Annotated in this window: 85 protein-coding genes (2 of these 85 running past the window's edge); 51 read left to right on the forward strand and 34 right to left on the reverse strand. The window is 67.0% G+C overall.

All coding sequences use genetic code 11. The annotated features are described in order from the left end of the window. The 4 genes from LZC94_21535 to LZC94_21550 all read left to right on the forward strand — a co-directional run. Positions 1–2,078, forward strand: the 3' portion of a protein-coding gene (locus LZC94_21535) for an aminopeptidase (GenBank protein WXB19793.1). 541 nt of this gene lie to the left of the window's left edge; 2,078 of the gene's 2,619 nt are visible here — the last part of the coding sequence; its start codon lies beyond the left edge, outside the window; it ends in the stop codon at positions 2,076–2,078. A gap of 111 nt (positions 2,079–2,189) precedes the next feature. Continuing rightward, positions 2,190–2,804 carry a cation transporter gene (locus LZC94_21540; GenBank protein WXB19794.1) on the forward strand — a complete coding sequence of 205 codons (615 nt, stop codon included), beginning with the start codon at positions 2,190–2,192 and terminating at the stop codon, positions 2,802–2,804. After that, a complete protein-coding gene (locus tag LZC94_21545; GenBank protein ID WXB19795.1) occupies positions 2,801–3,112 on the forward strand; it encodes a hypothetical protein in 312 nt (103 codons plus the stop codon). Before LZC94_21540 ends, LZC94_21545 begins: the two co-directional genes overlap by 4 nt. A gap of 9 nt (positions 3,113–3,121) precedes the next feature. Then, on the forward strand, positions 3,122–3,487 hold the full coding sequence (locus LZC94_21550) for a metalloregulator ArsR/SmtB family transcription factor (protein ID WXB19796.1): 366 nt from the start codon (positions 3,122–3,124) through the stop codon (positions 3,485–3,487). A gap of 94 nt (positions 3,488–3,581) precedes the next feature. Here LZC94_21550 and LZC94_21555 read toward each other — a convergent pair whose 3' ends face one another. Then, positions 3,582–3,944, reverse strand: coding sequence for a hypothetical protein (locus LZC94_21555; GenBank protein WXB19797.1), 363 nt, complete (start codon positions 3,942–3,944; stop codon positions 3,582–3,584). 328 nt (positions 3,945–4,272) lie between these two features. After that, positions 4,273–5,850 carry a hypothetical protein gene (locus tag LZC94_21560; protein WXB19798.1) on the reverse strand — a complete coding sequence of 526 codons (1,578 nt, stop codon included), beginning with the start codon at positions 5,848–5,850 and terminating at the stop codon, positions 4,273–4,275. Positions 5,851–5,921: 71 nt separating this feature from the next. Here LZC94_21560 and LZC94_21565 point away from each other — a divergent pair, with 71 nt between their 5' ends. Together LZC94_21565 and LZC94_21570 are read left to right on the forward strand one after the other, a co-directional pair. Next, positions 5,922–6,809, forward strand: coding sequence for a LysR family transcriptional regulator (locus LZC94_21565; protein ID WXB19799.1), 888 nt, complete (start codon positions 5,922–5,924; stop codon positions 6,807–6,809). Continuing rightward, positions 6,806–7,924, forward strand: a complete 1,119-nt coding sequence (locus LZC94_21570) for an aminotransferase class I/II-fold pyridoxal phosphate-dependent enzyme (GenBank protein ID WXB19800.1) — start codon at positions 6,806–6,808, stop codon at positions 7,922–7,924. Before LZC94_21565 ends, LZC94_21570 begins: the two co-directional genes overlap by 4 nt. A 23-nt stretch (positions 7,925–7,947) precedes the next feature. Here the strand turns inward: LZC94_21570 and LZC94_21575 are convergent, their stop codons facing one another. From LZC94_21575 to LZC94_21585, 3 genes are all read right to left on the reverse strand, one after another. Further along, positions 7,948–9,054, reverse strand: coding sequence for a metallophosphoesterase (locus LZC94_21575; protein WXB19801.1), 1,107 nt, complete (start codon positions 9,052–9,054; stop codon positions 7,948–7,950). Then, positions 9,051–10,004 (reverse strand): hypothetical protein, encoded by a 954-nt coding sequence (locus LZC94_21580; protein WXB19802.1) that lies wholly within the window; start codon positions 10,002–10,004, stop codon positions 9,051–9,053. Before LZC94_21580 ends, LZC94_21575 begins: the two co-directional genes overlap by 4 nt. A gap of 328 nt (positions 10,005–10,332) precedes the next feature. Next, complete coding sequence (locus tag LZC94_21585; protein WXB19803.1) at positions 10,333–11,451, reverse strand: hypothetical protein; 1,119 nt, start codon at positions 11,449–11,451, stop codon at positions 10,333–10,335. Between the two features lie 392 nt (positions 11,452–11,843). On the opposite strand from LZC94_21585, the gene LZC94_21590 reads away from it, so the two are divergent. The 4 genes from LZC94_21590 (at position 11,844) to LZC94_21605 (ending at position 14,634) form a co-directional block, all read left to right on the forward strand. Beyond that, entirely contained in the window at positions 11,844–12,494 is a 651-nt protein-coding gene (locus tag LZC94_21590) for a DNRLRE domain-containing protein (GenBank protein WXB19804.1), read from the forward strand. 104 nt (positions 12,495–12,598) lie between these two features. After that, the gene (locus tag LZC94_21595; GenBank protein ID WXB19805.1) at positions 12,599–13,531 is read left to right on the forward strand and encodes a LysR family transcriptional regulator; all 933 of its coding nucleotides are present in this window, start codon (positions 12,599–12,601) and stop codon (positions 13,529–13,531) included. 142 nt (positions 13,532–13,673) lie between these two features. Further along, positions 13,674–14,387 (forward strand): SDR family oxidoreductase, encoded by a 714-nt coding sequence (locus tag LZC94_21600; GenBank protein WXB19806.1) that lies wholly within the window; start codon positions 13,674–13,676, stop codon positions 14,385–14,387. Positions 14,388–14,400: 13 nt separating this feature from the next. Beyond that, positions 14,401–14,634 carry a 4-oxalocrotonate tautomerase family protein gene (locus LZC94_21605; GenBank protein WXB19807.1) on the forward strand — a complete coding sequence of 78 codons (234 nt, stop codon included), beginning with the start codon at positions 14,401–14,403 and terminating at the stop codon, positions 14,632–14,634. 9 nt (positions 14,635–14,643) lie between these two features. On the opposite strand, the gene LZC94_21610 is transcribed toward LZC94_21605, so the two are convergent. Further along, the gene (locus tag LZC94_21610) at positions 14,644–15,567 is read right to left on the reverse strand and encodes a LysR substrate-binding domain-containing protein (GenBank protein ID WXB19808.1); all 924 of its coding nucleotides are present in this window, start codon (positions 15,565–15,567) and stop codon (positions 14,644–14,646) included. A gap of 56 nt (positions 15,568–15,623) precedes the next feature. On the opposite strand from LZC94_21610, the gene LZC94_21615 reads away from it, so the two are divergent. Continuing rightward, the gene (locus LZC94_21615; GenBank protein ID WXB19809.1) at positions 15,624–16,061 is read left to right on the forward strand and encodes a DoxX family protein; all 438 of its coding nucleotides are present in this window, start codon (positions 15,624–15,626) and stop codon (positions 16,059–16,061) included. Between the two features lie 6 nt (positions 16,062–16,067). On the opposite strand, the gene LZC94_21620 is transcribed toward LZC94_21615, so the two are convergent. Beyond that, entirely contained in the window at positions 16,068–17,264 is a 1,197-nt protein-coding gene (locus LZC94_21620) for a hypothetical protein (protein ID WXB19810.1), read from the reverse strand. A gap of 127 nt (positions 17,265–17,391) precedes the next feature. Here LZC94_21620 and LZC94_21625 point away from each other — a divergent pair, with 127 nt between their 5' ends. The 7 genes from LZC94_21625 to LZC94_21655 all read left to right on the forward strand — a co-directional run bounded on the left by LZC94_21625 (position 17,392) and on the right by LZC94_21655 (position 23,111). Further along, positions 17,392–18,414: a hypothetical protein gene (locus tag LZC94_21625; GenBank protein WXB19811.1), complete on the forward strand. Its 1,023-nt coding sequence runs from the start codon at positions 17,392–17,394 to the stop codon at positions 18,412–18,414. Between the two features lie 41 nt (positions 18,415–18,455). Then, on the forward strand, positions 18,456–19,046 hold the full coding sequence (locus LZC94_21630; GenBank protein ID WXB19812.1) for a sigma-70 family RNA polymerase sigma factor: 591 nt from the start codon (positions 18,456–18,458) through the stop codon (positions 19,044–19,046). Beyond that, the gene (locus tag LZC94_21635; protein WXB19813.1) at positions 19,043–19,837 is read left to right on the forward strand and encodes a hypothetical protein; all 795 of its coding nucleotides are present in this window, start codon (positions 19,043–19,045) and stop codon (positions 19,835–19,837) included. The genes LZC94_21630 and LZC94_21635 overlap by 4 nt, the downstream gene beginning before the upstream one ends. A gap of 31 nt (positions 19,838–19,868) precedes the next feature. Further along, positions 19,869–20,855 (forward strand): ornithine cyclodeaminase family protein, encoded by a 987-nt coding sequence (locus LZC94_21640; GenBank protein ID WXB19814.1) that lies wholly within the window; start codon positions 19,869–19,871, stop codon positions 20,853–20,855. 23 nt (positions 20,856–20,878) lie between these two features. Continuing rightward, positions 20,879–21,499: a PAS domain-containing protein gene (locus LZC94_21645; protein ID WXB19815.1), complete on the forward strand. Its 621-nt coding sequence runs from the start codon at positions 20,879–20,881 to the stop codon at positions 21,497–21,499. Positions 21,500–21,765: 266 nt separating this feature from the next. After that, a complete protein-coding gene (locus tag LZC94_21650) occupies positions 21,766–22,587 on the forward strand; it encodes a helix-turn-helix domain-containing protein (GenBank protein ID WXB19816.1) in 822 nt (273 codons plus the stop codon). Then, positions 22,584–23,111, forward strand: a complete 528-nt coding sequence (locus LZC94_21655) for a hypothetical protein (GenBank protein WXB19817.1) — start codon at positions 22,584–22,586, stop codon at positions 23,109–23,111. Before LZC94_21650 ends, LZC94_21655 begins: the two co-directional genes overlap by 4 nt. Before the next feature lie 44 nt (positions 23,112–23,155). Here LZC94_21655 and LZC94_21660 read toward each other — a convergent pair whose 3' ends face one another. Beyond that, entirely contained in the window at positions 23,156–23,968 is an 813-nt protein-coding gene (locus LZC94_21660) for a helix-turn-helix transcriptional regulator (protein WXB19818.1), read from the reverse strand. A gap of 125 nt (positions 23,969–24,093) precedes the next feature. On the opposite strand from LZC94_21660, the gene LZC94_21665 reads away from it, so the two are divergent. The 3 genes from LZC94_21665 to LZC94_21675 all read left to right on the forward strand — a co-directional run bounded on the left by LZC94_21665 (position 24,094) and on the right by LZC94_21675 (position 27,019). Continuing rightward, on the forward strand, positions 24,094–24,858 hold the full coding sequence (locus LZC94_21665) for an SDR family oxidoreductase (GenBank protein WXB19819.1): 765 nt from the start codon (positions 24,094–24,096) through the stop codon (positions 24,856–24,858). 128 nt (positions 24,859–24,986) lie between these two features. Continuing rightward, the gene (locus tag LZC94_21670) at positions 24,987–25,496 is read left to right on the forward strand and encodes a hypothetical protein (protein WXB19820.1); all 510 of its coding nucleotides are present in this window, start codon (positions 24,987–24,989) and stop codon (positions 25,494–25,496) included. Between the two features lie 227 nt (positions 25,497–25,723). Further along, positions 25,724–27,019 carry a serine hydrolase gene (locus LZC94_21675; protein WXB19821.1) on the forward strand — a complete coding sequence of 432 codons (1,296 nt, stop codon included), beginning with the start codon at positions 25,724–25,726 and terminating at the stop codon, positions 27,017–27,019. A gap of 69 nt (positions 27,020–27,088) precedes the next feature. On the opposite strand, the gene LZC94_21680 is transcribed toward LZC94_21675, so the two are convergent. The 5 genes from LZC94_21680 to LZC94_21700 all read right to left on the reverse strand — a co-directional run bounded on the left by LZC94_21680 (position 27,089) and on the right by LZC94_21700 (position 35,177). Continuing rightward, positions 27,089–28,705 (reverse strand): DUF1565 domain-containing protein, encoded by a 1,617-nt coding sequence (locus LZC94_21680; GenBank protein WXB19822.1) that lies wholly within the window; start codon positions 28,703–28,705, stop codon positions 27,089–27,091. A gap of 8 nt (positions 28,706–28,713) precedes the next feature. Next, the gene (locus tag LZC94_21685; protein WXB19823.1) at positions 28,714–29,691 is read right to left on the reverse strand and encodes a hypothetical protein; all 978 of its coding nucleotides are present in this window, start codon (positions 29,689–29,691) and stop codon (positions 28,714–28,716) included. Positions 29,692–29,710: 19 nt separating this feature from the next. Further along, the gene (locus LZC94_21690) at positions 29,711–31,330 is read right to left on the reverse strand and encodes a serine/threonine protein kinase (protein WXB19824.1); all 1,620 of its coding nucleotides are present in this window, start codon (positions 31,328–31,330) and stop codon (positions 29,711–29,713) included. 514 nt (positions 31,331–31,844) lie between these two features. Next, the gene (locus tag LZC94_21695; protein ID WXB19825.1) at positions 31,845–33,104 is read right to left on the reverse strand and encodes a DUF1565 domain-containing protein; all 1,260 of its coding nucleotides are present in this window, start codon (positions 33,102–33,104) and stop codon (positions 31,845–31,847) included. A gap of 639 nt (positions 33,105–33,743) precedes the next feature. Continuing rightward, complete coding sequence (locus LZC94_21700; GenBank protein WXB20225.1) at positions 33,744–35,177, reverse strand: serine/threonine protein kinase; 1,434 nt, start codon at positions 35,175–35,177, stop codon at positions 33,744–33,746. Between the two features lie 506 nt (positions 35,178–35,683). On the opposite strand from LZC94_21700, the gene LZC94_21705 reads away from it, so the two are divergent. The 7 genes from LZC94_21705 (at position 35,684) to LZC94_21735 (ending at position 47,232) form a co-directional block, all read left to right on the forward strand. Continuing rightward, a complete protein-coding gene (locus tag LZC94_21705; protein ID WXB19826.1) occupies positions 35,684–36,604 on the forward strand; it encodes a hypothetical protein in 921 nt (306 codons plus the stop codon). Beyond that, positions 36,511–37,014: a hypothetical protein gene (locus LZC94_21710; GenBank protein WXB19827.1), complete on the forward strand. Its 504-nt coding sequence runs from the start codon at positions 36,511–36,513 to the stop codon at positions 37,012–37,014. The genes LZC94_21705 and LZC94_21710 overlap by 94 nt, the downstream gene beginning before the upstream one ends. 341 nt (positions 37,015–37,355) lie before the next feature. Beyond that, a complete protein-coding gene (locus LZC94_21715) occupies positions 37,356–37,703 on the forward strand; it encodes a hypothetical protein (GenBank protein WXB19828.1) in 348 nt (115 codons plus the stop codon). A 41-nt stretch (positions 37,704–37,744) separates the two neighbouring features. Beyond that, positions 37,745–39,199: a M4 family metallopeptidase gene (locus tag LZC94_21720; protein ID WXB19829.1), complete on the forward strand. Its 1,455-nt coding sequence runs from the start codon at positions 37,745–37,747 to the stop codon at positions 39,197–39,199. A gap of 163 nt (positions 39,200–39,362) precedes the next feature. After that, the gene (locus LZC94_21725) at positions 39,363–43,130 is read left to right on the forward strand and encodes a hypothetical protein (GenBank protein WXB19830.1); all 3,768 of its coding nucleotides are present in this window, start codon (positions 39,363–39,365) and stop codon (positions 43,128–43,130) included. Beyond that, positions 43,127–43,666 carry a DUF1318 domain-containing protein gene (locus LZC94_21730; protein ID WXB19831.1) on the forward strand — a complete coding sequence of 180 codons (540 nt, stop codon included), beginning with the start codon at positions 43,127–43,129 and terminating at the stop codon, positions 43,664–43,666. The genes LZC94_21725 and LZC94_21730 overlap by 4 nt, the downstream gene beginning before the upstream one ends. Then, positions 43,660–47,232 carry a hypothetical protein gene (locus tag LZC94_21735; GenBank protein ID WXB19832.1) on the forward strand — a complete coding sequence of 1,191 codons (3,573 nt, stop codon included), beginning with the start codon at positions 43,660–43,662 and terminating at the stop codon, positions 47,230–47,232. The genes LZC94_21730 and LZC94_21735 overlap by 7 nt, the downstream gene beginning before the upstream one ends. 49 nt (positions 47,233–47,281) lie before the next feature. Here LZC94_21735 and LZC94_21740 read toward each other — a convergent pair whose 3' ends face one another. After that, complete coding sequence (locus LZC94_21740) at positions 47,282–47,845, reverse strand: hypothetical protein (protein WXB19833.1); 564 nt, start codon at positions 47,843–47,845, stop codon at positions 47,282–47,284. Between the two features lie 58 nt (positions 47,846–47,903). Between LZC94_21740 and LZC94_21745 the strand changes: the two genes are divergently transcribed. Then, on the forward strand, positions 47,904–50,006 hold the full coding sequence (locus LZC94_21745) for an AMP-binding protein (protein WXB19834.1): 2,103 nt from the start codon (positions 47,904–47,906) through the stop codon (positions 50,004–50,006). A gap of 46 nt (positions 50,007–50,052) precedes the next feature. After that, complete coding sequence (locus LZC94_21750) at positions 50,053–50,991, forward strand: acyl-CoA dehydrogenase family protein (protein ID WXB19835.1); 939 nt, start codon at positions 50,053–50,055, stop codon at positions 50,989–50,991. A 23-nt stretch (positions 50,992–51,014) separates the two neighbouring features. Here LZC94_21750 and LZC94_21755 read toward each other — a convergent pair whose 3' ends face one another. Together LZC94_21755 and LZC94_21760 are read right to left on the reverse strand one after the other, a co-directional pair. Then, complete coding sequence (locus tag LZC94_21755) at positions 51,015–52,043, reverse strand: hypothetical protein (GenBank protein WXB19836.1); 1,029 nt, start codon at positions 52,041–52,043, stop codon at positions 51,015–51,017. An 89-nt stretch (positions 52,044–52,132) separates the two neighbouring features. Beyond that, positions 52,133–52,477 (reverse strand): energy transducer TonB, encoded by a 345-nt coding sequence (locus tag LZC94_21760; protein WXB19837.1) that lies wholly within the window; start codon positions 52,475–52,477, stop codon positions 52,133–52,135. Positions 52,478–52,820: 343 nt separating this feature from the next. Here LZC94_21760 and LZC94_21765 point away from each other — a divergent pair, with 343 nt between their 5' ends. The 3 genes from LZC94_21765 to LZC94_21775 all read left to right on the forward strand — a co-directional run bounded on the left by LZC94_21765 (position 52,821) and on the right by LZC94_21775 (position 57,290). Then, complete coding sequence (locus LZC94_21765; protein WXB19838.1) at positions 52,821–55,244, forward strand: penicillin acylase family protein; 2,424 nt, start codon at positions 52,821–52,823, stop codon at positions 55,242–55,244. 209 nt (positions 55,245–55,453) lie between these two features. Further along, positions 55,454–56,257 carry an AraC family transcriptional regulator gene (locus tag LZC94_21770; GenBank protein WXB19839.1) on the forward strand — a complete coding sequence of 268 codons (804 nt, stop codon included), beginning with the start codon at positions 55,454–55,456 and terminating at the stop codon, positions 56,255–56,257. A gap of 94 nt (positions 56,258–56,351) precedes the next feature. Next, the gene (locus LZC94_21775) at positions 56,352–57,290 is read left to right on the forward strand and encodes a serine/threonine dehydratase (protein WXB19840.1); all 939 of its coding nucleotides are present in this window, start codon (positions 56,352–56,354) and stop codon (positions 57,288–57,290) included. 1,040 nt (positions 57,291–58,330) lie between these two features. Here LZC94_21775 and LZC94_21780 read toward each other — a convergent pair. From LZC94_21780 to LZC94_21790, 3 genes are read right to left on the reverse strand one after another with little or no spacing between them, the layout of a single operon-like run. Beyond that, the gene (locus LZC94_21780) at positions 58,331–60,853 is read right to left on the reverse strand and encodes a hypothetical protein (protein ID WXB19841.1); all 2,523 of its coding nucleotides are present in this window, start codon (positions 60,851–60,853) and stop codon (positions 58,331–58,333) included. Continuing rightward, positions 60,846–62,285: an OmpA family protein gene (locus LZC94_21785; GenBank protein WXB19842.1), complete on the reverse strand. Its 1,440-nt coding sequence runs from the start codon at positions 62,283–62,285 to the stop codon at positions 60,846–60,848. Before LZC94_21785 ends, LZC94_21780 begins: the two co-directional genes overlap by 8 nt. Continuing rightward, on the reverse strand, positions 62,275–63,510 hold the full coding sequence (locus LZC94_21790; protein ID WXB19843.1) for a hypothetical protein: 1,236 nt from the start codon (positions 63,508–63,510) through the stop codon (positions 62,275–62,277). The genes LZC94_21785 and LZC94_21790 overlap by 11 nt, the downstream gene beginning before the upstream one ends. A 325-nt stretch (positions 63,511–63,835) precedes the next feature. Between LZC94_21790 and vgrG the strand changes: the two genes are divergently transcribed. From vgrG to LZC94_21825, 7 genes are all read left to right on the forward strand, one after another. Continuing rightward, positions 63,836–66,070, forward strand: coding sequence for a type VI secretion system tip protein VgrG (gene vgrG / locus LZC94_21795; GenBank protein WXB19844.1), 2,235 nt, complete (start codon positions 63,836–63,838; stop codon positions 66,068–66,070). Positions 66,071–66,076: 6 nt separating this feature from the next. Continuing rightward, a complete protein-coding gene (locus LZC94_21800; protein WXB19845.1) occupies positions 66,077–67,360 on the forward strand; it encodes a tetratricopeptide repeat protein in 1,284 nt (427 codons plus the stop codon). Then, a complete protein-coding gene (locus tag LZC94_21805) occupies positions 67,360–68,316 on the forward strand; it encodes a PAAR domain-containing protein (GenBank protein WXB19846.1) in 957 nt (318 codons plus the stop codon). Before LZC94_21800 ends, LZC94_21805 begins: the two co-directional genes overlap by 1 nt. Positions 68,317–68,325: 9 nt before the next feature. Next, positions 68,326–72,075 carry a DUF6531 domain-containing protein gene (locus LZC94_21810; GenBank protein WXB19847.1) on the forward strand — a complete coding sequence of 1,250 codons (3,750 nt, stop codon included), beginning with the start codon at positions 68,326–68,328 and terminating at the stop codon, positions 72,073–72,075. Positions 72,076–72,095: 20 nt separating this feature from the next. Further along, entirely contained in the window at positions 72,096–72,878 is a 783-nt protein-coding gene (locus tag LZC94_21815; protein ID WXB19848.1) for a hypothetical protein, read from the forward strand. Between the two features lie 10 nt (positions 72,879–72,888). After that, on the forward strand, positions 72,889–73,467 hold the full coding sequence (locus LZC94_21820) for a pentapeptide repeat-containing protein (protein ID WXB19849.1): 579 nt from the start codon (positions 72,889–72,891) through the stop codon (positions 73,465–73,467). 394 nt (positions 73,468–73,861) lie between these two features. Beyond that, positions 73,862–74,875 carry a DUF4394 domain-containing protein gene (locus LZC94_21825; GenBank protein ID WXB19850.1) on the forward strand — a complete coding sequence of 338 codons (1,014 nt, stop codon included), beginning with the start codon at positions 73,862–73,864 and terminating at the stop codon, positions 74,873–74,875. 81 nt (positions 74,876–74,956) lie between these two features. Here the strand turns inward: LZC94_21825 and LZC94_21830 are convergent, their stop codons facing one another. From LZC94_21830 to LZC94_21865, 8 genes are all read right to left on the reverse strand, one after another. Then, positions 74,957–75,769, reverse strand: a complete 813-nt coding sequence (locus LZC94_21830) for a hypothetical protein (GenBank protein WXB19851.1) — start codon at positions 75,767–75,769, stop codon at positions 74,957–74,959. Between the two features lie 72 nt (positions 75,770–75,841). Further along, a complete protein-coding gene (locus LZC94_21835; protein WXB19852.1) occupies positions 75,842–76,201 on the reverse strand; it encodes an AgmX/PglI C-terminal domain-containing protein in 360 nt (119 codons plus the stop codon). Positions 76,202–76,564: 363 nt separating this feature from the next. Beyond that, positions 76,565–77,902 carry a BamA/TamA family outer membrane protein gene (locus tag LZC94_21840; protein WXB19853.1) on the reverse strand — a complete coding sequence of 446 codons (1,338 nt, stop codon included), beginning with the start codon at positions 77,900–77,902 and terminating at the stop codon, positions 76,565–76,567. 170 nt (positions 77,903–78,072) lie between these two features. Next, complete coding sequence (locus LZC94_21845; GenBank protein ID WXB19854.1) at positions 78,073–80,397, reverse strand: Ig-like domain-containing protein; 2,325 nt, start codon at positions 80,395–80,397, stop codon at positions 78,073–78,075. 284 nt (positions 80,398–80,681) lie between these two features. Beyond that, positions 80,682–82,163: a hypothetical protein gene (locus tag LZC94_21850; protein WXB19855.1), complete on the reverse strand. Its 1,482-nt coding sequence runs from the start codon at positions 82,161–82,163 to the stop codon at positions 80,682–80,684. A gap of 24 nt (positions 82,164–82,187) precedes the next feature. Then, positions 82,188–83,228 carry a hypothetical protein gene (locus tag LZC94_21855; protein WXB19856.1) on the reverse strand — a complete coding sequence of 347 codons (1,041 nt, stop codon included), beginning with the start codon at positions 83,226–83,228 and terminating at the stop codon, positions 82,188–82,190. Continuing rightward, positions 83,225–84,037, reverse strand: a complete 813-nt coding sequence (locus LZC94_21860; GenBank protein WXB19857.1) for a hypothetical protein — start codon at positions 84,035–84,037, stop codon at positions 83,225–83,227. Before LZC94_21860 ends, LZC94_21855 begins: the two co-directional genes overlap by 4 nt. Continuing rightward, the gene (locus LZC94_21865) at positions 84,034–85,593 is read right to left on the reverse strand and encodes a serine/threonine protein kinase (protein WXB19858.1); all 1,560 of its coding nucleotides are present in this window, start codon (positions 85,591–85,593) and stop codon (positions 84,034–84,036) included. Before LZC94_21865 ends, LZC94_21860 begins: the two co-directional genes overlap by 4 nt. A 538-nt stretch (positions 85,594–86,131) precedes the next feature. Here LZC94_21865 and LZC94_21870 point away from each other — a divergent pair. From LZC94_21870 to LZC94_21880, 3 genes are all read left to right on the forward strand, one after another. Further along, positions 86,132–87,298, forward strand: a complete 1,167-nt coding sequence (locus LZC94_21870; protein ID WXB19859.1) for a hypothetical protein — start codon at positions 86,132–86,134, stop codon at positions 87,296–87,298. 141 nt (positions 87,299–87,439) lie between these two features. Beyond that, entirely contained in the window at positions 87,440–88,732 is a 1,293-nt protein-coding gene (locus tag LZC94_21875) for a hypothetical protein (GenBank protein WXB19860.1), read from the forward strand. Between the two features lie 283 nt (positions 88,733–89,015). Beyond that, positions 89,016–92,825, forward strand: coding sequence for a M36 family metallopeptidase (locus LZC94_21880; GenBank protein ID WXB19861.1), 3,810 nt, complete (start codon positions 89,016–89,018; stop codon positions 92,823–92,825). Here LZC94_21880 and LZC94_21885 read toward each other — a convergent pair. Together LZC94_21885 and LZC94_21890 are read right to left on the reverse strand one after the other, a co-directional pair. Next, on the reverse strand, positions 92,811–93,194 hold the full coding sequence (locus LZC94_21885; protein WXB19862.1) for a hypothetical protein: 384 nt from the start codon (positions 93,192–93,194) through the stop codon (positions 92,811–92,813). The two genes, LZC94_21880 and LZC94_21885, sit on opposite strands and share 15 nt — an antisense overlap. Positions 93,195–93,420: 226 nt before the next feature. Further along, positions 93,421–96,174 (reverse strand): serine/threonine-protein kinase, encoded by a 2,754-nt coding sequence (locus LZC94_21890; protein ID WXB19863.1) that lies wholly within the window; start codon positions 96,172–96,174, stop codon positions 93,421–93,423. Positions 96,175–96,308: 134 nt separating this feature from the next. On the opposite strand from LZC94_21890, the gene LZC94_21895 reads away from it, so the two are divergent. Genes LZC94_21895 through LZC94_21910 form a run of 4 tightly spaced genes read left to right on the forward strand, consistent with a single transcriptional unit; the run spans position 96,309 to position 101,120 of the window. After that, positions 96,309–97,136, forward strand: coding sequence for an ABC-2 family transporter protein (locus tag LZC94_21895; protein WXB19864.1), 828 nt, complete (start codon positions 96,309–96,311; stop codon positions 97,134–97,136). Next, complete coding sequence (locus tag LZC94_21900; GenBank protein ID WXB19865.1) at positions 97,094–97,927, forward strand: ABC-2 family transporter protein; 834 nt, start codon at positions 97,094–97,096, stop codon at positions 97,925–97,927. Before LZC94_21895 ends, LZC94_21900 begins: the two co-directional genes overlap by 43 nt. A gap of 55 nt (positions 97,928–97,982) precedes the next feature. Beyond that, positions 97,983–99,632, forward strand: a complete 1,650-nt coding sequence (locus tag LZC94_21905) for an acetolactate synthase large subunit (GenBank protein WXB19866.1) — start codon at positions 97,983–97,985, stop codon at positions 99,630–99,632. 48 nt (positions 99,633–99,680) lie between these two features. Next, complete coding sequence (locus LZC94_21910) at positions 99,681–101,120, forward strand: aldehyde dehydrogenase family protein (protein ID WXB19867.1); 1,440 nt, start codon at positions 99,681–99,683, stop codon at positions 101,118–101,120. A gap of 29 nt (positions 101,121–101,149) precedes the next feature. On the opposite strand, the gene LZC94_21915 is transcribed toward LZC94_21910, so the two are convergent. The 4 genes from LZC94_21915 to LZC94_21930 are packed head-to-tail and all read right to left on the reverse strand — an operon-like array spanning position 101,150 to position 106,421. After that, positions 101,150–102,496: an aminotransferase class III-fold pyridoxal phosphate-dependent enzyme gene (locus tag LZC94_21915; protein WXB19868.1), complete on the reverse strand. Its 1,347-nt coding sequence runs from the start codon at positions 102,494–102,496 to the stop codon at positions 101,150–101,152. A gap of 4 nt (positions 102,497–102,500) precedes the next feature. Then, a complete protein-coding gene (locus LZC94_21920; GenBank protein WXB19869.1) occupies positions 102,501–103,469 on the reverse strand; it encodes an NAD(P)-dependent oxidoreductase in 969 nt (322 codons plus the stop codon). A gap of 55 nt (positions 103,470–103,524) precedes the next feature. After that, complete coding sequence (locus LZC94_21925) at positions 103,525–103,722, reverse strand: hypothetical protein (protein ID WXB19870.1); 198 nt, start codon at positions 103,720–103,722, stop codon at positions 103,525–103,527. A gap of 2 nt (positions 103,723–103,724) precedes the next feature. Next, the gene (locus LZC94_21930) at positions 103,725–106,421 is read right to left on the reverse strand and encodes a multicopper oxidase domain-containing protein (GenBank protein ID WXB19871.1); all 2,697 of its coding nucleotides are present in this window, start codon (positions 106,419–106,421) and stop codon (positions 103,725–103,727) included. An 854-nt stretch (positions 106,422–107,275) separates the two neighbouring features. Here LZC94_21930 and LZC94_21935 point away from each other — a divergent pair. From LZC94_21935 to LZC94_21945, 3 genes are all read left to right on the forward strand, one after another. Then, positions 107,276–108,202: a hypothetical protein gene (locus LZC94_21935; protein WXB19872.1), complete on the forward strand. Its 927-nt coding sequence runs from the start codon at positions 107,276–107,278 to the stop codon at positions 108,200–108,202. Next, positions 108,199–111,510, forward strand: a complete 3,312-nt coding sequence (locus LZC94_21940) for an efflux RND transporter permease subunit (GenBank protein ID WXB19873.1) — start codon at positions 108,199–108,201, stop codon at positions 111,508–111,510. Before LZC94_21935 ends, LZC94_21940 begins: the two co-directional genes overlap by 4 nt. 455 nt (positions 111,511–111,965) lie before the next feature. Continuing rightward, complete coding sequence (locus LZC94_21945) at positions 111,966–113,495, forward strand: hypothetical protein (protein ID WXB19874.1); 1,530 nt, start codon at positions 111,966–111,968, stop codon at positions 113,493–113,495. Here the strand turns inward: LZC94_21945 and LZC94_21950 are convergent. Beyond that, positions 113,462–114,211 carry a nitroreductase gene (locus LZC94_21950; protein ID WXB19875.1) on the reverse strand — a complete coding sequence of 250 codons (750 nt, stop codon included), beginning with the start codon at positions 114,209–114,211 and terminating at the stop codon, positions 113,462–113,464. The two genes, LZC94_21945 and LZC94_21950, sit on opposite strands and share 34 nt — an antisense overlap. Before the next feature lie 20 nt (positions 114,212–114,231). Here LZC94_21950 and LZC94_21955 point away from each other — a divergent pair, with 20 nt between their 5' ends. Next, a protein-coding gene (locus LZC94_21955) for a type I 3-dehydroquinate dehydratase (protein ID WXB19876.1) crosses the window boundary here: on the forward strand, positions 114,232–115,343 show its 5' portion. 418 nt of this gene lie beyond the right edge of the window; 1,112 of the gene's 1,530 nt are visible here — the first part of the coding sequence; the start codon lies at positions 114,232–114,234; its stop codon lies off the right edge, out of view.

Below are 115,343 nucleotides of genomic sequence, written 5' to 3' on the forward strand. Positions count from 1 at the left end.
CCAGCCACGATACGCCGTCGGATCGGGCGATTTTCTCGGTCGATCTGCGGCTGCCGGCCCATGAGACGATGATCGCCAATGGCAACTTCGTCTCGGACGAATTCGATCGTGCGACGAATACGCACCGCGTGAAATACGATAGCGGCTTCACCTTGCCGACGTACATCATGGCGTTTTCGGCCGGCGAGCTCGAACGCGAAAGACCGCATGCAGGTCCCGGCCACGACCATGACCATGAAGGCGGACGTCGCGGCCCCCCGCTCTCGATCTGGCACCGCCGAGGGATCCCGAACGACTACGACCGCGTGTTCCGGGAGACATCGCGCGCGATGAAGACGTTCGAGAGGCTGGTGGGCCCCTACCCGTTCGCGAGCTACGCGCAAGTGTTCATGCCCGGCACGTGGGGCGAAGAAAACGCCACCGTGACCCTCCTCGGAGAGTCCTATTTGGATTACGCGCTTTACGACGGGCTCGACGTCGCCGGCCATGAGCTCGCGCACCAGTGGTTCGGTGATTTGGTCACCAACGAGACGTTCTACGACGCGTGGTTCAAGGAAGGAATGGCCACCCTCCTCGAAATGGAGAACCTGCGGACCTACTTGGATGAAGACGAGGTCGGGCTCTTGGGCAGCGAAGGCCGCGCGCCCCGCGAGGGCGAGCCCATCGTTCGCGATCGATCCATCCCCATTCTCCGTTATGGAACGGGGCCGTATGCGCGCGCCGCGTGGCTGCTCACCCAAATTCGAAGCATCGTCGGAGAGGCCGCCTTCTGGAGGACGCTGCGCGATGTCCTGCGCGAGCACCGCTACGGAACCATCGGCACCGAGGCGTTCGTGCGCGCGTTCGCGCCGCGGCTCGGGGCCGAGACGACGGCCGGGGTGCAGCGCGCGCTGGTCGCGAAGAGCATCCCCAGGCTTCGCGTGGAGGCTTTGCCCGAGGGCGGCGCGCTGGTCACCCTTCGCGATCCCGAGGGCGCCTTCATCACCCCCGTGACCGTCCGGTTCATCGCCCCCGATGGAACGACGCGCGAGCAAACCTTGGAGCTCGATACCCCCGTCGCGCTCGCGCGCCGCGTGCCCGGTGAGCTCCTGGTGATCGACCCGCTGGACGTGCACCCCGATTTGAAGGTGTTCGCCGCCCAGGACAGCGCCTCGTCGGCCGCGAGCTACGAGGCGAGCGTGGTGCCGCTGCTGGTGCCGGACGGCGAGCCGGCGCGCGCACGATGGCTCCGCGCAGGCGGCACGCATCAAACGACCGTCCTCGCGAGGACCTTGCCCGCGATCGCCCCCGACGCCTTCGAGGCGTTCGTGGGCGAGCTCGACTCCGAGGTGGCCAAGACGTTGGCCGTCCAGCGCGCCTGCGACGTCGCCGCCGATCCGGCGCTCGATGGGCCGGCGCGCGCGGGGTGGGCGCGCACCATCGCCCGCGCTCTGCTTCGGCAGCCGCCCACCTTGGGTCTCTCCGCCCTCGGGGAGAAGCGGCTCGCCGCGTGCGGCAAGGTCGTCGATGTCGAGCGGCTGTTCGCGGTCGATTGGGCTCGGCTCGAGTCGGGGCTCCCGCTCGGCGGGGTGAGCGAGCATCGGGTGGCGTTCTTGTCCCAATTCGATCTTCGACCGGCCCGGCAATTCTCCGTTTGGTCGCGCATCGCCAAGCGCTCCAACTCGCTCAACCAGCGTGGAATCGCCGTCGCCAACCTGGCCCAATATGCGCAGAACGCGCTGGTGCCCAAGGCAGACGTCCCTGCGTGGCGCGCGTTCTTTGCCGGTCTGCTGTCGGAGTCCCAGGACCAAAGGGTGCTCGGTCACGCGCTCCATGGGGTGGTGGCCACCAAAGGCGAGACCCTCTCCGCCAACACCGCGGCCCTCGCCGGGTTGAACGGCGTTCTCCACGATCCGGTCGACCATTGGTTCGGAGAGGTGCACTCGAACGCGGTGTGCGCGGCCTATGCGCTCATCCCGGGCGCGCCGGCCTCGGCCGCGTGGCAGGACTTCGTGCGGGGTCTCTCCGACGCCCGGTTGAAGCCTGCCGTGCTGGAGATCGTGAACGATCCCGCGCGTTGCGCGTCGGGGCTTCCGTAGCCGCCGTCCACTCGCCGGCGCGGGGGAAGCGAATTTCCTGCGAAGGTGCTGGCACGGCGCGTATTTAAGTACATACTAATGTACTAATACCGGCCGCACGAACCCTAGACCATGCCCACCCCGCGTGATCGAGTCAAAAAGCTGACATTTGGCGGTGCCCTGCTGGCCGCCCTGGCCGCGTCGTCGTGTTGCTGGGTGCCGCTCGTCCTAGGCGCCCTGGGGCTGGGCGGTGCCTTCGCCGTGGCCCTCGGGACCTATCGACCGTATGCCGCGACCTTGGCCGCGCTGTTGCTCGCGGCGGGGTTCGCGTTCATGCGCGAAACGCCGCGGGGCGCAGAGCCCGACGCATGCGGCTGCGCGCCGGCGCGCGAGGAGAAGGCGGCGCGCGCGATGGGGTGGCTCTGGGGCGCGATCGTCGTCCTCGTCGCGGTGGCGCCATCCGCACTCGCACCCTGGGCGGCGCGACGTCCCGCGACCGACGCGCCGGACCACCTGGTGGAGGCGGTGGTCTCCGTGCGCGGCATCGATTGCGAAGCGTGTGCGCTGCCGCTGAGCGCCGCCCTGGGGAAGCTCGGAGGCTTCCACGATCTCCGGCTCGACGTGGCCGCGCAAACGGCCACCGTGCGCTATGAACCTGCACCGGCCCGCCTCGAGGCGTACGTGGCGGCGATCAACGATCTTGGATACGAAGCGGCGTTGCCGGATGGGCGTGGGTCGAATCGATGAAGCCGATCGAGGTCATGATGTTCGAAGGATGCCCCCACCTCGACCAGGCCATCGAGCGGGTGCGATGGGCCGCCGCCGACGCAGGAGTCGCCGTGGATGTCTCCGTCGTTCGAATCGGCAGCCTCGAGGAGGCCATCGACCGCCGTTTTTTGGGCTCGCCCACGGTGCGGGTCGATGGCGTGGACGTCGAGCCGGGTGCGCGCGAGCGCCGCGATTTCAGCCTTCAATGCCGATTGTATCGGGTGGGCGGCCGCCTGGAGGGTGCTCCGCCCGTCGCATGGATCGCCGCCGCGCTGCGCGGCGCGTGAGGACCCGGAATGCCCGTCCGATGCGAACCCCCCGAGACCGGTCGCGCCCGGATCGCGCGCTGGAAAAAGGCGATGGCCTTCACCCCCGATCTGGACGAGCGCGCGGCCGTGATCGGTGTCCTTGCGCAGCCGACGAGGCTCCGGCTCTTTTACCTGCTCGACCGGCTCGGCGAGGTGTGCGTGTGCGATCTGGCCGATATTCTGGGCGTCTCGCAGTCGGCGGTCTCGCAGCACCTCGCGAAGTTCAAAGCCTACGGGCTCGTCACCGTCCGGCGCGACAACCAGACGCTCTTTTATCGGATCGCGGACAAACCCGAGCTCGCGTCGATGCGCCGCCTGGCGCTCTCGGGTATCGCGAGCGGCATGGGCCCGTAGCGCACGGGCGCCCGGGCCGTGGGGCGGCGGTTCGACCTACCGCGACGAGCACGGCGTCCGTCCCGGGCACGGAGCACGTCCCGGGCACGGTGCACTAGCAATCCGCCGAGGCATCACACGGGTTCACGAGGTTGACGTGAAAGTTGAACATGACGGACACCCGCAGCACCGCGTTGACTTGCCCCGCATCGCCCACATTCTTGCACGGCGCCAAGCCTCCGACGGCCCCGGCGTTCTTGATATGGAGCGGAACCCACTGACGAAGCGCGGGGACGTCCGCGTTGCGCATGTTGTAGCCGGGTGTTCCGCAATCGAAGCGCTGGTCGCGCAATTCGATGTTGACGCGCACCTCGTGTCCGCCCACGCGAATCGTAAACGACGATGGGTCGTGGTCGAGCCAACGGTTGAAAGCAGCCTGAATCACGGTCTCCGTGTCGGCCAATGACAATGTGATCATGGTCTATCTCCTCGTCTCGTTGAAAGTCGGATTTCAAAGCCCGCCGCGCGAACGGCACGCGGCAGTCCGAACCGCGCAATCCTGAACGCAATCCGGACGCATCCTGAACGCGTCCTGGACATCAGCAATTGCGGTGCCGAGACCATTTTCGAAGGCTATCGGACGCGATCGCCCGACCCGGTTCGAACGAACCCACAACGATTCGAGGCATACGCCGCACCCGGCGCGTCGCCACCGTACGCGCGCGGCGTCGCTCCGCGACGATCGCCCTCGTTGCGCGCGGCGCATCCAGGGCTCCACCGACGCGCAGCACCGATGGGCTGCGCCGTTACCGCCGGACGACCGTGCACGCGCGTGTGAGCTCGAGCGCCCCGGGACGCGGCCCCGGCAAGACGTCGGGAAAGACGATGCGAAATCCCGGCTCGAGGATCTGCCCGCGCGGGTTCGTCGCGATCGCGTTGGCCGACACTTCGGCGCGGCGCTGGGCCAAGAGCTCCACATAGGGCGCGACGTCCCCCGCCCGAAGCCGGCGCGCGCACGCCTCCAGCATCGACGCGGCTTGCGCGCGGTGCCACCTGGCATCGCGCGCGGGATCCGTCAGGTTCGCGTGGAGCTCGCGCGCCGCGGGATCGTTCGACCCGGCCAGCGCGCGAACGAAGGCGGCCCTCCAGCCCTGAGCATCCTCGGGGACGAGCCGCAGAAGCCCGCAGCGCGCGCCGGAGAGCGCCGGATTGCCCATGTCCACCGCGAGGACGTCCGCCACGAGCTCCTCGTCGACGGCGCGCTCCTCCACGAGCTTTGCGACGGCACCGACGTCCGCGGCCGCCTTGACCGGCGCGAGCCACGCGTGATCGGCGTCGGCCCGCCCGCTCTCCGGGAACGCGCTCGCGAGGGCCCGCAGCGCCGCATCGTAGCCTGCGCGCGAGGTCACGAGCTCGCGCGATCCGAGCCGCGGATCCACGAAGAAGGCGCTCGGCGGCGCGATGTCGGACGGCGCATCGCTCGGCGCGCTGTCCGATCCGAGGTTCATCTCCTCGGGGCAAAACAAGGGACGCAGCCGTTCCTGCCGCGACCTCTCCTTTCGCGCCGCGCGGAAGGCGGCGCTCGATTCGAGCTTCGCGCTCCCCTGGCGAACGCGCGCCGCGAGCTCCCCGGCGTCCACCAGCCCCTGCGCGAGGATGCGGGCGAGGGCGGGCTCCGGTGGGAGCGCGGGGAGCGGCAGCGGGCGCGCCGAGGTCCACCAGTCGTTGTGCGGAGCGGCGAGCTCTTTCAGGATGGGACCTCCACCCAGGTGGCACCCGGAGCACCGAAGCCGCTGCCCAAAGGCCGGCCGCGCGGGATCGTCCTGCCGATGAAGCTGCGCGATGTCGCGCAGGATGTCCGCCGAGTCGCCGCGGTAGAACCATCGGCCGCGGGCGCCGTTGCCGCGAAGCTCGTAAAAGTTGAAGAGGCCCTTCGCCGGATCCCACGCGATGAGCTCGATCAGGAGCGCGTCGTCCTCGGGTGTTTGCTGGAGCACCCACGCCGCGCCGCGCTTCTCCGTGAAGTGCCCGAAGAAGAAATCGCCGGGCGCGACGCGCACCCCGGCCACGATCCCCGTCACGCTCTCGAAGAGGCTGAAGCTCCCGGCCGCCGCGTTGTGAAAGCCCCGGTTGTCCACGAACGCCGTGGCCACCTTCGCCGGTTCGCGTTCGAGGCGCGCGCGAAACTCGAGCACATTGCCCGGGCACGCGGGCGACGCCGCGAGCAGCGCGGCCACCGCGTCGCGGTTGCCCGGCGCAGGCGCGCACCCCGCGATCCTCTGCTCGGAGGCCTGCGCGGGGGGCTCCTCGGGGGTGCGCATGCAGGCTCCAACGAGCGCGACCAGCGCGACCAGCACCGCCCCGATGTTCCTCCAACGATTCATCGCCCGGCCAGGTAGCCCGCGCGATGGATTCAGTCCATTTGAATGATATGATGAATTCATAAATATTTCTGATGAGCCTCTCTGCCCTGCAGCTCGACGCCTTTTATGCCGTGGTCCGCGCGCAAAGCTTCGGGCGCGCGGCCAGAGCGCTTCATCTCACGCAGCCCGCGCTCTCCATGCGCATCAAGGCGCTCGAGGAGGAGCTCGGACAGCGGCTCTTTCTGCGCAGCGCGCGCGGGATCGCGCTAACGGACGCGGGGACGCGGCTGCTGCGGTATGCGCAGGCGCGCGAGACGCTCGAGAAGGAGCTGGTCTCGGACCTCACCGCGCCGCCCGGCGAAGGGCTCGGGGGGACCCTCCGCATCGCCGGCTTTTCCTCGGTGGTCCGCTCGTTGGTCGTCCCTGCCCTCGCCCGCCTCGCGCGGGCGAACCGGCGGCTGCGTCTGGAGATCGCGTCGCGCGAGCTGGACGAGCTCGAGGGCTTATTGGATCGCGCGGGCGCCGATTTCGTGCTGCTCGATCGCGCGCTCGAGCGGGTGGGCCTCGAGCACGTGCGCCTCGGTGTGGAGAGGCTCGTGCTCGTGGAGAGCGCGACCTACGAGACCCCGCGCGACGTCTACCTCGACCACGACCAATCCGACACCATCACCCAGCGCTTTTTGCGGCGCAACGGACAGAGCACCGCCCGCTTGAAGCGCTGGTACCTGGACGACATTTACGGCTTGCTCGACGGCGCCGCCCAAGGTCTCGGCCGCGCCGTCGTGCCGCGGCATCTCTTGCAGGGCAAACGCAGGCTGCGCGAGGTGCCCGGCCTGCGCAGCATCACCTCGCCGGTGGTGCTGCACTACTGGCGGCAACCCAGCTACCCGCGCGCGCACCAGGCCATCCTGGACGCCCTGCTCCGCGAGGTGACCTCACGCCTGCGCGCGCGCAACTTAACGGCTATCCTCACGCCATGACCAAAGAGCACTCGACAGGGCGGCTGCGTGCAGAGACGGTTTGCGTGGGCGCGGGGCGCACGCCGATGCGGGTCGGCGAGCCCCTGAATGTGCCGCTGATCATGGCGTCGAACTTTCGCGCAGGGCACGCGGGCGAGTATGCGCGCGACGATGGAACGGCGACGTGGGCCGCGCTGGAGGCCGCCGTCGGTGCGCTCGAGGGTGGCTCCGCGCTCGCGTTCGCGTCGGGGATGGGCGCCACGGCGGCCATCGCGGACCTGCTCCCGCCGGGCGCCCGCGTGGTCGTGCCGCGCGATTCGTACATCGCCATGCGCGTGCTCTTCGACGAGGCGGGGCGGTGGGAGGTTCGTACGGTCGATATCACGGACACGGAGGCCACCTTGGCGGCTGCGGCGGGCGCGGATCTTCTGTGGCTCGAGTCGCCGACCAATCCCTTGCTCGACGTGGCCGATCTTCCCGCGCTCTGCAAGGGCGCCCGCGCGGCCGGGGTGCGCGTGGTCGTCGACAACACGTTCGCCACGCCGCTCCTCCAGCGGCCGCTCGAGCTGGGCGCGGACGTGGTGATGCACAGCGCGACCAAGTTCATCGGCGGCCACTCCGATCTCTTGCTCGGGCTGACGGTGACCGCCGATCCGGATCTGTACAAGCGCCTGCGGAGGCGGCGCGAGCTCGCGGGCGCGACCCCCGGCGGTCTCGAGGTGTTTCTGGCGCTGCGCGGGCTGCGGACCATGCCGGTTCGTCTGCGGCAGGGCGAGCGAAGCGCCGCGGCGCTCGCGCAGCGCTTGCACGAGCACCCCCAGGTGGCGCGCGTGCGCTATCCGGGCCTGCCCACCGATCCGGGCCATGCGCGCGCCGCGGCGCAGATGGATGGCTTCGGCGCCGTGCTCTCGTTCGAAGTGCACGGCGGGGCCGCGCGCGCCGACGCCGTGTGCGAAGCTGTCCGCGTGATCACCTCCGCCACCAGCCTCGGCGGCGTCGAGAGCACCATCGAACGCCGCGCCAAGTTGCCGCGGCAGGAGCACGTGCCCCCGAGCCTCCTTCGGTTCAGCGTCGGCTGCGAGCACCTGGACGATCTCTGGTCGGACCTCGAGGCGGCCCTCGCCGCCACGGCGTAAGGCGCTCCACGGCCCCGCGCCGATCAATCGACGGGGCGAAACGAGGTGCTCACCTTCTGCGCTCGCGGGTCCACGTCCACCGCCAGAAAATGGCGGCCGATGCCGTCGAGGCGCTCGGGGATGGCGCCTCCGCCGCCCGAGATGAAGGCGGGAATGCCGCCATTGGAGAATGCGTAATACGAGTGCACGTGCCCATAAAGGGTGAGATCCACATGGCCGGCCGCCAGGCGCGCGATGAGCTTGTTGGCCTCGGGCCGGCTGGCAAACGCGCCGTTGCGCTCCCCCACGGGATCCAGCGGCGGGATGTGCATGGTCACCACGTGGAGATCGCCGCGGCCTTGCTGGAGCCAGCCGTCGAGCCAGGAGTAGACCAGGGGATCGAGGGTGGCGCTGGCGGAGTCCAGCAAGGTGAAACGCACGCCGCGGAAGAAGAAGCTAAAGCTGCACCGGCCGTAGAACGTTTGAAAGGCATCGTCGCGCGTCCCCAGCTCGTGGTTGCCCAAGGTCGCGTAGAGCGGCACATTCAAGGCCCCGAGCTTTTGCTGGAAGAGCAAGAGATCCTCGTCGGTGCCGCGCTCGGTGAGATCGCCGTTGAAGACGACGAAGCGGATGGCCGGATCGTCGTTCATCACGCGGTAGATGTCCTCCACGCGATCCAACGCGTTCTGCACGTCGGCCAGCGCGGCGAAGCGCCAGGGTTCGAGCGACGAGGCGTCGGGCGCCGACAAGGTGAACGTGGCGCGCGCGCCCGGCGGGAGCTCGAGGGAGACACGCATCTCCGTCCGCGCGGGGCGGGAGGTTGCGAGCGGCAGCGCCGCTCCGTTGGCCAGCTGCGCGCGCACTTCGGCGTCGGGCAGGACATTTCGCAGTCGGAGGGTCCACGTCCGCGCGCCGCCGCCGGCCGGGGTCGCGATCTCGAAGCGAAGCGCGGGCGCCTCGGTCCAGAGCTCCACGGTGCCGGGCGCGAACGCCCGCACGGCGGCCAGACCGTCGGCCACGTGGACCTCGGCGCCTTCGTTTGCCGCATGCCCCACCGTGCGATCGCGCTCGGCGCGATCTTCCGCCACGTGCAAGCAGCCTGAAAAGGCGAAAAATACGAGGGATCCCAGGACGAGCGCGGATGGGTTCATGGCTTGGCCCCGTGACGAAAGAGGAAGGAAACGCCGCCCACGAAGGCGGAGCCGATCTGCGCATCGGCCAAGACGCCCCAGTCGGGGGTGACGAAATACGTACCGCGCGCCCCCACGTGCCCGGGCACACCGCTCCCCAGGGCCCCCAACCCGCCCAGCTTCATCCCCCCGGCAAAGTCATCGTGGCGGTGGTCGTAATAGAGCAGGATCTCGTTGCCGGGCCCCACGTAAAAGCCCCACGCGAACCAGCCCAGGAGCAGGGTATTCGCCTCCTCGCTGAGGCCCAAATAGCGGTACGACTGCAGGCCGAAGCCGCCCCCCAGCTCGGCGAACGAGCCGCGCAAGGTGCGGCCGAGGATGACCATATCGAGCCTCCCTTTGATAGAGAGCTCGGCGCCGGTCATGGAAAATTGCTCGGTGCCATAGCGGTGGTGCAGAAAGCCGGCGTCGATATCGAAATAGGAGCCATCGCGCGCGGACCGATCGGGGCGCGGCCCCACGAAGCGGTAGCCTACGTTGGCCATGAGGCGCGCGTTGTCGTCGTTCAGCGCGAACCAGGCCGAGGGCGCGAGCTTGAGACCGCGCACCCGATAGTCGATGCCTTGCACCATGAAGCTTCGATAATCGAAGTTGGGATCGTACACATAGCGAAGTCCCAATTCGGTGCGAATGACGGGCGCCATCCGCAGCGGGGTGCCGCGGATGGCCTCCGGCGCCGCGACGCCATAGAGATCGGCCAAGGTGGATACGACGAACAAGCCTCCACCGCTGAGGGTGAGCAGCGCCAAGGCGCCCACGAACCGGCGCGATGCACCGGTGATGGCCAGTCCGGCCAGCCCAAGGGCGAGCCCGGCGGCGCCGCCCCCCTCCATCGCGAGCAGGCGATGCCCCGTGGCGGTCTCCCCGCGCACATAGTGCCCGCTCCCATGCACGACCAACCCAGGAACCACGGCGGCGATGGGGGCCAACGTGCGACGCCGCTGCTGAGCCGGCGATGCCGTCCCTGTGTCGTCCGCGCGGGAAAGACCGCTCCACAGAAGCAAGAACGTGAACAGCAGGCCCTCTCGCCCTCGATGCCGCCCCGCCCGAGCCTCCATGCTGCTTCGAGGCGACCATCCCGGGCACGGTTTGTCAACCGCGTGCCAGGATGCGGCGGTTCCGAGGAGAACGCGCGAAGTCCGGGGGGCCCGCCGCGCGCCAGGCCGGGCTCTTGGCAGGTGGCGCGGCGATGCGGATGCTAGGAAATAGCTGCTCCGCGGGTGGGGTGCCCCTCCGTTTTCAGAGGTTCTCGGGGGCGACGGTGGCGCATGACGCTTCCCACCACGTCGATCGGCAGAACCCCCCACCCGGTGGGGTAAAGGCGCCCTCGAACCGGAAGCGAATTCCGTCGGCTTGTTTTTGCACGGTGTAGCGCGTCTCGAATTGCCCGCCCGATTTTATCGTGTGGCGTTGCTCCTCCGAGGTGAGCGGGAGGAGCACGGCCCCCCAGCCGCTTTGAAGGATATTTCGATATATATCGGGATACCCATCCGGAGAGGTCACGTAAATGCGCTTTTCGGTGCCCGGACCAGGGATGATGTCGTACTTGAAGTCGTATTGCGCAGGCGGCATGGCCGTGTCGATGGGATCGCACTCGTTGCCCACGCGGATCTGGCGGTGCTGCGTCCCCGTGCATTCGACGCTCTTCTCCACGACGGGGATCGCGGAGGCGACGACGGGCGAGACGATAGCCACTTGCAGGGTATCGGTGACCCCCAGCAAATGAATACGGTCCTTCGATCCGTAACCCGGAACGAGACCCCCGCCGGACCACGCGAGATCGTGCTCGCCCGCCACTCCATCGACACTCGTAGGGCGCGCGTAACTGGTGCCAATCGAGGGCGCGCAGCCCGCGACGCCATACTGCAGGTAGGGATCGGCATGATCGCCCGCCAGCCTGCAGTAAACGCTCACGCGGCCTTCCTTACCGTGGTCGGTCCGGAGAGACATCTCGCTGACCTCTTTGCCGCCGGTGCCTTTCCACATCCAGACGACCCCCACCCCATGGCTAGGGATAGGAATGTCGGCGCGGTACGGAGACTGCGGATCCCGGGGCTCGAAACGGATCGTTTTGACGTCTTTCCAAGGGCCGCAGCCGGAAGGACCGCACGTCCGTTTGCGCGCATAGATCGAGAAGACGCCAATGTGACCATGGTCCTCGCCCGGCTGAATCAGATTTCGAACGTCCTCCTTCGTCAGGATGGTGTGGCCGGTGGGATCCGGATTGAATGCGTCCGCTGGAAAGCCGGCCAACGCCGAAGAATCTTCGGACGAAAGCTCCGCCCCAACGCTTTGATCGATATCGGCGCTGCACGCCGCGACCAGCGACATGCAGCCGAGCGCAAACCATTTTCTCATGTTCGATCCTCTCGCAAATGACACGAAATGCACATTCGTCAAATCGAGACAGCATTCTCGATAGCAGTACCTACGCCCCGCGGACCATCCTCTTTCCTCGCGATTGTCCCGCGATGAGCGCCACACGAATGACGCAATCCTTCCTCGAACGTTCCCCCATCGATGTGACGAAAACCTCGCTCGAATGACGACTTCAAATCGTGCGCGACGGCGCACGCCAATCACGCGAAACGCGCGCCGCGAGGTCGTGGGTGGCCCAGCTCTCCCGACGCGATGTCACCCGTTCGAAGGTATCGCGGACGGCTGGCGCCGTTCTTACGTAACGCCCAGGGGGGCTGCAAACGTTGTTTTTTCGAACGCGCTGCAGCCCGTGCTCGAAGGGAGAAGGCGCCATGAATGGACGACATTTCGCTGTCAAAGTAGGGCTTTCGCTCGCCATGATCGCGGCGACTGCGTGTGTTTCGGCCACCGAGGAGGACGAGACCGATTCCGTCGATCAGGCCCTCATGCTGAGCCTCAACCCGAACGCCGACACCTGGGTCCAAAGGACCTCCGCCGGCTTCGTCGATTATGGCAAAAGCTGCGAGCTTCGCACCAACGACGTGCACACGGCGGCCATACCGAATTATATCTTGCTCAAATTTCCCGTGCCCCTCACCACCGTGTGCTCCACCCTCAAGACCGCGACCCTGCGGCTGTTGGCGGATCAAGGGTTCGGTATGCCGGTCGCCACGCACTGGGTCGCCAACCCGTGGACACCGGGCGGGACGGGTTACTCTCCCAATGGCTGTTCGACGTGCAATGTGGCATCGGCGGGCGCGGCGGCCTTTGCGATGCCGGGGTTCGGGCCGGTGGTGACGACCACCGTGGTGGACCAGGGGTGCGCTTGGTACAAATGGGATATCACCGCCATCGCCAAGCGATGGTGCATCGGCGGCAACAACGGTGTTTTATTGACGGGCGAGAAGAACTTCGAATTTACCACCTTCCACTCGATGGAATCCATCGCGGGCACGCGCCCCGTGCTCGACATCACGTACTGACTCGATCGCGCGCCCCGTAGGTTGCTGCTGCATGCGCTCGCATATGATAAGTGCTCTTCCGTAGCCGTCGACCCACGTCGACGCGGTGGGTAGAACGGAAGGACATGGATCGCATCGATGCAATGAGGATCTTCATCGCCGCCCTCGACGAGGGCAGCCTGGCCGGGGCCGCGCGCCGGCTCAAGCGATCACCGACGGCGGTCAGCCGCGCGCTGGCGCTCTTGGAGGCGCACGTCGGGGTGGAGTTGATCCATCGAACCACGCGATCGCTCAAGTTGAGCGAGGCCGGCGAGCGCTATGCGGTCGCCTGCCGCCGGGTGCTGCTCGATCTCGAGGAGGCCGACAGGCTGGCCGCCGGCGAACGATCGGCCCCGCGCGGCACCCTCACCCTCTCGGCGCCCCCCATCAGCGGCGAGGAGGTGCTGCAGCCGATTTTGGACGATTTTCTGGACGCCTACCCCATGGTTTCGGCCCGGCTCCTCCTGCTGGACCGCGCGGTGAACCTCGTCGACGAAGGCGTCGATCTCGCGCTGCGCATCGCGCACCTGCCGGACTCGTCGCTCATCGCGCTGCCCTTGGGCGGCGATGTCCGGCGCGTGGTGGTCGCCTCACCGCGTTACCTGGCGAGCCATCCGCGCATCAAGGAACCTGGGGATCTCGCCAAACATCAAATCGTGGCCTTTACCAACTTCGGCCTCGACTCCTGGAGCTTTACGCCCGCCAAGGGCTCGTCCATCCCTCGCACCGTGCAGTTCACACCGCGGTTCGTGGTCAATACGGTGCGCGTGGCCGCCGCATCCGCGATCGCAGGCCGGGGGCTGACCCGGCTTTATTCGTATCATGTGGCCCGACACGTCAAGGAAGGGCGGCTGAAGATCGTCTTGGCGGACGCGGAGCATCCACGGTTGCCGGTGTACCTGCTCGCGCCCCAAGGGCGCATGTCGGTCCCCAAGGTCCGCGCCTTCGTGGACTTTGCGCTGCCCCGGCTGCGCGCCGCCTTCGCGCGCATGGCCGCGGAGGCGGATGGCCTGGGCTGATTCTGCCGAAACCCGGGAGAGTGCCTCCCGAACGCCGATCATTCTACCGAGACGCGGTTGGATCCAGATTGGTTGCACCGACGCCGACGGCGGAGGGACGGCCGCGAGGGCGCGGCCTGAACCATCGATGGAGATCCACACCATGAGCACCGAACAGAAAGTCGTCATCGTCACCGGCGCATCCCAAGGCATTGGAGCGAGCTTGGTTCGCGCGTACCGCGATCGCAATTACCGGGTGATCGCGAGCTCCCGCACGGTGAAGCCCAGCGCCGACGCGAACATCCTCGCCATCCCCGGTGATATCGCCGATCCAAAGACCGCGGAGCGCATCGTTCGCGAGGGGCTCGAGCGCTTCGGGCGCATCGACTCGCTCGTCAACAACGCCGGGGTCTTCCTCGCCAAGCCGTTCGTCGCGTTCACCCAAGAAGATTATGCGCACAACATGGGGGTGAATGTGGCGGGCTTCTTCCACGTCACCCAGCGGGCGGCGGCGGAGATGTTGAAGCAGGGCTCCGGTCATATCGTCACCATCACCACCAGCCTGGTCGATCAACCGATGGCCGGCGTGCCCTCGGCGCTGGCGTCGTTGACGAAGGGCGGCTTGAACGCGGTCACCAAATCGCTGGCCATCGAGTTCGCCAAGAGCGGTGTTCGGGTGAACGCCGTCTCGCCGGGCATCATCAAGACGCCGATGCACCCGGAGGAGAACCACGCGGCGTTGGCGACCTTGCACCCCGTGGGCCGGATGGGCGACACCCGCGACGTGGTCGACGCCGTGCTCTACCTCGAGTCGGCCCCCTTCGTCACCGGTGAAATCCTCCACGTAGACGGCGGCCAGAGCGCCGGGCGCTGGTAGCCGGAGACATCGCATGCCCATCGTCACCATTCAGGTCACCCGCGAGGGGACCGCGCCCGATCGCCCGTCCGTGACCGCCGAGGAAAAGGCGGCCCTCATCGCGGGGGTCAGCGAGGTGCTGCTCCGCGTTCTGAACAAGCCCCTCGAATCGACGTTCGTCGTGATCGAGGAGGTCGACACCGACAATTGGGGCTGGGGCGGCCTACCCGTGCTCGACTACCGCCGGCAGCGGGCCGCGAAGAAGTAGCCACGAGCCTCAGGGGCTGCGCTTCGCTTCTTCCCTCACCCACGCGGCAAAGACGCGCGAGGCGTGGGTGGTGGGGGTGCCGCGTCGTGGCAAGATGAGCCAGTACGTGGGCCCGAGCGGCACGGCGGGCCCGAAAGGTTGCACCAGGCGCTCCTTCGTCCGATACGGCTCGGCGAGCTTGGCATACGCGAGGGTAACGCCCTGACCATCGGCCGAAGCTTGCAGCAAGGCCGCGCTGTTTGGCAATCGCGGTCCGCGCTCGGCCCACACGGGCCGCCCGAGCGCGGCGGCCTCCAGCCAGTGGCCCCAGGCGGCGCGCGGATCCTGATCGTGGAGCAGGGTCGCGCGCGCCAAATCCGGCGGATGGCGAAGGCGCGCCGCGAGCTTGGGCGCGCACACGGGGATGAGATGATCGGACATGAGGCTCTCGGCGCGAACCCCCGGCCAAGGCCCGCTGCCCATGCGAAGCGCGACATCGGCGGAGCCTTCGGGGCCGAGCGAGACGAGCGCCTTCGTCTCGGAGATCCACACCTCCGTGTCGGGGTGACGGGCGTGGAAACGTTCGAGGCGCGGTAAGAGCCAGAGCGTCGCGAACGAGGCGGTGGTGCTCACGCGCACGACCCGGGTGGGGCCGCTGGCGGAGTCCGTGACCTCGCGCGTGGCCGCATCGACCAGCTCGAGCGCGCGCCCCAGCGCCGCGGCGTAGCGCGCACCTGCCGCGGTGGGCGCGAGCCGGACGCCGCTTCGATTGAACAGGGGGATCTCGAGCCATGCTTCGAGCAGCGCCACCTGCTTGCTGACCGCGCCGTGCGTGACCCCGAGCTCCGAGGCCGCCGCCACCGTCGATCCGAGCCGCGCGCACGCTTCGAAGACGCGCGCGGCGTTCAAGGGCGGCAGGCGGAGCGCGCGCGCGGTGCTGTGACTTTTGCTCACAGCTTCGGAATATAACGCGCTGGCGCTCCGGCGGCGAGCGGCGCACGGTGCCCCGCATGTTTCGCATTCTCCGGCAGGCGTCCCCCGATCTCGCAGCCCTGGTGCTGCGGATCGGTCTCGGGACCATGTTCATGTTTCACGGGGCACCGAAGTTGCTCGGCGGCCCCGAGCTGTGGGCCAAGATTGGCGCCGCCATGGGCGGCCTGGGGATCACCTTTGCGCCCGCGTTCTGGGGGCTGATGGCGGGGCTCGCCGAGTTCGGGGGCGGTCTCCTGCTCGTGGTCGGATTTCTCACACGCCCGGCGTGCGCCTTTTTGACCTTCACCATGTTGGTGGCATGGTCGAAGCTCCTCTTGCGCCACGATGACTTCAATGCATGGTCCCAACCGGCGGAGGACGCCATCGCGTTCGCAGCGCTGTTCCTCTTGGGGCCGGGCCGCCACCGGCTCTTTCGCCGGACCGGCCCCGACGACGGCGTGTCCGCGAAACGATGACGGCGCTTATTCGAGCAAAAGGAAGTCCACGGCGCCCGCGTTGTCGTAGAAGAGACGGGCGACATACGTGGGGTTGGTGGTGGCGTTTTTGAAGATGACGATGCCGCCGGCGTCCAGCAGGAACAGGTGGTCGTCTTTGCTGAGCCACGCTTTGTCCGATCCGCTGCCCGTGATCAAGCTGTCGGCGACGGAGGCCACCGCGTCGGGCGCGCGGCCGGCGGTGATGGCGCTCGCGCCTTTGAAGATGCACACCTTGGAGCTGGCGCTCCCGCTCGCATTTTTCAGGTAGGTGCCGGTGACGGCGAGCAGCACGTCGTTCACCACGGCGACGTGGGCGATGTAGGTGGGACGATCATCGGTGGCGGCGCAGGCGTTGGCCATCACGATGTCGGGCGCTTTGCTCGAACGGATGTTCGCGATATCGTTCCAAATGCTGATATCGGAAAAGCCTTTTTCCTGCTGGAGTTGCACGGCGTTGGAGTAGAGGCGATTTCCGGCGATGGCCATGTGCTGCGGGTTGACCGTCGAAAAGTCGTAGTCGGAGTTTTGGATATCGCCCGTCTTGGTCGAAGCGTTGGCCCACACCGGAAAGAAGCGGCCGCCGACGGTGCTGCCGAAGAGGCGGTCGCCCGCTTCATCGTAGGTCGTGTATTGCCCGACCGGCCCGAAGCGCGCGACGGGCGCGTTGGCGCCGGTGGGGAGAACGTGGACGGTGCCGCCGCTGGTCGCGTTGTGGATCCATGCGTTGTGGCGGCTATCGGCCTGGATGCGAACGTGCCCCGAAAAGCCGCTCTGCTGGCCCGATCCCCGGAACGCGGTGCCGGGGATGCTGCTCGCCGGCTTCGCGCCCTCGGTCAGCTTGGAGGCACCGTCGAATCGATAGAGCGCCGTGTTGAAGTTGGAATCGACGTTCGAGGCGGCGACGAACAACGTATCGCCGTTCAGCCCCAGCCCCAGGGGCGATCCTTTAAAATCGAGGTGCGCCGAAGGTTTGGGGGTGCCCTCCAGGCTCGTGGCGTTGTTCCAAATCGAAACGCCATCGCGGCCGGCCACGATCAAGCGCGGATAGGTCTCCGGCTTTTGCGTGCCATCGCTGGGTTTCTGACCGTCGTTCGGACCACCGAGACCGACGTCGTCTCCACTGCAGGCCACGAGTCCACAAAATGCCAAGGCGAGAGGGGTGAAGCAAGCGCGCATCGTCATATCGACCTCCTATTTCGCGCTTAATGGTCCGCGGGCGCCCGATTGATCACGACCGCCGTCGATTTCGTTGCACATCCTGCCGGGGGCCTCTACATCTAAGCGCGCTTCGTCTTCGAATCATCGGCTCATGGGTTCTTTTCATCGCACCGCCATCGCGCTCGCGGGGGCGCTCCTGGCGTGGTCCGCCGCACGCGCCGTGCGCGCGGACGAGCCGCACGAGCCCGTGATCCTCTCCTACCGCGCCCCCGCGGCATGCCCGAAGGAGAGCGAATTTCTCGCGGAGGTGCGCCAGCGCACCACGCGTCTTCGCGAGCCCCGGCCGGGCGAGCCGTCCCGGCGCTTTTCCGTGGCCATCACGCTCTCGAAGCCGGCGCGCGGGAGGCTCGAAATTCGCGACTCGGACGGCGGCCGATCGCGCCGCGTGGTCGAGGGCGACAACTGCTCCGAGGTCGCATCGGCGCTGGCCTTGATGGTGGCGATTGCCGTGGACCCCACGGTCACCATGAAGCCGCTCGCCGCGCCGGAGCAGGCTCCCGCGCCGGCTCCCGTCATGAGCGAGCCGCCCGCGCCCGCAAAGGTTCCTCCGCCGGTCATGCCGGCGCGGCCTCGAAAGCCGCCCCCTCCTCCCAAACGACGCGTCTTCACCGCGGCCCTGGCCGCCGAGGGCGCGCTGGCCGCGGGCGTCGCGCCCGGTGTGTTGTGGGGCGCGGGGCTGACGGCCACGTGGACGGCGCCCTTGGCCCCCGAGCCGAGCGTGCGGTTCGCCGTCACGTACCTGACGGGCGCCTCGACGAACGTCGAGGACGCGGGGGCGGGCTTTTCGCGGCTGGCGATCACCCTCGACGGATGCGCCGTTCGTGCTCGGTTCGGTCCCGTCTCGCTCTTTCCGTGCGCGCGGCTTACGGCGGGGGCCCTTCGCGCCGAAGGCGAGCACATCGCGCGCGCCACACGCGAGGTGCGGCCCTGGGTGGCGGTGGGACCTTCACCGCGGGCGCGCTGGAACGTTCACCGCGGGCTCTTCGTCGAGCTGGGCGCGGCCGTCATGATCCCGCTGAAGCGCGATCGCTTCTTTTTTCAGCCCGATGCCACGATTTACCGGGCCGCCCCCGTCGGGCTGGAGGCCGACTTTTCCATTGGAGCTGAATTGTGATCAAACGGGCGGCGTGGGTGCATTAAGGGGGAGCCAGCTTCATGACCCCCGCCACCGAGCGCCCCCATTCACCCTCGCCATCGCCGCCTGCGCCGGGCTCTGCGCGCGCGCACGAGCGGCTGCGCGGGTGCATGCATGAGCACTACGATGCCATCTGGCGCGCGCTCCGTCGGTTCGGGGTACCGGCCGCCCATGTGGAGGACGCCGCGCAACAAGTGTTCATCGTGCTCGCCAACCACCTCGACCAGGTGAAGGAGGGCTCCGAGCGCGCCTATCTCTATGGGTGCGCGGTACGCGTGGCCTCGGGCGTACGAAAGCACCTATCGCGCTCGCGCGAGGTCGCCTCCGCGTTGGAGGCGGACGACCACCCCGGGCCCGACTTCGATGCCGAAGCGATCCTCGACGCCCGCCGCGCGCGCATGGCGCTCGACGACGTGCTCGCGGCCATGCCCATGGATCTGCGCACCGTGTTCGTGCTCTACGAGCTCGAGGAGCTGACCATGGCCGAAATCGCCGCCTCGCTCGACATCCCGCCGGGCACGGTGGCCTCGCGGCTTCGCCGGGCGCGCGAGCTTTTCGCATCCTGCGTGAGCGCCCTCAAAGAACGACGGGGCGCGAGGAGCCAGCCATGAGCCATCCGCAAAGGCTGAAAGACGAAACGCGCGATCCCATCGTCAAGGCGCTCCTGGCGTCGGCCGACGTCGATCGCCCCGATGCCGGCGCGCTCGATCGCGCAAAGCGCGCGCTCGGCGTGCTCGATCCGCCGCCGCCGCGCGGGCCGGCGACGGCTGCGGGATCGCTGGGCGCGCTGGGCTGGGTCGGGCTCGGGATCCTCGGCGCCGCCGTGATCTGGGGCTCCATGGCGCTCGCGCCGCGGGGTTCGCGCGCGATCCGCGATCCGGGTGCGGAGGATTCCATGTCGGAGATGGCTGCGCCGGCTCGGTCGGAGACGGCTTCGTCGGGCGTCGTCGCATCGGACACGGGCGGGTCGGGCACCGCGGCATCGGGCAGCGCCGCGCCGGAGGTGCCTGCGGCGACCGTACCGTCTGCGGCCGCCCTGCCCCCGGCGGGCGCGGAGCCGGACCCGACGCAGGCGCGAGGTCCGTCGCGGGAGCCGCGCGCGGGTGCGCGGACCACCGCCGTACGCAGCGCGTCGCTCCTCGAGCAAATGGCCTTGGTCGACGCCGCGCGCGCCGCGCTGGCCGCGCACGAGCCGCCGCGGGCCTTGTCGATCCTCGACGATCTCCAGCGCCGCTTTCCGAATGGCGCGCTCGACGAAGAGGCGACCGTCGTGCGCATCGAGGCGCTTCGCGCGGCCGGTGAGCACGCCCGCGCGCAGACCTTGGCGCGGACGTTCCTCGATGCGCACCCAGGGAGCACCTACGCGCGCCGGGTGCGCTCGGGGCTAAAAGAGCCCTTTTGACATTTCGTATCGTTCTAGACAAATTGTACATATGAACGAAACGGCATCGCGCGAGCGCGCGACATTGCGTCTGCTCGACGCGCATCAGGTCCGGACGCTGCTCACCCACGAAAGCGCCCTCGAGGCCGTGCGCGAAGCCTTCGTGCTGCACAGCCGCCGCGAGGGCCGCGTGTTTCCCGTGGTGCGGGAGGCGCTCGCCACCGGCGGGGTCTTCGGGATCAAGTCGGGCGACGTCGCAGGGCAAGGGCTGCTCGGCTTCAAGGCCGCCGGGTTTTGGCCCGGCAACCGCGCGTACGGTGGCGAGCCGCACCAGGCGACCATCGCGCTGATCGATCCGGCCACCGGCCGGCCCCTCTGCATCATCGACGGCAACGCCGTCACCACCCTTCGCACGGGGGCGGCCGGCGGCTTGGCGCTTCGCGCGCTCGCGAGGCCCGATCCCGCGCAGCTGTGCGTCTTTGGCACGGGGACGCAGGCGCGCATTCAGGTGGATTTCGCGCTGCGACTGTGCCCTTCCCTGCGCGCCGTGCGCTACGTCCGCGCCGATGGCCAGCGCCATGCGGCGTTCGAGGCCCACTTCGCAGGACGGTGCGATCCGGTGCTCGCCCGCGACGTCAACGCCGCCGTTTCGGAGAGCGACATCGTCATCACGGCCACGCCGGGCAACATGCCGCTGTTCGATGCAAACGCCCTGCGGCCCGGGACACACGTCAATTGTGTGGGCGCGGATACGAAGGGCAAACGCGAGCTCCCGGAGGGCATCCTGGGGCAGGTTCGTCTGTTCGTGGACGACCGCGCGCAGGCGCAGCAAATCGGCGAAACGCAGTGGGCACCCGGCACCCCGTGCACGGAGATTGGCGATCTGCTGAGCGGAAACGAGACCTTTCGACGCGCGCCCGAGGACATCACGGTGTTCGACATGACCGGGCTCGCCTTGCAGGATCTCACCGCCGCGCGCATCCTGTACGAGCGGGCGGTGGCGGAGCAGGCGGGCACCACCCTCCCCTGGCCTTGGTGAGGCCTCGCACGGAGCCCGATCGCATGACGAAGAAGGCGAACAAGCTCCTCTTGGAGCAGCTGCAGAACATCGCCGAGGGGCTGGGCGAGACCTTTGCACCGTTCTGCGAGGTCGTCGTTCACGATTTGCGCCATCCGAAGAATGCCATTCACGGCATTTCCAACAATTTGAGCGGGCGCCGCGTGGGGCAGCCGGCGACCGAGCTGGGGCTGGCGCGCATCCGCGATCCGGAATTTCCGGCGCGCATTTCGAATTATGCGAACACGTTCTCGGACGGTCGAAGCGTCAAGAGCACCTCGATTGGCATCAAGGACGAGACGGGACAGTACGTCGCCGCGCTCTGCCTCAACGTGGATCTCACGCTCTTTCGCAGCTTCCAGGGCGCGCTCGCGCAGTTTACGCACATCGAAGACGGCCGCGTGCACGAGCACCTGGATGGAACGCCCGCCGAGCGGATTCGCGCGCGCATCGACGCATTCGCAGCATCAAAGGCGACCACGGCCCGCGCCTTGAGCCCGACGGACCGAAAGCACGTGGTCCGCGCGCTAAAGAAGGAAGGTCTCCTGGAGATCCGCCGGGGTGCCAACATCGCCGCCGCGCACATGGGGGTCTCGCGCGCCACCGTCTACGCTGACGCCAAGTGATGCCGTCGCGTGCAGGAGCATGCCACCCCTGACGGGATTCACGTACGGCGACACGGGCGAGGGTGTCGCGCAGCTCCTCGCCCGAGTGGACACCGGGTGTCGTGGTCGACATCGCCGATGCGGTGCTCGAGCGCGCGCGCAAGGAGCTGCGGGCCGTTGGCGACACGGACGGCGGCCGATCGCGTCTCCGTATCTCGCGTGGGACGGCGCTCGGGCGCGGCGCGATACTTTGCGATGGGCGTGGGGCTGTGGCAACGTGTGGGATCGTGAGCTCGATTGACGGTTCCCTGATTGTGCTCGATGGCGAACGCGCGACGCGGTTCTCGACGGCGCTCGACACCACCACCCACACCTCGCACGCCGTCAAACTGCTCGTGGGGCTGGAGACGGACGTGGTGGTGCGCGAGAGCACGGGGCGAACGGTGCTCGCGCAGGCGGTGGTGATCCCGAGCGATCGCACGTGCTCGGTCGTGAGCGACGGTCCGGTCATCAGTTTGCTGCTCGATCCGGAGCAGCATCGCGAGCCGAACGCGGTGACGCGGCACCTCGGACACGCGGCGCCGCTCGGCCCTGCCCTTGCGTTGCGGTTGCGTGACGCCGTGTGGGCCGCACGGCAACATCTGCAGAACGGGCTGCACCTGGTCGCGCTCGGCGACGAGCTTCGCGCGATGACCTTTCCGCGGACGTCGCGCCCCACGGGCTTCGATCGACGGGTGGAGCGGGCGCTGGAGCATTTCCACGTGCTCCTCGACGGGGGCGACGATACGCGCATCGGCCCCGAGCAGCGGCTCGGCATCACCGTCCAGCACCTTCGAGCCCTGTTTCTACGCGACGTCGGCATCTCGCCGCGCGCTTGGTTCCTATGGAATCGCTTGGTGCGCGCCTTGCGCGCCGCGCTCTCGGGCTCCCCCGCCCTCACGGCGGCCGCCATCGGCGCGGGCTTCTCGGACCACGCTCATTTCTCGCGAACGTGCCGGCGCCTGCTCGGTTTCAGGCCGGTCGACATCGTCCAGCGCCGCATGCCGCGCGATCTGCGTTTCGTTCAAGATGCCGGGAGCGCCCCCGCGTACGCTCGTCGGAATCCATGAACAGGCATTTGGAAAAAGCCACCGATCCGACGCGGGTTGCGGGTGGCGCAACGGTTTCGCTCGTAGGCATCGTAGCCATTGGCGCTTCGGCGCTCGGCTATTCGTTCCGCTATCACCAGCTCGCGATCCCCGAATGGCTCATGTACGTGCTGGGCTTGGGGTTCATCGTCGGCGGTGCATACCTCATCTACCAAGCCGGGCATTCGCTTCGATGCTCGGCGTGCAAAGCGTTCCTCGACGATGGCGAGACCATCTTTCCGGGGGACGGCGGGCGCGAGATCCAAGTGTTGTCGGCCGTGCGCCAAGGCGATATCTCCGCGCTCCGCAGCATCGTGAAGACCAGCGACGACTTCAGCCTCAAGCTCGTCATCAATTTTTGCGCCAAATGCAACGAGCTGGCGCGCCTCACCTTGCTCAAGAACGACAGCATCAAGTTGATCGAGAATCGCGATCTGGTGGGCGCGCCCGCGCGCGATGCCGTTTTGCTCATGCAGCAACATGGGAAAGTCGTCGACGACGATTGATCGAGAGCGCCTCCTACCGATGGCGCGCGATGCGAGCGGCGAGCTCACGGGCGCGCCGTCGCAAGGTGCGGTACGTAGTAGACGAGCTGCTGTTTGCGGCATGTGGCCGAGGCGAGCGCGTACCAATCGAAGAGCACCGTGCGGCCGTCGATGCGGAAGGCCTTCGTGCCGCCCGTTTTGGAGCGGACCTCGTGGCGCGCCCAGAGGGTGCGAAAGGTCTCGCTGGTGTCGAGCATGTCGGTGATGAGCGCGTCGAAGTGCGAATCGCCCACGTAAACGCTCGCGACGAAGCGGAAGCCGGCCACCACTTCCTTCTCGATGAGGGCGATGTCGGCGTAGCGGGCGCGCAGCTCCGGGTGGTGGAACGTCAGCCAGAGAAGGTTGCGGCGGGCGCAAGGGATCGCATCGAAGGGCACGAGCAGGCCGCAGGCGGCGGCGTTCCACGCGAGCACATCGAAGCGCGCGCTCAACACCAGCGCGGGTGCGTTGGTCATTTCGAGCGCGCGTGCCATCGCAGGCTCGGCTTTCTCCTGGCGACCCGCGGGCTGCGGACCGAGCGTGTCCTCGGGACGCGCGAGGTAGAAGAGATGTCCGCGCTCGTCGTCGTCGAGCCCGAGCACGCGCGCGATGGCGGCCAAGGTCTCGCGCGAAGGGTTCACATCGCGCCCTTGCTCGAGGCGTGTGTACCAATCCACGCTGAGACCGGCGAGCTGGGCGACCTCTTCGCGGCGCAGGCCCGGGGTTCGCCGCCGGCGGCCCAGCGGTAGACCGGCCGCGCCTGGCATGGTGCGCGTTCGTCGCCCGCGCAAAAAATCGGCCAGCTCGCTTCGTCGATCGGTCGCCATCGTCTTCAGCATGATTTTACCATGGCGCCGGCCGGGTGCGGTCATCCAGGGATTGGCAGTCCTAGGTTCGGCCGTCGCTTCCTGGCCTCGATGCGGCGACCCAGAGTTCGGGCACATCCAACCAGGAGTCCGAAATCATGTCTGAATCGCATTCTCTCTCGGGTCGCATTGCCGTCGTCACCGGTGCATCCAGCGGTATCGGTGAGGCCACCGCCCGCAAGCTCGCCGCGCGCGGCGCCTCGGTCGCGCTCTTGGCGCGCCGCAAGGATCGCCTCCACGCGTTGGCCGCCGACATTCAAAAAGGCGGCGGGCGCGCGCTCACCGTGGCCGTCGACGTCAACGACGCAAAGGGGCTCGCCGAGGCGACCCATGTCATCGCCGGTGAGCTGGGGCCCGTCGATCTGGTGGTGAACAACGCCGGCGTGGTGGAGGCGGCGACGTTCGGAGCGGGCCGCATGGCCGACTTCGAGAAAATGATCGACGTCAACCTCAAAGGCGCCGTGCGCGTGGCCGACGCGTTCGCCGCGCCGCTCATCGCAGCCGCACAGAAAGGCGGCCCCGCCGACCTCGTCAACATCTCGTCCGTCGCCGCGCAAGGCGTCTATGCGAACTTCGCTGTGTATTGCGCGACGAAGGCGGCCATCACCCACCTGTCGCGCAACCTGCGGGTCGAGCTCGGGCCGCAGAAGGTCCGCGTCTCCGTGATCGAGCCGGGGCTGGTCGAAACCGAGCTTCAAGGCCATGTGACCGACGACACCGCCAATCAGTGGTTCGAGTCCGCGCGCAAGAGCTTTTCCTGGCTCGCGAGCGACGACATCGCCGAAACCATTGCCTTTGCGACCGCGCTCCCACGCCACGTGAACATCGAGCGCCTGACCGTGCTGCCGACGCAGCAAGTGTAACCGCCGCGGCGCCGGGCATCTCCGCCTGCCCTGCGCCAACCAAGGCACACAATGGCACGCGCACCGGGGGCAATTCCCGCGAAATTTCCCTGGTGCGCCGTGGTGCGGCCCGTGCTTTGCGGGCACGTATGAACGTCGCTTCCTTCCTCCTTCGCGCCGCGCCACTGACCCTCCTCCTGGCAGGAGCCGCCGGATGCGGCGACGACTCCGGTTCGACGTTCGACCCCCCGGTCCCAGCCCATCGCGCCGTCGACAGCTCGACGGCGCGCATCGAGCTCGAACGCACGCAGCTCGGCGCCGCCGCCAAGCCGGGCCAGTGCGGGGGGCATCATGTAAAGCTGACGTACGACCGAAGCACACACAAGGCCACGTGGCGCCTGTGCCAATCGGGCGCCTACTCGGACACGGCGCGTACGCTCACGGAGGATGAAATCGCGCGGCTCGAGGCGTCGCTGGCGGCCATCACGTATGTCTCCGATCCACCTTGCGTGGGGTGGGACGGTCTCGCCACGGCGATGAAAACGTACCAGGCCGATGGCTCGACCAAAACGTACGTGAAGGAGAACATGAACTGCCAAACCTACCCGGCCGCACCGAAGATCGGCGAGACGTTCGATCTGCTCTTCGGCTTGAAGTAGCGGCGTTGAAGTAGCCGCGACGCGCACGGCGCACCACGCACCACGCACCACGCACCACGCACCTGGAACGTCGATCCCGGAACATCGGGTTCCTCGCGGGGGAACGCGTCATTCCGATCCGTGCGGCTTTCGCGCGCAGCGGGCTCGCAAATGCGTCATTGGACTGGAAAGTTCGAGAAAATCCGTATTCCGCGGTGCGGCACGAGCCATGCTCTTTTCGATATTTCATGAGAAGACTTGCGACGATGTTTGCGCTCGCGCTGATCGCGTGCGGCGCGCCCTCGGGGGGTACGAACGAAGGAAGCTACGACCGCGGCGCACCGCTGCCCGGGCCTTCCACCACGCCCGATACGAGCTCCGGCCGGCACGATCCCGGCGCCAACGGGCCGGACGCCAGCACGAATCCACCCGATGCGGGCGCGAATCCGCCCGACGCAGGCGCGCCGTCGTGCGCGGAGGAGACGGCGGCCATCCAGCGGGCGATGGACGCGGCGCATCCTGCAAACAGGGACGCCGTCGCAGCGATCAAGACGCCCGCTTGCGGCGTTCGCTACTTTGCGAGCGGGCCCTCCAAGGTCGATAGGTCCAAGCTTCATCGGATTGCGAGCGTCACCAAGTCGTATGTCGGGGGGGTCGTTCTAAAGCTGGTCGAGGATGGGCTGCTCTCCCTCGACTCCCCTGCGTCGCAATGGCTCCCGGGCATTCCCGGCGGCAACACGGTGCTCGTGCGTCATCTGCTGCAACACACGGGCGGGCTCAAGCCCTTCGACAACACGCTCGGGTTCCGAACGTGTCTTCTATTCGGCGGCTGCACGCCGCAGCAGCTCCTGGATCTCTCCTTTCAGCAAGGCCAAGCTTCGGCGCCCGGTTCGACATTTCAATATACGAATGCAAACTTCGTCGCGCTCGCGGTCATCGCCGAGAAGGTCGCGGGCAAGCCGATCGCCACGCTCCTACGCGAGCGCCTTCGCACCCCTCTGGGCACGCAAGCGACCTTCTTCGCGGGCACGGAACGGGTCGAGGGGACCATGGCGGTCGGGCGCGACGAGGCCGGGAACGATGCGACCAACAACTTGCAGCCCGCGGCGCTCTTCGGGGCGGGCAACATCGTGGCGACCCCGGGCGACGTGCTCACCTGGACCGAGGCGCTCGGGAGCGGCACGTTTCATAGCCCGGCGATCCAGGCGGAGATTGAAAAGGCGATCGCCATCTCAGGAACGAACGACTACAAATACGGGCTGGCGATGATGGAAATCCAACCCAGCGCCACCTTCGGCGGCGGTCTGGGGCGCGGACACAACGGCGATCTCATCCCCGGATACCATACGCAGGCGTTCTACTTCCCGGAGCGCCGCACCACCGTCGTGAGCATCATCGACTACACCCCGTCGGGTTGGCAGCAAAATCCGCAGCCGATCTACGCCGTGTTCCGAGCCATTTTGAAGACGCTCTTCAGCCCGCAGGCGACGGCGGTCGATACGGAGAATACTTCCGTTATGCCCATGGTCGAAGGGTGGCGTTAGTGGCGGCCGGCTGAGGGGCTCTCACCGACCGCAGACCGCGCGCCGCGCGCCGCGCGATTCTCGTGCTCTCTAATTCAAAATGAAGTTGCCGTTGTTTCCGCTCGTCGAGCACGTGCCGGGGTTGGTGATATCCCAATGATGTGGGGGGCCGGCACTTGGGGACTTGGCGTTCGAGCAACCTGCTGTAGGCGTGGAAACGGCAGAGCCTAAAAACCACTTATTTCCGGACACATGAAGGGGAAAAGGAGGAGGAGGAGACCCGGGCGGGGCCACGCGATTGTCGACGATACCGTAGCAAGTCGAACAGAGCGTGAATTGGTTGTTTCCTTGGCTGTCGGGCGTTCCAAGGTCGAACATCTTGAGATCGATGCCGAGATAAATGGCTTGCGAGTTGGGGTAATCCTCTCGCTTATTGACGATGAATCGCGACTCCCGAACCTTGACGGACCACGAGCCCCTGCCCGCGAGCGAGATTCCTCGTACATCGTTGTTGGCGAAGATGCTCCCCGTGATGACCAGCGGCGTATCGTTCGATGGGGCGTCATAACCAACGTAGCCGTACCATCTGTTGTCGTGAACGTTGACATTGGTGAGCATCGCGCCTGCGGGCGAGATGATCGCAGCATGACTCGATCCGGCGGGACCGCCAATGTGATCGATCTCCGTGCTGGTCACGGAGATCGGTCGACCGGACGAATCGATTCCAAAGGTAGCGTTATGGTGGACGTGACAATTCGTGACGAACGCCGCCGCACCATTCGAAATGACGCCCGTCACGTCGTTCTCGTAGACGTTCGCCGCATCCAGTGTAAACTTATGCGTATGCGTCGTCGACGCATTTTCGACGTCGATCCCCGTTGCGCAAGCGTGCACGGAGACGTCTTTGACAGCAGCGTCGGCGTTGACGACATAGACGCCGACATCGAATCCCGATATATCCAATGACTCGATGCGCACGTCCCCTGCGGCCACGAGCCCATAGACGTCCGTAAGCTTCGAGCCAGGCCCCACGATCTTGGTATTCGCCACACTCTCGCCCTTGATCGTGACATTCGCAGGAATGTTCGGCGTAACCTTGACCGGAGCCGAGGTCACGGGCGCGAACGTTTCGCCGTGGGCCATATCGTAGGTTCCATCTTTGAGAAAAATCGTGTCGCCTGCTCCCGCGATGCTCGTAGCCTTGGCAAGCGATCGCACGGGACGCTCATCGGTACCGGTAGACGCGGCGCCAAGATCATTTCCATCGTTGCCCGCGGGAGCGGCCGTGATCGCCGTAATGGTCACCGCATTGGCGACGGTCAACGGCCCTGCGGCCGCCATCACGTTGAGCGGCTGCGATCCGAGCGGAGCGCCATGCGGGATGGATAGCTTGAATGTAAGCTTCGTCGGCGTGTTGGCCACGACCATCCCGTTGACGGCATTCGGCGCGGTGCCCACGGTGACGGCCGTCACCCCGTCGAGGTTCGGCCCCGTCACGTGCACGACGGCGGCCACGTTGGTCGGCTCGGCGCCGTACCCTTGCCGAAACTTTCGCGAAGGGTTTCCCTCGACCTCGACGACGAGCTCCCCACCGGGCAGCCCGCACTCGGCTCCCGAACAGAGATCGGGAACGGCGGGCGGGCACCCGCCCAAGAGGAGGGTCGCGAAACCCCATCCAACGATGGTAACGCCCGTGGCTTTGCGCATGTTCTCACCTAGAAGGATGTCTGAAAGCGAACCCCCGCCATCCCAGGCGAGGTAAGAGGAATGACGCGCGCGGCGCGCTCGACGGGCTTCCTCGGCGACAAAAGCCAAATGAGCCCCCCGGTGACCGCGGCCGCCCCCGACACGCCATAGCCAATCCAACCCAGGGTCGCATTGCGGCTCGCCGCATCCCGGAGATCGTGGAGGTTGGCGCACGACGGACTGTCCGGCACCCGGCACGCGGTAAAGTCGTCTCCAAGCTCGTCCCGCTTGGATCTCGCGCTCAACGAGAAAGCAACCCCCGCCCCGAGCGCCGCAACGGCAACCCCACCCAAGATCCACGTCGCGGCAGGCGGCGAGCCACCCGCGCCGGAGCCCGTGGTAGGTGCTCGCGGCGCTGCATCGTGCGCGGGCGGCGGCGGCGCAACGACCGACGCCGCGGCCTTTGGCGGATCCTTCGGCGGAGGCTCGAACGATACGGTGGTCTCGTTGCCCGCGGCGAGATCGACCTCTCTGCGTTGCGTTCCGGTATCCAACGCAGCCTCGACGACGTGCTTTCCCGGGGCGACGTCGATGCTCTCTTTACGCTGCTCCCGGGAAACGGCCATTCCGTCCAAGGTTACCGTCACCTCGTCGGGCGCATTGATTTGCAAATGGCCGACACGTGATGCCAAATCGAGCAGCAGGCCCTTGGCGCGCGCCTGCTTTGCCGGCTCGAGGCTGGGGTCCGTCAGATAGACTCTCAAGCGCTTCAGCGCGTCGAGTGGACGGTTCGAGTCGGCCTCGGCGACGAGCAGATTCCAAAGGGTGCCCGAGGTCGGGACCAACGCATACGCCTGGAGGAACTCCAGCCTCGCCGTGTCGGCATCGGCTCGGCGGATCGCCTCGAAGGCTCGTTTGTTGTGTTCGGCCGCGTCACGTCGCGCGCGCGCGCTCGGCGCCGAAGGCTGCGCGACCGCCGAATGCGGCTCGAAGGTCGTGGCAGCCACGGCGACGAGGAAAAGAAGGCTACTGGCGCGGCGACGACCCCTGCTCATGCTCGTAAAGTCTTTCGTAGTGAAGGGATGATGGGAGCGCTGCGGGCGATTTCGTTGGATTCTTGGAAACACCCTCGACTCGGGGTCCCACCGTCGCACGGGATGTTTGGTCGGTGGCTACCCCCGCATCGGTCGATGGAGTGGCCGTTTGCATCGAAGCGACAGGCGCGACAGGCGCGACAGGCGCGACGAGCGCGACGATCTGCTGGGATTGGCGCGTCGACGTAGGTTCTGGCGAGCTTGTCTTCGCCGCCGACGTCTCGTCGATGGGACGAGGTTCGCTCGCGCTCTGACGTTGCATATGCGACAAAAAGGCTCCCGTCACGACCAAGACGAACGTCGCGACCAGCGCGAGCCCGGCACGGAGAATGTAGGCCGGCCTCGATCGGCTCCCGCCGAAGGCGAGCGAGGACACCAACACCTCACCGAAAGTGTTCTGCATATCATGGGCGGAGGGAGGTTCGGCAGCCGGTGGGACATTCGGTAAGGCGGGGGGCTCCTTGCTTGGATCATGTGACGCCGTGAGCGTTTCCGAGGAAGGCACTCCGCCACGCGCATCCGGGTTGCGGGTCTGCGCTCCATCACGGGAGGTGTGCTCGACGCGTCCGAAGGCGCTCTCCGGAGACTCCAACAGCTTGCGAAGCTCGGTCGCGAGCTCCGCGACGTTCTGAAAACGTGCGCTCGGCTCCTTTTGCAAACAACGCGCGACAATCGCCTCCAGCGCCATGGGCGCGTCGAGGCGCTTGGCGCGAAGAGGAGTAGGCTCTTGGTGAAAGATGCACGCGAAGAGCTCTCCGAACGATTCGGCGTGAAATGGGAAGCCCTTCGTCACCAGGTGGTAGATCACCGCGCCAAGTGCGTAAATGTCCGTTCGCGCATCGACATACTTGGCACTTCGAATCTGCTCGGGGGACATGAAGATGGGCGTCCCGAGGAACGAGCTGGTTCGCGTGGACATCGCTTGAAGGTCCTCGTTGGCATCGACGACCTTGGAGATGCCGAAGTCGAGCACCTTCACGAGCGGCGTTCCGTCGGGGCGATGGGTGAGAAACAGGTTCTTGGGCTTGAGATCGCGGTGAACGATCCCCGCGCGATGCGCCTCTTCCATCGCCTTGCAAACGTCCAGCACATACGCCAACGCTTCACGGATTGGGAGCGGGCCGCGCTCCTCCAACACGGCCGCGAGATCGGCCCCCTCGAGAAACTCCATGACGATGTACGGCGCCCCGGTGTCGAGCGCCCCGAAATCGAGCACGCGCGCGATATGCTCGCCCCGCAATCGTGCAACGGCACGTGCCTCCCGATTGAACCGGTCGCGCGCTTCACGGTTCTCGACGGCGTCGGGGCGCATGAATTTGAGCGCCACGAGGGATCCGAGATGCTCGTGACGCGCCACGACGACAATCCCCATGGCCCCCGCGCCGAGGATACCCTCGACCCGATACTTCGATGCGAGGACATCGCCTATGCGAACGGGGAGGTTCACGGACGTAGGTCCGATAGTACACGATTCGACCCATTTCGCGGTGTCCGGCGTCGCATATCCATTCAGGTGCTTTTTACAACTTCGGGGATAGATGCATATGCACAACTATGGCTGAGGCATCCACGAGGTCCGTTCGTCATCCGGCCCATTGAATGGTTGCGCTAGCACGCGCCCGCTCTCGACGTCGCGTTCGAAGGTGGAGCCGCATGTGAAAAACCGTGGGATGGTGGCTCATTTCGACCATCCTGGGATCGGGCGCCTGCACGCCGGGAAGCCTCGACCGCTCCCACGAGACCATCCTCCGCCCTCCCCATGACGGTGCGCGTGGATGCGCGTGACGCGCCGCGAATGATGCGGCACCCCCACCTCCGAGGGCCTGCCACGTTAGCGCCGCTGCCCCTCCTTTATTATCCGAAATGGATCCCGGGTGACCATGGACCATTCGGAGATGTGACCGATATCGCTGGACGGCGGATCGTGGACGGCGGAAAAATCGCTGCCGTGGCGGCCGATCCCGAGCGAGCATCCAAGTTCGCGGTGAACGCGCCCCGGCGCGTCGCGGCAGGACGCGCGGCGTCGCTTCGTGATGATCGCTGCGGAGCGGCTTTCTCGTGACCCCCTAGTTGACGATCACGTTTCCAGTGTGCTTTCCAGTGGAAAGGCATGTGCCGGGTTGGTCGATGCGCCAATGATATGGGGGCTTGGGGGTGCTTGGGGAGTTTTGGTTCGAGCATCCGCTCGGAGGGATGGCGGAACCAGCGTCCCCCCGGATGGTCCAGGTGTTTCCGAACACGCGGATGGGAGGAAGAGACTCCGACGTGGCGTTGCGAGCGTTAACGATACCCTCGCCATTCCAACGGATGGTGAATTGATTCATTCCATGGCTGTTCTCCGTTCCAAGATCGAATTGGGTGAAGGGCACATTGACGAGAACAACTTGATTGTTGTCGATGAATCGCGAGTCGCGAATCTTGACGGACCATGAGCCGGTTACACTGCTGCCAAGTAGCACGATTGCCGCGAGGGAGTTATTCACGAAGGAACTGTTCGTCACGACCAGCGGCGTATCCGGAGATGGTGTTTGCACACCACGGTAGCCGTACCCGGCGTTATCTTGAATATTCACGCCGGTGAGCGTCGCGCCTCCGGCACCCTCGATCCCGGGGCCACCTCCAGCTTGGCCGGCCCCGTTGTGATCGATCTCCGTGTCGGCCACGGAAATCGGCAGGCCGGATGAACTTATGCCCGTCGAGGTATTCTCGTAGACCCTCGACGCGTCCAGCGTAAACTTGATCTCGCGCGTTTCCGTTGCCGACTTTTCGACACGCAATCCCGTTGTACAAGCGTGCACGGAGACGTTTTTGACGGCGCCATCGGCATTGATGAGAAAGACCCCAAAGTCGAACCCCGAAATATCCAACGTTTCGATGCGCACGTTCCCCGCGGGAACGAGCCCGCAGACACCCGTGCTCTTCGAGCCGGGCCCCATGATCTTGGTACCGGCGACGCTCTCTCCCTTGATCGTAACATCGGCAGGGACGTTCGATGTAACCCGAAAGGGTGCATTCGTCACGGCCCCAAACGTTTCGCCGTGGGCCTCATCGTAGATGCCATCCTTGAGAAAAATCGTGTCGCCCGCCCGCGCGAGGGACGCGGCTTTTGCGAGCGATCGCAGTGGTCTCTCGTCGGTGCCGGTCGAACCGATGCGAACATCGCGCGCATCCTCGCCCGAGGGGGCGGCCGTGATCGCGGTAATGGTCACGGCATCCGCAATGGTCACCTGCCCCGCGGCCGTCGTCACGTTGAGCGGTTGCGATCCGATGGGGGCGCCATGCGGAACGGGCAATGTAAACGTAAGCTCCGTCGAGGTGCTTGCCACGATGACCCCGTCGATGGCATTCGGCGCATTGCCGATGCGGACCGCCGTCGCGCCATCGAAGTTGTGCCCCGTCACGTGCACGACGGCGGCAACATTGGTCGGCTCTGCGCCGTACCCCTGCCGAATCCTTCGCGACGGATTGCCCTCGATCGCGATCGAGCCCCCTCCCCCGGGTGATCCGCACTCGGCCCCCGAACATAAATCGGGAACGGCGGGTGGGCATCCGCCCACGAGCAAGGTCACTAGCCCCCACCCAACGATGCTCATCCCGTTGGCTTTGCTCATGGTGTCCCCTCGAAGTGTGCTTGGAATCGGACGCCCGCCATTGCAGGCGAGGTCCAATGCGTTCCGTTGCCGAGCGAGGCCTCCACGACATTCTCGCGTGTTTCAACGCTTCGATCGGACGATTCGAGTCCGCCTCGGCAATGAGTCGATTCCAAAGCGTTCCCGCGGTCGGGACCCAGCCATACGCCTGGAGGAACGCGAGCCTCACCACCTCGGCGTCGGTTCGACGTCCCGCCTCGAAGGCTCGTTCGTTGTGTTCGGCCGCGTCGCGCGCGCTCTCTCGGCATCGATGGCCGAGCCGCCGCCGAGCGTGGTTCGAGCATCGCGGCCGCGGCGACAACGAGGAAAAGAAAGCTAACGCCTGGACGTCGGCCCCGGCTTTTCATCGTAAAGTTCTTCATACGGAAGGTGTGATGTGGTGGCTGCGGGAGTTTTCGTTGGTTTCTTGGTGCGACGGTCGGGTCGCGCTCGGACAGTCACACGGGGTACGTCGACGGGGGCTCCCTTTGCATCGATCGCTGGAGCCACGTCTTTTATCGAAGCCGATGGTGCGGCGGTCGCGCTCGTGGTGGGGGATGCGCTCGCAGGCGCAACGTCAGCCTGCGTGGTCTCTACCTGCAACGGCACCTCGACCCGAGGGGGTACCTTCGCACGCTGACCCCGCAGATGCAGCAAAAAGCCCCCCGCCACGATCACGATGAACGTCGCGATGAACGCGAGAGCGCCTCGACGGCGGACGTACGTCGGTTTTGACTTTCTCGAACCGAAGGTAACCGACGACACCAACACGTCACCGGAAGTGATCGGCACGTCGGGTGCGGAGGGCGGTTCGGCGGCCGGTGGTTGACTCGGTGCAGGGGGCATCACCCTGCTTGGATCACGAGACGCTGAGAGCGTCTCCAGAGAGGCTGCTCCGGCGTGCGAGTCGGCCCCACGGGGGTGCTCTTCCTCCGCGGGGATGGCGCCCGGGCGATGGACATCCCGCGCCGAGCTTTCCATCGACTCGACGACCGCGCGAAGCTCCGCTGCGAGCTCCGTTACGCTCTGAAAACGCGCCTTTGGATCCTTTTGCAAACAACGCGCGACGATCGCCTCCAGCGCGATGGGCGCATCGGGAAGCGCGGTGCGGAGAGGAATGGGTTTCTGATGAAAAATACGCGCGAAGAGCTCTCCGAACGATCTTGCACGAAACGGGAAACGCTTCGTCGTCAGGCGGTAGATCACCGCGCCAAGTGCGTAAATGTCCGTTCGTGCATCGACATACTTCGCACTCTGGACCTGCTCGGGGGACATGAAGATGGGAGTCCCTAGAAACGAGTCCGTCCGGGTGGACATCGCATGCATGCCATCGTTCCCATCGAGGAGCTTGGAGATGCCGAAGTCGAGCACCTTCACCAGCGGTGTTCCATCGGGGCGATGGGTGAGGAACAAGTTCTTGGGCTTGAGATCGCGGTGCACAATCCCGGCTTTATGAGCCTCTTCCATCGCCTTGCACACGTCCAGCACGTAAGCCAACGCTTCCCGGATTGGGAGCGGACCGCGCTCTTGCAGCACGGCGGCGAGGTCGGATCCCTCGAGGAACTCCATGACGATGTACGGCGCCCCCGTGTCGAGCTCACCGAAATCGATGACGCGCGCGATATGCTCGCCCCGCAATCGCGCGACGGCGCGCGCCTCCCGATTGAATCGCGCGCGCGCTTCATCATTCTCGAGCGCCTGGGGAAGCATGAATTTGAGCGCCACGAGCGATCCGAGGCGCTCGTGACGCGCAGCGACGACGACCCCCATGCCCCCCGCGCCGAGGATGGTCTCGACCCGATACTTCGATGCGAGGACGTCGCCTATGCGAACGGGGAGGTTCACGTATGCGCTCGATCATACACGATCCGAGCGCTTTCGCGACGTCCGTGCCCGCATATGCATTTAGGTACTTTTCACAACTTCCAGAATAGCTCGATAAGCACAACCATTCACCCGCCCATCGGCATAGAGCCTATCCCGTCGCGCCGACCGATTGTCGCATCGGCAAATTTCAATTCAACTGTGAATCGAAGGCATTGAGGGTACTCGCCCCCTGGCTTGCTCATGCCGCACGTCAGCGCGTAGCATCACGTGCTCGCTGTGTCCCTTCGACACGCATCGACGTGAAAACGGGGCGAGGTGGCAACGACGGAGCCAATCAAGCCATGAGAAAAACCGCACTATTGTGGCTCATTCCAACCGTTCTGGGACTGGACGGTTGCCCACCGGAGGCCTCGGCCGCCCCCGTCCGGCCACCATCGATTCTTCCTCCGATGACGGTGCATGTCGATGCGCGTGAGGCTGCGCAAATGGTTTTGCACGCCAAAATTCGGGTGCCCGCGAGGCCTGGGCCGTTGACCCTCGTTTATCCGAAGTGGATCCCCGGCGACCATGGCCCGACGGGGAATGTCGCGGACATCATGGGGTTGCGCATTTCGGCCGGCGGAAAATCGCTGCCTTGGCGGCGCGATCCCGAGCGAACATCCGAGTTCGCGGTGAACGTGCCCGCTGGGAGCAACGCGGTCGACGTCGACCTGGATGTCGTCGTCGAAACACGGTTTGGCGCGACGGCGGGGGCATCCGATCTCAATTGGCATCGCGTGGTGCTTTATCCAAAAGGGGCTCGCCCGCGCGATTTGCAGGTCGAGGCGCGCGCGGATATCCCACCCGACTGGCGGTATGCCACACCTTTGTCGGTAGCCTCCGAGGGCGGAGGTACGCTCACATTCAAGCCAGTTTCATTGGAGATGCTCGTCGATTCACCCGTGATCCTGGGGCGCTATGGCCGCTCGATCGATCTGGGAACGGCCTTGGGTGCGCCCCATTCCATGGAGCTGGTGGCGGAGACGGAGGACGCGCTCGCGGTGAACGAGAAGCAGATCGCCGCGTACCGCGCCCTGGTCGGCGAGGCTGCGGCCCTTTTTGGTGCGCGTCATTATGACAGATATACCTTTTTGTACTTATTGAGCAGCGCCGTCGAGGATGGCAGCGGCTTCGAGCACCATCGTTCGAGCCTGGATGTGGCGCCGGCCAGCATCTTCTCGAAGGAGGACGATTTTCGCTCGGCGCGGTGGCTCCTCGCGCACGAGTTCGCGCACTCGTGGAACGGAAAGTACAGGCGCCCAAAGGGCACGCCACATTCGACTACCAAGAGCCGTTGCACGACGAGCTGCTCTGGATTTACGAAGGGCTGACGCAGTATTACGGCTGGCTTCTCGCGACCCGCAGCGGCATCGAATCCGTGCAAGATGCAAAGGACGAGCTGGCGACCATCGCGAGCGCGCTCGATACCCTATCGGGCCGTCAATGGCGGCCGCTCGGCCCCGCCGCCCGCGCCGGATTGCAGCCCGGGGCCACGGTGGTGGCCGTCAATGGCCGAAAGTACGCGGCGGATGTTTTGCGCAAGGCGATTGCCGCCAGCAAAGGAGCGGATTCGTCCATCGAGCTCCTTACGGAGCGGGATGGCCTCTATCGAACGTGCCGCGTGAGCTGGAACCAAGGCGGCCGCTATCCTCACCTCGAGCGCAATCCGACCAAGCCGGACCTTCTCGCGGCCATTTTGGCTCCGCGTGCGCGAGCGGGCGCGGCGGACGGCAAACGTTGATCGCAATGCACCAAAGGAGAAATGCACCAAAAGAGAGAGGGCCGGCACGCGCCGCATCGCGTTTGCGACACGCACCTTCATCGAGCCACGTCACCCGAAGACGGGCCCGCGTCCGCCGTTGACGCAACGTCTTCCTCGTTTGGTCTCGCTTGGCCGGATTGGCTCTCGTCTGGCGCGGTTGGCCTCGGGCTCGAGCTTCCACCACCTCCCCGCGGGCGTGAGGGGCGTGAGGATCGCGTGAAACAGCGCGATGTTCATCGGTACGGGTATTGCGACCTCAACTGCATTTGCAGACGACGATGCACTAGGCCAACCCACATTGACTCAATCCGAGGTCACCCATGCAGACGACATCCGTTTCCTCGACCACGTACTATTACGACGTGGTGCTCGCCAGCGACGTTCCTCCGGGGACCACCGTTCTCGGTAGGATTTGCACGGTCGAATTCACCTACCCCGATGGCTCGAAATCCACACGGTACACGGGCAGCGTCCTCGATCTGTGCACGCGGAGCATCATCCGCATGCAATCGAGCGACGGCGATATCGAGCCGGCGTGGGTGGGCGCCAACGGGGGCGAGCTGGTCGTCGATACATTGCCCTCCGTCCGCGCGGCGATCACCGGGTTCACCAAGCAGATCATGCTCGCTACGTCGGACGACGACGGCAAAGGTACCGCCGTGCATTGAAGTGCGCAGATATCCCTTCCCTTTCCACCGCGAGGTCCCTCATGAAGTTGGAAATGCCGGTCATTCACCGTTCATGGCTTTCGCTCGTGGGGCTCACGCTCCTGGCTTGTTCGTCCAACGACGCGGGCCACGTCACGGAGCACTCCGCGCCGTCGGGTATTTCGGATCTTTCGACGCTCTCCGATCTTTCGGCTTCGTTCCGCGAGCTCCACGCCGATCCCAAGGAGCTCGTGGTGACGAAGGAAACCACCGACGAGCAGGGCGACGTTCATACGCGCTATGCGCAGTTCAAGAATGGGCTCCGGGTGATCGGCGGTGAGCTCATGGTCCATCGGCGCGCGGGGAAGGTCTATGCCGTCAACGGCAGCGCCCGAGCGGATCGCGAGGCGCCGGCGGCGCCGGTTCTTTCTCCGGCGCGAGCCATCGCGCGTGCGCTGGCCGGACGGATCGGCGCCCGAGCCGAGCCGCATCCTCCCTTGGCCTATCGCATCGACGACGCGGGCGATTCGCTCGCCCTCGTTTACGAGGTGAACGTGACCGGCACGGAACCGGATGGCTCGCCCGTCGTCGATACGGTGCTGGTCAACGCCGTGGATGGCGCGATCGTAGACACGATTTCCCACATCCAGGGCGCCAAGCTTCCCGTGGTGCATACCTGCCGTCCGGACCCTCGCAAACCGCCCCTCAACCTTCCGTGCCCGCTCGCGATTTCGCCAGGACCCGGCTCCGATCCGACCGTGGACGTGAACTATTTGAGGCTGGGATCGGTGTATGATGCATACAATGACCTTTTCTCGCTTGATACCCTCGGCGGTAGCGATGGGAAGTTGCATAGCGCCGTTCACTACGGTGGCAGCGGCGCCACGCCCACGTTTTGGAATGGCTCGCAAATCGTTTTTCGCGATGGCGATGGCGCCAACTTTTCGGCCCCCGTCGACTCGATCGACCTCACCGCTCACGAGGCGACCCACAGCATGATCGATCGCAGCTCGGCCTTGAGGTACTCGGGTGAGCCGGGCGCCTTGAACGAATCGCTCGCGGACATCTTTGGTGCGGTCGTCGAATGGTACACGCGCGGCCGGGTCCTGGATGCACGCACATGGCAGTTTGCCGAGGACGTCTACACGCCCGGCATCCCCGGTGACGCCCTTCGCTACTTGAATGATCCGAAGAAAGACGGTCGTTCTATCGATTATTACCCGGACTTCGACGCGGGCGTCGACCTGCACTACGCCTCGGGCATTGGAAACCTTGCCTTCTACCTCTTGGCGCAAGGTGGCAAGCACCCGCGCGGCAAGACCACCATCACCGTCAACGGTGTCGGCTTCGAGAAGGCGTTCCGGATCTTCTATCGCGCAAACCGAGATTTCTTCCTCGAAAACACCACCTTCGCGCGGGCGAAATCGACGACGCGCCTCGCCGCCACGAATCTCGGCTACACGCGGGACGAGGTCGAGTCCGTCGCGGCCGCGTGGGCCGCCGTCGGCGTGCCTTGACCCGGGTGCGCGGCATCCGACACCCCCAGGTGCGCGGGGTCCAAGAATTGAGTAGAGTGCGCCCGTACGGCCCATCATGGGTCGACGGATGCGCATGCACGAGAGTGTCCCCCCGGCACACGAACCCCGATTCCGCACGCGGCGATGGCGGTGGCTACGCCGGGTGCTCCTTGGCCTCGGGGTCCTCTTCGCGGGCGCGGTCATCGTCGCCTTGGCCGTCCTTTACAACCTCGATCACCCGTGGATCAAAGGGCGCGTGCGCGCGCTCGCGCACTCCATGGCGGGGATCGACGTCGATTACCACGCGGTCCATCTGCGGCTGCGCGAGGGCATCACCATCGACGATGTCGTCGTGCAGTCGCCTGCGGAGGTGCGGGCCGTCGCGCCCGAGCTTGCTCGGATTGGCCGGGTTGAAGCGGGCTGGTCATCGGCTTTAGTCACCGGAAGCGGACGCCGCATCGCACGGGTCACGGCGACGGATGTCGCGCTGACAGTCGTGCTCGACGAGAACGGAAGGACATCGTTCGATGGCCTTGGACCGCAGGGGCCGGCCACGTCGCCGCCGGAGCCGAAGGTGCCGCTCTCGCACCGTGCGAGCACGTTGGATTCGCTGGCGCCCAAGCTGCCAGCCATCGACGTCACGGGCCTCGCGGCCACGTTGGTGCGCACCGATAAGGGCCAGGTGATCGAGCGCATGGCGCTCAAAGGTGTCGCGCTCCATGCGGGCGCGGAGTCCGAGGGCGGCGCTTGGCATCTGCGCGCGACCCTCGGGGCGGCGTCGGCGCCGCTCGATCTCGATGTTGCACGCGAGCAGGGCAGCGCGCCGGCAGGCGATGCCCACGGGCGCTTTTGGCTGGCCGCGGATCTGACGTCGTCCGAGCTGACGGCGACCGTCGATCTCGAGGTCCCGAAGCAGTCGTTCGTCCAAGGCCTGGGCGCGACCCACGTGCTTCATGCGGAGGCGCGGGCCCGCCTCGATCCGGGCCTCGGAAGAACGACGATCGCGATCCCGAGCGCCCGGGGCGCGGGCGGCATCGTGACGGTCGAAGGCGCGCTGGAGCTGCCGGATGCGGGGCCTCCCTTCGTCCGGCATGCGGCCGGAGACGTCGATTTCGTGCGGCTCTTGGCGATGCTTCCACACGATCTCGTGCCGGTGCGCCCCCGCCTCGGGCGCGGGCAGCTTCACTACCGGGTCGACAACCTGGCGCTCGATGCGTTGCCGCGCTTGAACGCGGACGCGAAGGTGGCCATCGATGCCGACTTCGCGGACGTGAAGCTCGATCGGCCCGAGGCCGATGTCGACGTCGGCCTCGCCAAGCTGTCGGCGCATGTCGAGCCGGCGGCCGATGCGAGCTTGACGGTGAAGGCGTCGCTATCCATCGACGAGGGAACGATCGCCACGCGGACCGACAACGTTGCCATGAAGGGCGTTGCCCTGGACGTGATGGCCACGCAAGCGGGCGATGGCGCGCTCACCGGCAACGCGACCCTCGACGTCGCGGCGCTCACCTCGGGGGATCGGGCGCCGCGCGGGGGCACGCGGATCGCGGCGCGCGGGGGGAAGCTCGGGGTTCGGGTCGAGCGGCTCGCCATCGATCGCGCGGCGCCGCTCGCGAGCCGCGGTGCCATCACGGTGACCACGGAGCTCGCGTCGCTCGATCTGGGGACGCCTTCCCTTCGCGCGAAGCTCGATCGGCTCACCCTTCGCAGCCAAACGTCGCTCTCGGGGCGCGCTCCGTATGCGCTGAACGCGGACGTGAACGCCGCGGGGCTCGAGCTCACGGACGCGGGCGGACATCCCCTCGCCCAAACGCCGATTCATGTGGGCGTGGCCATCGATGGGGCGCAGCCCGATCTCGAACGCCCGCGCGCGAGCCGCGGGACGGCGCACGTTGCGCTCGAGGCGGGCGCCGTTCATGCAAAGTTGGACGCGACGAAGGGCGTCGACGATCTTCAGCTCGCGCTCGAGTCGAACGCGCCCACCTTGGGGCCCGTGCGCCCGTTCTTGCCGCCGGACGTGGCGAAGAAGGTCCCGCTCGAGCGCATGGCGGCCACCCTTCGATCGCGCGGGCGGGTGGAGCGGATCTTCGGGGCGGCGCCGTCGCTGGAGCAGCACGCCGAGATCGCGATCGAGCACCCGGCCTACGAGAAGGTGTCGGCCCGCTCGGTGGCGCTCGTCCTCGACGCCAAGGGCTCGATGCTCCACCCGGCGCTCGACGGCGATGTGCGCTTCGAGAAGCTCACGGTCGACGGGGCGAACGCCAGCGACGACCGCGTGACATTTGCCGCGGCGCTCGATCGCGAGGCGCTGGCGCTCCAGCTCCGGCTGGCCACCGAGGGGCGCGCGCAGGCCAAGCTCTCCACCGCGCTCGCGTTCGATCGCGACCGGCGCGCCGTCACGTACGCGATCGAGGGGAGCGCCGCGCGGCTCGCGCCCTTGGCGACGTTTGCGTCGGTGGTGCCCGCGCTGCGAGGGCTCGACCTCTCGAAGCTCGAGGTCGGGGTGGCCGGGCACGGCGCGCTCGTGGGCGCCGTCGCCGACGTGGATCGCAACGGGGTGCTGCGACTTCAGCCGGCCTTGCGCCGGACGGCTTGGCTCGATGGGTCGCTCGATCTGCACGCCAAGCAGCTCCACTGGAGCGATGGCAACACCGCGCTCCGGGCGCCGGAGGTCACCCTCGCGGCCAAGCTCGGGACCAAGGGCGAGCGGCGAACGGTCTCGGGCCACCTGGCGATGGGCGCGCTCCATGTCGCCAGCGGTACGCGCGACTTCGACGTGGCCGGGCTGCGCGACGAGATCACCGCGTCGCTCGAGGGCGATCTCGCCGAGCCGCGCATCGAGCTGACCCAGCGCACGGCGGTGGAGGCGCTCAAGCAGGACGTCGTGTCGATGTATCCGATCGGCCATGCGACCGCCGCCCTGGTCGCGCGCCGCGATCGCCATGGCGTCATCCAGGTCTCCAGCTTGGAGATCGCCAATGGCGCGGGCGGGACCAAGCTCTCGGTCGCGGGGGCCTTCGATCCCAACGAGAGCCAGCGCCGCCTGGCCCTGCGCGGCACCCTCCATCAAGATCTCGCGCGGCTGTCGAACGCGCCGGGGCTTTTGCAGGGACGCGGCACGAGCGATGTGGCGTTTCAGCTCGAGTCGCCCAATCTCTCCACGTTTCGCGTGAGCGCCGATGCGCGGGTCGCGGGCGCGACGGTGCGCTTGCCGCGCTCCGGCGTGGTGGTCGAAGGGGCAGACGGCGAGGTGCCGATCTCGGTGGCCCTTCGCGTGGGCAAAAACGGGGTGCGCATGATCCGCGAGGACCGGGACAATCCGTTCTCGGCGCTCCGGTTCGCCGATCAGCACCCGCTGCTCAGCCGCGGCAGCTTCATTTCGATTCGCAGCTTGGTGCTCCCGCAAGTCTCGATTTCGCCGCTGGTGGGCAACCTGCAAATCGAGCAAAACATCATTTCGCTCCGCCAGTTCGAGATGGGCATCCGCGGCGGGCGGGTCACCGGACTCTGCGCGCTCGACTGGAACGGCGAAGAGTCGACCCTCGACATGCACGTGCGCGCCGATGGGGTGAAGTCGTCGCGCGGCGAGCCGTTCTCCGGCAACGCGGCGCTCGCGATCTCGGCGGGCGAGCACAGCATCGAAGGGCGCGCCGACATCCTGCAAATCGGCAAACGGCATTTCATCGATCTCTTGGATCTCCAGGATCCCTTTCACGCCGATCCGGCGTTCAACCGGGTGCGCAGCGCCCTCGGCTTCGGGTACCCCGATCGGCTTCGCGTCACGTTCAATCACGGCTTCGCGAGCGTCCACGTCACCTTCGGTGGCCTGGCCCGGCTGGTGAGCGTCGGCGACATTCGCGGAATTCCCATCGGGCCGCTCATCGATCGGTTCGTGGGCCCCGTCTTCCCCTCGTCCAAGAGAGAGCCATGATTCGCGTCCTCGTTCTTGCATCCCTCGCCCTGGCGTCGCTCGGCTGCATCGGCGCGCCGGAGATCGTCATGGTGGACCGGGCGACCGCGCTCGAGCAGCAGGCCTCCGGCTCCTTCGGCGACTTGGAGCGCAAGCTCAATCGGGTGAGCGTCGCGCCGCGCCCCGTGCCCCTGACGCCGAAGCAGTTCGAGGCGCTCGGGATCAAGCCGGTGCGGTTCACCGACGCCACCGAGCTGACCGACGCCGATCGCATCGACGGCCTGCTCGTCCAGCACTGCATCGGCGAAGGTCGCGACGGTCTCTTGGTCGACACCTACGGCTCCTGCATCGGGACGGCCGACCACGAGGACTCGATCGAGCTCGTCCAGCGCGTGAACGGCGCCCGCACGCAACTCTGGCGCTGGATGCACGAGCAGCGCCCGGCCGCGTCCCTGGACGATCTCCGGCGCACATGGCGCGAGGCGCACCTCCGTGGGGTCGTGTGCGGCGCGTGGATCGAGGGCGAGGCCGAGCGCTGGGAGGCCAAGCGATGCTGATCCGGCGCGTCGCGTCCTCGGCGCTGGTGCTCGCTGTGTGCGCGGCGGCGGGCGGGGCTCGGGCGCAAGACGAGGAGAAGGACGGGGTGCGCCGTCCGGAGCGGCTCACCGTCGGCGTGGCCGATCAGTTCCTGGGCCAGCTCGCGCCGAACAAAAAGACGCTCTACTTCGTGTCCAATCGCCATACCACCAACGAAATTTACGCGCAGAATGTCGACGACGGGCGCGCCAAGGCCCTGTTCGACGAGGGCGCGGAGGTGACGTGGCCGCGCGTGAGCCCGGACGGAAAATCGCTGCTCTACATTTCGTACAGCGAGCACGCGACCGGGCAGCTGTGCGTGCGCGATCTGCCCTCCGGTGAAGGGCGCCGCTGCCTCAGCGGGTCGTCGTCGCCGCTCTTGGCGGAGTGGATCGATTCCAAGCGCATCGTGCTGGTGGCGCGCGTATCGATCGAGGGCGATCTTCGCGCCCTCGAGGTGTCCGCCGGGTCGAAGCTCGCCGCGCGGCCGCTGCTCGATCGCAACTTGACGAGCCCCGCGGTGTCGCCCGATGGGCGTTGGCTGGTGTACGTGCCGCTCGAGCGCGGGGCTACGCGGGTCGTCGGTCCGGCGTTTCAGGCGCGCGCGGCGCACCGGCTCGAGGCCGTGCGGCTCGATGCGCCGTCCGCATCGTCGGCGCCGTCCGCGTCGTCCGCGTCGTCCGCGTCGTCCGCACCATCTGCACCGCCGGCGCCGTCCACGGCGACGACGTTGACCATCGACGTCCCCGGTCTCACGGGCCAGCCCGTCTTCGCGCGCGATGGGCGCTCGCTCTACTTCGTCCAGTTCTTCACCGACTCGAACCACGACGGCGTCGTCGACGCCGGCGACCATGGCGTGCTGTTTCGCGCCCCGCTGTCGTTCGGCGCAGATGGACGCGGCGCGCCGGTGGCGGGGGCGCCGGTGCAGCTCACCGACGAGTCGTGGAATTGCCAGTACCCAGCGCCGACGCCCGATCGGCTGATCACGACGTGCTCGCGGGGGCGAAACCTCGATTTGTATTCGTTGCCGCTCGACGGCCAAGTGCCGGGCAATTGGACCAAGGAGCGTTTGGGGCTCGAGATCGAGCTGGCGAGCTCGCACGCGCGGCTGCAGATCCTCTACCACCACCGGCTCGCGCTGGCCACGAACCTGGACGGGCGGCGGTTTCTGATGTTGCGCCTGGTGCGCCTCCACCTCGAGCTGGAGGAGTTCGATGCCGCCGATTTCTACGCGAAGCGGGTGGGCGCGCTCGACGATCCCGAGAGCGACGCCCTCGCAGAAGCGCTCTTCGTGCTCATCGAGCACCGCAAGGCCTTCCGCGACCGCGAGCGCGGGCGCATGGTTCGCGACTTCGACGAGCAGTCGCGCGCGCGCATGGCCAAGCTGCCCACCCCGCCCGACGACAGCCGCGCGGCGGCGGTGCTCACGCGCCTCGTGCGCAGCGAGATCGCCGACAACATCGGGGACAAAACCCTGGCGCGCTCGGAGCTCGAGGCGGCGCCGCTCACCGACAAGACGCCGCGCTCGGTGCTGGAGGCCTACTACGAGCGCGCCGACGAGCTATACCGCCAGCTCGACGACCGGGAGGCGCTCATCGCAGCGTGCCGGCGCCTCGCGGGCCGCAAGGGGCTCGCGCTCGACGATCAGCTCCGCTATGCGCGCGCCGCCGTGCGCGCGATGGTCCGCGGGCTCCCCGTGGCGGAGGCCGACGCGCGCCTCGCCCGCGAACGCGCGGCGATCCCCGGCGACTCCGAGCTCGGCTTCGCGATCGATCTGGGGCGGATCGTCCTCGCCATCCGCCCCGAAAAGAACGCCGAGGTGCGCAAGAAGTTGATCGATTTTTACGAGCAGCACCCCGGCATCGAGCGCCGGCGCGTGATCGTGCTCGACGCCGTTCAGCGCGCGATCCAGCTCGACGCGGATCCGGTGGTCGAGGCCATCGCGCAGGAGTACATCGACGACGTCAAGCCCGGCACCCAGGAGGCTCGCCGCGCCGAGCGCCTCTACACGCAGGTCATGATCGGGCGCGCGTTCCGCCGTCGCGCCGCGCAGCGCCTCGATGAGGCGCGGGTCATCTTCGAAGAGGTCGCCAAGCGAACGAACTCCTACGAGGCGGTGGTCGGGGCCATCGATCTGCGGCTGCGCGCGGGGCACAAGCCGGCCGCCATCGAGGCCGAGTACCGCGGCCGCAAGGGCGAGGACGCGGAGGCGCTCGCCCACTTCGTGACCGCGTATTTGCTGGCGCGGCAGCTGCCGAAGCTCGAGGGCGAGGAGCACGCCAAGGCCGTGAAGCAGGCCATCGACTCGCTCATGGGGGAGTGGGCCGAGCTCAAAAACCAATGCATGGCGCGGGATCTGTACGGCGCGGTGCTTCACGAGGACTACCTTCGAACGGGCGATCGGGCGTCGGCCGAGCGCGCGGGCACGCATTATTTGGTGGCGATGGAGCTCTCGGGCAACAACCTCCGCTACCGCGCGATGGTGCTCGGGCAGCTGGGGCTCCTGCACACCCAAGTCGGCAACTACCGCATGGCGCTCGGGTACCTGAAGGACCGCGACAAGCTCCCTTACGCCGAGAACTCGGAGGGCCTCGCGGTGCGGCTCGCCAAGGCGCGCTCGCTCCTCCACGTCGGGCGCGAGAAGGACGCGGCCACCGCCGCCGAAGCGGCCCTCGCGTCGCTCGATCACGCACCGCCGCGCCTCTTGCCCTATCGGATCATCGCGCTCGATCGCGCGGCGCTCTACAACCTGGCGGCGGGCAACTTCGACCGCGCCATCGCGCTCTACGACGAAGAGCTGCCGCTCCTCGACCTCGATCGGGGGCCGGCCGCGGCGCACAATCGCTTCGTGGTGCGGCTGGCGCACGCCGCCGCCGCGCTGGGGGCCAAGAAGCCCGCGCGCGCGCTCGACGATCTGGGCCAGGTCGATCGCTTGCTCGACGATCGCAAGTTCGCGGCGACCTTGGCGTGGCCTCACGCCGAGAACGAGCAAGTCGTCCGCTCGTACCGCACGATCGCCGCGGGGCTCCGCGCCCAAGCATCCCAGGGGCTCGGGCAGCCCGCCGCCGCGGCGCGGGCGCTCGAGACGCGCCGTTCGCTGCTCCAAAAGGAGTACGAGCGAACGGACCGGGTGGAGGATCTGCAGGCGCTCATGCTGGCGGAGGCGCAGCTCGCCGACAACGCCATCGAGCGCCACGACGCGGCGACCACGGCCAAGTCGATTGGAAAGGCGCTGGAGCACGCCGGCACCTTGCGCGAGCTCGCGAAGGGCGCGCCCTCCGCCGATCAACTCGACGTTTTATGGCTCGCCGCGGAGCTCTCCGCCTTCGCCCCCGCCACCAAGACGCCCGATGTCTCGAAGCGCCTGGAGCAAGAAATGAGCGAAATGGTCAAACAGGGGCTGCCCGCCTTTCGCCATTACGTTCGCTGGTTCGAGATTTATCGCACGTTGATGGGGCCCGTCGCGAAGGAGAAGAACACCGCGAAGCCCGCCGCCGCACCGGCCGCCGCGCCACCCCCTTCCGTATCCACGGCGGTTACGCGGTAGCTCCGCCGTCGACCGTGTGAGTCCAGCACATCACCCTGTAGCGCCACCTTCACGGAGCTCGCGCGGTGGAGGCCGATTCCAGAAACACGTCGAGCTTGCCCTCGCCGTCTGCGGTGTCGAGCGTCACGTCCATCTCCTTCGCCGCGAACCCCGTGCGCTCGAAGGCGATGTGCGTGCGCACCTGACGGTCGACATACCGGGAAAGAATGACGCCTTTGCCGATGGTTTGGGACGCGCGGTCGATGCAAAGGTGGAAGGCTCCGCCGCCGTCGGTCCTGGTTTCGACGTCCCCTTCGCCTTCGAGCGCCGCGTGGACTCGGACGCGCTCCAGCGGGCGTCCGAACGGCCCTGCTGAGGAGACGACACCGCGAAGACAGACGTTGCGTGGCGGGCGGGCTGCGATCTTGCGCGCCTCGTCTTCGTCCGGCTGTCCGAATCGCGAGGCGCTCGATGGTCCGGATCGCTGGGGGGCCGTCGGCCCCATCGTGCTCGAAAGGGCCGATGCCGTCGCCTCCTGGGAGGACGCGCAGCCCATGCCGGCCATGGAAAGGCAGAGCCCCGTCAGGATCAGGGATCGCCAAGCGAGCGACGCCACATCGGCCGTTTTCTGCATGCGGCGCACCCAGCAAGGCCGGTGCCAGCGATGGTCGCAATGGAGGTACGATCCGCCCATGGGTCGCATGCCCCGCTTTGCCGCCCCCGCGATCGCCCTTGAACGCCGCCACGATGGCGCCCTTCTCGTGCGCTCCCAAACGCCGCTCGGGGACCATCCGCCGCACCTCGGCATGGTGCTGCGCGGGTGGGCCGAGCGAACGCCGGACCGGGTCTTTCTCGCCGAGCGGCGCAAAGACGGCACCGTGCGCACGGTGACCTACGAACGAGCGCATCGGATCGCGCGGGTGCTCGCCTCGCGCATGCTCGCCGATTCGCTCGGCGCCGAGCGCCCCGTCATGATCTTGTCCGACAACTCCGTGGATCATGCGCTGCTCGCGCTGGGGGCCATGGTGGGCGGCATTCCGATCGCGCCGGTTTCGACGGCGTACTCCCTCGTCTCGCGCGATCACGAGAAGCTGCGTGCACTCTACACGCTTTTGCGACCGGGTTGGATTTACGCCGAGGACGCGGAGGCGTACGGAGACGCGCTCGCGGCGCTCGCGACGCCATCGGTGCGTTCGGCGCTCGCGACGCCATCGGAGCGCTCGGCGCTCGCAACGCCATCGGAGCGTTCGGCGCTCGCGACGTCATCGGTGCGTTCGGCGCTCGCAGCGCCATCGGAGCGCTCGGCGCTCGCAGCGCCATCGGAGCGCTCGGCGCTCGCAACGCCATCGGAGCGTTCGGCGCTCGCAACGCCATCGGAGCGTTCGGCGCTCGCGACGTCATCGGAGCGCTCGGCGCTCGCGACGCCATCGGTGCGTTCATCTCGACCAGGCCCCGCGAACGTTCGCGTGGTCGCGAGCCATCCGGCGGGGGCGGCGACCCCGCTCGCCGAGCTGCTTGCGTCGCCGGAGGATGCCGAGCGGGTCGACCGTGCGTGGGACGCCATCGGGCCGGAGAGCATCGCGAAGATCCTCTTTACGTCGGGATCGACGGGGGCCCCCAAAGGGGTCCTCAATACGCACCGGATGCTCTGTTCGAACCAGCAGGCGCTCGCGCAGGGGTGGCTGTTTTTGCGCGAGCGGCCGCCGGTGGTCGTCGATTGGCTCCCGTGGAGCCATACCTTCGGCGGCAATCATAATTTCAATTTGGTGCTGTGGCACGGCGGCACCCTCTGGGTGGACCGCGGAAAGCCCGTACCCGGCCGCATCGAAGAGACCGTCGCGACCTTGCGCCATGTCGCGCCGACCCTTTACTTCAATGTGCCGCGCGGCTTCGATGCGCTCTTGCCGCATTTGGAGAGCGATCCCTCGCTCGCCGAGACGTTCTTTCGCGAGCTCGATCTCCTCTTCTACGCGGCGGCCGCCCTCCCCCGCCCCACCTGGGACCGGCTCGTTCGCCTGGGCGCGCGCGTGCGCGGCGAGCCCGTACCCTTCGTCACCGCGTGGGGTGCTACGGAAACATCGCCCCTGGTGACGCAGGTTCACTTCGCGATCGACGATCCGTCGAGCATCGGCGTCCCCGTTCCCGGCGCGACCCTCAAGCTCGTACCGAACGGTACAAAATTCGAGGCGCGGGTCAAAGGCCCGCAGGTGACCCCCGGATATTTCCGCGCGGGCGGCCCATCGCTTCCCCTGCTCGACGACGAAGGATTTTACCCCACCGGGGACGCCATGCGCCTCGCGGACGAGGCCGATCCGAACCGCGGGGTCGTCTTCGATGGCCGGGTGGCCGAGAACTTCAAGCTGACGAGCGGCACCTGGGTCTACGTGGGCGCGTTGCGCATGAACCTGCTCAAGGCGCTCGCGCCCCTGGTGCAAGACGCCGTCATCGCCGGCCACGATCGCGATGCGGTGGGCGCGCTGCTCGTTCCGAACGTGGCCGCGTGCGCGGGCGCCATCGGCGCACCCGAGGGCGCAGCGCCCCGTGACGTGCTGGCGAACACGGAGCTGCGCGCGAAAATCGCCGGCGCGTTGCGTGCGCACAACCAGCTGGCGGAGGGCGCCTCGAGCCAGACCGTTCACCGCGCCGTGCTGCTGGAGGAAGCGCTATCCATCGACGCAGGCGAAATCACCGACAAAGGCTACATCAACCAACGCGCCGTCCTCGCACATCGCGCCGGTGCGGTCGAGGCGCTCTTCGACGACGGCGCATCCAACGTGATCCGCGTCGAACCCTAACCGTCGATCGAAGGTCGGACCTCCAAGCTCGAAGCGAGTGTGAATCATGATTGCTCTCCTCCACCATTTGCTCACCGCACCCATGCCCCCGGCCGCCGGCGAAGCGATTGCATCGCTGGAAGCGCTCCGCGCCCGCACCCGGGAAGCCGCCGCCGCGTTCCCGGTGCCGTTCGACTGCGCCGCGGTGACGGCGTTCGCCTCCGATCGCGTCGCCTTTGCCTTCGCCGCCGGGTACCAGGCGGCCTTGCACACGCTCTTGCCGGCGCTTCCGACCGATGTCGCCGTCTCGCTCTGCGCCACCGAAGAAGGCGGCGCGCACCCGCGCGCCATCGCCACGCGGCTGGAAGCGGCGGACGAGGGCTTCGTGCTCCGCGGAAAGAAGCGCTGGTCCACCTTCGCGCCCGCCGCGGATGCGCTCCTCGTCGTCGCGTCGGTGGGCGCGGACGAGGGCGGAAAGAACCGGCTTCGCCTGGTGCGCGTGGACGCGAAAGCCGAAGGCGTGCGCATCGATCCCATGCCGCCTACCCCGTTCGCGCCCGAGCTTCCCCACGCCGAGCTAACGCTCGAGGGGGTGCGGATTCGCGGGGAGGACGTCCTCGAGGGCGACGGCTACGATCGCTACCTGAAGCCGTTTCGCACCATCGAAGATCTGCACGTCTTCGGTGCGCTGATCGCGCACGTCCTCGGCGTCGCACGCGCCCTCTCCTGGCCGCACGACATCGCCTTGGAGCTCGCGGCCTCGCTCGTCACCTTTCGCGCGATGGCGCTCTCCGATCCCACGGCGCCGGAGCTTCACATCGCGCTGGGCGGCGCCCTCGCCCACATCCGGGCGCTCCTCGACCGCGCCACCCCGCTCTTTGGCGCCGCGCCCGACGAGACGCGCACACGATGGGAGCGCGATCGCGCCTTGCTCGGGATCGCGGGCACCGCGCGCGCCAAGCGGCTCCAGGCGGCATGGGCCGCGCTCGACGGCGCCGATCGCTGATCTCGCGCCCGGATCCCACCCCCTTACAGGCCGTTGGCTTTTCGCACGACGGCGAAGAGATCGCCCACATCGTAATAGTCGACGCCCACGAAGGTGGGCACCCGCCCCGCCTCCCGCGTGCACTGCTCGACCCGATTCCCGAGCACGCTCGCGACATTGACCTGCGCGGCGTTCTCCGGCTTGGGCGGGCTCAGCCAGTGGTTCACCAAGTACAGCGGGTGGCTCGTCGCGCCGCGATTGAGCGTGCAGGAGAACTGCGAGGCGTTCAAAAAGGTGTACGAAGTGTCCCAGACATTGGCCCACGCCGGGTGCAGGTACGCGGGCGAGCCGCCACCTTGTTCGAGAAACACGACCAGGCGCTTGCCGCTCGCGATCATGTCGCGAAGCTTCGGCCATGGCGCCGAGGATTCATGCGTGTACACGTAATCGGTTAGCCCGCTCGCGCGAAGGATCGCGTCCGTGTCCGCATCGGCCACGCGATTTTCGAAGATGATGCTGAACACCTCACCGGGGTGCGCATCGAGAAAGCGCGTGATGGTGCAGAGCTCGTCGAGCAGGCGCGTGCGGGCGATGGTGCAGAAGCCATGGCAGAGAAACATTTGATCCGGCAGCGACAAATCCGCGATGCGCTCGGTGCGGTCGGCGCCCGCGAGGGGGTCGAAGTACGCGGTGTCGAGCATCATCCCGCGCACGCCGTCCTCGAGCTGGCGCGCGATGCCTTGGGTCTGATTCGGGGGTGAAAATCCGCCGGAGACGAGCGAATACGCGTTGTGCGTCATCGGCACGGCCACGCGGTCGTAGGTGCGGTCGCACAACTCCGACGCGCCGTTGCACGTCGCAGGCGCGGTCGTCACACGTTCGCCACGATTGCACACCTGCGGAAGCCCGGTGCTCCGCATCGCCGGCGCGTCGTTCGATGCATCCTGCGTATCGGGCTGCAAGCTGCTGCGGGCCGGCGCTTCCTCGCTCGAACAGCCCGCGCCTTGCGCAGCCACGAGGGCGATCGCGGCGATCAGAAGAAGCGCGCCGCACGTGCGGGTCGTCGTTTTCATCGTGCGCGCAGTATAACGCGGCGCAAAGCGTGTGTGGGGCCATCCACGCGCGCCAGGTGGGACGTGAGCGCGCGCGTGCTCGCCGAGCCTCAGGGCTGCTCCTGCACCTGCTGCCACCGCGGCTCCGGCGGCGACGGCGGCTCCTGTACGCGATCGAAGTGGATACGAAAGGGTACGGTTTTCGCGCGAACACGCCGGCCTGCTTCATCGACACCGGGCACATAGGTGTTGGCCATGGCGCAGGTGTGAGCGGCCTCGCCAAAACCGAACCCCGGATCCTTCACCACTTGGACCGCTTCGGGTTTTCCGTCCGGACCAACCAGGGCTTGAAGCGTCACGAACGCTTCGTCCACCTTCTCGGCCTCGCTTGGGAACGCACAAGAGGACCAATTGCTGTTCGGATGGAGCGCGGCCACGGCTGTCTGTTCGGCCATTTCTGGGAGCGGTTCCATCCAGGGGGGCACATTCGCGGTATGAGCGCTTCCTTTCCCCGCCCCACCGCACGCCGAAACGGCAACACAGAGAAGCAACGCAACGACTCGATCGTCCATGGCCATGTTCGAAGTTGCCCTATTTGGCCGATGCCATCGATGGATGCAACATCCCACGCGCGATCCGATGGGCGGCCCGGAGCCGCACGTTCGCAACGTCGCGACTTTTGCTCCGGGTCCGCGCGGATGGATCCCTGCACACGTGGCGCCCATCGGCCAGAGATGAACCTGAGCTGGAGCCGTGCGCGTGTGCTGGAGCGTCCGACGCAGTAGTCTCTCGACCACCATGAACGCGAGCACCCTTCGATCGTTGTGGATCCCGATCGCCTTCGGCCTCGCCGCCTGCGCATCGGTCACCGACACGCCCACGCAGACCTCCGCCCAGCCCTTGTCCGAGCCGCGGCTCTATTTCGTGCCGGATTTGAATCGACCGGTGGAGTTGGTCGAAGACCGCTGGGGCGTACCGCATATTTACGCGAACAGCACAGAAGATGTATTTCTGGCGCAGGGTTTCAACGCGGCACGCGAGCGGTTGTTTCAAATCGATTTATGGCACCGCCGGGGGCTCGGGCTCTTGTCCGAGGCGTTCGGGGCGGCGTACGTGGAGCAGGACACGGCGGCGCGGCTATTTCTCTACCGCGGCGATATGGATCGGGAGTGGGCGAGCTACGGGCCGGACGCGCGGATGGCGGCCACCCGGTTCGCGGCCGGTGTGAATGCGTATATCGATTGGCTCGCTCGAAATCCGGATTCGCTCCCCGAGGAGTTTCGACGATTGGGGTATGCACCGGGGCATTGGCGTCCCGAGGACGTCGTGCGCATTCGCAGCCACGGGCTCTCGGCGAATCTCTCCAGCGAGGTGGCGCGCGCGCGGATGGCCTGCGTCGCGGGGGTCGAAGCCGACCAGGTGCGGGTGCGGCTTCGACCCGAGTGGCATACGCGGGTCCCCGCCGGGTTCGACCCGTGCGCGCTGCCCTCGGACGTTTTGCGCACGTACCAGCTGGCCACGCAGGCCGTCGTCTTCACCCGCGGCGCGCTGCATACCGTGCCGGCCGTCGACGAAGCGGGCGATGTGCCCGGGATCGACGAGACCGAGGGGAGCAACAATTGGACGATCGCGCCCGCCAAGACCACCACGGGGCGGCCCATCCTGGCCAACGATCCCCACCGGCTCCATCCGGCGCCGTCCCTTCGCTACATCGTGCACTTGTCGGCGCCGGGCCTCGATGTGGTGGGCGCGGGTGAGCCGGCCCAGCCGGGGATATCCATGGGCCACAATGGCACCATCGCCTTTGGGCTCACGGTCTTTCACATCGACCAAGAAGATCTGTACGCCTACGAGCTCGACCCGAACGACCATGGTCGGTACCGCTACGGCGACGGCTGGGAGGCCTTGCGCACGGTTCGCGAGCAGGTGCCGGTGGCCGGTCAGCCGGCGAGGGATATCGCGCTTTGGTTTACGCGTCACGGGCCGGTGATCAAAATCGATGAGGCGCGCCATCGCGCGTACGCGGTGCGCTCGGCGTGGCAGGAGCCGGGTACGGCGCCATATTATGGCAGCTTGCGTTTCTTGCGCGCGCGAAGCTTTGCGGAGTTCAAGGGCGCCATGCGCAATTGGGGAACGCCGAGCGAGAATCAGGTGTACGCCGACACGCGCGGCAACATCGGGTGGGTGCCCGGTGGCCTTGCCCCCAAGCGTCGAGGTTACGATGGCCTGCTCCCCGTGCCGGGCGACGGCCGCTACGAGTGGGAGGGCTTCTACAGCGGGGACGATTTGCCGAGCGCATACAACCCGCCCGCGGGCTTCATCGCCACCGCCAACCAGATGAACCTCCCGCCGGACTTTCCGCATGCCCAGAAGCCGATTGGCTTCGAGTGGGCCAACCCCTCGCGCTACCAACGCATCACCGACGTGCTCGCGTCCACCCCGCGCTCCTCGGTCGCCGACTCCGTTCGACTGCAGAGCGATCGGCTCTCCCTGCCGGCCCGGCAGCTGGTCGCGCTCATCCCCGCCGCGCAGGGCGAGGTGCCGGAGGAGGTGCGCACCATGTTGCGTTCCTGGGATGGGATCGAAGAGGTGGACTCCGCGCCCGCGGCGCTCTTCGAGGTCTGGCGCAGGCGCTACCTCGGTCCTGGATTCGTGAAGGCCGTGCTCTCCCCCGCGGCCGCCAGCTTGATCAGCCAGCCCGACTCCGCGCTGCTCGTCGATGCGCTGGAGCATCCGCAAGCGTGGTTTGGCGAGGACGCCGTGGCCAAGCGCGATCGGCTGCTCTCGAGCACCCTCGATGCGGCCTATGCCGATACGGCGCGGCTGCTGGGGCCGCGGCCGAATGAGTGGAGGTGGGGCAACCTGCTGCGCACCGTGTTCGAGCACCCGCTGGGGCCGGTGGTCGACGAGGCCACGCGCGCGCGGCTGAATGTCGGCCCGCTGCCACGCGGGGGTTCGGAGCTCACCGTCAACGCGTCGTCCTTCCGGAGCGACGACTTCCGACACACGGCCGGGCCATCCTTCCGAATGGTGCTCGACGTGGGCAACTGGGACGGTTCGCGCGCGGTGAACACGCCGGGCCAATCCGGTAAACCCGGCAGCCGCCACTACCGCGATTTGGCCGAAGCCTGGAGCACCGGAGGTACATTTCCGCTCGCCTACAGCCGCCCCTTCGTCGAACGAAACGCCGAGCGGCGCATCTTTCTCGTGCCCGCGCATTGACGCGGGCGCCGTCGGACGCGGGCGCCGTCGGACGCGCGCGGTAGCGGGCGTGGTAACGGGCGCGCGGTAACGGCGACCGTCGATGCCCACCCGACGTGCAGTTTGCACGATGCGCCGGCCCGCGACCGTGGCAAGCTGCGGGCACGTCGATGACGAGCGCGCGCGCAAACCGGGAACCGCCCGGACGTCCTCCCGCCGAGCGCGCGCGGATGTGGCGTCCTCTGGGATTCGCGGGCATCGAGGCGCTCGAGGCCGACTACGTTCGGCAGGATTTTTCACCGCATCGGCACGAAGGTTACCTCGTTGGGGTGATCGAGCGCGGCGTGCACGCCGTGCGCTGCCGTGGCGTTCGGTGGTACGCGTCCGAGGGCACCGTGTGCACCTTGGATCCCGGCGAGGTGCACCACGGGGGCGCGGCGGTTCGCGATGGATGGCGGCAGCGGATTCTCTATGTGGAGCCGGAGATCGTGCGCGATGTGCTGGAGGATGCGCTCGATCGGCCCGTGGACGATCTTCACTTCGAGCAGTGCTTTCGGGCCGATCGGCGGGCGGCCGCCGCGTTGTCGCGCTTGCATCGGGCGCTGGGATCGCGGGACGAGGCGCTGGAGGTCCAGACCGTGTTCCACGCGGTGATGGGGCGCGTGCTCACCCGCTACGGCCGGCTGGTGGAGGCGCCTTCGCCGCCACCGTCGCCGCCCGACGTGCGCCTGTCGCGGGCGCGCGAGTTCGTCCATGAACACGCCTGCGAACGGATCGAGCTGGCCGATATCGCCCGCGCGGCCGATCTGCGGCGGCGGCAATTGATCGATGGGTTCGTTCGGGCGTTTGGATTGCCTCCCCATCGGTACCAACGACAGGTCCGCATCGATCGCGCGCGAAGGCTCCTGGCGTCGGGGATGGCGCCTTCGCAGGTCGCGCACGAAACGGGATTTACCGACCAGAGTCATTTCATTCGCCATTTCCGCGCGGTCCTCGGGGTGACGCCCGCGCGGTACCATGGGGTGGAGAGCTAGGCAGCGGCGGTGCCTGCGCGGACGCGGTGCGTGCGCGCGGCGGCGCGGGACTTTCGTCCAATACTCGCGGCGCAGCGTGCACTAACTGAGAGGGATGATCGACCGTGCACACATCCACCAGGTGGCTGAAACCCTTGCACCCTTCGTGCGGCGTACGCCTGCCATCGCGCTGCCGCCGGGGACGTTCGGCCTACCTTGTTCACTCGTCATCAAGCTCGAATCGCTTCAACATGCGGGGAGCTTCAAGGCGCGCGGGGCCTTTGCCAAGCTCTTGGCGTCGGAGGTGCCACCGGCGGGCGTTGCGGCCGCGTCGGGTGGGAACCATGGGATTGCCGTGGCGCATGCTGCGCGCGTACGGGGCGTGCCGGCCGAAATCTTCGTCCATGCCAACACGGCGCCGGCCAAGCGCGCGCGGCTCGCAGCCCTCGGCGCAAAGGTGCACGTGTGTGGAACGAGCTACGCGGAGGCGGAAGCTGCGTGCCGCCAGCACGTGGAACGAGCGGGCGCGTCGTTCGTTCCCGCCTTCGACGATCCAACGGTCGTCGCCGGGCAAGGGACCTTGGCGCGCGAGCTCGAGCAGCAGGCGAAGCTCGATACGCTGCTGCTCTCCGTCGGGGGCGGCGGGCTCCTCGCGGGGTGCGCCGCGTGGTATCGAGGGGAGGTGCGGATCATCGGGGTCGAGACCACCGGGACCGCGTCGCTGCATCGCGCGCTCGCGGCGGGTCAGCCGGTCGACGTCGACGTGGGCGGCCTGGCGGCCGATGCGCTCGGCGCCAAGCGCATCGGGGCCCTCCCGTTTCAAATCGCGAAGGAGCTCGTGCACGATTCACTGTTGATCGACGATGACTCGCTCCGGCGTGCGCAACATGCGCTCTGGACGGAGCTTCGCGTCGGGTCGGAGCCCGCGGCGGCGGCCGGGCTCGCGGCGTTGCTTACGGGGGTGTATCGGCCTGCCGCCGAGGAGCGCGTGGGCATCGTCGTGTGTGGGGCCAATGTCGACCCTGCGAGCTTGAGTCAAGTGGCGGTGGCGTAAACGCGGGCCACGACGCGGCGTACCGGCGCGCCCTTTCACGGGGCGGCGGCGCGCCCTTTCGCGGGGCGGCGGTTCTGCGATACGCTTCGCGGCCTATGGCCATGTGCGCAATGCGTGGGGTGGGGCTCGTCGTCGTGGCGATCGGCGGCGCGGGCGTGGTTGCGGGGTGCAGATCGCAGCCGTCGCAGCCGTCAGGGGCGGAGCATGTGGCTGCGAGCAGTGGGGCAGCGGGGAGTACGGGGGCTCCCGCGGCGGTATCGGCATCGGCGGCGAGTGCTCCGGCATCGGCCGCAACGAATGCTCCGGCGCGGGCGCGCCCGAAGAGCAAAGCGGATTGCCCGCCGGGAACGGCGTTCGTTCCGGGGGGAGGATTCGACGTAGACGGGGGGACGGCACCATCGCCGCCGCCGGCCGACGCTTGCGTGATCCCCAAGAGCCGTGTCCGGGTCGAAGCATTTTGCATCGACGTAACAGAAGTGTCCCGCAAAGCGTACGAAGCGTGCGCCGACTGCGAAAAGTTTCCGAAAGAGGACACCGCGCGTGCTTCGTGTGCGCAAACGGGCGATCCGAACCTCCCCGTCGTGTGCGTGGGAGTTCCGCAGGCCGAGCGCTACTGCCGTACACGCGGCATGCGCCTTCCCACCGACGATGAATGGGAATTTGCCGCTCGCGGTCCAAAGGCGCTCCAGTATCCGTGGGGGAATACGCCAATCGACATCGTTGGTCGTGAGGACGTCTCCCCCAACGTTTGTGCAGGCCGGGATTTTCATCGCGTGGGATCCCTCGGCCCGTGCCCCGTTGGCTCACGTGACGACCGCAGCCCCTTCGGGGTACTGGACATGTTCGGCAACGTCCCGGAGTGGACGTCCAATCGCTGCTCGGATATGTCGGGTCGACCTCAGTTTCTCATCCGCGGTCACAACTCCAGTACGTTCATGGCTTTCGACTCCGAACTGCCCAAGGCACGTTTCGCAGCGTTTGGAGACGCCAGCGCGGGAATCGGCTTTCGCTGCGCGGGGCCGTAATCGGCCACGCTGCGTTCACGATTTCGTGCGGAGGTGCCACATGTCCTCGAGCATGTACGCGTAAGCCTGTTCGCCCGTGCCCGCATAGCGCATGTTCGCGGTGAGCCATGAACAAGGGAACTCCACCCGCAGCTCGTCGAGCTCCGTGACGCTGAGATCGTCGACGGCCTTCGTGAGCGACGAAAGGGTGAACCCACCCCCGGTTCCAAGCAACTTTTTCAGCTTTATCGTGTCCTTCAACGAAAAGGACGTGAGCACGCGTCTTTCCTTACTCGTCCCCGGCGCGATAACGGTGTACCTACGCTCGAAATCGGTCTTATCGTCGTCGACGAGCATGTAGACGCCCGTCGGGTCCTTTTTGGGTTTGCCCGGAGAGTCCGGCCCTGCAAATCCTTGTGGGACCACATCGAAATTCTTGGCACATTCCGCACACGCGAAACGCTTGTCGAACGTGCAGTCTCGCTTGCGCGCGCTCGCGTTGAACCCTTCGAAGAAGACAGTCAAACCCGACTTCATATTGCCGGAGACCGAGGCGATCGTTGCGGGCATCGGCCGTGGCTGGCCTGGAGCGACATAGGGCACGCCGCTATGAAGGATGAAGAGTCTCTTCTGGTTCTGCAGCGTATCCATATCCTCGAATTTGGGGTCCGCCGACTCGAACAGCGTCTTCTGCGTAAACCCCCACCCGCGCGACATACTGAACTGCGCCGGATCCGTCCCATGCTCCGAGAAGCTCGCATTGGTCCCCGCGCCGACGTTTCGCCAGTCCGTTCCGTACGCCACGTACTCGTTGGGCTCGTACCTTCGCGTGTGCTTCCCCCCGCTCTCGTGGAGAAAAATGAAATTGAGAATGGGCATCGGCACCGCATCGTGCTTTCGCCCCATCGAATCGACGACGTCCTCGAGCGGCGGTTGCGACTTGTCGATCTCGCTATTCATCGGCAAAAGAAAAACCTTCTGCCCATTCAGCTCCCCCGTAGCCACCATGGTCTTGATGTGTTTCGCCGTCGCCGGATCCACGCGCGCATACTCACGGAGCGCTTCGCGGTACGCGCGAAACAGGTTCTCGACTTGGTCGGCCGAAACAGCCGCAATTCGATCGGAGAACGCCTTGAGCGGCGCTCGAATGCCCTTCACCGCGCGCACGAAACTTTCCCAGCCGGGTGGCACACCCACGCCGGTCGTCCATAGCCCATTCGTCGCCGACACCTCGTTCTCGAGCGCCACCAGCTCCCCCGAGAGCCACTTGGGGATCTGCTTCGACGCGCTATCTTGCGCCGCCTTCACGGAAAATTCTTGATACGGCGCCGAGGACTTGCTGATCCCCCACGAGGGAAACGGCTTCGGCGGCTCCGCGAGCACCTTTGCCATCTCGGCGTGTGTCTCCACCTCCTCGGCCACCGCATTGCACGCCATGAACATCGTCGCAAAGGCCGACTCCATGCTCTTCAGCTCACGCAACCGCCCCGACAAAACGTGATGCAGTTGCTCGACCCGCCCCCGAAGCACCCCATGCTGCAACCCACTGGCCACCCCCGGACCGAGGGGCGGCATGGTGGCGATGCGCGGTGCCACCGCGTTGGCCCGATCCACCAGCGCTTGGAGCCGCAACTTGATCGGATCGCGCTCTTCCGGCTTCTTCGCCTTTTCCAAAGCCTTGACGACGACGTCCAACGAGTCTTGCGGCGGGAAGACCCCTGCGGGCGCCTTTGCGATCGCCAGGAGCTCCGCGTCCGTTTTGCCGATGCCATCGACATCGTCCACGAGCACGGGCGGCACCTGAACGTCGGCCGTTCCCGTCCTCTCGGGCCTCCCAACCGACTTCCGATGCGCCTCCCACTGCCCTCGAAACTGCTTGAACGCCCCCGTCACCCGTTGAATGGCGCTCCCCCATTGCTGCCACCGCACGTAGACGAGCGCCGGATTCTTCAACTGGGTGAAATAGATGGTGTCGGCAGGGGTCGGCAGGCGTCGCGGCCAGACCGCCATATCGGGGTTCGTATCGGTCGCGATGCCATAAAACTTCATCAAGTGGCGCTTGAAGTCGAGCACGCACGCCACCTCGAAGAGGCCGAACTTGCCCATCTCCCGCGTGGAGTCCCCTCGGTCGCGCGTATAGAAACCCAATCGGTGCAAATCGCGCTTCAACTCCGCCACGTAGTGCGCACCATCGTGCCGCGGGCCAAAGGGCCCGGGTGTTCCGCCCCACACCGGCCGGGGATCGTCGTCGTCGTCGCCCAATTGCAGCACGAATCCACCGTAGGGCGCCCCGGGCAGCGCGGTGGCCGTGGGCGACGAGCCCCCTGGCGGAAGCTGCGCGCGCGCCTCGAGGACGATGGCCTCCAGCGCCTTTTGGCAGTTTGGACACGGCGAGCCCGGCTTGAAGAACCCCGGATCGTCCAAGAACCCCACGGCGTGGAGATCGCAAGCGGGGTTGCTGCAGTACACGTACTCCAAGGTTCGCGGCTTCGGCGGCGGCGCCTTGGGCTTGGTCGGCGGCGCCTTTTGTTTTGCGGGCTTCGGATCGGTATTACCCATGGTTCTTCTCCAGGCGCTCGAGCTCGGCCAGCAGCTGATCGAGCGGTGCGGATTGAAAGCGCGCGTCGCGCGTGTGGGCGAAGGCGTGCGCGCAGGGCTCGGGCGCCGTCTTCATCTCCTCGACGGGATCGTTCTGGTACGCCGTGTAGCCTTCGCCGAAGTAGGCAAAGCGGTCCTCGGCGATGGCCACCTTGTAAGGGCCATCCGGCATGGTGGTGTCGACCAAGCCGTCGGCCTTGGAGATCGTTTCGCGGTACGCCCCCTCCACGATGAGCAAACACGGCTGGCCCACCATCGGGTAACCCCAATGATCCTGCAGCCGGAACACCACGCGGTTGCATCCCGCGAGCCGCTCGCACGGCGAGCGCATGGCCAAGCCATGGTAGAAGCGGCACGCAAAGGTGTCGCGGTGCTGGGGAAACGTGCGGCGCTCGGCGCCCGGCTTCCGGCGCGCCTCCGCGTCGGACCAAAAGCGCTTTTTGCAGGCCGCCGCGCCCTCCTTAGTGCTGGGACACGGCCATCGATCCACCGTGATCACCGTGCCAGGACGAAAGAGGTAGGCCACCACCCGCCGGCTCGGCGCGTTGGCGTTATCCCGCTTTTGCTTGTTTTCGGCCCGTTTGAAGCGCTGCTCCTCCTCGCTCGAAAAGACGATGGCGGGGTTGAAGTCGCTGCATCCTTGGTAATCGCCCTTGCCGTCGGGGCTACTTCCCTGCCCCAAGAACTGCGATGCCTCGCGTCGAAAGGGCTCTCCCCCCTCCTCGGCCGTGCAAAGGAAATCCATGTACGCGCCGAACAGCGCGCCGCGCGTTTCGGGGCCGATGTCCCCGTCGATCGGGCACCCATGCTCGGACTGAAAACGCTCGATCTCGGCCCGACTCGGCGCTTCGTAGCCCAGCGCGCGCAGCATCTCGTCCGTCACGTGGTGGTGTTTCCAATCGTCGCCGCCGTACGGGGACGTATAGAGATGTTCCCAGATGTCCTTGCGCCGGGTGAGCAGCGCGTACGCGGCCTCCGCGCGCCGGCCGCTCAAATGCTCGTTGTAGTCGTCGGTGTTCGTCGAATCGGCGTGGCCGAAGATGGAGAGCGGCGCGCCTTCCAGCTCGGCGCACAACGCGGCCAACGCGCCCAGCTCCTCGCGCGCGTCCGGATGGATGAACGACGAATCGAACCCGAAGCGCGCGCTGTCCAGGCGCCAGCATGCGATGGGCGTGAGCGCCGCGCGCACGCTGTTGAACGTGGTGTCCATCTCGAACGATGGCGCCAGCCGAAGGTGCACCCGGCGCTCCGGGTGCCGCGCGGCCATGCCGCCATCCGACAGTCCCTCGATCTTGGTGAGCGGTGCGTCCGCGTTGGACGCGGCGGGCGCGCCTTCCGCAGCGCCTTCAGGGGCGCGTTCCGCGGCACCTCCAGCGGGGCGTTCAGCAGCCATGGTGCTTCTCCAGATCGTCTTGGACGGCCGCGATCGCGCCGTCGAGCTTCAAGCCATGATCGCACTGGAACTCCTCGATCGCCCAGGCGAGCGTGGCCTCGAAGTCGGGCTCCCCAGGCTCGCTCACGTCGTAGCCGAGGTTGATCAAGCGCGCCGCGATGCCGCTCGCCTCGTCGTGGGGATCGAGGGTTCCCACCGACACCGGAAACACGAGATCGCCCACCCGAATGGCGCCTTCGCCCTGCGAGGCATCCATCGGCTCGTCGAGCTTCCCCTCTCCATCGAGGGCCGCGGTCTCCGAGACCGTCCCCACGTCGACCGCGCACCTCGCGCCGGCCATGGGCACGCCGATGCCATCGGTGATCCGAACCCGAAGGCGCACGGTGTCGCGCTGCAAGGTGAAACGGTGCTCGGTGTTGGTGGCCCGCTGCGTGGGTTTGCTCTTCTTTTCCGGGATGAACAGCTCGTCGCCCGGGAGGAGCGCGTTCGGGCTCGCCCGCAACCGTACGAGCTTGGCGTTCTTCGGATGGTTCCAAATCGTTTTGTGGGTACGAAAGCCGGATTGCGCCGCCAGCCGCGCGACATGGTCACCCTGCTCCACGATGTGGGTCCGGCCGGCCGAGGACGGCGTGATCCCCGGTTGCCATTCGCTGGCGTCGATCTCGGGAAAATCGATGTGCGCGGTGGAGCCGCTGAGCGCGCCGAATCGTGCGCGGCCCTCCTTGTCGAGCGCGCGCTCCATCGAGGCTCCCCCGTCGAGCACAATCTGGCAGCGCGCCCCCATCACCGGACGATCCTGAGCGTCCACGAGGACAACGGCCAACCAGTCGTGCGCCTCGTTGGGGCCCAGCGGCGGCTGCTCGGGCTTCTTCGGGAATGGGATATCGACGAGGACCGGCTGCGGAAGCCGAAAGATCACGAGCTCCCCGAACTCGAACGCGTGCACGAGCCTGTGCGCGATCCGCGGGGCTTGGTCGCGATCCTCCAAGCACCATGGCAACCCCCCGGTGAGCCCCTCGTAGGCGCCGAGCAACGCCCTGCGATCCCACGGATTTTCGAGCAAGCGTTGCAGCTCGTGCTCGCTCAGGCCCTCGCGCGCCCACGTGGAGGCGCCCGGGAGCGCGGCCACGTCTTCCTCCAGCGCGATCAGGCGATCGCCCAGTGCATCCGAGAGGATCCATCCGCGCTCCCCCTCGAACCTCCCGTACACGTCGTTCTCTTTCAAGCTTGTCCCTCGCGCCCTCGCGGCGCTCGCGTCCCGCGTGCCCGACCTATCCTAACGTGACCTCCCCCGCCGCCGAAGCGCGGACGTATTTCGCGACGTCGCGGCAAACATCGCCGCGGGCCGCATTGCGCGCGGGCATCGCGAACGCAATCCCCTAAACGGATTACACGTCCCCGCAAGGTCTCCAACTTTTCGCTCTCAATGATGTATAAACAACACCACCCCCATCCTCGCCACGTCTCCTCCAGGACACGAAATCCTCGACGGAGCGCCGCTCATCGAGCATCTGTTCGGATGGGACCACTCGCCTATACGATGGAGTTTCATGAACAGCATCACGTCGATGTTCGAGTCGTCGGTCGACACGATGGCCTTTCGTTTGCGCGCTGGAAAGCACGACGAGTCGGCGCTCGTCGTGGCCGGATTCGAGGCGAATGAGAAGCTCTCGGAGCTCTTTCGGTTCGATGTCGACGCGGTGGTCGATCCGGAGGCCCTCCCCAGCCTCGATGACACCCTGGGACGCGACGCCGAGTTTCAAATTTTGCGCGACGACAAGCCGCTGCGCATCGTGCGCGGCATGGTGGAGCAGGTCACCCCGAAAAGGTCGAGCGAGCGACAGCGCTTGATCACGCTCCGCATCGTTCCCAAGCTGGCGGAGCTCCAGTACACATCGGATTCGCGGATCTTTCAGGATTTGGCGGTTCACGAGATCGTGGCCGCGTTGGTCCAGCCGCACGACATCGAGCTCGAATGGAGGCTGGACCGGCGCCCCAAACCCCGGCCTTACCGCGTTCAGAAGGACGAGACCGATTATGACTTTTTTCGCCGCATCCTCGCGGACGCAGGGATCCATTTCCACTTTCTGACCGACGACAAATCGACCAAAGTGGTCTTCGTCAACGATCCGCGCGGCTATACGCCCATCGAAGGCGATGCCGCGCTCCCGTTCCGCGAAACCGCGGGGGCCGTCACCCTGGATCACGTCGGGAGCCTGGCGCGCGCGCGTGTTCTCCGTCCTGGCTCGGTGGTCATGCGGGACTACGACTTCATGCGCTCGGGCGCCGATCTCACGGCCCGCGCGGAGCTCGATGGCCCCCACGACGACGAGAGCGCCCCCAAGCGCGAGCTGTATCTCTTTCCAGGCGATTACATCGATCCGGCCGACGAGGGAAAAACGCTGGCCATGCACCGGCTGGAGGAGGCGCGCTCGGGGGTCGTGACCTTTCATGGCACCAGCTCGTGCGCGCGGCTGGAGATCGGTCGAAAATTCAAGCTCGAAGGACACCCCGACGAGGGCTTCAACCAGGAGCTGTTCCTCACGGAGCTCCGGCTCCGCGGCCAACGCGCCGGCATCCTCGCCGACACGGGGCGGGGTGGCACCGGCCCGGGCTTTACGGCTACCTTTTGGGCGACCCCCAGCGCCGCCAAGCTGCAGCCCGTGCAGAAGAAGCGCCCTTACGCGCCGCCCGAGTCGGCGCGCGTGGTCGGCCCCGAAAAAGGGAGCCCGTTCGTCGACACCTTCGGCCGGGTGAAGGTGCAGTTCTTTTGGGATCGCGATGGGAAATGGGACGAGAAGAGCTCCTGCTGGCTGCGGGTCATGACCCCCGCCGCGGGCGGCAATCGAGGCATCTGGTTTCCGCCGCGCGTGGGGGACGAGGTCATCGTCAATTATCTCAACGGCGACATCGATCGGCCCTTCGTGGCCGGCGCCATTTACAACGCGCAGGAGCCGCAACCCGACGCCCTGCCCGCCGATTCGTCCAAGAGCTCCATCAAGTCGTTGACGATCCCGGGCGGCAAAGGGTTCAACGCCATGGTCTTCGAAGATCTGGCCGGCAAAGAAGAGATCTTCCTCCATGCGCAAAAGGATCGGCGCACGGTGGTGCTCCACAACCACACCGAAACGGTCGGCGCCAACCAGACACAAACGATCGGCGCCAACCAAACGTCGACCGTGGGGGCCAATCGCTCGGACACCGTGGGCGCCAACGAAACGGTGCATGTAAAAGGCAACCGCACGGAGACGGTGGACAAGAAGGAGTCGGTCACCGTTCACAAAGGGCGCACGCACACCGTGTCCGAGGGCGACGATGTGCTCACCTTGCCCCAAGGGCATCGCACGGTGAACGTGCAGAACGGGAACCTCACCCACAACGTGAGGTACGTGGACAAGACCGAGGCCGACTTCGTCCAGGAGCACGGGCGCTTCGAGGTCTCGGCCGTGGGCGATAAGAAGGTCTTCCTCGCGCAAGAAGGCGCCACCTATACGATGGAAAAGCAGCAAATCGCCATCGATTGCCCCTCGGGCTCCGTCACCCTCAAGGACAAGACGGTCACCATCGACGCCGTCGACGAGATCGTCCTGCAGTGCGGCCGCGCGTCCATTTCGCTGAAGAAGGATGGGACCATCGCCATCACCGGCAGCAAGGAGGTCACCATGTCGTCGTCCCAGAGCTTCGTCACCGTCGAGCCGGCGAAGGCCACGGTGAATGGGCCGATGACGGACGTGGTGGCCAAGGCCATCACCAAGATCGTCGGCGCGCTCGTCAAGATCAACTGAGGCGCGATGCACACCCTCGACGAGCTCCTCGACCGGCTGCGCGCCTTCGTCACCGAGCAGGACACGAAGGTTCTGTTGGTGGTCGAGGTCAACGACGCCTCCAATGGGCTCGTCGTCAAATCGCTGGACATCCTCGACGAGGAGGCCGACGACATGTTCTGGCTCTTCGTCGACGATTTCACCAACGCCTGGGAGTTCGCCGATCGCGTGGTCTATCGCGTGCACGAGCGGCGCGAGCTCGCCAACGCGGCGCTCGCCAAGGAGAACGAGCCCGCGTGGCCACCCCTTCCCCGCGAGGCGCTCGATCGCTCGTTTGCCCCCACCGTCCGCATCCGCGCCGCCATGGCCTATGCGCGCGATCTCTCGCCGAACCTGGACGAGGTGCGCCTCGTGTGCGCCTTTTTCCCCGCGCGCATCGCGGGGGATCCGGCGAGCTACCGCGCGCTGGTGCTCGAGCTGATGGCGCACGAGTTCCCCGATCCCTGGTGCCACCATATGCGCATCCTCGTCCGCGACGATGCCGCGCGCCCCGCGCTGCGCGATGCACCGGGCCTGGTGCGCGGGACCGATTCGTATGCGCCGCTTTTGGCCCCGCCCGATCTCGAGGCCGCGGTGGAGGCGCAGGCGGCCGATCCCACGGCCCCCATCGAGGTGCGCATGCAGTCCCTCTTGACCTTGGCCGGCATCGATTATGCGCACCAGCGCTATCCGCAGGCCCTCGACAAATACAAACTGGCCGGCAGCTATTACCGCGCGACCGGCCGCCACGCGCTCTACGCCCTGACCTTGAACGGCATGGGCGAGGTCATGGCCCGCGCTCAGCAGCCCGAGGCCGCGCGGCGGTACTTCGAGTCGGCCCTCACCCCTGCCCTGCACCGCCTGGGGCAAGAGGACGATCCGGCGCACGCCGACGCCGTGCCGGTGCTCCTGAACATCAATTTGAACTTGGGCAACCTGTATTTCAATTGGCAACGCTGGGCCGACGCCGGCGCCTATTACGAAGTGGCCAAGGGCATCGCCCATGGGATGGTCCTCGCCCCCGTGAAGATCATGTGCCTCGAGAACATCGGCGTATGCCACTACGCGCTGGGCCGGCACCTCGAGGCGGTGAAAGCGTGGGAAGAAGGCGTCGTTTTGGCGCGCGGGATCGAGGCCGAGGAGCAGCTGCGAAGCCTCCTGGCGCGCCAGCGCGAGGCGTACCATACCTTGCACCTCGCCGATCGGCGCGACGCCGTCATTCACGAGCTGCGGCAGCTGGACGCGCGCTCGGCGCAGGCGCGGGGGGCGTGATGAGCCGGCAATCGTTCTCGGACACGGCGATGCCCGCGCTGCGCTCGACCGTGGCTACGACGATCGCGCCGTTTCAATCCCACGAGGCCAAGCCGCCGCCGCCGGGCGAGGAGCCCCCGCCGCCCCCGCCGCACAACCCACTGCGCGCGGCCAACGATGCCGTGGGGGCGGTCCAGGGTGCGCTGGGCATGCCCATCGAGTTGATCAACACCGGGGTGGCCATGGTGGCGAACCTCGTGCCGTACCCCTCGTTTCCGGCGGCCACCCTGGGGTCGATGTACATCGCGCCGCCGCACGCGCACTCGCATCCACCGAGCCTGATACCGCCGGCGCCGCCCATTCCTTTGCCGAGCATCGGCGCGGTGCTGCTCGGGTGCACGCTCAAATGCCTCATCAATTACATGCCGGCCGCGCGCGCGGGCGACATCGGGCTGGCGCTCACCTGCTGCGGGATTTTGCCCATGTTCGAGATCAAGACCGGTTCGGCCACGGTGTTCATCGGCGAGGTGCGCGCGGCGCGCATGTTGGACATTGCGGGCGCGTGCATCAAGGCGCAGAGCGGCTCCTTTCGGGGCGCGCTCAAGGGCATGATGGGCGTGGGCACCGCGCTGGCCGTCGCGGGCATGGCCGCGGATGCCGTCGACGCCGCGCAAGAGAGCGACGCCGAAATGAAGGCGGCGAGCGCCATGGCCGTGGCCATCGACGCCGCGGCCATGGCCGCCGATATGGCCGCCGCCGCCCTCAGCGCGTCGATGGGCAGCGATCCGGCCATGCCTCCGCTGCCGGGCCTGTTGCTCACGGGCGCACCGAATGTGCTCATCGGCGGCATCCCTTTGCCGAACATCCCCGATCCGGTCCAGCTCCTGCTCAAAAAGCTGAAAGGCAAGTTCGGTAAGAAGAAAAAGGAGAAGGGAAAGACCGATATGCCCGGTGGTTGCATGTGCAGGGAAGGCTGATCCGAGGCCATGGGCCGGCCCCTTCGCGCGCGATCCGAGGATGCGCTCCGCTTCGTCGGCGATCCCGTCGACGTGATCACGGGCGCCTTGGTCGAGGCCACCTACGACTTTCGCCTGGAAGCGCCGTTTCCCTTCGAGTTCGTGCGGCACTACAGCAGCGCCAACGGAGACCGCCATCGCGGCCTCGGCTGGGGGCACCGGCACGATCTCGATCACGAGCTGGAGTTTACGTACCATCACACGGTCCGCTACACCGCGCCCGACGGCACGCAAATCACGTTTCCCCTTTTGCGGGCGGACGGCGAACGCGCCGCCACCCTCGGATACCAGCTCGAACGGGTGCGCTCGAACGGGTACCGGGTGCACCTGCCCGACGAAGAACTGGGCGTGCTCGAGTTCGAGCTCGCGCGCCCCGACTGGCCCGCCCGCCTGGTGGCGATCGCGCACCCCGCGGGCACCACGCGGCTCGATTACGACCCAGCCACCGGGCTTTTGAGCTTCATCACCGATTCGCTCGGTCGCACGGTGCGCATCCACTGGACGACCTTCTCCGATCCGCGAAGGCGCGGGGCGACGTACCCGCAAATGGCGTCGTTCGTTCTTTTGGCGTCGCCGTCGCCCGTGTCGTCCGTGTCGTCTGCAACATCCGCATCGTCCGCCAAGGACGAGCTGCTGCTGACGTACCACTACGATGCCCATGGCCATTTGATCGGCGGCACCGATCGTTATCGCCATTCGTTCGCCTTCGAATACGACGCGCGCTCCCGCATGACGAAGCTGGTCGACCGGCGCGGCTATGCCTTCCAGTACGCGTACGACAGCCGCGGGCGCTGCGTCTACTCCGGCGCGGTGGACGGGGTCGAGCAGGTGAAGCTCGAGTACCTCGACGGCGCCACCATCGTGACCCTCGCCGACGGCGGACAGTGGCTCTACGAGCACCCCAACGGCTTCTTGGAGCGCATCCTCGATCCGTATGGCGGGGAACACCGGCGCGAGCTGGACGCGGACGGCGCCCTCGCGGCCGAGACCGACGCGGCGGGCCGCCGGTTCGAAATCGTGCGCGACGATGCGGGCAAGGCGCTCGGCCGCCGCGACTCGGTCGGGGAGCTCTGGCCGCTCGACGAAGCCCCGGAGGAGCCGGAGCACTTCGTCCCGTCGAACGCGCGCGAGTGGGAATACGGCGCCATCCCCCCCGACACCTATGGTTTGCCCATCCGGCGGCACCTCGAGATCGACGGGCTGCCGGCGCATGTCGTGGACGCGCTCACGCCCAAGGCGACCGGCGACACGAGCATCGACTTCGCGGACCGCTGGAAGGAGACGACGGTCAAAGACGTGCAGGGGCTCGCCCTTCGCGCCGAGCGGCTCGATGGTTCGCGCTGCTCGTGGTCCTACGACGCCTCGGCCAACTGCACCCGCTACACGGACTTCGACGGATCGACCTGGCGCACGAGCTTCGTCTCGTGGAATCGGATCTACCAAATCACCAATCCGCTCGGCATCGTCACCGAGCATGTGCACTCGCGGCGGCTCGAGCTCTTGCGGGTGATCGACGCCAGCGGGCTCACGATCGACTTCGACTACGACTTGAAGAACCGGGTGACGGGCATCCGGCGCGATGGGGTCGTGGAGGAGACCTACGCGTACGACGCCAGCGACGAGCTGGTCGAAAAGCTGGATGCGCGCGGGCATTGGCTGCTTCGCATCGAGCGCGAGGACGAAGGGCGGCGCGAGACCCTCCACCTGGCGAGCGGCGAGAAGCAGGAGCTGGTCTACACCCCCGCGCGCCAGCTGGCGTCGGCCACCGTCGAAGGGGCGGATGGGACGAAGGACGCGTACGACTTTGCGTACGATACGTCGGGGCGGCGGACGCGCGATGTGCGCAATGCTGCGGGCGTGCGCCGCCGGTTCGTCTCCGACGGGCTGGCCGAGGTGGAGGTGCTGGGGAGGTTCGTCACGCACTATGCGCGGGGCGAGCGGAACACCTTGGCGATCGTGGACCCGACCGGCGCCGCCCACGTGGTGCAGTCGTGCGACGGTGGTGTGGTCCGGCGCACCATGTCGAACGGCGTGACGGAGGTGAGCCACTACCACCCTCACGGCTACTGCCTCGCCAAGTTTGCCTATACGTCGCAGCAGCCGCCGTGGTCGCGCTTCTACGAGCGCTCGCGCGAGGGCAACCTGCTGGCGAGCCATGACAGCGCGCGCGGCGTCCACCGCTATTCCTACGATGCGGCGCATCGCCTCGTCGGCGAAACGCTCCCGGATGGCACGACGGGGACGTTCCGTTATTCGAACGGCGGCACGCTCATCGAGAGCCCCCAGCTCCGGGGCGCGACCATCAGCGGCCAGCGGCTCTTCGACGCCAACGGGAGCCGTCTCGAATACGATCACCGCGACAGCATTTGCGCGCGCCGCACGCCGGCCGGGACCTTTCGCCTGACGCACGATGCGTCGGACCAGCTCGTCGCCATCGAGGAGCCCTCGTTCGGAAAATGGTCGGCCCGATACGACATGCTCGGCCGGCGCATCGAGAGCACGTTCAACGGTCAGACCACCACGTTCTACTGGGACACGGACCGCCTCGCCGCCGAGGTCCTGCCGGACGGGCGGCTGCGCGTGTACGTCTATGCGGACGAGATCGCGCTCACGCCCGTCTCGTTCATCGACTACGCGAGCGTGGACGCGGAGCCGGAGAGCGGTACGCGCTATTTCGTGCTCGCGAACCACCTGGGCGCGCCCGAGGTCGTCCAAGACGATACGGGCACCGTGGTCTGGCGCGGCCGCTACGAGGCGTACGGCACCGTCCACGTCGAGGTGGGCGCCGATTTTCATCAGCCGCTGCGCTGGCCGGGGCACTACTTCGATGGCGCGACGGGGCTGCACTACGCGCGATTCCGCTACTACAGCCCCGAGCTGGGGCAATTTCTCCAGTCCGATCCGCAGGGGATCAGCGGCGGCTACGACCTGCACGGCTACGCCGAGGGCAACCCGCTCCTGTACGTCGATGTGCAGGGGTTGTCGGCGCAGTGCCCGAAGACCAAGCCGGCCGCGAAGAAGAAGCAGGGTCGGCCGAAGACCAAGGGCGCCAAGCCACCGGCCAAGAAGAAGCCGAAGAGCGCGCGGGAGTCGCTGCCAAAGTCGCGTCAGAAGCACTATAGGGACAAGATAAAGGCCGCCAAAGGGAATCGGAAGAAGCAGGACGATGCGCGCTACGATTGGTACAAAGAGGGGTTCAAAAAGAAGAATCCGGGCGGCAAGCCCATGTCACGGAAAGAGTGGGACGCGAGCGCCGAGCAGGCCCGTTCGAATCGCCGAAAGGGCACCGCGATGGAATCGAAGTCACGGGCCGCGCTCGAGAAGACGACCGGGCGCAAGCTGGAGGACAACAACAGCCCGCCCGGCGGCAAGAAGCCCGCGGAAAAGTACGGGACCCGCCCGGACAGCGTCGGGCGCAACGAAGACGGCAAGGTCGACTTTACGCACGACAACAAGCATTTTACGGGCGGAAAGGACGGCAAGGGCAACCAGGTGCAGAACAACGACGCGCAGATGCAGGCGCAGCGGCAGATGGCCAAGGACAACGGGGGAGAGCACCACGTGACCTTGTCGAGTGACAACCCGAGCCTGAAGGGGGATCCGCCCCAACCTCGGCCGTCCGGTCCCCTCGGGAAAGAGAGCAACGTGCACTACTACGACAAGAATGAAGACAAGATCACTCACACGTGGAACAGCGAGATGGGTGAGTGGGAGCCGTGACATGATTACGGAGACTATCGATGAAGACTATTGACCCCTTCGTTAGCATCAAAATGCATGGAACGACACCTCTCTACAAGCGTGCCAACTTGGGAAAGGTCATCTCCGTTCTCGAAACGGCATCACTTACCCCCACGTCGTGGTCGTTGGACGAGCGAACCAATATTCCTTACGATAAGAAAGAGATCCTCGCTCGAAAGTGGACTCCGATCGATTCACTATACTTGCGCCTTCGTGGAAAAAAGCAATACGAGGCAACGCTCGACGTGGGCGATCTCACCCCAGCGATCGAGATCGAGTTCAAACCGACATTGGCGGCAGCCCATGTGAAAGAGGTCTTCGACCTCTTCACCGAATGGGTCAAGGCGTTTCAGCCAGACCTCGCGGTGACGCACATTGGCCCGCCATTCCAATATCCGGTTCAAACGGATTTCGATCGCTATGCAGCGCTCATGCACAGCGTCGGCAAGTTGGCCAGCAAGCACTTCCACAAGGCGGGTCCCGGAGGGCTCGCTCCCCGCACGTACTTCGGCCCGCACTACGTCATGCAATTTGGGAAAAAGCTGCTCCTGTCGACCCCCGCGGCCTCGGTGCGTGAGGAAAAGGACGGTGGCATCACCATCGATCTGGTCCCGGAGCCCTGGAAGGTCGATGGAGAAAAGCTCATCGAAGCGTGGCGTCGCGCCATGGATCATTTGCGGCCGGCCGAAATCTTGGCCATCACGAGCATGACACCGAACGGCATGGTCGAGTACACTCGCGCCCCCCGCTGCCACATCGGCGGCCGCATCGAGAGAAAATAGGGAACGCGTCATGTCCAAGAAGAAGGCCCTCGAGGAGCTCCGAAACACCCGGGTGACCGAAGAGTTCACCCAAGGCGTCGAAATCCCGGGCATGGACCTGACGGCCGAGGACCTCACGGGCGTGCTCGTCGAAGATCTCGACGCCGAGGGCACGATCTTCCGGGGCGCCGTGTTGGCGGAGATGCGCGCCATCTCGGGCCACTTCGACGGCGCCAACTTCGAGGGCGCGTGCCTCGACGATGGCGTATTTTTCAGCTGCTCGTTCGAGGGGGCCACCTTCACCAACGCGACCGCGCAGCGCGCGGAGATCACCGCATCGTTCATGGACCGCACGAAGGCCGATGGCGCCAACTTCGAAGACGCCGATCTCTCGAACTCCATCTTCAACGATGCGTCGCTTCGCGAGGCGAACCTGAAAGGCGTACGAGCCAAGGAGACGACCTTTACGCGCGCCGATCTCACGGGCGCCGATCTCTCCAACGGAAACTTCGAAAACGCCGATTTCAAAAAGGCGAAGCTCAAAGGCGTCAATTGGACAGGCGCCAATCTCAAGGGCGCCACCTTCGACCCCAAGGCCCGCCCCGCGTAAACGCGCCTGGTCCGCATCGCCATCCGCGAATACCTACAGAAACGAACCGAAACCTACAGCGCGCGCTCCACGCGTTCGCTTCGGATGGAGTGCAAGTTACATCCACCCGAGATGCTTGCGCCACCATGCGATGTCGGCCGTAGCTTCGGGCTTCGAGCTTCGAAAACGCGTATATCGCGCGTATTGTGCTGTCGAAACGACGATTCATTTGTGCACCTCGGTGGTGCCACCCTCGCCGTCGCGCTCTCGCTGGCCGACCCGAGCTCGAGCGTCCCACCCGCTCGAGGCAAAATCTTTCGTGCTTCGGATGGAACCGTTTCTCGGCCCCCGACGTAACGTTCCGAGCGATCATCCCTCTTTCAAACTGGTAACTGGCGAACCTTGGAGGTGCCTCGTGCGCTTCGAATGCAAGAAGTTCCATATGTTGGTCCTGATTGCCGCGAGCCAGGTCGTGATGGCGACCTTTGCCGCATGCTCCAACGACGATACGACGAATCCGCCGGGGGACGCGGGCCTGGATTCGACGACGTCGCGCGATGCTGCGACCGATAGCAGCAGCGGCAACGACGCGGGGCCCACCGCGCGGACCATCTTCGGGGTGGATGCGAAGAACAACTTGGTTCGGTTCCAGAGCACGGCGCCGGCGGCGATCACCACAGTAGCCATCACCGGTGTGCCGGGTGTGCATGGCATCGATTTTCGCCCGAGCACGGGGGTCCTCTATGCGCTGGGGACGGACAGCAAGATCTACACGCTGAACCTGACCACCGGCGCGGCGACCCTCGTTGCGGGCGACGCCGGCGCTCTTCCGGATGGTGGGCCGGTCGTCACCTACCCGGTCAGCCTCGACAGCGCGGGGTCGTTCGGGTTCGACTTCAACCCGGCCGCCGATCGGATCCGCGTTCACTCGAGCAACGGCCAGAATATCCGATTGCACCCCGCCAACGGCGAGGCCGTCACCCCGGGGCCAAACTACGATGGAACGCTCCAATACAGCGACGGCGGCGTCGTGCGGATCCTCGGCTCAGCCTATACCAATAGCCTCCAAGCGAGGCCCGCCACGACCACGCTCTTTGGGATCGAGTCCGATTCGAAGCAGCTAACCCAATTTGCCAATGTCGACGGCGGCGTCGTGGGGGGATTTGCGGGCGCGACCGCCGTCGGCGCCTTGGGCATCAGCCTCGACGCCGACGGTGGCGCTGTCGGCGGCTTCGATATTTACGGAGGCGTGGGCGGCGATGCGGGGGACGGCGGACCGGCCGTGAATGTGCCGCTCGAAGCCTACGCCGCGCTTCGCGTTGGCGGAAAGACGAACCTTTACCGCATCAACCTCGGCACCGGCGCGGCGACGTCCCTCGGCGAAATCGGGCACCCCGAGCCGCTTCGCGGCATCGCCGTTCAACCCTGACGAAACTCACCGTGCCGCAAAAGAACGTGGCGGACGCGCTCACGCAAATCGCGTAGGGCGCGGCCGGCACGCGCGGCGCGCTCATGCGTCGCCGCGCAGCACGCCCAATACCTGCTCCAGCAGCTCGGGCGATGCGGCCGAAATGAGGCTTCCGCCAAAGACGAAATCCCGTGAGCCGCGGAGCGTGCCCAAGGCGGCGCCGGCCTCCGCGAGGACCGGGATCAAGGCGGCGTTGTCCCACGGCGACATGGTGGCGTCGATGGCCAGATCGACACGGCCGCGGGCGACGAGCGCGTGCTGCAAGCAGTCGCCCACGATTCGGAACTTGCGCGCGCGTGCGATGATGGGCTTCAGCCGAACGATGGCCGTCTCGTTCGGCTCCACGATATCGCTCTTTTGAATGCCGCAGGTCGAGCCAAAGGCTTCGCCCAAGGTCTTGACCCCGCTCACGCGGACGCGCACCGGGCGGTCGCCGTCTTCGAACCACGTCCCCCCGCCGCTTCGCGCAAAGTAGGATTCGCCGGTCGCGGGAAAGTGGATGACGCCGAGCGCGGGCTCGCCGTCCACCAAGAGGCCGATCAGGGTACCGTACGCCGGAGAGCCAATCGAAAACGATGTCGTTCCGTCGATGGGATCGAGGATCCATTGCCAACCGGACACCGCCCGCGGCTCGCCACCAAACTCCTCGCCCAGGATCTGGGCGTGCGGATACCACCCTTGGAGCCGCTCCCGAAGCACGCGCTCGGCGGCGACATCCGCGTTGGTGACCTCGCTGCCATCGCCCTTGTACTGCACGGCCATCCGGCGGGCTTCGTCGCGGATGACGTGGCCGACCTCCTTCGCGAGCGACCGAGCGCGTTCGAGGGCTTCATCGAGGATTTCAGGCTTTTCCATGCGGGTCGGGCGGGAGTTTACCCGCATGAGCGACCGGCGAGCAAATCCACGGCTCGCGGCGACGGCTCGAAGCTACGGCTTGAAGTCGACGGAGTACACCACGGAGACGTCGCCGCCCGCCGGGCGCGGGAAGGTCAAGGCGAACATGGTGCGCTCGACGCAAGGTGCCATCGCCGGCCGAACGACGGACTCGACATAGCCGGCCTTGACCTTGCCGTCGGGGCCCACCACGAAGTGCATTTCGACGCGCAGCGGCGGCTGATCGTCCAAATCGTCATAGCATTTCTGGAGCTCGTCGAACTTTGCGCGAACCGTTTTCTGAATGACGGCCTGCGACAACCCCGGGCTCGACGTGGCTGTCTTTCCTGCGGCCAAGGCGTCGGGCGCGAGGCTGGATACGCTCGCGACACCCACGCCGAAAAGAAGAATCACGCGGCGAGCCAAGGTTGCCTTGGACGATACCGAACGGGCGAGGCCCTGGAGGAGCGATGGTAGCGGCATGAACGCGCACATCGCACGGCCCGTGCCATCCCCGCGCGCCCTGCGCCCCCCTCGAATGGCGTGATGGCGATCGCGCGAATTCATCGCGATCATCCATCTTCGTGGATCGTGCGGCATGCCCTTTTGCGCCCGCACACGGCGGGTGAGCTCCACGCCAAGAGCCGCCGGACGTCGCTCGCCGCGGAAGCAAGTGTTCCTTCGCCGGCAACGCCGATTCCGCCAGCCTCCGCTAATTCCGCCCGTACGAGGATCCACCGCTGCCGGCTCGGGCCATGCCGCCCGGACGACAGGCGTTCAAAACGTCAGGCCGTTGGCGATGTAGTACGCGAGGGGAAACTCCGACGGATCGTGGTCGGACGGCGAGTGGGCGATCTCCACGCGGAAGACGCTGGAGCGGTCCCAGACGAAGAAGAAGCCGCCGCCAAAGCCGTATTTGATGCCGGGGGTCGGGCCGTCGGAGGCCGACGAGTCGAAGTTGTTCCAGACGCGGCCTGCGTCGAGGAAGGTCGTGGTTCCAATTTGCAGCTTGCGGCCGATGACGTGAATGGCAGGGATGAACGTCGTGCGCAGCTCGTAGTTGGCAATGATCTTGGCGTGGCCGGCGTAGCGGGCCTCGGGGACCCCGCGGCCCCCGCGCTCACCGCCCAACATGGGTTGGCGATTGAACACTCCGCCCTCGTGAAGATCGTAGAAAGGAACGCGGCCGAATTGAAAGCTCCCCGCGATCCGGCTGGCGAAGGTCATGAAGCGGCCGATGGGGATGTACGACGAGAGCACGGCGGAGGCCTCGCCATAGGCGATGCGCTCGGCGCTGCCCACCATGCCGAGCACGCCCATTTGATAGAAGACGCCTTGGTGCGGTACGAACTCGTTGTCGCGCGTATCGAGGATAGCCCCCACCGCCAGGCCCCCGAGGACGGCGTTCTCCGTCCCGATGATCCCGTTGTTTCGTGTGTCGTAGGCGAGCTTGGAGCCCTCGTAGACGGTCGGAAATTCGTAGCGGAGGTGCGCCGCGAAGGCCGCATCGAACGGGGTGCCCGTCTTGACCCGCACGAGGGACCGGAGGCGCACGTTCTCGGCGATGTACTGGTTGCGCCGTGAGGGCTCGTCGCCGAGGGGCAGATCGTCCACCGTGCTCGCGTTGCCGAGACCGTGGTAGCGCGCGGTGATGTTGCGCGTAAAGCTCACACGGGAATCGACGCGAACGCGCCCGCCGAACAGGTTGGGCACGTCCAGGCGAAACGAGTGGTACTGCTGCACCATCCGCAGCCCGTCCTCGGCGTCGCTCTTGAAGCTGGTGCTCAGCGCCCCCGAAAAGAGCCATTTGTACGGGCGCGCGTCGTCATAGAAGCGCGCGAGCGTAAAGTCGACGCCGAGCTCCACACCGATGTCGCTGTTTCCTCCGAGATCCGGCACCGGAAGGAATTCGTAGCGACGCGGGGGCGGCTCGTCTTTCGAGGCCGGCTTCTCCGAGGCCGGTTTCTCCGCGGCCGGCTTCTCCGCGGCCGGCTTCTCCGCGGCCGGCTTCTCCGAGGGCGCCGGCGCAGAAGGCGCGGACGCCGAGGATGGCGGGGCGGCGCGCGCCATGCCCGAGCTCGCGAGGACCAGGAGGCCTGCGAGCCATTTCAGCATGGGACGTAACGAGGATCGGGTGAGCATGCGCGGTCGACGGCACCCGCTTATAGGGCGACATCGCCCTACGGCACGCGCGAAAAGCAAAGCGGGCGCGCACATCGACCGTTTTTTCCACCCTCGGCGTCCACGAAGCGAGCTCCGTCGGGCGCCGCCCTACCCGCGTCTTGTCAATTGTCTTTGCGTGCGTACGTTACGACGATTGGCTTCGTTTGGGCCTTGGCGCCCGGTGACGGGGTGCTCACCAGATCCGACTCCGCGTAGTGCACGCGATCGTAGGCGCCCGCCCAGTAGTACCCCTTGGCGACGATCCGCTTCGGGGTGAAGCCGACGATGCCGCTCGGGAGGGTCAACTTTTCGGAGGTGCCCTGGGTCCACCCGTTTGCATCGGTGGGCGGCATGTCGAGGTAAAGGCCTCCGCGTTTCGTGAAGTGCCCGTGCACCTCGGCGACCACCGGTGCGCCGGTGACTTTGTCGACCACGCGCACCTTCACCGCGGCGGTGCCCGGGGTGGCGCCCGGGCTCAGCTCGATGGCGTCGACGATCATCGGGCGCAGCGGCACCTCGGCCGCCGTCGTCTTCGCCGTGGCCGGCGGCGAGGCGGGGCCTTCCTTGCCCGCGATATCCACCGCCGCGATGCGGTAGTAATAGCGGGTGGATGGCAATAGCCCCATGTCGCTCATCCAGAGATCTTTGGTGGCACCAATGAGGTTATCCGCGCACGGGCGGAAGTTCGGATCCTCGGAGCGGTAAATATTGTACGTGTTGACGGTGGTATCGTCGTACGCGCGACCCCACGTCAAATCGACGGATTGGGAATCGAACGCGGTGGCCTTCACCCGATCGCTCAAGGCCGACGGCGCCCGATAATCCTTGGGGTACGGCGGGTAGCTGGGATTTTGGCTCCAGTCCGACGGCTGATCGACCATGGAGTCGTAATGCTCGAGGGCCACGCCGCCGAATCCGGGCCTCGGGTTGGCGGCGGCATAGAGCTTCGCCAGCTCGTTTTCCATGTAGGTACGCCCCACGTGATGGTAGCTGATCCACCATGGATCGCCGTCCGAGGACGCGATTTCGCTCGCCTCGAGCCCCAGCAGCACGGAGCCGGGTTTGCCGATCGTCGCGGCGTACGCGATCTCCTGTTCGCCGGCGGCGAGCATGCCCTCGCCCGAGTCGCGGTAGGACATGATGGCGACGTAGTCGTTGAGATCTTGCATGTGCTGATCCAACGTTTTGGTTTGCCCCTTCCAGGTGACCGTGGACCCATCGAGCCAAAATGGAATGGCCGGGCCAAACGCATGCCCGGAGCCCGCCGTATCGCGTCGTTGGATCATGCGCTGGAGCACCTCGAGCCACTGCACCTGCGTGGGCGTATCGAAGATGCCGCAGACATAGGGCTCGATGTCGACATTCAATCCATCGAACCGCTCGCGCGGATTGGACGAAAGGTCGTAGTTGAGCACCTTCTCATATTCGCTCAGGGCAGCGCCGTGGTAGCGCGTGAACGCGCCGAGGCACAGGGGGCGCGCGGCGCTGGCGATGAGCGCGTACACCTTGAGGCCCGCGCCGTGGGCCCACGAGACGAAGTCGCGCACCTGGGGCCGGAAATCTTCCAGCATGTCCTCGCCGGTGTAGCGATCGACGCCGAAGTAGACGGTCTTCACCTTGCCGTCGGCGGCGAAGCTCTCCAGCACCCGGCGCGCGCCCGGGTTGTGGACGATCGAATAAGCGCCGGGCTCCCACAGCCACAGCGCGCGATCCTGACGCGGCGACTGGACGGGCTCCACCGCGCCATTGCCGACGCGCACATAGGTCGTAAAGCTCTTGCCGAGGTTGCCGCGCGCATCCACGGCGCGCGCTTCGATGCTCGCCATGGCGTCGCCGAGCGGCGTGGGATCCCACGAATATTCGTAGGCGCGCGCGCCGGGGGAGACGCGCGCGGCCGTGAGCCACGGGCCGCCGTTGATGCGCACGACCACCGAGGCGATGTCATTGCGGGCATCGACGTCGACGCGGATGGGCGTGCGTGTGCGTACGGTTCCGCCGTCTGCCGGGCTGGCGACGGTGACCTTGGGGACGTTGGCCGCGGGGTTATCGACGCTCACCGTTCGCCATGGCGTCCAGCCATAGGCTTCGAGCGCCAGTTGAAACTCGCCATCGAGCTTGCGGGTGTCGAGATCGTAATACCAAGTACCGGACTCTTCCCCGTTCGTGACCGTATGAACGCGCTCGATCACCTTTCCGGCGATGCTGAGCTTCAAATTGTACGCCTGGGTGAAACGCCCGGAGACGCGGACGATGCCGACCGGGAGCTTTTCGCCCTCGGCGGGTGAGTCGATGGTGGCCGACGGCACGACCTGGGCCGACACCAACGCCTGCGGCTGCGATGGCGACTCGTCACGGGCCGCGGGATCGGCGTCGCTGCAGCCGGCCAGAGGCAAACAGGCGAGGACCAGCGGCGCCCCCAGGAACGAAAGAATGGTTCGTCGATTCATGAAGAGGCCCTTACGCGTGGGTGGTTGGATTCGTCCAAAAATCGTCCACTGCTCAAGGACTCATACGATAAACGGAGCGTTTCATTTCGAAGAATGTGATTTCAAATCACGATCATCATGAACGCGCCAGCGAGCGCATCCGCCGCGATGGGCGCATTTGCCGCTCGAAGCGCGTTCGCGTGATCCTCGACGCGCGCGCGCAATCGAACGAACGATTGGCGCGTCATTCAAAATAATTGGCGTGCAATGCGTTTTGCGTATGCCGATTTCGCCGGCTCGTGCGTTCAGGGCACCGGAATGATCGAACCGGCCTGACCCGTCATACCGTCGTTGGCGCCCGGAAGGCCGCCCGCGCCGCCCGCGCCCCCCTTGTCGGCGGTGGTGATGACGGGATCGGCCTCGGTGGAGGGCCGCAGTCCGACATAGAGAATGCCCGCCGACACGCCCCCGGCCCCGCCTCCACCCGGACCGCCTTGGCCTCCATTGCCACCGACACCGCCTTGGCAGCCGCCCATCGCGGCGGAGCCTCCGAACCCGCCGATCTGTCCCTTTTGGCCGGCGCCGCCCTTGCCGCCGTTTCCGGGTGCTTTGGCGAGCAGCTTGCCGCCTGCGATGGTCACCCCGCTGGAGACGCTCACGAGCGCAATGCTGCCCCCGCCACCTTTTCCGGCGCCTCCTGCGCCACCTCCGCAGCCGCCCGCGCCGCCGCCGCCACCAGCGCCGCCGGATTCGCCGCCGCCGCCACCTCCACCGCCTTGGCCTGCTTTACCCATCGAGCCGGGCGCGCCGTCTTGAGGGATCCATACGCCGCCCTGAATGGCGCCGAGCCGCGTTGCACCAGAGCCCGTGACCCCGGAGGGCGCGTGCGCGCCGTTGCGGCCGCAGCTCGTCGTGCCGCCCACACCGCCCGCGCCCCCCGCACCCGTTCGTTGATCGGGCCCGGGCGGACCACCATCGTAGACGCCGAACGGCTCCCCGCTGCGCCCTTCCCCTCCCGCGCTGCCGCCGGCGCCGCCTTGCGTCGTTCCGCTGCCGTTCGTGCACGTGAAGAGCGATCCCGCGGGCTGCGCCGATCCTCCGGTGGTGCCGGATGCGTCGTTGCCTTTCTCGGCCCGCGCGGGATCCACGAGACCTTGCGCATCGGCGCCGTTGGCCGCGTCGCCGGCGGTCAAGGTGAGGCGCTCGAGCACGACCTTTTGGGCGTTCTGCACGATGGCGGCGATGCTCGAGGGCTCCCCCGCGATCCCGCGCGGGGCGAGGAATGCGATATCGGCCACCGTGACATGGCTCGCCCGCACGGTGAGCGGGATCCGGCTCGCGGGGGCGACGGTGACGGGGAGCTTGGCCGAGGGATTCCAATCCGTGCACGCGAAGCCGCCGTAGATGCTGATGCTCTTGCCCGTGTCGATGAGGACGTTCTCCGCGTAGGTCCCCCCGCACACGTACACGCGGGGCTTGGAGCCTGCCGCCTTGGCGAGCGCTCCTTGAATCGTGGCCATGGGTTGCCCGCGCGTGCCGGGGTTGGTGTCGCTCCCCGCGGGGCTCGGCGCGACGAAGATGCCCACGCGCTCGTCGATGCACGCGGGGCTCTCGGCGGGATCCTTGTCCAAGAGGCAGTTGGGAGGAGCCACGTCGACGCCGCCGTCCGCGCTCGGATCGGCGGGGGCGCAGTTGCCGAGGTCTTCACACGTGCTCTCGGAGCAACCCGCGGTCAACACCCATGCGGCCAGGTTCCATGTCCATGCCAGGAGCAAAAATCGATGCATCGCAAACCTCCCCATTGAATCCAGTCAAAAGCGAAGACGGAAATCGATGCGAGCCCCCTCATGGGAGACCGCGGGGACGACCAGCGGCCGCCCCACATTGGCGCGCTCCTGCGGCTTGGCGAGGACCAGCAGCGCCGCGCCCCCCGCCACCAGGGCGCCCGCCCCGATCCAGAGCCCCACGGCGAGGTTGCTGTTTCGGTCGCGCGCGTCCGCCAGATCGGAGCGCGAGGAGCACGCGGGCGACGAGGTTCGAAAGCACGCGCTGACGCCGTTTTCGCTCCGCGCATCGGCGAGCTCACTTGCCTTGCCGTTCGCGGCCACCGTAAATCCAATGGCGGCGACCACCGCTGCCCCGCCCGCGGCGAGCGCCCCCGCACCGAGGTAACGGCCCGTCGTCCAGAACGGGGGCTTGCCTGCGTCGGCCGGCGCGGGATCGTTTGCGCGAGGCGCAGGTGGAACCGTGGGAACGGTGGGAACGGTGGGAGCGGCGACGGCGCTCGCTTCGGGGCCGAACCGGACATCGATGCGGGCCCCCGCCGCGACGCTCACCTCGCGGCGCGGGCCTCCGGCTCCCTCGATGACATGTTTGCCCGGGGCCACGTCGGCGATCTCGTTCGCGGCGAGGGTCCGTTCATGGTCGAGGGTGACCAGGGTTCCGCTCGGGCCGAGCACGCGAACATGGCCGAGGAGGGGCCAGAGCTCGGACTCGAGGATCTCCTTGGCCTTCGCTTTGCTCGCCGCGTCGCCGCGTGAATCGGCCAGGAAGGCGCGAAGGTGCTCGGCCGCCGCGACGGGCTGGTCGGCGTCGAGCTCCACCATCGCCAAGTTCCAGAGCGCGTCCGTGCGCTTCGACGTGGCGTACGCCTGGAGGAACTTGAGCCGCGCGGTCTCGGCGTCGCCTTTGGCAACGGCCTCCAAGCCTTCGCGATACCGCTTGTCGACCTCGCGCTCGGCCGGCGTTTGCGGCGACGCCGATTGGGCGAGCCCAGCGCGCGGCGCGAGCGAAACGCAAAGGGCCAGAAGGAAGCATACGGGACGACCTCGTCGTTTCGAACGCGCGATCATGGTGTGACGCCCTTCACGAGGCTGCCGTGGCGAAGCGGCGTAACGGGGGCCGCGGGTGGTGCAGCGCTCGGAGCTGGCGCCGGCACCGGCGCGCTCGGCGCCTCGATTTCCTTGCTGTCCGGCAAGACGTCCGGGCTCGCCGCGGCGTGGGGTGCATGCGTGTGCGGCTGCGCGCGCGGGCTCGTTCGCCGCGGCATCATGGGCGTGGGCGCGGGCGTGAGCGTGGGCGCCTTCGGCTCCGGGCTCGCCGGGATCGCCTCGGACTCCGCGACGCGCGACGCCTCCGCAGCGACCTCGGATCCCGACGCCGGGACCTGGGCCGGAGGCTCGGCGTATGCCGGAGAGGCCGGGGCCGCGGGCGCGCGCATGGCCGCGGGCGGCGCCGATCGCGCTCCGAGCACGCCGATGGCCCATGCGCACGCGAGGACGGCGACGGATAGGACGGCGACGGCCACCGCGACCAGGACCTTGCGCCGGGCGCGCCGCGCGCCCCGCAGGCCCGTGACATGTGCCTCGGGATCGGCAGGCTCGCGAAGGTCGACGGCGACGCTGGGGCCGGAGGTCGTTCCACCCTTCGCTCGCGCCTTCAACGTGTGCGCGCGCACCACCACCCGATTGGGGTCCAAGCCGCCAAAGAGCTCCCCCAGCTCTCCGCCATCGGGGGAGACCCCCACGGGCAGCGGCGGAGGCACGAAGTCCGGTCCGTCGGGATCGGTCACGTGCGCCCCGGCGTCGTCCATCGCGCGCCGGCGCGATGCGCTTGCAGGCGCACGCGATGCGGTCACCTTCTCGTCGGCACCTGCGCTCATGATCGGCTCACCTCCGAGCTCTGATTCCGGTCGTCGCCTGAAGGAGGGCGCGAGCGCGCGACCCGCCAAAGCGCAAAGGTCGTCCCGAGCAGCGCCAAAGCGAGCGCGCACACCAGAATCCACGGCCAACGACGTTGTCCTTCACCGCGCGGAGGCGGCGCATACCGAAAATCGTGCGCGGTAGCCATCGATCGCATGGTCCGCGAAAGATCGGCCTGGGCCGTGGGGACGCGCGCCCGGCGCTCGGAGGGCACCTCGTGCACGCTGCTCACGTCGCTCCTCCCCGATTCGGGCGACACATCGAGGAGCTCCACCGCGCTCGACCTCCTGGAGGCCATGGTGCGGAGGCTCGAGCGCTCGATGTAGCGCTCCGACGTGAAGTGCGGAGGCCTCGGATCGGTCTGGGTGCTGAACACGCGGCGGGAAGGAGCGGCAGGCGCCGCATGCCCCATCGCGAGCCCGCGCCTGACCGGCGCTGCAACGAGCGCAGGGCCCTCGTTGGGATCGGTCAAGTTGCCGTGGGTGCCCGCGAGCAGAGCCTCGATGGGCGCGTCCTCGGTGTCGTGATCGTCGGCCATGGTGGGATCGTCGACGCGAACGGGCATGCGGTTCACGATCCCGCGAAGATCGTCGATCAGCGGCTTGGCGCTGCCCGGCCGCCTCGCGGGATCGGGATCGATCATGCGAAGGAGCAAATCGTCGAGCTCTTGCGGGACGCCTTGAACGAAGCACGAGACCGGCGGGCGGCTCTCGGAGAGGATGGCGCGGCCGAGGTGCAGGAGCCTCTGCGCCTCGCCGGCTTCGGGATCCACGTTCGCGTTCGGGTTCGCGTTCCCGTGCGGCGGCGCACCGATCTCGAACTCATCGAGCGGCCCTCGGTTCGCCAGCATGCGGTACAGGATCATGCCGACGGCGTGGATATCCGTGGCCGCGGTGGGATCGTCGCCGCGGAGTTGCTCGGGCGCGGCCCAGCGTAGGGTGCCCATGAAGCGCTTCTTCCTCGAGGCCGCCTCGGTGTCCCGCTCGAGGGTCGCCACCACGTGGGCGATTCCAAAGTCGATCACCATCACGTGGGTGGGGTTGGTGGGGCTGGTCTTCTGGAGAAAAATGTTCTCGGGCTTCAAGTCGCGATGCACGATGCCCTTTTCGTGCGCATGGGCCACGGCCTCGAGCACGGGGATGAGGGTGCCAATGGCGGCCCGCACATCGAAGGGCCTCCCCCATGCCTCGATGGCGTCGGCGAGCGAGCGCCCGAGCATCCGCTTCATGATGAAGTAAGGCCGGGGCTGAGGCTTCTCCGTGGTCATTCCACCGGGCAAAACATCGACGATGTTCGGGTGATCCAGGCGCGCCAGGATCTGCGCCTCGCGCCGGTATCCCTCCTCGAGCAAGGTGACGGGCCGGTCGAGCAGCGCGACCTTCATCACATACCGCTTTCGCGGAAAATCGCATTCGACCTCGTAGACCTCCCCACCCCCGCCCTCTCCGAGCTTTCGGATGAAGCTGTATTTGGTGCCCGGGATGAGTTGGTCGCGGACGTATTTGTACGTGTGCATGGATCTGCCCACACTTCGACCCGCTTTGGTGCGTGATGACGTGCGAATACTAACTGCTTCATTCGCCGGCGTCCCAATGTACCAAGTCGCGATTCGCAATTATGGGATGCAATGTGGGATGCGCGCTGTTTCTTAAACACCGCCCGAGCGAGCGCCGCCTGGACATGAATTTTCAATAAAAAGACGCACCTCGACAATCTTCGTTCCGCGCCTATTCCTCCCTGCGAAAGCGCGCGTCCGATTTCGAATCGGGCGCGCGCCATGCTCGCACATCAACCGAAGAGCCCATCGCGAATGCATAGGCTCTTCTCGAAATGAACAGGAGCGCCGGCAAGCGCCGACGTCGTGTCCGATGAGCCAAGCACTCCTCGTCCTACAAGTTTGCAATGAGCGCGATCCGCACGATTTTAGGCTGGTTGCACGGCGATTTCCCGTCCTCATCGGCCGCGACCCGACTGTCGCGTCATGCGTCCTCGAAAACGATCCATGCGTTTCGAGGATTCACGCGAGCATTGATTTGCGCGACAATGGGCTCTTTGTGCGCGATGCCGAAAGTGCAAATGGCACCCTCGCGAATGGCCGGCGTCTGGGGGTGGGGTGGACATCGCTCGGTGACCTTGGGCCGTGTGAAATCCGCATCGGCGATTGGGTCATCACGGCCCATGGGGAAATCCAGGCGGAGCCATTGACCGAAGAATCGCCCGCGGCCGGCGAGCTGCGTTATCTCGATTTCGACGCGCTGGGCTCAACGGTGACGGCTCATTCCTACACGCGCGCGCGAACCGGGCACGCGGAGACCGTTCGCGAGGCTCTCGACTCCCCCGCGGTCGAACAGCGTCTCTCGGCGCTATTTGCGCGCTACGAGGAGGTCGCCCTCGAGCTGTACACCCAGATCAGCGACGTGCTGAGCGAGCTTCCGCCTGCAGCGCGGCCTGGGGCGTGCGATTGGCTCCAGCGTACCTTGCCGGGATTGGCCGAGAACAATCGAGGCTTTGCACGTCTCTTCGAGGACTCCCGCGGGGCGCCCGGCGGCGCGCCCGCCGCTCCGATCGAGCGCATGGCGCTGGAGGGCATCGAGCACTTGGCCCGGGCGTACGTGGGGCGCGAGCCGGCCACCCCCGAGGAAATCGCGGCCTTCTTGCGCAAGCTGCACGCGGCGGTGAGCGCCTTGCTTCACGGTCACGTCCCCTTGCTCGCCAGCCTGGACCAATTCGAGCGGCAGCTCGCGCTGGACGGGGCGCATCCCTTTCGCTTGCCGCGCGCACCGGCCGATCTGGCGCGCGCCCTCTTCGACTGGAACGATCCGACCGACCGAGCCTCGCGCGCGCTCGGCCGCAGCTTTGCGGATGTGATGATGCACCACGCCGGTGTGCTCCATGGCCTCATGCGTGGCGTCAAAGTGCTGCTCGCCGAGCTCGCGCCCGAGGCCATCCTTCGCGGGTGGCAGGAGCGGCAAGCGCGGCGCGCACCGGTCACGCGAGGGCTCAGGAGCCTTCGTCAGGCGCAAGAGCTCTTGGAGCTTTATGCCAAACGGCACAGCGATCTCTCGGACGAGGAGAACGAGGCCTTTCGATTGCTCTTTGGGCAAGAATTTGCCGACGAGTACAAGCAATTCAAGTACGCGCACGGCCCTCGCTCCGGCGCCATCACGGCGCCAGGGCATGCCGAATGGATCCACGATGCCCGCGTGAAACCCCGCCGCTGATGTCCAATCATGGCGCACTCCGACTCAACGGATATCACGTCATGTAAACCACCCTCGCACGCGCGGTTCATTGCCATGGCCGGTGCGAATTGCGATACAACGTCGGCTCCCGGCATGACGAAGCCGAACGATCGAGCGGCCATGCAAGTTGGTCCGATGCGCGCCCCCATGGCGCGCGAGGGCGGCCGTGCATCCGCCGTCTCCGTCCCCCGCTCGGCGGATACAATCCCCGACCCCCAGGGCTCCATCGACGCCGCGCTCCCGCCGGCGCGGGGTGCGCGCGACCCGAGCTTCGTCGATCCGGAGTTGGGCGTGCGCAACACCAGCTTCGCCGATCCGGAGTTGGGTGTGCGCAACACCAGCTTCGCCGATCCGGAGTTGGGTGTGCGCAACACCAGCTTCGCCGATCCGGAGTTGGGTGTGCGCAACACCAGCTTCGCCGATCCGGAGTTGGGTGTGCGCAACACCAGCTTCGTCGATCCGGAGTTGGGCGCGCGCAGCACGAGCTTCGTCGATCCGGAGTTGGGTGTGCCCAACACGAGCTTCGTCGATCCGGAGTTGGGCGTGGGCGCGCGCGCGGAGCGCGATGAGGCCGACGATCGTGCGCTGTCCGCGCTCTTTGCGGACTTGGCGAACGCCGTCGATCCGCGGGCCAAGGCCAAAGGCCTGTACTCTACGACGGAGGAGGTCGACGAGCTTCTCGATGGACTTCCGGTCAATCCGCCGCTTCCCCGGCGACGATCCCGACGCAGTCGGCTGGAAAACTCCAGCCCCGTCGTGCCGCCGCCGCGCGGCGCGCGCGCATGGGCGGCGCGGCTCCCCTCGGCCCTCGCCGAGCTTTCATCGGCGCTCGCCGAGCTTTCATCGGAGCTCGCGCGCGGGGGACTCGGTGCGAAGGCGCTGGCCGTGCTCGGATTGGGCGTCCTATTTTTCGGCACCGTTTGGCTTGGCCGCGCGGCGGGCCGTTCGACCGCGGCGAGCCATTCGACCGCGGCGGGTCATTCGACCGCGGCGAGCCATTCGACCGCGGCCGACGATACCGCCATGGTCACAACGGTGACGCCCGTCGCCGCGCCGCTTGTACCCGAGGAGCCCCGCCCCCCATCGGCGAGCGCATCGACGCGCCGCCGATCCCCGAAACGTCGCCCCCGGCGCCCTCTTCGAGCGCGCTCTCCTCGTTATCCACGCTGCGCGCACACGCCGCCAAGCGCCCCCCAAAGCCGCAAAAGGAAGCCTCCGCCCCCGCCTTCCCCCTTTCGGCCCCCGCATCCGCCACCGTTCCCGCGAACGAGGGCCTCGAGGCCGACGTTGGCACCGCGCCAGCCGCCCCCGCCGGATCATCGCATTTCGTCAATCTCTTTACGGGCCATTGAGCGCTTTTCCCGCGCCCGGCAGCGGGCTCGAGAGCGCCTTGGGAAGGCGCCCACGAAGTGATTCACGGTTTCATAAATTCCCGCGCCCCATGACACCTACGTCGACGTGACAAACCGGCAACACATTCGCCGCATGGCGGGCATGTGAGCCCCGAAATCCCGCGGCGCACCTGCATTTGGGCGCGCATCGAGCGTGGTGCCTTTTCCTTCGTGTGCCCCTCTCGCGAGGGGCTCGGTCGTTCCGAGCGGATGCTGCCGCCGCGCGCTTCAGCGGGCGTTCGCTCGAATGAATGATCGGTGCATCCAAGCATGGGTCGAAGCGCGCGGTATTCGGAGGAAGAGCGATGCGGTATCATTGGGTTCGATTTGGCGCCTTGACCGCCACGTGCGCCATGCTCGTGGGCCTCACCATGTGCGGAGACGGCGCTTCGTCCCGGCCGGGCCCCTCGCCCTCCGACTCGAGCGCCAACGAGGACACCGCGCGCAAAGCGCTGGCCGAGACCCCCCTTGGCTATGTCGCATCACGTCATGGGAATGGCAAGGCGCGATTCATCCTGGGCGCCCCGGGGGCGCTCCGCGCGAAGCTCGACGTGGGCCAGGAGACGGCGGCCCGGCTTCATCTGGAACGGCACGCGGAGGCGCTGGGCTTGAGCGAGGCTGCCGTGCGCGAGGCGCCGGCGGAGGCCGCGCATCCTCTTGCGAATGGGGCCATGGTCGTTCAGTTCGGGCAGCGGGTGAATGGGATCGAGGTGTTCCATACGCGCACCAGCGTGGTGCTCGACGAGACCAAGAACCTGGTGTCGATTGCCTCCAATTTGCATTCAGTCCACTCGGTCAAGGACATGCCCTTCGATCGATCCGCCGAGTCCGCGCTCACCACGGCCTACACGGCCTGGTTCGGGGCAACCTTGCCGGACGGCGCCGTGCGCGATCTCGGCCCGCGCTCGGGCGATATCCGCGGGTACGCGGTGCAAACCCCGGCCGGCGCGCCGCGCATCGTGGAGGCCACGGCCAAGCGCGTCTTTTTCCCCGAAGGCTTGGAGCTCGTTCCTGCGTATTACGTGGAGCTGACGGCGCGCGCGCCGCGCTCCAAGGCGAACCAGGCGTATGCGTATGTCGTTTCGGCAAATGACGGGCGCGTGCTCCACGAGACCTCCCTCGTGGCCCACGAAGCGTTCACGTACCGCGTTTGGGCCGATCCCGACGCCAAGACCAACCACATTCCCACGGACGGCCCGTATGCCGATTACTCGCCCCACCCCGGCGGAATCCCCGATCGGAAGCGCCCCGATTTTCAGCCCCCCATCGCCGTGCAAATGGAAGGGTTCAACAAGAACCCGCAAGGCAAGCCCGATCCCTGGCTGGGCCCGAACGATACGGTCACCTTCGGCAACAACGCCCGCGCCTACAGCGATCGCAGCGACCAACACAAAAAAGACGACGCCGGAAACTCCGTGGACAGCGGCGACGGGTACGACGAGGGCATCGACCTTCGCGCGGAGGTGACATCACCGCGCACATTCGACCGAACGTACGATATCACCCAAGCACCCAACGCCAGCGACGATCAAATCAAAGCTGCGGTGACGCAGCTCTTTTATGTCAACAATTGGCTTCACGATTATTGGTACGACTCCGGCTTCGACGAAAGGTCCGGCAACGCCCAGCTCTCGAACTACGGCCGCGGCGGGGTCGAAGGCGATCCGCTGCGGGTGGAGGCGCAGGACGGGGCCGACTACGGCGAAGCCAACAACGCGAACATGATCACCTATGCGGATGGAACCTCGCCCCGCATGCAAATGTACGTGTGGACCGGGTTGCCCAATCGCCGGCTGGAGCTGGTGCCGGACACCCAGCCGCCCACCCGCCTCGACGACTGGCTCGGCGCGCCGGCCTACGGTCCGCAGACCTTCGACGACGTCCAAGAGCTGGTCCTCGCCGCCGACGGCGTCGCCCCCACCACCGATGCGTGCGAGCCCATCACCAACGACGTCGCCCACAAGTTCGTGGTCATCGAGCGGAGCGCAAAGGCGGGGTGCACCTTTTATTTGCGAACGTCGAACGCGCAGGCCGCCAACGCCGCCGGTGTGATCATCATCAACAACAACCCGGCCGGATCCCATGAATTCGTCAATCCGGCCAAGCCCGACGTCGAGCCCAATATTCACATTCCGGTGCTCACCACCACCTCCGAGGATGGCGCCAAACTCAAAAGCGCCATGGCCGCCAGCGCGACCCCGCTCCGGGCCCGCATGTTTCGCGGGGTCGAGACCCCCGTCGATGGAACCATCGACAACACCATCGTGGCGCACGAGTGGGGCCACTATTTGCATCATCGCCTGGTCGCCTGCTCCGGCCGATCGTGGCCGGCCGACCCCCGGATCTCGGTGGGCTCGTGCTCCGGCATGAGCGAGGGGTGGGCCGACTTCAACGCGCTCTTCATGGTGGTTCGCGAGGGGGACGCGATCGAGGGCTCCGCCTACCCGCTCGGACAATATGCCAATGTGGGCGCATCGCCCAACGCGGCGTATTTCGGTACGCGCCGGGCGCCGTATTCGACGGACACCGCGAAGAATCCTTTTACGTTCGGGCACGTGGCCCAGGGCGCCCCCGCGCCGCAAGGCGCTCCTTTGGAGCCGGGCGGCTCGTTCATGCAGGAGGCCCACAACATCGGAGAGATCTGGGCGCAGATCCTCTTCGAGGGCTATGTCAATTTGCAGAAGGCGGGCCAGAAGGCCAATCCGCCGCGTTCGTTCCAAGAGGTGAAGCGCCGTATGGCGAACTACCTCGTGGCCGGTATGAAGGCGGCGCCCGTCGATCCCACCTTTACCGAGCAGCGCGACGCCATCCTCGCCGGGGTCTGGGCGACCGGAAACCAAGACGACTTCGAGGCGCTCGCCCAGGGATTCGCCAAGCGCGGCCTCGGCGTGGGCGCGGTGGCGCCGCCCGCGTCGTCGGTCACCATGGCCGAGACCCGGGAGAGCTTCGCCAACAAGGGCGAGCTGGTCTTCGTCGATGCGCGGATCGACGACTCGCTCGTCTCGTGCGATCACGACGGCGTCCTCGACGCCGGCGAGACGGGCTTGCTCACGGTTCGCGTGCGCAATCCCGGGTGGAAGACCCTGACCGGCACCAAGGTCAACGTGCGCACCGCGGATCCCAACATCACCTTCGGCAGCGGCGGCGAGGTGACCCTGGGCGCGGTCGACCCCTATGGTGTTGCTACGGCAACAATCCTCGTCACCAGCCGCGCATCGACGACCAAGCAGGCGATCCTAGGGCTCGACATCACCCTCACCAACGCCGAGGCCTTCGCGCCGACTGTCACCGCCACCACCAGCCAGCGCTACAACTTCGATATCTGGCCCAACACATCGGCGACGGACGACGCGGAGAGCGGGTCCTCCGTTTGGAGCGTGATCGGCGCCGCCGGGGTGTGGTCGCGCCAGGGGGACGCGACGAACCATGTGCTGCACGGCAACGATCTCGGCAAGCCCAGCGACTCCAGCTTGGTTTCGCCCGATTTGATCGTCGGGCAAAACGATTTCACGATTTCGTTCAAGCATCGCTATGCCTTCGAGGCCAGCGGCACGTCGTACTACGACGGCGGCGTGCTCGAAATTTCATCCAACGGCGGCGTCACGTGGAGCGATATCTCGGCCTACGCCGATCCGCAGTATCCGCGTACGCTGCGCGGCGGCAACTCGACCAACCCGCTCAAAGGTCGAAAGGCATGGTCGGGCGAGGAGAAGGACGCCAAGACCGTCTCCCTCAACCTCGGCAAGGCACTGGCCGGCAAGACCGTCAAGGTGCGATTCCGCATCGGCACCGACACCGACACCGGGGCAGCCGGTTGGGACATCGACGATATCGCGTTTGGCGGCATCACGAACAAGCCGTTCGCGACGCGCGTGGACGGCGCCTGCACCTTGGGCGCCGACGCGGGGACCGGCGGCGGCAACAATCCGCCTCCGGACGCGGGCTCACCGCCGGCGGGCGGCGCCAATCCCGACCACAAGGTGACCATGAGCGATGACGGCTGCTCGGTGTCGGCCGCTGGCGCGTCCGGCTCGAAGGGCGCGGCCATGCTGGCGCTTTTGAGCGCGCTCCTTCCCTTCGTGCGTTTGGCGCGGCGCCGGCTACGGCGTGGGTAGGAACATCCCGTCGCCGGCGAGCGAGTCGAGGAATTGCTGGGTCATCTGCTCCTGGATGCGCGCCGCGTCCGTGAACAGAGACCAAGCCTCGTCTCGCTCGGCCGCCGCCGGCTCGAGCGCCCCGCGGGCCGCAAACGCCTTCAACCAGGCGATGCGCTGGATCGCGGGCGGGTGGCTGTCGTACGGTGACGCCGGGCGCGCAAAGGCCATTTCGACCTCGGCGGCCAAATCTTTCTCCGATGCGATCTGCTCAGGCGTAAGGGTGTAGAGGTTCACCAGCGCCATTCGCTTCTGAAGCACCTCGCGGATCGTGGCGTCCGCGTGCCGAAGGCGCCGGCTCGTCCACGAGCGCATCGGCCAGCGCCGCATGATTTTCGGGCGAATCCTGCGACGCGAGCGCCTGACGGCGGCGCGCCACGGCCGCCTCGTGCGAAGGATCGCCTCGTTCTGCGTATGCCGCGCGCCGAAGGCCGATTCCGTCCAGCAGCGCAAACGCAAACGCAAAGAAGAAGCGGCGAACCGTATGTCGTGGCGTCATCCGATGCTGCGAGGGTAGCTCGTACGGAGCCGTACGCGCATCGTCGCCGCGAGCTTTCTAGCGATCGCGGTGCACCTCGGGCTGGGGATGACTCGCGCCACAGCCCAGCGCGCGGCTGCGTTCGTCGGCCTCGCGCGCCGTGATGGATCGCGGCGTGGCGTGACCCCATCGATCGAGCACGACCCCGTAGGCGCGGCACGCGGCCGCCTTGTCCCCCAGCTTCTCCTTGGCCATGCCCAGCCACAGGTGCGCGCGCACATTGAGAAACGGGTAATACATGCCCTGGCAGGCGCGCGCGCCGGCCTCGAGGACCGACGCGGCGCGCGCCGCATCGCCGGCCTGCAAGTAGATGCGGCCGGCGTACACGTCGGGCAAGCCGATGGCCCACTCCACGTGAAAGTGCCTCCCGCCCCCGCGAAGCTCGCCCGCGGGGGCGTGGGCCATGGCCTCGGCGGCGTCTTGCGGCGAGCCGACCTTGGCGCCCCAGGAGAGCACCCAGCGCTCGAAGGTGCTGAGCTCCCGCTCGTTCGCGCGCTCCCATGCGCGGGTCGCCTCGAGCCACGCGGCCTGCGTCGTGCGCCCTCCGCGCAGCGCGGTGGCGAGGAGCCACGCCTCGGTGGGCGCCACCGACACGGCGGCCAGCTTGTCCGGGGTCCAGGCGTCCTTGCGCAAGAGGGCCTGCTCGGCCACCCGCGCGCCCCGTGCGCGATCGCCCGACTCGATGAGCGCATCGGCGGTGAGCATGGCGGCGGCCCAATGCGGCTCCCGGGCGGCGGAGCCCGCGAGCTTTTGCTCGAGCTGCGCCGTCGTGGCCAGCGCACGATCGAATTGACCGGCCCACGCTTCCAACTGGGCGCGCTCCAGGAGCGCGGTCTCTTCCCGCACCTCGGCGGGGAGCCGCCCCTCGCGCAGCAGCAGCACTTGCTCGATGGCTTCCTTGGGGGCGCGGGTCGCGGTCAATGTCTCGGCGAAGATGCGGTAGATCTCCGCCTCCTCCGGCTCCCAGGACGACGCGCGCCGCGCTTCGGCGGCGGCCTCGGTGCATTGCCCCGCGCGGCGAAGCGCAAAGACGCGGTCGGTCATGCAATCCACCGAGCCGGGCGACATGGCCAAGCATTGCTCCAGCGCCGCCCGCGCCTCGGCGTCGCGCCCGAGCTGCTCCAAGATGCGCGATTGGGTCTGCCACGCATCCGAGTACGTGGGATCGAGCTCCGAGGCGCGGCGCACCCGCTCCAGCGCCACCTCGAGATCCTCCCGGGTGCGCGCGAGGTTCATGCGCTCGCCGCCCGAGAGAAAGAAGATCTCCGCGTCCATGGGGTAGCGCCGCACCAGCTCGTCGCCGATGCGCACCGCCTCCTCGCGCCGCGGGGCGTCCTCGCCGTTGAGGATCTCGGACGCGTCGAGCAGCCGCCGATCGCGCTCGCTCAGCCCATCGCGGAGCCGCAGCGCCTCCCGGAGTCGCTCGCGCCGGATGGGCAGCGGCACGCTCTGCTCCCGGCTCGTGAGCAAGCGCCGGAACTGGATCTGCGGGCACTGCGGATCGACCTCCGCCGCCTCCTCGAAGATGCGGATGGCGCGATCCCATCGCCCCTCGTGCACCGCGTGCATCCCTTGCTGGTAGAACGCCACCCCCTCGGCGCTGCACGAGGGCGACGCAGGGAGCACCGTCAAGCTCGTGGCCGCCGGCGCCGAAGCCGCCGCGGTGTCCCCCGCATCACCGGCCGCGCGCGCAAAACCCAGCGTATGGCGCCAAGGACGAAGCGCGAAGCCCGCGCCGAGGACCACCACCGCCACCCCGATGGCCCCAAGCCACAGCGGGCGACGGCGCGCCGAGGTGGACGGCGCCGATGCGGCCGACGGCATCGACGGCATCGATGGCCGGGAGGACCTGGACGGCCGCTCCCCGCCCTTGGGCGGACGGTTCGGCGTGTGCGACCATTGGATGTGCCGGTTCGACGTCTGCGTCTCGTCCAAGAGGCGCGCCCCGATGCGCGCGAGCTCCCGCTTCACGAGCGACGCCGACCCCGGCCGCTTCTCCGGCTCTTTGGCGAGCAGCCCCGCGATCAGATCGTCGAGCTCGGACGGCACGTCGGGGCGCAGCCCCGCGAGCCTCGGCGGCTTGTGCATCAGCAGCATCGAGAGGGCGGACACCGGGTTGGGACCGTCGAAGGCATCGCGGTTCGCGAGGCAGCGAAAGAGCACGCAGCCCAGCGAAAAAAGATCGGCGCGCCCGTCCAGGTGCTCCGCGCCGCGCGCTTGCTCGGGCGCCATGTACCCCACCGTCCCGAGCAAAGCCCCCGTGGTGGTGGCCGGATCGACCGAACCCGCGCGCACGATCCCAAAGTCGACCAGCTTGGGCCGCCTCGGGCTCCCCCCCACGAGCAGGATGTTGCTCGGCTTCACGTCGCGATGGACGATGCCCAGCGCGTGGGCCGCCTCCAACGCGCCCGCCAGCCTTTGTCCGAGCTCGACCACGTCCGCCACCGCGAGCCGCTCGCCCCTCTGGGCCGCGCGCGTCACGTGCGCCCGCAGGCTCTCGCCCTCGATCCACTCCAGCGCGAGGTACGGCACATTGCCCTCGGCCACCCCGTGGGCCACATAGCGAACGATGTCCGGATGATCGAGCCGCTCCAGCGCATCGGCCTCCACCGCGAACCGCCGCAAGGTCGATGGCTCGGTCCTGTGCAGGACCTTGAGGGCCACGCGCCGCGCCGTGACCTCGTCGAAGGCGCGATGCACGATCCCCATTCCGCCCCGACCTGCTTCCTTCTCGATCACGAAGCGGCCGGCGAAAAGCACACGCTCGATCATGTGGCTCCATTCGAGAATGTCCATGGCACGCATCGCGCCATTAGCCCCATCCATTGATGTAACACGAACATCTAAAAGCGTGCCACCCGCGCTCAAACGCGCGCCCGCCGCCGATCCGGGACTATAAAAGGCCGATGACCGCGGCCCGAGATCTCCAAAGGCGCGCACGCGCCACCCTCCGCGCGCTGCCGACCATGGCGCGCATTGCCTTTGCGGAGGCGCTCGCGTACCGCGCGGAGGTGGTCGTCTGGACGCTCGCCACCACCATGCCGCTGGTCATGCTCGCCCTCTGGCTGGCCGTGGCCGAGGAGGCGCCCGTGGGTCGATGGGGCCAGCGGGAGCTGATCACGTATTTCTTGTGCGCCTTCATGGTGCGCCAGCTCACCGGATCGTGGAGCTGTTGGCAGATCAACGCCGAGGTGCGCGATGGCACCTTGGCCATGCGGCTCCTTCGCCCCGTGCACCCGATGGTGGCCTACGCCATCGAGCAGCTCGTCGCCGCCCCCGTGCGCGGCATGCTCGCCATCCCGGTGGCCGCCGTGGCCCTCGCGTGGGTGGACGCGCCGCCGCTCGCGCGCGATCCGGTGGTGTGGCTGCTCTGGGCCATCTCCATGCTCGGCGCGTGGCTCATCAGCCTCCTCGCCAACTTCGCCATCGGCTGCACGGCGCTGTTCGTGGAGAGCAGCGTCAAGATCATGGACATCTGGCTGGCCCTCTTCTTCGTCCTCAGCGGCTACACCATCCCGGTCGAGCTCTTTCCCCGCGCGGTGCGCGCCATCGGCGATTGGCTCCCTTTCCGCTACCAGCTCGGCCTCCCCATCGAGCTCATGACCGGCATTCACGATCGCGCGGCCGCGCTCTCCTTGCTGGGCCGGCAGTGGCTCATGGTCGCGCTCCTCGCCGCCGTGGTGACGATCGTATGGCGGCGCGGCATCGGGCGCTTTGCGGCGTACGGCGGCTGATCGTGCGCCGCTATTTGCACCTGCTCCGCATCCAAGTCCGCACGTCGACCTTGCTCGGTCTGCAATACCGGCTCGACTTCGTGTTCGACGGGCTCATCGAGCTATTCTGGGCGCTCACGGCCATCGTCCCGCTCTTCATCGTCTTCGAGGCGCGCGAATCGGTGGCCGGGTGGACCTTCGGCGAGTCGCTGCTGGTGGTGGCCTGGTTCACCTTGCTCACGGGCGTGCTCGAGGGGGCCATCAACCCGAGCCTCGCCGTCGTGGTGGAGCATATCCGAAAAGGCACCCTCGACTTCGTGCTCCTCAAGCCCGCCGACGCGCAGTTCCTGGTGAGCACCGCGCGCTTTCAGCCGTGGCGCGCCATCAATGTCGTCACCGCCTCGATCCTCTTTGGCTACGCCTTCGCCAGGATTGGCCACGGCCCCAGCGTATCGGGCATCCTGGGCTCGCTCGCCCTCCTCGCGGCCTCGGTGACCATCCTGTATTCGTTGGGGATCCTCACCGTGAGCGGCGCCTTTTACGTGGTGAAGATCGACAATCTTTCGGCGCTCTTCCTATCCATCTTCGACGCGGCGCGCTGGCCATCGGCCGTCTTTCACGGTGTGCTTCGCCTGGTGTTCACCTTCGTCATCCCGCTGGCGGTGATGACCACGTATCCCTCGCTGGCCCTGCTCGACAAGCTGCCCGCGCAGACGTATACGCTCTCGTTCGGGGTGGCTGTCGCCTTCGCTATCGGCTCGCGCTTCATTTGGATGCATGCGATCGGCAAATACACATCGGCCGGCGGCTGAGCGCCGAATGCATGCTTTCTGGCCCCAAAGGCCCTAACTGCTAGGGTGGCACCACATGAAAGCATCCGACTTGTTCGTCAAGGCGCTGGAGGCGGAGGGCGTCGACTACGTATTCGGCATCCCGGGCGAAGAGAACCTCGATCTGCTCGAGTCGCTGCGCCGCTCCAAGATCAAGCTCGTCCTCACGCGCCACGAGCAGGCCGCCGGCTTCATGGCCGCGACCTACGGGCGCCTCACCGGCAAGGCCGGCGTGTGCCTCTCCACCCTCGGCCCCGGCGCCACCAACTTCGTCACCGCGGCCGCCTACGCCCAGCTCGGCGGCATGCCCATGCTGATGGTCACCGGCCAAAAGCCCATCAAGACGAGCAAGCAGGGCCACTTTCAAATCGTCGATGTGGTCGGCATGATGCAGCCGCTCACCAAGCTCACGCGCCAGATCGTCTCGATTGGCAACATCCCCGCCGCCGTGCGCGAAGCCTTCCGCCGCGCCGAGGAGGAGCGTCCCGGCGCCAGCCACCTGGAGCTCCCGGAGGACATCGCGCACGAGGAGGGCGACGGCAAACCCATCCCGCGAAGCTTCAGCCGCCGCCCCGTGGCCGAGGAGAAGGCCATCGCGCGCGCCGTCTCCGCCATCGAGGCCGCCCGCCACCCGCTCTTGATGATCGGCGCCGGCAGCAACCGCAAGACCACGTGCAAGATGCTGCACGAGCTCGTCGACCAGACCGGGATCCCCTTCTTCACCACCCAAATGGGCAAGGGCGTCATCGACGAGGCGCACCCGCTCTGGCTGGGCAACGCCACCTTGTCCGACGGCGACTTCGTGCACCGCGCCATCGACCACGCCGATTGCATCATCAATGTCGGCCACGACGTCATCGAAAAGCCGCCCTTCTTCATGCGCGGCGCCGACGGCCATGAAAAGACGGTCATCCACGTCAACTTCCTCGGGGCCCAGGTCGATCCCGTGTACTTTCCACAGATCGAGGTGGTGGGCGACATCGCCAACGCCGTGTGGCAAATCAAAGAGCGCCTCACCAAGAAACCGAACTGGGACTTTGCGCGCTTCACCGAGATCAAGCAGCACCTCGAGGAGCACCTGAAGAAGGGCCAAGACGATCCGCGCTTCCCCATGTACCCCGTGCGCATCGTGCGCGATGTGTACGACGCCACGCCCGAGGACGGCATCGTGTGCCTCGACAACGGCATGTACAAGATCTGGTTTGCCCGTTACTACCGCGCGCACAAGCCCAACTCGCTTTTGCTCGACAACGCGCTGGCCTCCATGGGCGCCGGCCTGCCCTCGGCCATGGCCGCCAAGATCGTGTACCCGCAGCGCAAGGTCATCGCCGTGTGCGGCGATGGCGGCTTCATGATGAACTCGCAGGAGCTGGAGACGGCGGTGCGCTTGAAGCTCGACCTGGTGGTGATGATCCTGCGCGACGACGCCTTCGGCATGATCCGCTGGAAGCAAGAGAACATGAACTTTCCGGATTATGCGATGACCTTGCAAAATCCGGATTTCGTTGCATACGCCAAGAGCTATGGCGCGCACGGCCATCGCGTGGAGTCGGCCGATCGCCTCGCCCCGCTCTTGACGGAGTGCCTCTCCACCTCGGGCGTGCACGTCATCGACGTCCCCATCGACTATTCCGACAACGAACGTGTGCTCAACCGCGAAATCAAGCGGCTGTCTGCGCGTCTCTGAGCGAAGCCGCAAGCGAAGAACGCGAAGAAAGCGAAGGAGGAGCGCGAGATGCTGAAGGAAGCCTATCCGTATTATCTGGCCAACCAGGCGGTTTTTGCCAACACCGATCTGGAGGTCACCGACAAATACAGCGGCAAGGTCGCGACCCGCGTGGCGCTGGCCGACGCCAAGGCCATCGACCAAGCCATCGGCGCCGCGGTCACCGCGACCAAGCCGCTTCGCGAGATGGCGCCGTTCCAAAGGCAGGCCGTGCTGGAGCACTGCGTCGCGCGCTTTCGCCAGCGCTTCGATGAGTTGGCCGAGGCCCTGTGCATCGAGGCGGGCAAGCCGATCAACGACTCCAAGGGCGAGGTCACGCGCCTGATCGACACCTTCCGCGTGGCCGCCGAAGAATCGGTGCGCGTCGACGGCGAAATCGTCAACTTGGAAATCTCGGCCCGGGCCAAAGGCTACCAGGGCTTCTCCAAGCGCGTGCCCATCGGCCCGTGCTCGTTCATCTCGCCCTTCAACTTCCCCCTCAACTTGGCGGCGCACAAGGTCGCGCCGGCGCTGGCGGTCGGCTGTCCCTTCGTGCTCAAGCCCGCGAGCCGCACCCCCATCGGCGCCTTGATCATCGGCGAGGTCCTGGCGGAGACCGATCTGCCCAAGGGCGCCTTCTCCATCCTCCCCGCGCACCGCGACGGCGCCGATTTGTTTACGGTGGACGAGCGCTTCAAGCTTTTGTCCTTCACCGGCTCGCCCGCGGTGGGCTGGGACTTGAAGGCCAAGGCGGGCAAGAAGAAGGTCGTGCTGGAGCTCGGCGGCAACGCGGCCGCCATCGTCGATCGCGATCAGGGCGCGCGGCTCGACTACGTGGTCGAACGGCTCGCGTTTGGCGCCTATTACCAATCCGGACAGAGCTGCATCGGCGTGCAGCGCATCCTCGTGCACGAATCCGTTTACGATGCCTTGCGCTCCAAGCTGATCGCCAAGGTGCGCTCGCTCAAAATGGGCGATCCCAAGGATCCGAACACCTTCGTGGGCCCGATGATCTCGGTCTCCGAGTCGAAGAGGCTCTCGGGGTGGATGGATGCGGCGGTCCGCGCGGGCGCCACGATCGTCGCGGGCGGCAAGGTGGATGGGGCGATGTTCGAGGCGACCTTGCTCGAGGACGTCGGACGCGATCAGGATCTGTACCGCAAAGAGGCGTTTGGCCCGGTGGCGATCCTCGAAAAATTCACGAGCTTCGAGGACGCGCTCGCCCGCGTGAACGACAGCGATTTCGGCCTGCAAGCCGGCGTGTTCACCGATTCGCTGGCCCACGCGCACCGCGCTTGGGACGAGCTCGAGGTGGGGGGCGTGATCATCGGCGACGTCCCCTCCTTTCGCGTCGACAACATGCCGTACGGCGGCGTAAAGGACTCGGGCCTCGGGCGCGAAGGGATCCGCTACGCGATCGAGGACATGACGGAGCTGCGCTTGATGGTCGTGCGCAAAACGCCGGCCTGATCCGGAGCGCCGATGCGTTCGAGGCTGTTCTAAGGCAGATAGCCCTCTCGGCGCATGGTCGAGAGGCTATCGCGCACGGCCTCCTCGAGCGCTTGCAAATGCGCATCGGAGTGGGCGGGTGAGACGAAGAAGACCCAGCCCTCCCACGTGTAGATGCCGCGCAGGTGCAGGTGCTGAACGAGGAGGGTGGCGAGCGGCGGCATGACGAACGTAAACATCGATCCATAGCGCGCCACGCGAATGGGAAACGACTCGCGCTCGAGCCAGGCCGCCAGGCGATGCGTCAGCGCGCCCGTTCTCCGATTCTGCTCCTCCTGGAGCGAGGTTCCGGTCGTCTTCAACCGGCCAATCACGGCGCGCATGGCCGCCATGGTCAGGGGGTTTTTGTTGAAGGTGCCGGCAAACCAAATCTTGTCGTTCTTTGGATGATCCGAGCCCTCGAAGCGCCAGCGGCCGCCGTCGATGTAGTCCAGGTACTCGGCTCTCCCCGCCACCACGCCGATGGGCATTCCACCGCCGATGATTTTGCCGTACGTGGCCAGATCCGCGCGGACACCGAAGTAGCTCTGGCTCCCGCCGCGGTGGGCTCGAAATCCCTGCATGACATCGTCGACGATCAGCGCGATGTCGCGCGACGCCGTGAGGGCGCGCAGCTCGCGCAGAAACGCCGCCGGCTGAACGTTCAGATGCCGCGCCTGGACCGGCTCGACCACGACGGCGGCGATCGCCTCGGCGTGCTCCGAGATGACGTCGAGGCTCGCCGCATCGTCGTAGCGGAGAACGAGGGTGCTGGCCGTGTGGCTCGGCGCGACGCCCAAGGTCGCATGAATCCCGCCCACCACATCGTCGTACGAGCCATGGTACGAGTCCTCGAACACGACGATCTTGGTTCGGCCCGTGGCCGCTCGGGCGAGTCGCACCGCGATCATGACGGCCTCGGTGCCCGTATTGCAAAATGCGACGCGCTCGTCGCCCGTGAGATCCGTGATGCCGGCGGCGTTCTCGGCCGCCACCTCCGATTGAAAGCCCATCGGTGCGCCGTACGCCAGCCGCTCGGTCAACGCATCGAGGATGAACCGAGGCCGGTGCCCGAAATAATGAACGCCAAACCCGAGCGCGAAATCGATGTACGCATTTCCATCCAGATCCCATACGTGCGGCCCCTCGCAGCGCACGCCCACGAGCGAATAGCGCAGGCGCTTCGTGGCCAGCCAGAAATGGCGCGCATCGGCCGGCATGCTCCGTGAGAAGCCGCTCGAGGCGCGCGGATCGGCCAGGGCCGGCCACCCTCGTTCGCGGCGGGCGCGCGATGCGCGGGTCCTTTGCACATAGGCCGCGATGAACTGCTCCAGGTACTTCGTCTGGGCGACATTCATGCCGTCACACATTGACATAGAGGGCGCGCGGGAGAATGGCGTAGCATTTGATCAGCTCGCGGATGCCGCGGTCGAGCGAATACTGCGCGCGAAATCCCGTGGCCGTGAGACGGGCGCTGGAGACGATGCAATCCCGGATATCGGGGTCGTGGCCGGCCCCCGATTGCACGTAGACGAAGGAGGGGATGCAGCGCTTGATCGCTTCGCAAACTTGGACCCGGGTGAGGTTGGCGTCGTCCATGCCGACGTTGTACGCGCGCCCTTTCATGGTCTCGAAGTGATCCATGGCGTGGAGAAATGCGCGCCCCGCGTCGTGGACGTGAATGAGGTTGCGGCGGCGTTGCCCCTCGAAAAAAAGGACGGAGCCCTCGTGTACCGCACGGTACACATAGTCGTTCACCAGCAGATCGCGGCGCATGCGGGGTGAGACGCCGAACAAGGTGGCCATACGAAGCGAGATAGAGCTCGCGCGCTCCAGCACCCGCGCTTCGCCCTCGACCTTCAGCCGCCCGTACAGCGACACCGGGGCGAGCGGCGTCTCCTCCGTGCAAATCGCGTCGCCCGCCCCCACACCGTATCCGCTGTTGGTGGCCGGATAGAGGATCCGCTGCGACGGCGAGGCGTGCGCGAGGAGCAGCTTCAAGCCGTCGCGCATGATGGTCTCCGCGGCGATGGGGTCGACGTCGCAAATGCGCATGCCCACCAACGCCGCCAGCGGGACGATCGTATCGTGCGCGCGCACCAAGGTTTTGACCATTGGCTCGTCGCGCGCATCGCCTCGGACCACCTCGAAGTGCGGGAACGCACAGCAGTCCAGGAGGCTCGCCTGCTGCCAGAGGAAGCTGTCGAGCACCGTCACATGATGGCCTTCCTCGAGCAGCTGCCGAACGAGCACCGAGCCAAGGTAACCGCCCCCGCCCGTCACGAGGACGCGGTGGTGGGTGCGCGGGATCGTCTCTGTCGTGTGGGTCATGAGAAGCTCTCCTCGAGGATGCGCCGGGCGCGACGTTCGAAATCGTCCGCCGCGATCATCTAGATGGACCGTTCGGTACAAATGCGACGACCGTCTCGGGGCGAGCGCCCGCGCGCAAAAGCCGCGCCCCGATCTCGATCGCCTGGCGATCGAGCGCCTCGTACGACCCGCTCGAGTCCCCATGGACCACGGCCTCCGCGCGCGGCGTGCGCAGCGCCTGCTCGTCGAAGAGGCCGTGGACCGTGGGCTTCACGCTCAGTGGCGGGCGTTGAACGAGCCCGCCCCGTTGTTGTGGGCCGTGGTCTGAATGCAATAACCGTGGTTGCGCTGCGTCGGCAGCCTCCAGTTGTTGCCGTTGCAGGACACCGCCACCCCGTTGACCGTGAGCCGTCGCCCTTGGCCCAAACCGTTGCACGTACCGGTGGCAATTTGGGACGTCGTCTCGTGGCACGTCTCCCGCGTCCCGAGGGTGCCGGAGTTGAAGCTGGCGTTGTCTGGCACGTCGAACCGCCGCGGCGTGGTGCAAAGGCCCGAACAGGGCGACGCCGCCTCGTGCGGGCTGCCGCCGTTGTCGTGGCACGCCGCGAGGCAGTCTTCGAACTGCCCGCCGCACGCGTTCTCGTCCCCGGCCTTGCCCAGATCGTGGCACGCGGACGCGCCGGGATCCGTCTCGCCTTGGCAGAGGCGCGCGAGCTGCCCGCAGGTGGTCATGGGGAGCGGCTCCCAGAGCGAGGACTCGAGGGACGGGGTCTGGTCCAACTGCGCTTGATGCGTTTGCGAGGCCACGTAGAGCTGCCCTTTGTCGAGCACCCGATCGCCGGCGGCGTACGTGATTTGCGGCTGCCACGTACCGTCGTTGTTGTTCACCCGCTCCCAGCTCGCCGATCCCCGAGGAGGCTGGGTCGACTGCGACACATGATCGGCGAGCGCCCGGTAGTTGACGTTCTGATACGAAATGACCGTTCCGCGGCTGTAGCTCGCGCCGCTCCGCCAAAGATTGATGAGCGGCAGCTTGCGCATCATATCGTGGTCCTCGTGGGCCACCACGTGGCAGTGCCAGAGGTAGCCCGGCCCCGACGTCGGATCGAGCGGGAATTGGTTCTCACCCGGGCGCACCCCGCCGCTCGGCGTCTCCTGCGGCGCCCAGCGCGCCAGGATCTTCACCACCGTCCCGGGCTGCACCCGCACCGTGTCCTTCCACCCCGTCTCGTACGGCAAAGGCGGGCGCGCAGGGCCGACCAGGAAGGGCGCGGGATCGACCGGAATGGGCCTGGTCACCGGCCGATGGCCGTTGAGCAAGAGCCAGCGCCGAAGGTACGCGTCGGAGTCGAAGTCCTGCCGGCTCACCACCTGGAACTCGATCAAATGCAGGTGCACCTGATGATCGGCGCCCCCCACGATGTTGACCAGGCTCCACTCCTCGGTCGATCCCACGACCGGAAAATCCGTGGTGGGCTGTGTGAAGTCGATGCCGTCCGCCAGGCGGATCTGGCTGCCGTCCTGGGAGAAAATATTGTGGAAGGTCTTGATCCGGCGCGGCGCATCGGCGGTGAGGGTGGCCCGGGGAGGAAAGAGCGACGCCGAGAGCGGCGGCGGCGTCACGGCCGGGCTGTTGGCGACCGTAAAGCGCATGACCACGCCCAGGTTGTTGGGATCTTCGCCCTCGCGCAGGTTCGAGTTGCGCATGATGATGCGGGTGCCGGGCGCGAACTTGGAAAAATCGACCAGGACGTCGGCGCGCTCGGTGATGCCGATGGTCACCTCGTCGACGGTCTGCGGCTTCGGGAGATAGCCGCCGTCGGACCCGATGATCGTAAATGGGACACGGGCGCCGTTGTTGTCGAACGAGAGGGTGAAGGTGCGCGCGTTGGCGCCGGCCAGCATCCGAAAGCGGTATTGGCGCCGCTGAACGTTCAAATTGGGCCACACTTTTCCGTTCACCAAGACGGTGTCGGAGTCCTCGCCTGCGCTCCAGTACGCGTTGCTCGGGTTGTCGCTCTCGCGGGGGAAGTTCAGCTCTCCGTCGGTGAAGAACGCGCGGTCCTGGAAGACGAGCGGGATCTCGAAGGCGTCTTTCGGCAGAGGCGACGTCGATTTATCGAGCGGGCTATTCGGATCGCGGATGAAATAGCCGGTGCCCAACAGGCCCGAGTACAGGCCGATGCGGGTCATGCCCATGGTGTGATCGTGGTAAAAGAGCTGCGTGCCCGGCTGCTCGTTGGGCTTGTCGTAGTCGCGCGATACGAAGCTCGGCCCCGTGACGAGCGGGCTGTTGGTGAACCACTCCTCGGCCACGCCGTCGAACCCCGATAGAACGACCAGGCCGTGATTGTGGGTGACCAGGGGCACGTTGCTCAGGGCCTTGGAGTAGCCCGGCGGGAACGGGTTGAACGGGGGCTCGGGCGGGTTGATGAAGTTGGGATTGGCCCAGTGCAAGGTCGGGTCGATGGGCAAAAAGTGGTTGGTCGTGATCTGGTTGCGCCAGAACACGCGCGTCGGCAGGCCGCGCGTATTTTCCATGACGGGCCCCGGCACCGTGCGCCCGAACTCGGTGGCCGCAGAACCAGGAATTTTCAGGTTTCCGCCGTAGGCCATGACCGTCGTATCGGGGAAGCCGGGGGGCAGCATTTGCACCGACGTCTGCGCCACGGACACCGTGAACTCCTGACGGATGATGCGCCCCCCGCTGGTGACGAAGGTGGGGGCGAGCTCGCCCGGAATCGGCAGTTCGTGCGCGAACTTCGGAATGGTGTTCGGGTCGAGCGGCGTCTGCGCGGCCGAAGGCGGCCCCGATTCGGCCTCCGCCTTCTCCGCTCTCTCCGTCTTTTCCGCCTCGGCTTTTTGCTGGATGCTTCCAGAAGGCTCCTCGTCGTCGAGAGCCTGCCCGCAACCGGTCCAGACCCCGAGAATCACGATCGGGACACTCAGATGCGCAAGCTGGCGCGTACTCATGGTCCAAGTCCTTTCTGCCGCTCGAACTCGCGAAAAACGCGAAAAAACGCGCGCGTCGTGCGGGCCCCGACGCGGCGGCGCGATGCTGCTGGCCCCCCGAAATCGTGAAAACGGGTCGGTGCGCGGGCGCACGATCCTTCGACACCGAAGGAATGGTGGGACGGCGCACTTCATGGTGCGCTACGGCACGAAAAACGACAACACTCTCTTAACAGTTGGTTCGGTACCAAAACAATCATCAACGAATCGACGCGAAAATTCATTTCTTGCAGTCGAATGTGCGTCCAGCATTGGGCCGTGTGGGTCCTGCTCCGCGACGCGAACGGAAGGTAAATTTAGAATTCTTATAATTCTCATTGAGCGACGCGGTCGCCGCCATTTCGCCGCAAATTCGGCGGTTCGACGAAATCGAAGGCCCGCGAAGGCTCGATGCAGAAGTGCACGGAGGGGCAGCCTTCGCGGGCCGTCTTTCAATGGTTGGGAGGAAGGCGGGGCATTTCTGACATCGATTCTTTCCTCGGCGCGAGGTGCCATTTCGATAACTTTGCGCCCGGCGCCCATGAAGCACGTCCGCTGGGCTCACGCCCGCGCTGCTGTCTGTCCCGCTTGCCGCTTGCCGCTTCCCGCTTTCCCCTCCTCGCGCGCGGAGCGCGCATACGCGCGTCGGTACGACGATAACGTTTATTAAAAAACGATTTCATCGCAGCGCGTGTGCGTCAAAAGCCAAATGAATCGCCGACGCAGCAATAAAAACACGTTCGGGACGCCAATCCTTCAGGGGCGACCTCGACCCCGAATTCGACTCCTCGGAAGTGCGCGGTGGGAGTCTTTGTCCGCGGAGCATGCGTTCGGTCATGCAATCAACGCTCATTGCAAATCAATCCGGCCAGGACGAATATGTGCCCATGCGCACGAGCTCCCGCTGGCTCATTGGCGCGATTCGCGTTCTCTTGCTCCTCCTCGGCGTCGCCGCGGTGGCCGCCGCCGCCGTCCTCGACCCCGTTCACGAGGAGGCCCGCGATGGCGCGATTCGCTACGTCTGCCCCATGCACCCCGAGGTCACCGCCAACGCGAAGGGCTCCTGTCCCATCTGCCGGATGGCGCTCGAGCCCGTGCCCTCGGCGGACGCGAAGGACGCGAAAAACGCGAAGGACGCGAAAGGCGCTGCCCGAGCCATCGACCCGCGCGCCTACGAGAACCTGCGGAGCCACGATGTCTTCGACGTGGCCCGCGTTCGTTCCTTGCCCGCCGACGCCAGCGAATGGCGGGGCGCCGCGTGGGTCACCCCCGACGGCGCCATCGTCGCCGTCTTGTACCAGGACCAAGTGGCGGCGCTCGCCCCGGACGAAACCGGATCGTTCGTCCCCTCCTCGGCGCCGAAGATGCGCGCCACGGTTCGACGGACGAAAGACGCTGCTGCGCCGTGGGACCCATCCATGTCGCGCGTTCGTTTCGAGCTCGATCGCGCGTCGAAGGCGCCCGCCGGTGCGCCGGGGCTCGTGGGGTGGATCGAGCTTTCGCCGAGGCCGCGAAAGGTGCTGACCGTCCCCGCGCCGGCCGTCCTGCGCGCGCCGGAGGGGCCCTACGTGCTCCTCGTGGGCGAGGGCTTCGTGCTGGAGAAGCGCCCCATCGCGATCGGCGAGACGTTCGGCAAGGCCGGCCTCACGGCGGTGCTCTCGGGGCTGCACATCGAGGACCGCGTCGTGGCGCGCGCGGCATTCTTTCTCGACGCGGAGCGCAAGGAGAGCGCCATGGCCGAAATGCACGAGGTCCCCCGATGATCGCCCGCTGCGTTCTCGGGTGCGCGCGCCATCCGTGGCTCGTGCTGGTGGTGGCGCTCCTGGTGGCGGCGGGCGGCGAGCTCGCGCGGCGCGGCCTGGCCGACGACGTCGTGCCCAACCTGTCCGATCCGCAGATTGGGGTGGTCGCCGATTGGATGGGCCACGGCGCCCCCGAGGTCGCGGCCAAGGTCACCTCCGTGCTGACCGACGCGCTCCACGATCTGCCGGGGGTCACCGCCGTGCGCGGCTCGACCATGTCGGGCATGGCGTACGTGGACGTCGTGCTCGACGGAAAAGCCGGCCTCGATGCGGTGCACCGCGCGGTGCGCGAGCGCGCCGAGACCGCGCGCGCCAAGCTGCCGTCCGACGTTCGCGTGCAAGTGGGGCCGCCCGCCTCGAGCACGGGGTGGGTCTTCGCGTACGCCCTGGTCGCGCCGGCGCACGTCAGCTCGCTGCACAAGATGCGAAGGTTTCAAGACGAGGTGCTCCGCCCCGCGCTGCTCGCGATCCCGGGCGTGGCGGAGGTGGCCACGGTGGGCGGCGGCGTGCAGCAGGCGCGCATCGATCTCAAGCCCAACGAAATGCGTGAGCGCGGGGTGGCGTTCACCGACCTGGTGGCCGCGCTGAAGCCGGCCTTCGCCGCGGGCGGCGGCATGGCCAACCCCGAGGAGCTCGGGGGCATCACCGTGCGCGCGGACGAAGACGGCCCGATCCACGTGCGCGACGTGGCCAGGCTGCACCTCACCGACGATATGCCCACGGGCCTGGCCGACGTGGGCGGATCGCGCGCGGTGGCCGGCATCGTCATCGCGCGGCCCGACGCCAACGTCGGTCAGCTCGTGCGCGACGTTCAGCGCACCCTCGACCGCGAGCGCGTTCACCTTCCGCGACGCCCCAGCGATCCCGGGATGATCGATCCCGGCGTGTCGACCGAGATCCAGCTCGTCACCGTGTACGACCGGAGCGATCTGGCCAGCCGCGTGCACCACACCTTGCTCGCCGCGCTGGGCGAAGAGGTGGCGGTGGTGGTGGTGATCATCCTCGTCTTCCTGCTCCACTGGCGAAGCGCCCTCGTTCCGCTGGTCACCTTGCCCATGGTGCTCCTGCTCACCTTCGCGGGCATGTGGATCGCGGGGGTGCCCGCCGCGATCATGAGCTTGGGCGGCATCGGGATCGCGCTCGGCATCGCGGTGGACGCCGAGGTGGTGGCGCTCGAAGCCTCGCACCGCCGGCTGGAGACCTTGGTGGCGCCGAGCCGCGAAGCGCGGCGCTTCGCGATCGTGGCCGCCGTGCAGAGGTTCGCGCCCGCCATCCTCACGTCCTTGATGATCACGAGCTTGTCGTTCCTCCCGGTCTTCACCTTCACCGGCGAGACCGGCCGCCTGCTCTACCCGCTGGCGCTCACCAAGACCCTGGTGGTCGCTTCGGCCGCCGTGGTCACCCTCACGGTGGCCCCCGCGCTGCGCGAGCTCCTGCTGCGCGGCAAGGTGAGGCCGGAGTTCGAGAACCCGCTCACGCGCGGCCTCGTCCGTCTGTATCGCCCGTTCGTTCGATTTGCGCTGGCGCGGCCGGCCTTCACCTTGGTGACCGCGGCGTTGGCCGTGCTCTCGTGCATCCCGCTCCTGCCCAAGCTGGGCGGCGAGTTCCTCCCGCGCATCGACGAGGGCGATCTGCTCTACATGCCGACCGCGCAGCCCGGGGTGCCGCCCGCGCAAGCCGCCGTGCACCTCTCCTGGCAAGACCGGGCTCTCCGCGAGGTCCCCGAGGTCGAGACCGTGTTCGGCAAGGTGGGCCGCGCGGACACCGGCACCGATCCCGCGCCCTACGCCATGGCCGAGACCATCGTGCGCCTTCGCCCGCGCTCCGAGTGGCCAACCCTCGAACGAACGCGCTGGTACTCGACCTGGGCGCCCGAGCCCGTGCGCCGCCTGCTCCGCCATGTGTGGCCCGAGCGAACGCCGCGCACCTACGCGGAGCTGGTGGAGGAGCTCGATCGCGCGGCGCGCCTGCCCGGCTGGACGAGCGCATGGACGGCCCCTGCCCGCGCGCGCATGGATATGCTGGCCACCGGCGTGCGCACCCCCGCGGGGCTTCGCATCGTATCGCCCGATCCCCAGAGGCTCGACGCGCTCGGGACGGAGCTGCGAAGCGTGCTGTCGCACGTGCCGGGAACGCGCAGCGCGGTCTTCGAGTCGCAAGGGGGCGAGACGTGGCTCGGCTTCGAGCCGGATCCCGAGGCGCTCGCGCGCCATGGCGTGGCCCCCGCAGCGCTGCAAGAGACGATCGACCTCCTTGCCTCCGGGGGCACCCTCGGCGAGATCGAGCACGAGCACCGGCGCCTGCGGGCGCGCATCGGCCCCGAAGCGCACAAGGACGATCATGGTCCGGCCGATGAGTGGCGCACCATCACGGTGCGATCCTCGGCGCCGCCCGCGCGCCCTGGCGAGCCGCCCGCGGCAAAGACCGCCGGCGCGGAAGGTCAGCCCGTCCCGCTTTCGCTGCTCGGCCGGCCGTCGTACATGACGCGTCCCGCCGTTCTGCGCACCGAGCGCGGCGAGCTGGTCGCCTACGTCTATGTCGACCTCGAGGCGGGGATCGACGTGGAGCGTTACGTCGAGAGCGCGCAGCTGGAGGTGAATCGCGTGCTCGAACGGAGCGACGTGCGCCTCGCCACCGGCGAGCGCATCGAGTGGACGGGACAGTACACGTTGCTGGCGGCCGGAAAGCGACGCCTCGGGTGGATCGTGCCCATGGTCCTCGTCTCCATGTTCGCGCTGCTCTGGCTCCAATTTCGAAATGCCGTGGAGGCGGCCATCGTGCTGGTGTCCGTCCCGTTTGCGCTGGTCGGGAGCTTCTGGACCCTCTTCTTGCTCTCGTATCCCTTGTCGGCGCCCGTTTGGGTCGGGCTGCTCTCCACGGTCGGCCTGGCCATGCAAACCGGTGTGGTGATGGTGGTTTACATCGACGAAGCCTTTCACCGCCGCCTGCGCGAGGGCCGGCTGAAGACGCGCGAAGACATCGTAGAGGCCCACGCCGAGGGGACCGTGCGAAGGCTGCGGCCCAAGATCATGACCATCGCCACCATGGCCGCGAGCCTCCTGCCCCTCCTCTGGACGGAGGGGCCGGGCGCCGACGTCATGAAGCGGGTGGCGGCGCCCATGCTTGGCGGGCTCGCCACCAGCACCGCGCTCACGCTCGAAGTGCTCCCGGTCATCTACACGATCTGGCGCTACCACCAGCTTCGCCGCACGAATTATTTTAAATATTTGAATTTGGAAGCGTCCCGTGCGACCCATGTACGTGCATAATTGGAGATGCATCGAATCGCGCGCGTTCGATTACACCTGATCCCATCACTATCGCTGTCGGTTCGTGTTGATTCGCGTCAATTCGATATTTATCAGATCGTAAATAACATTTAAATATTCACCACCTCGTGACGGGTGGCGAATCTCAATCGAACATTCGATCGCAGCACCCAGTACCGCGACCGTAACGGAGCGGTGAGGCTCGGAACGCCCGCTCTTCTCGTCTTGTCGATTCAAGTCGATTCAAGGGCGGATCTTCGCCACGCCGGCTCACCGCTCCCTTACGGTCGCGGTGCGGGTAGGATCCGGAATCATCCTTTCGAACGATAGCGCGCGCGGCGATGGCGATCGACCGCGGCGATGGCATTTCAATCATAGATCGAAATCTATTTGCCAAACATGGAGCAACGTTCAGCTGCTCCTCGTTCCAATCATTCCAATCCAACGAGGTTACTGTGACGCCCCCTGCCCGCCGTATTGGCATGTTCGGCCTCGGCCTCCTTTATTTCCTCTGGTACACGCCCTACAGCGCGGTGGCAAAAGCGATGTCGGGCGGCCTCTTCGGCGCGACCCACGGGCCGGTTGGAGGGTTCGTGCTCTTGCCCGCGGCGGCCCTTGGAACGCTCTGCGCCATGCCGCTGACCCTCACCCTCCTCGGATGGTGGAAGTACGCGCGCCGGCGCACCTTTTTTGGACGGCGTGGAGGGTCAATCCCCTTCCCCGGCCGCGAGACCGCGGCATCGGCCTTTTGGATGGCGTGGATCGTGGGCACGACCACCTTGAACTTCACCTTTCCAGGCGTGTCGATCCTCCTGATGTTGGTCCTGATGCGCATCGAAACGCTCATCGTCTCGCCGGCGGTCGATCTCGCGCGCGCCCGCGCCATCCCGGTGCACTCCTGGATCGCCATCGGTTTGAGCCTGCTCTCGGCGGTGGTCGCCCTCTCCGATGTGCACAACTACCAACTGACCGTCACGGCGGTTCTCAGCTTGCTCGCGTACATGGTTGGATATGCGAACCGTTTTCTCATCATGAGCCGCCACGCCAAGGGCGGCCAGCACGCCCTCGATCGCCGCTACCTGGTGGAAGAGCACATGGCCACGCCGGTGTTCCTGGTGGCGCTCCTGGGGTTGGGGGCGCTCATCGGCATCGGCGATGCGTCGCGCGCGCTGCGCGAGGGGTTCACCACGTTCTTGTTCTCGCCCGCGGCGTGGCCCGCCCTGCTCATCGGCGTGCTCTACGAGGGCTTGTTCGTCTGTACCACCCTTATTTTCCTCGACCCCCGCGAGTATTCGTTCTGCATGCCCGTGCACGTGTGCTCGAGCATCCTGGCCGGGGTCGCGGCCTCGCTCGGGCTCAACGCCCTCTACGGAATGCCCCCGCCCAGCGGCGCGCAGCTCGCGGCCACCGTGTGCGTGGTGTGCGCGGCCTTTGCCCTCAGCTATCCCTCCATCGAGCAACGGCTCCTCGCCCGCGCCCAGGTGCCCAAGGTGCTGTTGTTCGTGTGCGGCGGCAACACCATTCGCTCGCCCATCGCCGCGGCGGTGGCGGGGGTGGAGCTCGCCGCCGCCGGCGCGGGACATCGCGTGCAGGTGGAGAGCGCGGGGGTCGCGGTCCGCGAGCCGGGGAGGCCGCTCCCGCAGGAGGCCGCCTCGGTGCTGCGCCAGATGAATGTGCCGGTGCCCGCCCACGCGTCGCGGCCGCTCACCCCCGCGTTGTGCGCGGGCAGCGCCGCCGTGTACTGCATGACGCGGGCGCACCGCGCGGCCGTCGTCGAGATGGCGCCTTATGTGTCCGCGCGCGTCTTCTGCCTCGATCCCCGCGAGGACGTGGCGGAGCCCCACGGCGACTCCGCCCAATCGTACTTGGATTGCGCGCTCCGAATCCAAGAGCTGGTGCGCGCGCGCGTGCTGGAGCACCTCCCATCGCCCTGGCGATCGCGGCTCGGCCGCTATTCGCGCGCCGTGTTCTCGGGGGGCGCGTGATCATGCCACGTCACGTACTCCTCGAGCTCCGCGCGCGGAGGCACGAATCGGTTCACGGGGACGGCCTCGTCGGGGTAGCCCACGGCGAGCCCGCACACCACGATGCGATCGGGCAAGAGGCCGAGCTGCTTTCGAATCGCGTCCGCATAACCGGCGACGCTGAACTGAGGGCAGCTCCCGAGCCCGCAGGCGACCAACGCCAGCATGACGTTTTGGAGAAAGAACCCCGCGTCGAGAAAGTGCCCCGGCGGCGCGCCCTTTGGCAAATGCAGGATCATCTCCAGAGGCGCCCCGTGAAACCGCATGTTGTCGCGCTGGTGCGCGCGGCGGCCCGCGGCATCGTCGCGCGCGATGCCCTTGGCCGAGAGCACGCCCTCGCCGGCCACGGCCGCGCGCCGCTCGGCGATGGGATCGAGCACCGGCGGACGGTTCGCGTAATCCGGCGCGGGCGGCGCGCCTCGCTCGAGCTCCGCGCAGAGCGCCCGCGACAGCGCATCGCGCGCCGCGCCGCTCACCACGGCGATTCGCCAAGGCTGGCCGTTGCGCGACGAGGGCGCGTTCGCCGCCACGCGGAGCACGTGCGCCACCATGTCGCGTGGAACCGGCTTCGCGAGGTACGCCCGCTTGCAGTGCCTCGCCTCGATGAGGGCGCGCGTGAACGTGAGCATGAGCGCGTCCGTCCCGTCCATCACGTCCGTCCCGTCCATCACGTTCATAGCCCGGGAATGTTGGTCCGATGAGCAACCTGTCCAGCCCCGAACATGCGATCTCCGATCCGGCGCGTCCGGTCTTCGCGAACCACGTCGAGGTGGGGCAGTGCTCGGTGGTGACCACCCTGACGAGCAAGCCCTCGCGCGACGGTCACGAGCTGCGCATCGCCGGCGACATCGAAGTACGCGCCGATCTCGTTCACGACGTCGATCCAGCGCTCCTGCGCACGCGGGCGCGCGCGACCGGAGAGCTCTCGTACAACCTCCGCAGCGTTCGCGCCGGCGGCGCCTTCGAAGGCGACGCGAGGGAGCGCGCGCGAAGGCTCCTCGGCGCGCTCGAGCACTACGACGTGATCGATCTGGAGGCCGACCGCGATCTCACCCCGGACATCCTGGCCCGCATCCCGCCGCACCGCCGCCGCATCTCCTGGCACGGCACCGGCTGCGATATGCGCACCTTGACCGCGCAGTTCGAGCGCATGGCCCGCACCCCCGCGCGCCTTTACCTGCTCGCCCCGGACATTCGATCGGCGGAGGATGCGCTGGTCCCGCTGCAGCTGCTCAAACGACTGCGCCGCTCCGACGTCACCGCCTTCGGAACGGCGCGCGCCGGGATCTGGAGCCGCTTGCTGGCGCCGCGCCTGGGGGCGCCCATCGTCTACGGCCGCCTCCATGGCAATGACGAGTTCGTCCCCACGGTGGACCAGCTGACATCGGATTATCGCTTGCCGGCGCTCCTACCCTTGAAGCACCTCTTTGCCATCGTCGGCCGTTCGGCCGGTGCATCGATGTCGCCCAAGCTGCACAATACAGGATATCGGGCCATCGGGTTCCCTGCCCTTTACGTGCCCATGCCGGTCGACGACTTCGGCCCGTTCTGGTCGAAGGTGGTGGACGGGCTCGGCGAGCTCGGATTTTCCTTGGACGGCCTCACCGTGGTCAGCCCGCACAAGGAGGCGGCGCTGGGCGCGGGCGCGCGGGCGAGCAAGGTGGCCACCCACTCGGGCGCCGCCAACCTCTTGGTGCGCACCCGCCACGGCTGGCGCGCGCACTCGACCAACGCCGCGGGCGTCCTCGGCGCGTTGCGCAGCGCGGGGGTTCGGCTCGCGGGCCAAAAGGCCGCCGTGATCGGCTGCGG

Source organism: Sorangiineae bacterium MSr11954 (genome assembly GCA_037157815.1).
GTDB classification, from domain to species: Bacteria; Myxococcota_A; Polyangia; order Polyangiales; family Polyangiaceae; genus Pendulispora; species Pendulispora albinea.

Bases quoted from the DNA above. Each gene is read 5' to 3' on its own strand.
- LZC94_21540 (WXB19794.1), top strand. From the start codon at position 2,190: ATGCCCACCCCGCGTGATCGAGTCAAAAAGCTGACATTTGGCGGTGCC.
- LZC94_21545 (WXB19795.1), top strand. From the start codon at position 2,801: ATGAAGCCGATCGAGGTCATGATGTTCGAAGGATGCCCCCACCTCGAC.
- LZC94_21550 (WXB19796.1), top strand. From the start codon at position 3,122: ATGCCCGTCCGATGCGAACCCCCCGAGACCGGTCGCGCCCGGATCGCG.
- LZC94_21555 (WXB19797.1), bottom strand. From the start codon at position 3,944: ATGATCACATTGTCATTGGCCGACACGGAGACCGTGATTCAGGCTGCT.
- LZC94_21560 (WXB19798.1), bottom strand. From the start codon at position 5,850: ATGAATCGTTGGAGGAACATCGGGGCGGTGCTGGTCGCGCTGGTCGCG.
- LZC94_21565 (WXB19799.1), top strand. From the start codon at position 5,922: ATGAGCCTCTCTGCCCTGCAGCTCGACGCCTTTTATGCCGTGGTCCGC.
- LZC94_21570 (WXB19800.1), top strand. From the start codon at position 6,806: ATGACCAAAGAGCACTCGACAGGGCGGCTGCGTGCAGAGACGGTTTGC.
- LZC94_21575 (WXB19801.1), bottom strand. From the start codon at position 9,054: ATGAACCCATCCGCGCTCGTCCTGGGATCCCTCGTATTTTTCGCCTTT.
- LZC94_21585 (WXB19803.1), bottom strand. From the start codon at position 11,451: ATGAGAAAATGGTTTGCGCTCGGCTGCATGTCGCTGGTCGCGGCGTGC.
- LZC94_21590 (WXB19804.1), top strand. From the start codon at position 11,844: ATGAATGGACGACATTTCGCTGTCAAAGTAGGGCTTTCGCTCGCCATG.
- LZC94_21595 (WXB19805.1), top strand. From the start codon at position 12,599: ATGGATCGCATCGATGCAATGAGGATCTTCATCGCCGCCCTCGACGAG.
- LZC94_21600 (WXB19806.1), top strand. From the start codon at position 13,674: ATGAGCACCGAACAGAAAGTCGTCATCGTCACCGGCGCATCCCAAGGC.
- LZC94_21605 (WXB19807.1), top strand. From the start codon at position 14,401: ATGCCCATCGTCACCATTCAGGTCACCCGCGAGGGGACCGCGCCCGAT.
- LZC94_21615 (WXB19809.1), top strand. From the start codon at position 15,624: ATGTTTCGCATTCTCCGGCAGGCGTCCCCCGATCTCGCAGCCCTGGTG.
- LZC94_21620 (WXB19810.1), bottom strand. From the start codon at position 17,264: ATGACGATGCGCGCTTGCTTCACCCCTCTCGCCTTGGCATTTTGTGGA.
- LZC94_21625 (WXB19811.1), top strand. From the start codon at position 17,392: ATGGGTTCTTTTCATCGCACCGCCATCGCGCTCGCGGGGGCGCTCCTG.
- LZC94_21630 (WXB19812.1), top strand. From the start codon at position 18,456: ATGACCCCCGCCACCGAGCGCCCCCATTCACCCTCGCCATCGCCGCCT.
- LZC94_21635 (WXB19813.1), top strand. From the start codon at position 19,043: ATGAGCCATCCGCAAAGGCTGAAAGACGAAACGCGCGATCCCATCGTC.
- LZC94_21640 (WXB19814.1), top strand. From the start codon at position 19,869: ATGAACGAAACGGCATCGCGCGAGCGCGCGACATTGCGTCTGCTCGAC.
- LZC94_21645 (WXB19815.1), top strand. From the start codon at position 20,879: ATGACGAAGAAGGCGAACAAGCTCCTCTTGGAGCAGCTGCAGAACATC.
- LZC94_21655 (WXB19817.1), top strand. From the start codon at position 22,584: ATGAACAGGCATTTGGAAAAAGCCACCGATCCGACGCGGGTTGCGGGT.
- LZC94_21660 (WXB19818.1), bottom strand. From the start codon at position 23,968: ATGCTGAAGACGATGGCGACCGATCGACGAAGCGAGCTGGCCGATTTT.
- LZC94_21665 (WXB19819.1), top strand. From the start codon at position 24,094: ATGTCTGAATCGCATTCTCTCTCGGGTCGCATTGCCGTCGTCACCGGT.
- LZC94_21670 (WXB19820.1), top strand. From the start codon at position 24,987: ATGAACGTCGCTTCCTTCCTCCTTCGCGCCGCGCCACTGACCCTCCTC.
- LZC94_21675 (WXB19821.1), top strand. From the start codon at position 25,724: ATGAGAAGACTTGCGACGATGTTTGCGCTCGCGCTGATCGCGTGCGGC.
- LZC94_21680 (WXB19822.1), bottom strand. From the start codon at position 28,705: ATGCGCAAAGCCACGGGCGTTACCATCGTTGGATGGGGTTTCGCGACC.
- LZC94_21700 (WXB20225.1), bottom strand. From the start codon at position 35,177: ATGGGGGTCGTCGTCGCTGCGCGTCACGAGCGCCTCGGATCGCTCGTG.
- LZC94_21705 (WXB19826.1), top strand. From the start codon at position 35,684: ATGACGGTGCATGTCGATGCGCGTGAGGCTGCGCAAATGGTTTTGCAC.
- LZC94_21715 (WXB19828.1), top strand. From the start codon at position 37,356: ATGCAGACGACATCCGTTTCCTCGACCACGTACTATTACGACGTGGTG.
- LZC94_21720 (WXB19829.1), top strand. From the start codon at position 37,745: ATGAAGTTGGAAATGCCGGTCATTCACCGTTCATGGCTTTCGCTCGTG.
- LZC94_21730 (WXB19831.1), top strand. From the start codon at position 43,127: ATGATTCGCGTCCTCGTTCTTGCATCCCTCGCCCTGGCGTCGCTCGGC.
- LZC94_21735 (WXB19832.1), top strand. From the start codon at position 43,660: ATGCTGATCCGGCGCGTCGCGTCCTCGGCGCTGGTGCTCGCTGTGTGC.
- LZC94_21740 (WXB19833.1), bottom strand. From the start codon at position 47,845: ATGCAGAAAACGGCCGATGTGGCGTCGCTCGCTTGGCGATCCCTGATC.
- LZC94_21745 (WXB19834.1), top strand. From the start codon at position 47,904: ATGGGTCGCATGCCCCGCTTTGCCGCCCCCGCGATCGCCCTTGAACGC.
- LZC94_21750 (WXB19835.1), top strand. From the start codon at position 50,053: ATGATTGCTCTCCTCCACCATTTGCTCACCGCACCCATGCCCCCGGCC.
- LZC94_21755 (WXB19836.1), bottom strand. From the start codon at position 52,043: ATGAAAACGACGACCCGCACGTGCGGCGCGCTTCTTCTGATCGCCGCG.
- LZC94_21760 (WXB19837.1), bottom strand. From the start codon at position 52,477: ATGGCCGAACAGACAGCCGTGGCCGCGCTCCATCCGAACAGCAATTGG.
- LZC94_21765 (WXB19838.1), top strand. From the start codon at position 52,821: ATGAACGCGAGCACCCTTCGATCGTTGTGGATCCCGATCGCCTTCGGC.
- LZC94_21770 (WXB19839.1), top strand. From the start codon at position 55,454: ATGTGGCGTCCTCTGGGATTCGCGGGCATCGAGGCGCTCGAGGCCGAC.
- LZC94_21775 (WXB19840.1), top strand. From the start codon at position 56,352: ATGATCGACCGTGCACACATCCACCAGGTGGCTGAAACCCTTGCACCC.
- LZC94_21780 (WXB19841.1), bottom strand. From the start codon at position 60,853: ATGGGTAATACCGATCCGAAGCCCGCAAAACAAAAGGCGCCGCCGACC.
- LZC94_21785 (WXB19842.1), bottom strand. From the start codon at position 62,285: ATGGCTGCTGAACGCCCCGCTGGAGGTGCCGCGGAACGCGCCCCTGAA.
- vgrG (WXB19844.1), top strand. From the start codon at position 63,836: ATGAACAGCATCACGTCGATGTTCGAGTCGTCGGTCGACACGATGGCC.
- LZC94_21800 (WXB19845.1), top strand. From the start codon at position 66,077: ATGCACACCCTCGACGAGCTCCTCGACCGGCTGCGCGCCTTCGTCACC.
- LZC94_21805 (WXB19846.1), top strand. From the start codon at position 67,360: ATGAGCCGGCAATCGTTCTCGGACACGGCGATGCCCGCGCTGCGCTCG.
- LZC94_21810 (WXB19847.1), top strand. From the start codon at position 68,326: ATGGGCCGGCCCCTTCGCGCGCGATCCGAGGATGCGCTCCGCTTCGTC.
- LZC94_21815 (WXB19848.1), top strand. From the start codon at position 72,096: ATGAAGACTATTGACCCCTTCGTTAGCATCAAAATGCATGGAACGACA.
- LZC94_21820 (WXB19849.1), top strand. From the start codon at position 72,889: ATGTCCAAGAAGAAGGCCCTCGAGGAGCTCCGAAACACCCGGGTGACC.
- LZC94_21830 (WXB19851.1), bottom strand. From the start codon at position 75,769: ATGGAAAAGCCTGAAATCCTCGATGAAGCCCTCGAACGCGCTCGGTCG.
- LZC94_21840 (WXB19853.1), bottom strand. From the start codon at position 77,902: ATGCTGAAATGGCTCGCAGGCCTCCTGGTCCTCGCGAGCTCGGGCATG.
- LZC94_21845 (WXB19854.1), bottom strand. From the start codon at position 80,397: ATGAATCGACGAACCATTCTTTCGTTCCTGGGGGCGCCGCTGGTCCTC.
- LZC94_21850 (WXB19855.1), bottom strand. From the start codon at position 82,163: ATGCATCGATTTTTGCTCCTGGCATGGACATGGAACCTGGCCGCATGG.
- LZC94_21855 (WXB19856.1), bottom strand. From the start codon at position 83,228: ATGATCGCGCGTTCGAAACGACGAGGTCGTCCCGTATGCTTCCTTCTG.
- LZC94_21860 (WXB19857.1), bottom strand. From the start codon at position 84,037: ATGAGCGCAGGTGCCGACGAGAAGGTGACCGCATCGCGTGCGCCTGCA.
- LZC94_21865 (WXB19858.1), bottom strand. From the start codon at position 85,593: ATGCACACGTACAAATACGTCCGCGACCAACTCATCCCGGGCACCAAA.
- LZC94_21875 (WXB19860.1), top strand. From the start codon at position 87,440: ATGCAAGTTGGTCCGATGCGCGCCCCCATGGCGCGCGAGGGCGGCCGT.
- LZC94_21880 (WXB19861.1), top strand. From the start codon at position 89,016: ATGCGGTATCATTGGGTTCGATTTGGCGCCTTGACCGCCACGTGCGCC.
- LZC94_21885 (WXB19862.1), bottom strand. From the start codon at position 93,194: ATGCGGCGCTGGCCGATGCGCTCGTGGACGAGCCGGCGCCTTCGGCAC.
- LZC94_21890 (WXB19863.1), bottom strand. From the start codon at position 96,174: ATGATCGAGCGTGTGCTTTTCGCCGGCCGCTTCGTGATCGAGAAGGAA.
- LZC94_21895 (WXB19864.1), top strand. From the start codon at position 96,309: ATGACCGCGGCCCGAGATCTCCAAAGGCGCGCACGCGCCACCCTCCGC.
- LZC94_21900 (WXB19865.1), top strand. From the start codon at position 97,094: ATGGCGGCGCGGCATCGGGCGCTTTGCGGCGTACGGCGGCTGATCGTG.
- LZC94_21905 (WXB19866.1), top strand. From the start codon at position 97,983: ATGAAAGCATCCGACTTGTTCGTCAAGGCGCTGGAGGCGGAGGGCGTC.
- LZC94_21910 (WXB19867.1), top strand. From the start codon at position 99,681: ATGCTGAAGGAAGCCTATCCGTATTATCTGGCCAACCAGGCGGTTTTT.
- LZC94_21915 (WXB19868.1), bottom strand. From the start codon at position 102,496: ATGAATGTCGCCCAGACGAAGTACCTGGAGCAGTTCATCGCGGCCTAT.
- LZC94_21920 (WXB19869.1), bottom strand. From the start codon at position 103,469: ATGACCCACACGACAGAGACGATCCCGCGCACCCACCACCGCGTCCTC.
- LZC94_21930 (WXB19871.1), bottom strand. From the start codon at position 106,421: ATGAGTACGCGCCAGCTTGCGCATCTGAGTGTCCCGATCGTGATTCTC.
- LZC94_21935 (WXB19872.1), top strand. From the start codon at position 107,276: ATGCAATCAACGCTCATTGCAAATCAATCCGGCCAGGACGAATATGTG.
- LZC94_21940 (WXB19873.1), top strand. From the start codon at position 108,199: ATGATCGCCCGCTGCGTTCTCGGGTGCGCGCGCCATCCGTGGCTCGTG.
- LZC94_21950 (WXB19875.1), bottom strand. From the start codon at position 114,211: ATGAACGTGATGGACGGGACGGACGTGATGGACGGGACGGACGCGCTC.